At 72.8% G+C, this 113375-nt stretch carries 101 protein-coding genes, 2 tRNA genes and 1 pseudogene (2 of these 104 running past the window's edge); 38 read left to right on the top strand and 66 right to left on the bottom strand.

Features of this window, described 5'->3' with window-relative positions; genetic code table 11:
- The 5 genes from LUZ64_RS12745 to LUZ64_RS12725 form a co-directional block, all read left to right on the top strand.
- On the top strand, window positions 1-283 hold the 3' end of the coding sequence (locus LUZ64_RS12745; RefSeq protein ID WP_095579576.1) for an ABC transporter ATP-binding protein. Its footprint begins 716 nt before the window's first position; only the last 283 of its 999 coding nucleotides appear in the window; its start codon lies off the left edge, out of view; it ends in the stop codon at window positions 281-283.
- Complete coding sequence (locus tag LUZ64_RS12740; protein ID WP_095579575.1) at window positions 283-1053, top strand: ABC transporter permease; 771 nt, start codon at window positions 283-285, stop codon at window positions 1051-1053. The genes LUZ64_RS12745 and LUZ64_RS12740 overlap by 1 nt, the downstream gene beginning before the upstream one ends.
- 53 nt (window positions 1054-1106) lie before the next feature.
- On the top strand, window positions 1107-2600 hold the full coding sequence (locus LUZ64_RS12735; RefSeq protein WP_232389876.1) for a sensor histidine kinase: 1494 nt from the start codon (window positions 1107-1109) through the stop codon (window positions 2598-2600).
- Window positions 2597-3256, top strand: coding sequence for a response regulator transcription factor (locus LUZ64_RS12730; protein ID WP_095579996.1), 660 nt, complete (start codon window positions 2597-2599; stop codon window positions 3254-3256). The genes LUZ64_RS12735 and LUZ64_RS12730 overlap by 4 nt, the downstream gene beginning before the upstream one ends.
- Before the next feature lie 33 nt (window positions 3257-3289).
- Window positions 3290-3362, top strand: a tRNA-Gly gene (locus LUZ64_RS12725).
- Window positions 3363-3482: 120 nt separating this feature from the next.
- On the opposite strand, the gene LUZ64_RS12720 is transcribed toward LUZ64_RS12725, so the two are convergent.
- The gene (locus tag LUZ64_RS12720; RefSeq protein ID WP_232389877.1) at window positions 3483-4862 is read right to left on the bottom strand and encodes a sensor histidine kinase; all 1380 of its coding nucleotides are present in this window, start codon (window positions 4860-4862) and stop codon (window positions 3483-3485) included.
- Window positions 4859-5560, bottom strand: coding sequence for a response regulator transcription factor (locus LUZ64_RS12715; RefSeq protein ID WP_095579994.1), 702 nt, complete (start codon window positions 5558-5560; stop codon window positions 4859-4861). The genes LUZ64_RS12720 and LUZ64_RS12715 overlap by 4 nt, the downstream gene beginning before the upstream one ends.
- 139 nt (window positions 5561-5699) lie before the next feature.
- Between LUZ64_RS12715 and LUZ64_RS12710 the strand changes: the two genes are divergently transcribed.
- Both LUZ64_RS12710 and LUZ64_RS12705 read left to right on the top strand, forming a co-directional pair.
- A complete protein-coding gene (locus tag LUZ64_RS12710) occupies window positions 5700-6911 on the top strand; it encodes a UDP-N-acetylglucosamine--N-acetylmuramyl-(pentapeptide) pyrophosphoryl-undecaprenol N-acetylglucosamine transferase (RefSeq protein ID WP_095579992.1) in 1212 nt (403 codons plus the stop codon).
- Window positions 6912-7036: 125 nt separating this feature from the next.
- The gene (locus LUZ64_RS12705; protein ID WP_095579990.1) at window positions 7037-8071 is read left to right on the top strand and encodes an SDR family NAD(P)-dependent oxidoreductase; all 1035 of its coding nucleotides are present in this window, start codon (window positions 7037-7039) and stop codon (window positions 8069-8071) included.
- Window positions 8072-8117: 46 nt separating this feature from the next.
- Here LUZ64_RS12705 and LUZ64_RS12700 read toward each other — a convergent pair whose 3' ends face one another.
- From LUZ64_RS12700 to purD, 4 genes are all read right to left on the bottom strand, one after another.
- Window positions 8118-9017 (bottom strand): phosphoribosylaminoimidazolesuccinocarboxamide synthase, encoded by a 900-nt coding sequence (locus LUZ64_RS12700; protein WP_095579988.1) that lies wholly within the window; start codon window positions 9015-9017, stop codon window positions 8118-8120.
- A gap of 91 nt (window positions 9018-9108) precedes the next feature.
- On the bottom strand, window positions 9109-10599 hold the full coding sequence (locus tag LUZ64_RS12695; RefSeq protein WP_095579986.1) for a N,N-dimethylformamidase beta subunit family domain-containing protein: 1491 nt from the start codon (window positions 10597-10599) through the stop codon (window positions 9109-9111).
- Window positions 10600-10830: 231 nt separating this feature from the next.
- Entirely contained in the window at window positions 10831-12531 is a 1701-nt protein-coding gene (locus tag LUZ64_RS12690) for a hypothetical protein (RefSeq protein ID WP_372471960.1), read from the bottom strand.
- A gap of 448 nt (window positions 12532-12979) precedes the next feature.
- The gene (purD, locus tag LUZ64_RS12685; RefSeq protein WP_095580002.1) at window positions 12980-14239 is read right to left on the bottom strand and encodes a phosphoribosylamine--glycine ligase; all 1260 of its coding nucleotides are present in this window, start codon (window positions 14237-14239) and stop codon (window positions 12980-12982) included.
- A gap of 222 nt (window positions 14240-14461) precedes the next feature.
- On the opposite strand from purD, the gene LUZ64_RS12680 reads away from it, so the two are divergent.
- The gene (locus LUZ64_RS12680; RefSeq protein WP_211304964.1) at window positions 14462-15193 is read left to right on the top strand and encodes an SLATT domain-containing protein; all 732 of its coding nucleotides are present in this window, start codon (window positions 14462-14464) and stop codon (window positions 15191-15193) included.
- A gap of 55 nt (window positions 15194-15248) precedes the next feature.
- Here the strand turns inward: LUZ64_RS12680 and LUZ64_RS12675 are convergent, their stop codons facing one another.
- From LUZ64_RS12675 to LUZ64_RS12660, 4 genes are all read right to left on the bottom strand, one after another.
- Entirely contained in the window at window positions 15249-15899 is a 651-nt protein-coding gene (locus tag LUZ64_RS12675; RefSeq protein WP_095579982.1) for a putative DNA-mimic protein, read from the bottom strand.
- Between the two features lie 81 nt (window positions 15900-15980).
- On the bottom strand, window positions 15981-18491 hold the full coding sequence (locus tag LUZ64_RS12670; RefSeq protein WP_372471956.1) for a dolichyl-phosphate beta-glucosyltransferase: 2511 nt from the start codon (window positions 18489-18491) through the stop codon (window positions 15981-15983).
- A gap of 96 nt (window positions 18492-18587) precedes the next feature.
- Window positions 18588-19292: a GntR family transcriptional regulator gene (locus tag LUZ64_RS12665; RefSeq protein ID WP_095579980.1), complete on the bottom strand. Its 705-nt coding sequence runs from the start codon at window positions 19290-19292 to the stop codon at window positions 18588-18590.
- Window positions 19293-19417: 125 nt separating this feature from the next.
- Window positions 19418-20773 (bottom strand): aspartate aminotransferase family protein, encoded by a 1356-nt coding sequence (locus LUZ64_RS12660; protein ID WP_095579978.1) that lies wholly within the window; start codon window positions 20771-20773, stop codon window positions 19418-19420.
- Between the two features lie 425 nt (window positions 20774-21198).
- Here LUZ64_RS12660 and LUZ64_RS12655 point away from each other — a divergent pair, with 425 nt between their 5' ends.
- Together LUZ64_RS12655 and LUZ64_RS12650 are read left to right on the top strand one after the other, a co-directional pair.
- Window positions 21199-21402, top strand: coding sequence for a cold-shock protein (locus LUZ64_RS12655; RefSeq protein ID WP_095579976.1), 204 nt, complete (start codon window positions 21199-21201; stop codon window positions 21400-21402).
- A gap of 129 nt (window positions 21403-21531) precedes the next feature.
- Complete coding sequence (locus tag LUZ64_RS12650) at window positions 21532-23343, top strand: serine/threonine-protein kinase (RefSeq protein ID WP_232389878.1); 1812 nt, start codon at window positions 21532-21534, stop codon at window positions 23341-23343.
- A 108-nt stretch (window positions 23344-23451) separates the two neighbouring features.
- On the opposite strand, the gene LUZ64_RS12645 is transcribed toward LUZ64_RS12650, so the two are convergent.
- Window positions 23452-24738, bottom strand: a complete 1287-nt coding sequence (locus LUZ64_RS12645) for an adenylosuccinate synthase (protein ID WP_087927399.1) — start codon at window positions 24736-24738, stop codon at window positions 23452-23454.
- A gap of 265 nt (window positions 24739-25003) precedes the next feature.
- Here LUZ64_RS12645 and LUZ64_RS12640 point away from each other — a divergent pair, with 265 nt between their 5' ends.
- Complete coding sequence (locus LUZ64_RS12640) at window positions 25004-26083, top strand: hypothetical protein (protein ID WP_232389879.1); 1080 nt, start codon at window positions 25004-25006, stop codon at window positions 26081-26083.
- 225 nt (window positions 26084-26308) lie between these two features.
- On the opposite strand, the gene LUZ64_RS12635 is transcribed toward LUZ64_RS12640, so the two are convergent.
- From LUZ64_RS12635 to LUZ64_RS12575, 13 genes are all read right to left on the bottom strand, one after another.
- Window positions 26309-26968: a response regulator gene (locus tag LUZ64_RS12635; protein ID WP_087927397.1), complete on the bottom strand. Its 660-nt coding sequence runs from the start codon at window positions 26966-26968 to the stop codon at window positions 26309-26311.
- Window positions 26965-28254, bottom strand: a complete 1290-nt coding sequence (locus LUZ64_RS12630; RefSeq protein WP_095578603.1) for a sensor histidine kinase — start codon at window positions 28252-28254, stop codon at window positions 26965-26967. Before LUZ64_RS12630 ends, LUZ64_RS12635 begins: the two co-directional genes overlap by 4 nt.
- A gap of 361 nt (window positions 28255-28615) precedes the next feature.
- Window positions 28616-29380, bottom strand: coding sequence for an alpha/beta hydrolase (locus LUZ64_RS12625; RefSeq protein ID WP_232389880.1), 765 nt, complete (start codon window positions 29378-29380; stop codon window positions 28616-28618).
- Window positions 29377-30582, bottom strand: a complete 1206-nt coding sequence (gene kynU / locus LUZ64_RS12620) for a kynureninase (RefSeq protein WP_095582416.1) — start codon at window positions 30580-30582, stop codon at window positions 29377-29379. Before kynU ends, LUZ64_RS12625 begins: the two co-directional genes overlap by 4 nt.
- Window positions 30575-31414: a tryptophan 2,3-dioxygenase gene (locus LUZ64_RS12615; RefSeq protein ID WP_095582415.1), complete on the bottom strand. Its 840-nt coding sequence runs from the start codon at window positions 31412-31414 to the stop codon at window positions 30575-30577. Before LUZ64_RS12615 ends, kynU begins: the two co-directional genes overlap by 8 nt.
- 160 nt (window positions 31415-31574) lie before the next feature.
- Window positions 31575-31988, bottom strand: coding sequence for a DUF3151 domain-containing protein (locus tag LUZ64_RS12610; protein WP_095582414.1), 414 nt, complete (start codon window positions 31986-31988; stop codon window positions 31575-31577).
- Between the two features lie 223 nt (window positions 31989-32211).
- Entirely contained in the window at window positions 32212-33777 is a 1566-nt protein-coding gene (locus tag LUZ64_RS12605; RefSeq protein ID WP_372471957.1) for an MFS transporter, read from the bottom strand.
- 251 nt (window positions 33778-34028) lie between these two features.
- Window positions 34029-35051 (bottom strand): class II fructose-bisphosphate aldolase, encoded by a 1023-nt coding sequence (gene fbaA, locus LUZ64_RS12600; RefSeq protein WP_095584918.1) that lies wholly within the window; start codon window positions 35049-35051, stop codon window positions 34029-34031.
- Between the two features lie 201 nt (window positions 35052-35252).
- Entirely contained in the window at window positions 35253-35798 is a 546-nt protein-coding gene (gene pyrE, locus LUZ64_RS12595) for an orotate phosphoribosyltransferase (RefSeq protein ID WP_199843904.1), read from the bottom strand.
- A gap of 4 nt (window positions 35799-35802) precedes the next feature.
- Window positions 35803-36615, bottom strand: a complete 813-nt coding sequence (locus LUZ64_RS12590; RefSeq protein ID WP_095584917.1) for an aldose epimerase family protein — start codon at window positions 36613-36615, stop codon at window positions 35803-35805.
- 52 nt (window positions 36616-36667) lie between these two features.
- The gene (locus tag LUZ64_RS12585; RefSeq protein ID WP_095584916.1) at window positions 36668-37489 is read right to left on the bottom strand and encodes an SRPBCC domain-containing protein; all 822 of its coding nucleotides are present in this window, start codon (window positions 37487-37489) and stop codon (window positions 36668-36670) included.
- A 276-nt stretch (window positions 37490-37765) separates the two neighbouring features.
- Window positions 37766-38416, bottom strand: coding sequence for an NAD(P)-dependent oxidoreductase (locus LUZ64_RS12580; RefSeq protein ID WP_095584915.1), 651 nt, complete (start codon window positions 38414-38416; stop codon window positions 37766-37768).
- Between the two features lie 64 nt (window positions 38417-38480).
- Window positions 38481-39104 (bottom strand): DsbA family protein, encoded by a 624-nt coding sequence (locus LUZ64_RS12575; protein WP_095584914.1) that lies wholly within the window; start codon window positions 39102-39104, stop codon window positions 38481-38483.
- 169 nt (window positions 39105-39273) lie between these two features.
- Between LUZ64_RS12575 and LUZ64_RS12570 the strand changes: the two genes are divergently transcribed.
- Window positions 39274-40230, top strand: coding sequence for a helix-turn-helix domain-containing protein (locus LUZ64_RS12570; protein ID WP_095584913.1), 957 nt, complete (start codon window positions 39274-39276; stop codon window positions 40228-40230).
- A gap of 88 nt (window positions 40231-40318) precedes the next feature.
- Here LUZ64_RS12570 and LUZ64_RS12565 read toward each other — a convergent pair whose 3' ends face one another.
- The 3 genes from LUZ64_RS12565 to LUZ64_RS12555 all read right to left on the bottom strand — a co-directional run bounded on the left by LUZ64_RS12565 (window position 40319) and on the right by LUZ64_RS12555 (window position 44040).
- Window positions 40319-41911, bottom strand: a complete 1593-nt coding sequence (locus LUZ64_RS12565; protein WP_095584912.1) for a polyamine aminopropyltransferase — start codon at window positions 41909-41911, stop codon at window positions 40319-40321.
- A gap of 105 nt (window positions 41912-42016) precedes the next feature.
- Window positions 42017-42535 (bottom strand): DUF2617 family protein, encoded by a 519-nt coding sequence (locus tag LUZ64_RS12560; protein ID WP_087927386.1) that lies wholly within the window; start codon window positions 42533-42535, stop codon window positions 42017-42019.
- Window positions 42536-42873: 338 nt separating this feature from the next.
- Window positions 42874-44040, bottom strand: coding sequence for an aminotransferase class I/II-fold pyridoxal phosphate-dependent enzyme (locus LUZ64_RS12555; RefSeq protein ID WP_095584911.1), 1167 nt, complete (start codon window positions 44038-44040; stop codon window positions 42874-42876).
- Between the two features lie 461 nt (window positions 44041-44501).
- On the opposite strand from LUZ64_RS12555, the gene LUZ64_RS12550 reads away from it, so the two are divergent.
- The gene (locus tag LUZ64_RS12550) at window positions 44502-45713 is read left to right on the top strand and encodes a putative hexosyltransferase (protein WP_211304973.1); all 1212 of its coding nucleotides are present in this window, start codon (window positions 44502-44504) and stop codon (window positions 45711-45713) included.
- A 93-nt stretch (window positions 45714-45806) separates the two neighbouring features.
- Here LUZ64_RS12550 and LUZ64_RS12545 read toward each other — a convergent pair whose 3' ends face one another.
- On the bottom strand, window positions 45807-46343 hold the full coding sequence (locus LUZ64_RS12545; RefSeq protein WP_095580487.1) for a type III secretion system chaperone family protein: 537 nt from the start codon (window positions 46341-46343) through the stop codon (window positions 45807-45809).
- Between the two features lie 186 nt (window positions 46344-46529).
- Window positions 46530-49175, bottom strand: coding sequence for an ATP-dependent chaperone ClpB (clpB, locus tag LUZ64_RS12540; RefSeq protein ID WP_095580491.1), 2646 nt, complete (start codon window positions 49173-49175; stop codon window positions 46530-46532).
- A 285-nt stretch (window positions 49176-49460) separates the two neighbouring features.
- On the opposite strand from clpB, the gene LUZ64_RS12535 reads away from it, so the two are divergent.
- From LUZ64_RS12535 to LUZ64_RS12520, 4 genes are all read left to right on the top strand, one after another.
- Window positions 49461-49868, top strand: a complete 408-nt coding sequence (locus tag LUZ64_RS12535) for a pyridoxamine 5'-phosphate oxidase family protein (RefSeq protein ID WP_095580485.1) — start codon at window positions 49461-49463, stop codon at window positions 49866-49868.
- Window positions 49865-50413: a hypothetical protein gene (locus LUZ64_RS12530; RefSeq protein ID WP_232389881.1), complete on the top strand. Its 549-nt coding sequence runs from the start codon at window positions 49865-49867 to the stop codon at window positions 50411-50413. The genes LUZ64_RS12535 and LUZ64_RS12530 overlap by 4 nt, the downstream gene beginning before the upstream one ends.
- Window positions 50414-50511: 98 nt before the next feature.
- Complete coding sequence (locus LUZ64_RS12525) at window positions 50512-50883, top strand: hypothetical protein (protein ID WP_095580483.1); 372 nt, start codon at window positions 50512-50514, stop codon at window positions 50881-50883.
- 110 nt (window positions 50884-50993) lie between these two features.
- On the top strand, window positions 50994-51491 hold the full coding sequence (locus tag LUZ64_RS12520; RefSeq protein ID WP_095580481.1) for a peptidylprolyl isomerase: 498 nt from the start codon (window positions 50994-50996) through the stop codon (window positions 51489-51491).
- A 397-nt stretch (window positions 51492-51888) separates the two neighbouring features.
- On the opposite strand, the gene LUZ64_RS12515 is transcribed toward LUZ64_RS12520, so the two are convergent.
- Window positions 51889-52809, bottom strand: coding sequence for a helix-turn-helix domain-containing protein (locus LUZ64_RS12515; protein ID WP_232389882.1), 921 nt, complete (start codon window positions 52807-52809; stop codon window positions 51889-51891).
- 99 nt (window positions 52810-52908) lie between these two features.
- Between LUZ64_RS12515 and LUZ64_RS12510 the strand changes: the two genes are divergently transcribed.
- Window positions 52909-54423 carry an alpha/beta hydrolase gene (locus tag LUZ64_RS12510; RefSeq protein WP_095578725.1) on the top strand — a complete coding sequence of 505 codons (1515 nt, stop codon included), beginning with the start codon at window positions 52909-52911 and terminating at the stop codon, window positions 54421-54423.
- 76 nt (window positions 54424-54499) lie between these two features.
- Here the strand turns inward: LUZ64_RS12510 and LUZ64_RS12505 are convergent, their stop codons facing one another.
- Complete coding sequence (locus LUZ64_RS12505; protein ID WP_143593007.1) at window positions 54500-54907, bottom strand: hypothetical protein; 408 nt, start codon at window positions 54905-54907, stop codon at window positions 54500-54502.
- Window positions 54908-55305: 398 nt separating this feature from the next.
- Between LUZ64_RS12505 and LUZ64_RS12500 the strand changes: the two genes are divergently transcribed.
- Window positions 55306-55815, top strand: a complete 510-nt coding sequence (locus LUZ64_RS12500) for an EF-hand domain-containing protein (protein WP_095578724.1) — start codon at window positions 55306-55308, stop codon at window positions 55813-55815.
- A gap of 266 nt (window positions 55816-56081) precedes the next feature.
- Here the strand turns inward: LUZ64_RS12500 and LUZ64_RS36880 are convergent, their stop codons facing one another.
- Together LUZ64_RS36880 and LUZ64_RS12490 are read right to left on the bottom strand one after the other, a co-directional pair.
- Entirely contained in the window at window positions 56082-56276 is a 195-nt protein-coding gene (locus tag LUZ64_RS36880; protein ID WP_095584367.1) for a DUF397 domain-containing protein, read from the bottom strand.
- A gap of 12 nt (window positions 56277-56288) precedes the next feature.
- A complete protein-coding gene (locus LUZ64_RS12490) occupies window positions 56289-57107 on the bottom strand; it encodes a helix-turn-helix domain-containing protein (RefSeq protein WP_308251412.1) in 819 nt (272 codons plus the stop codon).
- A 262-nt stretch (window positions 57108-57369) separates the two neighbouring features.
- Here LUZ64_RS12490 and LUZ64_RS12485 point away from each other — a divergent pair, with 262 nt between their 5' ends.
- Window positions 57370-57837, top strand: coding sequence for an ATP-binding protein (locus tag LUZ64_RS12485; RefSeq protein ID WP_232389884.1), 468 nt, complete (start codon window positions 57370-57372; stop codon window positions 57835-57837).
- 16 nt (window positions 57838-57853) lie between these two features.
- Here LUZ64_RS12485 and LUZ64_RS12480 read toward each other — a convergent pair whose 3' ends face one another.
- The 6 genes from LUZ64_RS12480 to dnaK form a co-directional block, all read right to left on the bottom strand.
- On the bottom strand, window positions 57854-58555 hold the full coding sequence (locus tag LUZ64_RS12480; RefSeq protein ID WP_095584369.1) for an RloB family protein: 702 nt from the start codon (window positions 58553-58555) through the stop codon (window positions 57854-57856).
- A complete protein-coding gene (locus tag LUZ64_RS12475) occupies window positions 58533-59933 on the bottom strand; it encodes an AAA family ATPase (protein WP_232389885.1) in 1401 nt (466 codons plus the stop codon). Before LUZ64_RS12475 ends, LUZ64_RS12480 begins: the two co-directional genes overlap by 23 nt.
- Before the next feature lie 168 nt (window positions 59934-60101).
- Window positions 60102-60566: a heat shock protein transcriptional repressor HspR gene (locus LUZ64_RS12470; protein WP_095584370.1), complete on the bottom strand. Its 465-nt coding sequence runs from the start codon at window positions 60564-60566 to the stop codon at window positions 60102-60104.
- Between the two features lies 1 nt (window position 60567).
- The gene (dnaJ, locus tag LUZ64_RS12465; protein ID WP_095584371.1) at window positions 60568-61743 is read right to left on the bottom strand and encodes a molecular chaperone DnaJ; all 1176 of its coding nucleotides are present in this window, start codon (window positions 61741-61743) and stop codon (window positions 60568-60570) included.
- A 42-nt stretch (window positions 61744-61785) separates the two neighbouring features.
- Entirely contained in the window at window positions 61786-62430 is a 645-nt protein-coding gene (gene grpE, locus LUZ64_RS12460) for a nucleotide exchange factor GrpE (RefSeq protein WP_095584372.1), read from the bottom strand.
- A complete protein-coding gene (gene dnaK, locus LUZ64_RS12455; protein ID WP_095584373.1) occupies window positions 62427-64289 on the bottom strand; it encodes a molecular chaperone DnaK in 1863 nt (620 codons plus the stop codon). The genes grpE and dnaK overlap by 4 nt, the downstream gene beginning before the upstream one ends.
- 370 nt (window positions 64290-64659) lie before the next feature.
- Here dnaK and LUZ64_RS12450 point away from each other — a divergent pair, with 370 nt between their 5' ends.
- The 5 genes from LUZ64_RS12450 (at window position 64660) to LUZ64_RS12435 (ending at window position 69779) form a co-directional block, all read left to right on the top strand.
- Complete coding sequence (locus LUZ64_RS12450; RefSeq protein ID WP_095584374.1) at window positions 64660-66936, top strand: (Fe-S)-binding protein; 2277 nt, start codon at window positions 64660-64662, stop codon at window positions 66934-66936.
- Between the two features lie 121 nt (window positions 66937-67057).
- Window positions 67058-67624 carry a Uma2 family endonuclease gene (locus LUZ64_RS12445; RefSeq protein ID WP_095584375.1) on the top strand — a complete coding sequence of 189 codons (567 nt, stop codon included), beginning with the start codon at window positions 67058-67060 and terminating at the stop codon, window positions 67622-67624.
- A gap of 70 nt (window positions 67625-67694) precedes the next feature.
- Entirely contained in the window at window positions 67695-67826 is a 132-nt protein-coding gene (locus LUZ64_RS37130; RefSeq protein WP_267897222.1) for a hypothetical protein, read from the top strand.
- A 132-nt stretch (window positions 67827-67958) separates the two neighbouring features.
- Window positions 67959-68465: a MarR family winged helix-turn-helix transcriptional regulator gene (locus LUZ64_RS12440; protein ID WP_095584379.1), complete on the top strand. Its 507-nt coding sequence runs from the start codon at window positions 67959-67961 to the stop codon at window positions 68463-68465.
- Window positions 68466-68750: 285 nt separating this feature from the next.
- Complete coding sequence (locus LUZ64_RS12435; protein ID WP_248288337.1) at window positions 68751-69779, top strand: Yip1 family protein; 1029 nt, start codon at window positions 68751-68753, stop codon at window positions 69777-69779.
- 85 nt (window positions 69780-69864) lie between these two features.
- On the opposite strand, the gene LUZ64_RS12430 is transcribed toward LUZ64_RS12435, so the two are convergent.
- A complete protein-coding gene (locus tag LUZ64_RS12430; protein ID WP_087927366.1) occupies window positions 69865-70362 on the bottom strand; it encodes a phosphoribosyltransferase in 498 nt (165 codons plus the stop codon).
- Window positions 70363-70391: 29 nt separating this feature from the next.
- A complete protein-coding gene (gene dcd / locus LUZ64_RS12425; RefSeq protein WP_030366976.1) occupies window positions 70392-70967 on the bottom strand; it encodes a dCTP deaminase in 576 nt (191 codons plus the stop codon).
- Between the two features lie 572 nt (window positions 70968-71539).
- Between dcd and LUZ64_RS12420 the strand changes: the two genes are divergently transcribed.
- Window positions 71540-71613: transfer RNA gene (locus LUZ64_RS12420), tRNA-Gly, on the top strand.
- A gap of 57 nt (window positions 71614-71670) precedes the next feature.
- Here the strand turns inward: LUZ64_RS12420 and LUZ64_RS12415 are convergent.
- Complete coding sequence (locus tag LUZ64_RS12415; protein ID WP_095580495.1) at window positions 71671-72444, bottom strand: DUF4232 domain-containing protein; 774 nt, start codon at window positions 72442-72444, stop codon at window positions 71671-71673.
- Window positions 72445-72662: 218 nt separating this feature from the next.
- Between LUZ64_RS12415 and LUZ64_RS12410 the strand changes: the two genes are divergently transcribed.
- The 4 genes from LUZ64_RS12410 (at window position 72663) to LUZ64_RS12395 (ending at window position 76705) form a co-directional block, all read left to right on the top strand.
- Complete coding sequence (locus LUZ64_RS12410; RefSeq protein WP_232389886.1) at window positions 72663-74252, top strand: transcriptional regulator; 1590 nt, start codon at window positions 72663-72665, stop codon at window positions 74250-74252.
- A 185-nt stretch (window positions 74253-74437) separates the two neighbouring features.
- On the top strand, window positions 74438-74965 hold the full coding sequence (locus tag LUZ64_RS12405; protein WP_170116706.1) for a DUF4232 domain-containing protein: 528 nt from the start codon (window positions 74438-74440) through the stop codon (window positions 74963-74965).
- Between the two features lie 159 nt (window positions 74966-75124).
- A complete protein-coding gene (locus LUZ64_RS12400; RefSeq protein WP_095580499.1) occupies window positions 75125-75373 on the top strand; it encodes an SCO4226 family nickel-binding protein in 249 nt (82 codons plus the stop codon).
- A 108-nt stretch (window positions 75374-75481) separates the two neighbouring features.
- Window positions 75482-76705, top strand: a complete 1224-nt coding sequence (locus tag LUZ64_RS12395) for a hypothetical protein (protein ID WP_143593070.1) — start codon at window positions 75482-75484, stop codon at window positions 76703-76705.
- An 80-nt stretch (window positions 76706-76785) separates the two neighbouring features.
- On the opposite strand, the gene LUZ64_RS12390 is transcribed toward LUZ64_RS12395, so the two are convergent.
- From LUZ64_RS12390 to LUZ64_RS12315, 16 genes and pseudogenes are all read right to left on the bottom strand, one after another.
- Window positions 76786-77652, bottom strand: coding sequence for an SAM-dependent methyltransferase (locus tag LUZ64_RS12390; protein WP_095580503.1), 867 nt, complete (start codon window positions 77650-77652; stop codon window positions 76786-76788).
- A 127-nt stretch (window positions 77653-77779) separates the two neighbouring features.
- Complete coding sequence (locus tag LUZ64_RS12385; protein WP_095580505.1) at window positions 77780-79609, bottom strand: immunity 49 family protein; 1830 nt, start codon at window positions 79607-79609, stop codon at window positions 77780-77782.
- A gap of 163 nt (window positions 79610-79772) precedes the next feature.
- Window positions 79773-80489 (bottom strand): annotated as a pseudogene (locus LUZ64_RS12380) (hypothetical protein); the annotation flags it as partial.
- A gap of 8 nt (window positions 80490-80497) precedes the next feature.
- The gene (locus LUZ64_RS12375; RefSeq protein WP_232389887.1) at window positions 80498-81478 is read right to left on the bottom strand and encodes a hypothetical protein; all 981 of its coding nucleotides are present in this window, start codon (window positions 81476-81478) and stop codon (window positions 80498-80500) included.
- Window positions 81479-81576: 98 nt separating this feature from the next.
- Entirely contained in the window at window positions 81577-82809 is a 1233-nt protein-coding gene (locus LUZ64_RS12370) for a C40 family peptidase (RefSeq protein WP_232389888.1), read from the bottom strand.
- A gap of 4 nt (window positions 82810-82813) precedes the next feature.
- Window positions 82814-83611 carry a hypothetical protein gene (locus LUZ64_RS12365; RefSeq protein ID WP_095582511.1) on the bottom strand — a complete coding sequence of 266 codons (798 nt, stop codon included), beginning with the start codon at window positions 83609-83611 and terminating at the stop codon, window positions 82814-82816.
- On the bottom strand, window positions 83608-85689 hold the full coding sequence (locus tag LUZ64_RS12360; RefSeq protein ID WP_095582512.1) for a hypothetical protein: 2082 nt from the start codon (window positions 85687-85689) through the stop codon (window positions 83608-83610). Before LUZ64_RS12360 ends, LUZ64_RS12365 begins: the two co-directional genes overlap by 4 nt.
- The gene (locus tag LUZ64_RS12355) at window positions 85686-88235 is read right to left on the bottom strand and encodes an ATP-binding protein (protein WP_095582513.1); all 2550 of its coding nucleotides are present in this window, start codon (window positions 88233-88235) and stop codon (window positions 85686-85688) included. Before LUZ64_RS12355 ends, LUZ64_RS12360 begins: the two co-directional genes overlap by 4 nt.
- Window positions 88232-88828: a hypothetical protein gene (locus LUZ64_RS12350; RefSeq protein ID WP_095582514.1), complete on the bottom strand. Its 597-nt coding sequence runs from the start codon at window positions 88826-88828 to the stop codon at window positions 88232-88234. Before LUZ64_RS12350 ends, LUZ64_RS12355 begins: the two co-directional genes overlap by 4 nt.
- Entirely contained in the window at window positions 88825-89058 is a 234-nt protein-coding gene (locus LUZ64_RS12345) for a hypothetical protein (protein ID WP_087927350.1), read from the bottom strand. Before LUZ64_RS12345 ends, LUZ64_RS12350 begins: the two co-directional genes overlap by 4 nt.
- An 80-nt stretch (window positions 89059-89138) precedes the next feature.
- A complete protein-coding gene (locus tag LUZ64_RS12340; protein ID WP_232389889.1) occupies window positions 89139-90413 on the bottom strand; it encodes a conjugal transfer protein in 1275 nt (424 codons plus the stop codon).
- A 162-nt stretch (window positions 90414-90575) separates the two neighbouring features.
- On the bottom strand, window positions 90576-91595 hold the full coding sequence (locus LUZ64_RS12335; RefSeq protein WP_095585206.1) for a hypothetical protein: 1020 nt from the start codon (window positions 91593-91595) through the stop codon (window positions 90576-90578).
- The gene (locus LUZ64_RS12330) at window positions 91592-92083 is read right to left on the bottom strand and encodes a hypothetical protein (RefSeq protein WP_095585207.1); all 492 of its coding nucleotides are present in this window, start codon (window positions 92081-92083) and stop codon (window positions 91592-91594) included. The genes LUZ64_RS12335 and LUZ64_RS12330 overlap by 4 nt, the downstream gene beginning before the upstream one ends.
- Entirely contained in the window at window positions 92083-92754 is a 672-nt protein-coding gene (locus LUZ64_RS12325) for a hypothetical protein (RefSeq protein WP_095585208.1), read from the bottom strand. Before LUZ64_RS12325 ends, LUZ64_RS12330 begins: the two co-directional genes overlap by 1 nt.
- Window positions 92751-94016 (bottom strand): hypothetical protein, encoded by a 1266-nt coding sequence (locus LUZ64_RS12320; RefSeq protein WP_143593474.1) that lies wholly within the window; start codon window positions 94014-94016, stop codon window positions 92751-92753. Before LUZ64_RS12320 ends, LUZ64_RS12325 begins: the two co-directional genes overlap by 4 nt.
- Entirely contained in the window at window positions 94013-95842 is a 1830-nt protein-coding gene (locus tag LUZ64_RS12315; protein WP_143593475.1) for a type IV secretory system conjugative DNA transfer family protein, read from the bottom strand. The genes LUZ64_RS12320 and LUZ64_RS12315 overlap by 4 nt, the downstream gene beginning before the upstream one ends.
- 171 nt (window positions 95843-96013) lie before the next feature.
- On the opposite strand from LUZ64_RS12315, the gene LUZ64_RS12310 reads away from it, so the two are divergent.
- Window positions 96014-97030 carry a helix-turn-helix domain-containing protein gene (locus LUZ64_RS12310; protein WP_143593476.1) on the top strand — a complete coding sequence of 339 codons (1017 nt, stop codon included), beginning with the start codon at window positions 96014-96016 and terminating at the stop codon, window positions 97028-97030.
- 194 nt (window positions 97031-97224) lie between these two features.
- Here LUZ64_RS12310 and LUZ64_RS12305 read toward each other — a convergent pair whose 3' ends face one another.
- Window positions 97225-98319 carry an ABC transporter permease gene (locus tag LUZ64_RS12305; protein ID WP_232389890.1) on the bottom strand — a complete coding sequence of 365 codons (1095 nt, stop codon included), beginning with the start codon at window positions 98317-98319 and terminating at the stop codon, window positions 97225-97227.
- A 360-nt stretch (window positions 98320-98679) separates the two neighbouring features.
- Between LUZ64_RS12305 and LUZ64_RS12300 the strand changes: the two genes are divergently transcribed.
- Complete coding sequence (locus LUZ64_RS12300) at window positions 98680-99453, top strand: 2,3-dihydro-2,3-dihydroxybenzoate dehydrogenase (protein ID WP_095579068.1); 774 nt, start codon at window positions 98680-98682, stop codon at window positions 99451-99453.
- A 269-nt stretch (window positions 99454-99722) separates the two neighbouring features.
- Here LUZ64_RS12300 and LUZ64_RS12295 read toward each other — a convergent pair whose 3' ends face one another.
- From LUZ64_RS12295 to LUZ64_RS12280, 4 genes are all read right to left on the bottom strand, one after another.
- On the bottom strand, window positions 99723-100484 hold the full coding sequence (locus LUZ64_RS12295) for an SDR family NAD(P)-dependent oxidoreductase (RefSeq protein ID WP_095578604.1): 762 nt from the start codon (window positions 100482-100484) through the stop codon (window positions 99723-99725).
- A gap of 105 nt (window positions 100485-100589) precedes the next feature.
- Window positions 100590-102167, bottom strand: a complete 1578-nt coding sequence (locus LUZ64_RS12290) for an MFS transporter (RefSeq protein WP_095578605.1) — start codon at window positions 102165-102167, stop codon at window positions 100590-100592.
- Between the two features lie 122 nt (window positions 102168-102289).
- Window positions 102290-103957: an FAD-binding oxidoreductase gene (locus LUZ64_RS12285; RefSeq protein WP_095578606.1), complete on the bottom strand. Its 1668-nt coding sequence runs from the start codon at window positions 103955-103957 to the stop codon at window positions 102290-102292.
- A gap of 20 nt (window positions 103958-103977) precedes the next feature.
- Window positions 103978-104460 (bottom strand): SRPBCC family protein, encoded by a 483-nt coding sequence (locus tag LUZ64_RS12280; RefSeq protein WP_170116634.1) that lies wholly within the window; start codon window positions 104458-104460, stop codon window positions 103978-103980.
- A gap of 268 nt (window positions 104461-104728) precedes the next feature.
- Here LUZ64_RS12280 and LUZ64_RS12275 point away from each other — a divergent pair, with 268 nt between their 5' ends.
- The gene (locus LUZ64_RS12275) at window positions 104729-105421 is read left to right on the top strand and encodes an SDR family NAD(P)-dependent oxidoreductase (protein WP_095578608.1); all 693 of its coding nucleotides are present in this window, start codon (window positions 104729-104731) and stop codon (window positions 105419-105421) included.
- A 133-nt stretch (window positions 105422-105554) separates the two neighbouring features.
- On the top strand, window positions 105555-106733 hold the full coding sequence (locus tag LUZ64_RS12270) for a 3-hydroxybenzoate 6-monooxygenase (RefSeq protein WP_095583388.1): 1179 nt from the start codon (window positions 105555-105557) through the stop codon (window positions 106731-106733).
- Between the two features lie 76 nt (window positions 106734-106809).
- Here LUZ64_RS12270 and LUZ64_RS12265 read toward each other — a convergent pair whose 3' ends face one another.
- The gene (locus LUZ64_RS12265) at window positions 106810-107316 is read right to left on the bottom strand and encodes a rodlin (protein ID WP_308251413.1); all 507 of its coding nucleotides are present in this window, start codon (window positions 107314-107316) and stop codon (window positions 106810-106812) included.
- A gap of 208 nt (window positions 107317-107524) precedes the next feature.
- Window positions 107525-108055, bottom strand: coding sequence for a rodlin (locus LUZ64_RS12260; RefSeq protein ID WP_308251414.1), 531 nt, complete (start codon window positions 108053-108055; stop codon window positions 107525-107527).
- Window positions 108056-108541: 486 nt separating this feature from the next.
- On the opposite strand from LUZ64_RS12260, the gene LUZ64_RS12255 reads away from it, so the two are divergent.
- Window positions 108542-109156: a TetR/AcrR family transcriptional regulator gene (locus LUZ64_RS12255; protein WP_095583389.1), complete on the top strand. Its 615-nt coding sequence runs from the start codon at window positions 108542-108544 to the stop codon at window positions 109154-109156.
- A gap of 155 nt (window positions 109157-109311) precedes the next feature.
- On the opposite strand, the gene LUZ64_RS12250 is transcribed toward LUZ64_RS12255, so the two are convergent.
- Window positions 109312-110490, bottom strand: a complete 1179-nt coding sequence (locus LUZ64_RS12250; RefSeq protein WP_095583390.1) for an alpha/beta hydrolase — start codon at window positions 110488-110490, stop codon at window positions 109312-109314.
- Between the two features lie 267 nt (window positions 110491-110757).
- Here LUZ64_RS12250 and LUZ64_RS12245 point away from each other — a divergent pair, with 267 nt between their 5' ends.
- The 3 genes from LUZ64_RS12245 to LUZ64_RS12235 form a co-directional block, all read left to right on the top strand.
- Window positions 110758-111312 carry a GNAT family N-acetyltransferase gene (locus LUZ64_RS12245; protein ID WP_095583391.1) on the top strand — a complete coding sequence of 185 codons (555 nt, stop codon included), beginning with the start codon at window positions 110758-110760 and terminating at the stop codon, window positions 111310-111312.
- A gap of 271 nt (window positions 111313-111583) precedes the next feature.
- A complete protein-coding gene (locus LUZ64_RS12240) occupies window positions 111584-112987 on the top strand; it encodes a carotenoid oxygenase family protein (protein ID WP_095583392.1) in 1404 nt (467 codons plus the stop codon).
- Window positions 112988-113188: 201 nt separating this feature from the next.
- Window positions 113189-113375, top strand: the start of a protein-coding gene (locus LUZ64_RS12235; RefSeq protein WP_232389891.1) for a vWA domain-containing protein. Its footprint extends 1178 nt past the window's final position; only the first 187 of its 1365 coding nucleotides appear in the window; its start codon is at window positions 113189-113191; its stop codon lies off the right edge, out of view.

Raw genomic sequence — 113375 nt, 5'->3', positions numbered from 1 at the left:
CGGCTGGTTCGTGGGAGATCTGCCGCCACTGGCCGAGCTGGGGGTGGAGGGCCATGAGGAGTCCGACGGGCGGATAGAGCTCCGGACGCGCACGCTCCAGCGGACCCTCACCGGGCTGCTGATCTGGGCGCGGGAGAAGGACATAGAGCTGGAGGGGCTGGACGCCCGGACCGCCTCGCTGGAGGAGGCGTTCCTGGCCATAGCCGGCGGGGGCGAGCCGGGCGCGGAGACCGGCTCCGGTGTGAGCGTGGGCGCCGGTGCGGGCGCGAGGAGGGGGAAGTGATGGCGATATCCACGGCGGCGCCGCGGATGCTGGCGCTCGGCCGGGCGGAGCTGATCCTGCTCGGGCGGAACAAGATGGCGCTGTATGTGGCACTGCTGCTGCCGGTGCTCATGGTGTGGACGATGCGCACCACGATCGGTGACATGGACCTCGGCGATACCGGGATGTCACTCAACGAGACGTCGCTGACCGGCGCCTTCGGGTTCATCCTGCTCTTCGTCATCTATCAGAACCTGGTCAGCGCCTATGTGGCCCGCCGCGAGGAGCTGGTCCTCAAGCGGCTCCGCACGGGCGAGGCGGGCGACGCCGAGATATTGGGCGGCACGGCGCTTCCGGCCGTGGCGGTCGCGGTGGCCCAGATGGTGGTGCTGGTGGTGGCGGGGGTCTTCTGGATGGATCTGCGGGCCCCTGCCCGCCCCGATCTGATGCTGATCGGGATGGTGCTGGGAGTGGTGCTGTCCATCGCGCTGGCCGCGCTGACCACGACCTGGGCGAAGACGGTGGAGAGCGCCCAGCTGGTGACCACTCCCCTGCTGCTGATCTCGCTGGTGGGCTCGGGGCTGCTCATCCCCCTGGAGGCCATGCCGGACGTCATGGCCGATGCCTGCGAGCTGCTGCCGCTCTCCCCGGTGATCGAGCTGGTGCGCGGCGGCTGGCTGGGCGGACTGAGCGCCTACGAGACCGTGGGGCACCTGGTCACCGCGCTGGCCTGGACGTATCTGGCCGTGTTTGCTGTACGTCGGTGGTTCCGGTGGGAGCCGCGGCGGTAGGGCGATGAGCCTGGGGGACGAGGGATGACGTGGTGACGGGGGGAGCGCGGCCCATGGCGATATGGACGCGGGCGAGGGACTGGCGCGGGCGGAGCAGGGTCGCCAAGGTCGACAGCTATACGCGGTGGACGCTGTATCTGCTGCCTGTTCTGCTCCCCGCGCTCGCCCTGAGCCCCATGCTGGTCCACGGCACCGACCGGCCGTGGTTGCTGGCGCTGGGCGGCCTCTGCACCCTCCAGGGGCTCCTGGGCATCCTGGTCTTCCGGCGCGCCCTCGACCGCTATCTGTGGGACAAACCGGCCCCGTGGTGGGGGGTGGCCGGGCAAGGGGTGCTGTTCGTCGCGGGGCTCGTCTGCATGGTGGTCTCGTTCCAGGTGGAGGGTCAGCGGGGCGCCTCGACCGTCGGGGTCTTCCTGATGAACAGCGCCCTGACGACCTTCGGTCCGCTCACCCTGATGGTCCGGCTCCGCCGGTACGTCCTGGGGTGCGTCGTCGTCGCGCTGGCCCTGGGGCTCCTGGTCCTGCTGCCCGGTGGGGACTGGTCGGCCGCGGGCGTCCTGACCGCGGGGGTGCTCTTCATCTCCTTGTGGTGCGCGTCCACCGGGCGGGCCTCGGGCTGGATGCTGCGGGTGATGTGGGAGCTGGAGACGGCGCGGGACGCCAAGGCGCGGCTCGCGGTGGCGGAGGAGCGGCTGCGGTTCGGGCGGGATCTGCACGACGTCCTGGGGCGCAACCTCGCGGTGATCGCGCTCAAGAGCGAGCTGGCGGTGCAGCTGGGGCGGCGGGGGGCGCCCCAGGCCCTGGAGCTGATGGCCGAGGTCCAGGGCATCGCCCGGGACTCGCAGCGTGAGGTCCGTGAGGTGGTGCGCGGCTACCGCGAGGCGGATCTGCCGACGGAGCTGGTGGGTGCGCGGGGGGTGCTCTCCGCCGCGGGGATCGAGTGCCGGATCGACGACACGGCGGGCGGGCAGCTGCCGGCGCCGGTGCAGTCGGCGCTGGCCTGGGTGGTCCGTGAGGCCACGACCAATGTGCTGCGGCACACGGACGCCGGGCGGTGCGCGGTGCGGCTGCGGATCGTGGAGGGGGTGGCGGTGCTCGTCATGGAGAACGACGGGGCGCCGGAGGCGGGGGCCTCGACGGAGGCGGAGGCGGGGGCCTCGACGAGTGCGGGGGTCTCGTCGAGTGCGGCGGCCGGGGGCGGTTCGGGGCTGAGGGGCTTGGGGGAGCGGCTGGCGGTCCTGGGCGGCACGGTGACGGCGGAGCGGCGGCCGCCGGCGGTGTTCCGCCTCACGGCGAAGGTGCCGTTGGCGAAGGTGGGCCTGCCGAAGGGGCCGGCGGCGGACGCGTCGGCGACGGACGCGGGGCCGGGAACGGCTGCCGACCCGGCGGGCGGAGACGCCGGTCCGCCGAGGGCCGGCGGCGGGGAACCGGCCGTCGGACGGGGGGCGTCGGAGAGGAGAGGCCGCGGAGAGCCCGTGGCCGTGGGGGCGGCCCGGGGGGCGGGCGGTCCGGGCGAGGCGGCCGGGGAAGGCGGAGGGGCGGCATGACGGAGGACCGGTACGAGGGGGCACCGGCACCCGGTCGGTCCGCTCCCCCGCCCGTGCGGGTCATGCTCGCGGATGACGAGCACCTGATCCGGGGAGCGCTGGCCGCGCTACTGGGACTGGAGGACGATCTTCAGGTGGTCGCGGAGGCCGCGTCGGGGCCGGAGGCGGTGGCGATGGCGCGGACGTTCCGGCCGGATGTCGCGGTGCTCGATCTCCAGATGCCGGGGGCCGACGGTGTGATGGTGGCCACAACCCTGCGGGCGGAGCTGCCCGGCTGCCGGACCATGATCGTGACTGGTCACGGGCGTCCGGGGCATCTGAAGCGGGCCCTGGAGGCGGGGGTGCGGGGGTTCGTGCCGAAGACGGTCTCGGCGCAGCGGCTGGCCGAGATCATCCGCTCGGTGCACGGGGGAAGCCGCTATGTGGACCCGGAGTTGGCGGCCGACGCGATAAGCGCCGGGGACTCCCCGCTGACGGCGCGGGAGGCGGAGCTGCTGGAGCTGGCCGAGGACGGAGCGCCCGTGGCGGAGATCGCGGACCGCGCCTCGCTGACGCCGGGGACGGTCCGGAATTACCTCTCGGCGGCGGTGGCGAAGCTGGGAGCGGAGAACCGTCATGCGGCGGCGCGCATCGCACGCGCTCAGGGTTGGCTATAGTGGTTCCCGCACCGCACGAGAGCGCGGTGCGATGCGGACGTAGCTCAGTTGGTAGAGCACCACCTTGCCAAGGTGGATGTCGCGAGTTCGAGTCTCGTCGTCCGCTCAGAGAACGAAGGCCCCGATCATCATGATCGGGGCCTTCGGCGTTTCCGGGGTTCTCGTTTGCGGGGTTCGCGCTTCCGGGGTCCGCGTTCCCGCCTTCGGCGATCCCTGGCGGGCCGCACTACTCCGGGGGGAAGCGGAGGCGGAAGCGCGCGCCGCCGCCCGCGGCTTGTTCGGCGGTCAGCTCGGCGCCGTGGGCGCGGGCGATCTGGCGGCCCATGGCGAGGCCGAGGCCGGAGCCGGGCAGGGCGCGGGCCTGGCGGGAGCGGTAGAAGCGGTCGAAGACGTAGGGCAGGTCCTCGGTGGAGATCCCGGGGCCGTGGTCGCGGACGGTGAGGTCGAGCCCGTCGGCGGTGCGGTCCAGGCGGACCTCGACCATGGCGCCGGGCGGGCTGAACTTGGCGGCGTTGTCGAGCAGGTTGGACAGCAGCCGGGCGAGCCGGGCGGGCACACCGGAGACGGTGGCCTCGGTGAGCTCGGCGACGAAGGGGGTGTTCGGCCAGTGGCCGCGGGCCTCGCCGACGCAGCGCTCGGCGAGCAGGTCGAGCCGGACCCGTTCGACGAGCTGCTGCGGCTCCTCGTCCCGGGCGAGCTCGATGAGGTCGTTGACCAGCCCCGTCACCTCGCGGAGCTGCCGGCCGAGGGCCCCGGAGGCCCGCTCGCGCTGGGCGGGGGTGAGCCGTTCGGCGCGGGCCAGGAGTTCGGCGTTGGTACGCAGCGCGGTGAGCGGGGTGCGCAGTTCGTGGGAGGCGTCGGCGACCAGGCGGCGCTGGGCGGCGACGGCTTCCTCCAGCTCGCCGAGCATGGTGTTGAAGCTGGTGGCGAGGCTGGTGATCTCGTCCTGGCGGCGCGCCTCGTAAGGGGGCAGCTCGATGCGGTGGGCCGGATCGCGGGTGGCGGCGATGCGCTCGGCCGTCGCGGTGAGCCGGGTGACGGGCCGCAGGGAGGTGCGGGAGGCGAAGTAGCCGAGCCCCGCCGCGAGGAGCACCCCGCCGCCGCCGACGGCGCCGAGCAGCAGGCCGGCCTGGCGCACGCCCTTGTCGACGGTGTCGGAGCGGACCGCGACCTGGAGGGCACGGCCGTCCTTGACCGGGGTGGTGAACATCCGCATGGCGCGGCCGTCCAGGGTGATGTCGCTGTAGTACTCGCCGAGGGTGCCGGCGGCGACGCGGCGGGTGGCGCCGGTCACGGGCAGCACCAGGCCGGCCGGGTGCGCGGTCGGGTCGGCCCGCACGACCTGGGCGCAGGCGGGCGCGGCGAGCCAGGCGCACTCCCCGTACAGCGTCCCGGTCGTGGGGCTCTCCCGGCTCTGCTGGGCGGCGATCAGGCTGGCCTGCTGCTTGAGCTGGAGGTCGAGCTGGCGGACCAGTTCGTAGCGGATGACGACGTACGCCGCCGCGAGGACGCCCAGGGCGACGACGGCGACGGCGGCGGAGGTGACGAGCGCCAGCCGGGCCCGCAGCGGTCTGCGGCCCAGGAGGCGGCTGCGCAGGGCCCTCACTGCTCGGCCAGCCGGTAGCCGACGCCGTGCACGGTGTGGACGAGCCGGGGCGCGCCGCCCGCCTCCAGTTTGCGGCGGAGGTAACCGATGTAGACGGCGAGGGAGTTGGAGTCCGTGCCGAAGTCGGTGCCCCAGACCCGCTCCTGGATCACCTCGCGCGGCAGCACCTGCCCCGGGTGCCGCATCAGCACGTCGAGCAGGGCGAACTCGGTGCGGGTGAGCTCGATGGGGAGGCCGCGGCGCACCCCGGTGCGGGTGGCCGGGTCGACGGTGAGGTCGGCGAAGACCAGCGTCTCGCTCTCCTCGGCCGGTTCGGCGGGGGCCGCGCGGCGCAGCAGGGCCCGGAGCCGGGCGAAGAGCTCGTCCAGGGCGAAGGGTTTGACGAGGTAGTCGTCGGCGCCCGCGTCCAGGCCCGCGACGCGATCGGAGACGGCGTCGCGGGCGGTCAGTACGAGCACGGGCGTACGGTCGCCGAGGCCGCGCAGCCGCCGGCAGACGGCGAGGCCGTCGAGCACGGGCATGGCGAGGTCGAGGACGATCGCGGCGGGCGGCTCGGCGGCGACGGCGGACAGCGCCTCCAGGCCGTCGGCGGCGGAGCGCACCACGTACCCCTCGACGCAGAGGCCGTCGACGACGGCGGCCCGCACCTCGGGGTCGTCGTCGACGACGAGGACGGTCGGCGGCTCGGCAGCGGGCATGCGGGGAGGGCCTCTCGCGCGGGTGCGGGCGCCCGCGTCCGGGGGCGGGCGGACGCGGTGGGGAACCGTCCGGTTCCCCCGCCCACCTTGGCAGAACGTGTCTTAGAAGGCTCTTAGACCGCCTCGCCACGCTGCGGCCATGGCTACAGCACACGACACCCTTTCGGTGGTCGTCGGAGCGGGCGGTACCGGCGGTCACATCTATCCCGGGCTCGCGGTCGCCGACGCGGTCCGCCGGGCCGTGCCGGACGCGGTCATCAGCTTCATCGGGACGGAACGCGGGCTGGAGACCCGGCTGATCCCCGCGGCCGGCTACCGGCTGCACACGGTCGACATGATCCCCTTCGATCCGTCGCTCGGCTCGCGCCGCTTCCTGCTCCCCGCCGATCTGCTGCGTTCGGGGATGCAGGCGCGCCGGGTGATCGAGGAGCAGCGGGCGCAGGTCGTGGTCGGCATGGGCGGCTATCCCAGCGCGCCCGCGGTCCTCGGTGCCCGGCTGGCCGGGCGGCCCGCGCTCGTCCACGAGTCCAACGCGGTGCCCGGCCGGGCGAACCGGTTCGCCACCACCCTGACCCCGCATGTGGCGCTCGCCTTCGACCGCAGCCGTGAGCACCTGTCGGCGCGGGCCGGGGCCCGCGCCGAGACGGTGGGGATGCCGCTGGTGGGCGCGGTGGCCGGGCTGGACCGGGCGGCGCGGACCGCGCTGCGGGCCTCGGCCCGGCAGTCCCTCGGGGTGCCCGTGGACGCGCGGCTGGTGCTGTTCAACGGCGGCAGCCTGGGCGCGGCGCGGCTCACCGAGGCGGCGGTGGAGCTGGCCCGGCGGTGGCGCGGCGCCCCCGGCACGCACCTGCTGATCAAGACCGGCCCGGCGGCGCTGGCGGCGGTACGGGCCCGGCTGGCGGCGGACGGCTGCGACGGGGTCGCCACGGCGGTCGGCTACCTCGACCGGATGGACCTCGCCTACGCGGCCGCCGACGTGGTGGTGTGCCGGGCGGGTTCGGCGACGGTGGCCGAGCTGGCGACCGTCGGCGTACCGGCGGTGCTGGTGCCCTATCCGCACGCCCCGCACGACCACCAGACCCACAACGCGCGGGTCCTCTCGGACGCCGGTGCGGGGCTGCTGCTCCCCGACGGCGAGGCCACCGGCGACCGGCTGGCCGGGCTGATCGAGCCGCTCCTGACGGACCCGGCGCGGCTGGCCGCGATGGGGGCGGCGGCGGATCCCGGTACGCACGCGGCCGCCGCGGACCTGATGGCGGCGTGGGTGCTGCGGCTGGCCGGGTGGCCGGGGGGCGGCGCCGCGCCGGTCCACGGGCCGCGGCCCGGCGGGCGGCTGCCCGACGCCGCCTGACGCTCCGGTCCTCACCCGGTCCCTGTGAGCCCCTCCCCCGGACCGTCCGGACCGCCGGGCGTCCGGCACGTACGACTTCTCATCGCCACGGCGGGACCCGCTTCCCGCCTTCGAAAGGATCCCGCATGAGCACGCTCACCACCCCTTCCCCGGCCCCGTCCCCGGCCCCGCAGAGCTGGGCCGGGCGCACCGTCCTGGTCACCGGCGCCGAAGGGTTCATCGGGTCGACCCTCGTCGACCTGCTCGTCCGGCGCGGTGCCCGGGTGCGGGTGCTCGTCCACTACAAGCCCTACGCCGAGCGCGGCCACCTCGCCCGCTACCTCGGGCCGGACTCCCCCGTGGAGACGCTCGCCGGTGACGTCCGGGACGCGGGGCGGGTGATGGACGCCGTCGCCGGCTGCGACACCGTCTTCCACCTCGCCGCGCTGATCGGCATCCCGTACAGCTACGCCTCGCCCGAGGCGTATGTGCAGACCAATGTCGCCGGTACGGAGCATGTCGCGGCGGCCTGCCGTCGTTATGGCGTGCGACGGATGGTGCACACCTCGACCAGTGAGGTGTACGGGACGGCGCGGACCGTGCCGATCCGGGAGGACCACCCGCTCCAGCCGCAGTCGCCCTACTCCGCCTCGAAGATCGGCGCGGACATGCTGGCGCTGTCCTACGCGCACTCCTTCGAGCTGCCCGTCACGGTCGTGCGGCCCTTCAACACCTATGGTCCGCGCCAGTCCGCGCGGGCCGTGATCCCCACGATCCTCGCCCAGCTGCACTCGGGGGCGTCCGAGATCAAGCTCGGCTCGACGACGCCGACCCGCGACTTCACGTATGTGACGGACACGGCCGAGGGGTTCCTCGCGCTCGCGGACTGCGACCGCGCGGTCGGCCACGCGGTGAACCTCGGCACGGGCCGGGAGATCTCCGTCGGGGACCTCGCCGAGTCGCTGATCCGGGCGTCGGGGCGGGACGCGAGGGTCGTCGTGGACCCGTCGCGGCTGCGGCCCTCGGGGAGCGAGGTGGAGCGGCTGCTGTCGGACAACTCCCGGGCGCGGGAGTGGGCAGGCTGGAAGCCGGTCGTGGACCTGGAGGAGGGGCTGGCGCGGACGTCGGAGTGGGTCCGGGACAACCTGGGGCTGTTCGCGCCCGACCGCTACGTGGTGTGACGGACGGGCCCGGACGGGGAGCGCCCGTCCGGCCCGCCCTCGCGGCCTACTGCCAGCTCATGCCCGTCAGGCGCTCGTACGCCTCCACGTACTTCGAGCGCGTCCGGTCCACCACGTCGCCCGGGAGCTCCGGCGGGGGCAGCTCGCCCTTGCGGTCCCAGCCCGAGGCCGGGGAGGTGAGCCAGTCGCGGACGAACTGCTTGTCGAAGGAGGGCTGTGCGCGCCCCGGCTGCCAGCTGTCGGCCGGCCAGAAGCGGGAGGAGTCCGGCGTCAGCACCTCGTCGGCCAGGACCAGCTCCCCGTCCGCGAAGCCGAACTCGAACTTCGTGTCGGCGAGGATGATGCCCCGGTCGCGGGCGATGTCCCGGGCCCGGCCGTAGACGGCGAGGGTGGCCTGGCGGAGCTGGGCGGCCGTCTCGGCGCCCACCTGCCGGGCCACCTCCTCGTAGGAGACGTTCTCGTCGTGCTCGCCGACCTCGGCCTTGGCGGCCGGGGTGAAGATCGGGGAGGGCAGCTCGGAGCCGTCGGTCAGGCCCTCGGGGAGGGCGAGGCCGCAGACGGTGCGGGTCTGCTCGTACTCCGCGAGGCCCGAGCCCGTGAGATAGCCGCGGGCCACGCACTCGACCGGGACCATGTCCAGGGAGCGGCAGATCAGCGTGCGGCCTTCCCAGTCGGCGGGGGCGCCGGGCGGCAGCTCGGTGGAGAGCACGTGGTTCGGGGCCAGGTCGGTGAGGCGCTCGAACCACCACAGCGAGAGCTGGGTGAGGACCCGGCCCTTGTCGGGGATCTCGGTGGGCAGCACCCAGTCGTAGGCCGAGACGCGGTCGGAGGCGACCATCACCAGCCGGCCCGCCCCGTCGCGGTAGAGGTCGCGGACCTTGCCCGTGTGCAGGTGCTCAAGGCCGGGCACCTCGACCGGTTCGGGCTTCTCTACGAATCCGGACACGCGTCCTCCTGGTGGTTTGTCCAAGCACCACGATTCTGCCGTACGTCCGTGAACGCGGCGGACGAGGGTCGGCGGCGCCCGTGGGACGGGGTCAGCAGCGCTTGCAGATGCGGTCCAGGAGATTGGCCGTGGCCCGCTGGATCCGGGCGTCCGCGTGGCCGGGCCGGTCCAGGGCGGGTGACCAGGCGAAGGTGCCCGAGGCGAAGACGAGGGCGCCGCTGGGCGCGCGGTAGAGCGAGGTCTCCTGGTGGCGTCTGACGCCGTCGCCGTCCTCGTACGGGGAGTGGGCCAGCAGGATGCGGCGGGTGTGCTCGGGCAGGGCCGTCCGGGGGTAGTAGCGGTCGGCCTCGCCCGCGACCAGGCCGGGCAGCTCGTCGCCCTCGGCGGCGCCGGTGGCGTCCCAGAGCCAGTGCCCGGCATTGCGGACGATCATGGGGGCGGGCTCGGGCACCCGGCCCTCGTACTGGATGCCGAGCAGTTGCTGCTCGGCCGGTGTGGTGTCGCGCCACAGCGCGGAGCGGCCGGGGCCGCGATGTTTTCGGCAGGTCAGCAGGTGGTCCGGGCCGGCCGGCGAAGGCGACAGGTCGACCTGCCAGTACATGGTGTTCGCGGACAGGAAGACCAGCGAGGTGCCGGAGTCCCGGGCCAGCTCGGCGGAGCGGCGCATGGCCGGCGACCAGTACTCGTCGTGGCCGGGGAAGACCAGGCCGCGGTAGCGCGAGGGGTCGACGCGGCCGGCGTGCAGGTCGCGGGTGTCGGCGTACGCGAGGTCGTAGCCGTACCGCTCGGCCCAGCGGATGAAGTCGTAGGCGTGCCCGACGTGCAGGGGCAGGCCGGCGCCCGCGAAGGGGCGGTCGAAGGAGACCGTGGTGGCCGCGTCCTCCTCGCCCAGCAGCCGGCCGTCCTCGTCCCAGGCGTGGTAGAGGCTCGCGCCCGTGCGGCCGTCTTCGGGGTAGAGGTTGTACGCCTGCCAGGTGATGTCGGGCAGGACGAGCAGCAGATCGGCCGGATGGGTGTCGCGGACCAGGAAGGGGATGTGGCTGCGGTAGCCGTCGGCGGTGGTCAGGACGGCCACGTAGGCGCCCAGACTCCAGTAGCTGGGGATCTGGAGGCGCCAGGAGAGCCACCAGTGGTGGCAGGAGACCGTGCGGTCGACGGTGAGCGGGGGCGGCTGGACGATGCCGGACAGCCGCGGGCTGGTGGTGATCTTCGCGGCGCCGTCGCCCGCGTAGTGCCCGATGCGGTAGACGTCCACGCCGAACTGCTGCGGCGGGTCGACCGTGATCCGGAAGTCCATGGCCTCGCCGGGGGCGACGGCGCTGTCGGACGCGAAGCCCTTGATCTGCCGGTGGACGTCGTCGGCGGTACGGGGGCGGCGGCCGCGCGGGGCCGGGACGCGGGCCCCGGCGTGCTCGGGGAGCCGCTCCGGGGCGGGGTCCACGTACCAGGGGATGATCTGGCCCGTGCCGTCGAAGTAGCTCTCGGTACCGCGCAGCCAGGGCAGGGGGCCCTGGCCGAAGGGGTCCGAGACGGCGTGCGCGAGCGCCCCCGACTCCCAGCGGCGGATCTGGTCCATCCCCATTGCGCTCCCTCCCCTACGCCCCCCGACGCGTACTCGTCTCCGTGGATGTGCGTCCTGACGCCCGGGCCGGTGCTCGTCGTCCCCGGCGTCGCCGCCGGTCCGGGTGGTGCCTCGGTGCTCGTACTCGCTCGGTCCTGGCTCGGTCCTGGCTCGGTGGCGGGTCGGTCCCCCGCTCGGTGGCGGCTCGGCGCGGGAACGGCGCGGGCCCGGTGGGCCGCCGCCGAACCGGCCTCACACCAGACGGACCGGCTTCTCGGGGCGGACCCCGATCTCGCCGAGCCAGGCGCGCAGCGGCTCGCCGTCGCCGTCCTCGATCAGGCTGAGGACCGTACGGGCCAGATCGGCGCGGCGGGCGCCGCCGACCAGCAGCGCGGGGCCGTCGAGCCAGTCCAGGCCGGGCGCGGCGCCGGCGGTGTCGACGGCGGCGCAGCACACCATGGCCGTCACATGGTCGGTGAGCAGCTCCCTGCCGCTGCGCGGGGGTTGCAGCGGGAACAGCGGTGCGAGCCCGTCGACCCAGGCGTCACCGGCGGCGCCGAACGCGCTCCGGTCCGCCGCGGGCCGTGTCCGGGCGGCCTCCCGGGCCACCTCCGCGGTGAGCCGGGCCTCCAGCTCCTCCGCCACCCCGGGGGCCGCGGGCCCGGTGAGGCGCTCCAGGACGCGGGCCACGGTGGGGGCCGCGCCCGGGGCGGCGCCCAGGGCCGGGGGCAGGGCCGCCACGGGCGCGCCGCCCGCCGCTCCCCCGGTCAGGCCCGGGGGGACGCCGCCGTCCGGGACGCTCTCGGGGACGGCTTCCGCGAGGGCGGGGGCGAGGGGCGCCGGGATGTCGTCCAGGACGCGGTGCAAGCGGGCCGCCTCCAGCCGCCATTTACGGTCGACGACCTCCTCGGGGTACTGGCTCCAGGCGACCGGGGACCAGCCGGGCCCCGGCTCGGCCGGGCCGCCGTGGAACAGCCTGGCGGCCAGCAGGGAGGCCGCCTCGTCGATCGCGCCGGGCTCCTCCAGCAGATCGCAGGCGGGCCGCTCGCCCAGCCGGGAGGTGAAGCCCTCGGCGAGGCGGTCGCGCCGGGACAGCTCGGTGAGCGCCGAGACGACGCCGGCGTCCAGGCGGGAGGGCCAGCGGCCCATCCGCCAGGCGGGCAGCGCGACGCGGTTCAGCAGGCGGTCCCAGCCGGCGTAGGCGAGACCGACCTGCTCCTGGGCGACGATCCGCAGGCCGTAGTCGACGCCCTGGGCGCGCTCGGAGGCGGCCGCGGCCACCCCGCGCTCCATCCGGGCGGCGTGGTCACGGCAGGAGTGCAGCAGCAGCCGGGCGACGCCCCCGACGAACGCGAGGGCCGGGCGCCCCGCGGCGACGGCCACGGCGGCGTCCAGGCCCCGGACGAAGCGGCGGGCCGCCGCTATGTCGGGGTTGGCGGAGGGGCCCGTGCCCGCCACGACGGGCGCCAGCAGCGCCCGGAGCTCGGCGACCCGCATCCACCACAGGAACGGGGAGCCGATCACCAGCACCGGGGCGGCGCCGCTGCGGCGCCTCGGCCGGGACAGCCCGGCCCGCGGCCGGCGCGGCGGGCCGTGCGCCGGATGCGTACGGTCCTCCAGCCAGCTGTCGCAGTCGGGCGTGAGGGCCATGGCGGAAGGCGCGGGGACGCCCAGCCGCTCGGCCAGCTCACGGACGAGGCGGTAGAGGTCGGGGGCCGTCTCCTCGGGGATCGGGACCGTGGGGCTCTGCGCGGGCCGGGCCCGGACGACCACGGCGGTGACCGCGGCGGCCAGCGCCAGGGCCAGCAGGGCGGCGCCGGTGACGGCCCAGCGGGCCGTGCTCCAGCCGCCGCCGTCCGGGATGCGCCCCATGGAGACGCCGGCCAGCAGCACGACGGCGACGGCCGCCGGCAGCAGAGCGACGGCCAGCGCGGCGCTGCGGATGCGCAGCACCGCGAGGGCTTGGGCACGCGCGACCAGCACGCCTGTCTCCGGACCTGCCACGGGACCGATCACCCCCTTGCCAGTTGGTGCTCCGCCGAGGAGTGCGACAGCGGGAGCAACGCCCGCTGCGTTGCCCTTCCCCCACTGTGGCACCGGCCTCTGACATCGCAATGCCGGTGGGCCAGTTGCCGGACGCGCGGCACCTGGCTTGCGCCGCACCCTAGTTGGGGGTGGGGCGCGCGTCAGCCAGTTGGGCAACCGGTCACCCGATGGAATGGCTTTGGGTAAAGCCGCCCGGAAACCGCCGGCCGGACTGCTCCACCAGTCAGCCGGCTGGCAAGTGGGCCTCCCCGGGACCGTTCCCAGCCGCGCCCTTCCACACACCTCAGCGATTCCGACAACCGGCCCGTACCGAGGCGGTACGGGCCGGTTGTGTGCGGCTGAAGGTGTGCCGAGGTCAGGGGCGCGCGGCGGAGGCCGCGGCCCGCTCGGCGATGTCGGTGCGGTGGTGGGAACCGTCCAGCCGGACGAGGGCGACGCCCTCGTAGGCGCGCTCGCGGGCCGTGGCGAGGTCGGGGCCCGTGGCCGTGACGGACAGCACCCGGCCGCCGGCGCTGACGACCCGGCCCTCGGCGTCGTGGGCGGTCCCGGCGTGCAGGACATAGGCATCGTCCAGGGCGTCCACCGCCGGCAGGCCCTCGATCACATCGCCGGTACGCGGGGTACCGGGGTAGTTGTGCGAGGCGACCACGACGGTGACGGCGGCGCCGTCGCTCCAGCGCAGCGGCGGGAACGTGGCGAGGGTGCCGGTCCCGGCGGCGTGCAGCAGCCCGGCCAGCGGGGTCTTCAGGCGGGCGAGCACGACCTGCGTCTCGGGGTCGCCGAAGCGCGCGTTGAACTCGATCACCCGGACGCCGCGCGAGGTGATCGCGAGCCCCGCGTAGAGCAGGCCGGAGAAGGGCGTGCCCCGGCGGCGCAGCTCGTCGACGGTGGGCTGGAGGACGCTCTGGAGGACCTCCTCGACCAGCTTGGGGTCGGCCCACGGGAGCGGGGAGTACGCGCCCATGCCGCCGGTGTTCGGGCCCTCGTCGCCGTCGAGGGCGCGCTTGAAGTCCTGGGCGGGCTGGAGCGGGACGACCGTCTCACCGTCGGTGACCGCGAAGAGGGAGACCTCGGGACCGTCGAGGAACTCCTCGATGACCACCCGGCCGCAGGCGAGCGCGTGCTCGCGGGCGGCGGCGACGTCGCCGGTCACGACGACGCCCTTGCCGGCGGCCAGCCCGTCGTCCTTCACGACGTAAGGAGCGCCGAAGGCGTCGAGCGCGGCGTCGATCTCCTCCGGGGTGGTGCACACGTAGGCGCGGGCGGTGGGGACGTTCGCGGCGGCCATGACGTCCTTGGCGAACGCCTTGGAGCCTTCCAGCCGCGCCGCTTCGGCCGAGGGCCCGAAGACGGGGATGCCGCGCTCGCGGACGGCGTCGGCGACGCCCGCGACGAGCGGGGCCTCCGGGCCGACGACGACGAGCTCCGCGCCCAGCGCTTCGGCGAGGGCCACGACGGCCGCACCGTCGAGGGCGTCCACCGGATGCACCTCGGCGACCTCCGCGATCCCCGCGTTTCCGGGGGCGCAGTGCAGCGCGGTGACGTCGGGATCGAGGGACAGTGAGCGGCACAGGGCGTGTTCGCGGGCGCCGCCGCCGATGACGAGGACCTTCACACCGGTCACCCTATTGCCTCGTCGACTGATCGATTCCCGGGGCCGGTCACTCTCCGTCCTCGCCGTCACCCACGTGCCCCACTCTTTCGGGTGAGTGCCGGGCGGCCCTATACCGGATTCCTCAGCGCTTACGGGCGGAAAACCATGGATCTTGTCCCCAAGACCGACCGTTCGGCGGTAGGAAGGTGGCTCGCGATCCGCAGCGGCAGAGGGAGTGCACGGGTGAGCCAGCCGGAGATGCAGCCCGAAGGGCTCCCCCGCGAGCAGAGTGGGAGGCACCGTGGCGACCTGCGCGGCCGGACCTTCCCGCTCGGCGACTGGGGGGAACCCGCGGAGCGTCTCGATGAGCTGTACCGATGGGTGGAGAACGGCGCGCTGTATTTGGTCGACTGGTATCTCGCGGACCGCGCCTGGAAACGCCGCTGGGCGCGCGCGCTGCGCATCGGCGCCGCGCTCTGCGCCGTGGCGGGTGCCGCGCTGCCGCTGTTGCAGCTGACGGGCATCGTCCGCACCGGTTCGGCGTGGGGGTTCCTGGTGCTGCTCGGGGCGGTGGCGTGCGTCGCGTGCGACCGCTTCTTCGGGCTGACGTCGGGATGGATGCGGGCCGTGGCCACGGCCCAGGCCGTGCAGCGGCGGCTGGAGGCGCTCCAGTTCGACTGGGCGTCGGAGTGTGTGCGCGAGGTGCTGGGCCCGACCGAGGGCACGGCGAGCGAGGCCGCGGAGCGGTGCCTGAGCGTGCTGCGGCGCTTCTCCGAGGACGTCTCGGAGCTCGTCCGGGCGGAGACGGCGGACTGGATGATCGAGTTCCGGGCGGGGCCGACCCCGCTGGTCACCCAGTCGCTGGTGTCGTGGGGGCCGCGCGGCGAGGGCGGCGGCCCGCTGCCGCGCTTCCCGCTGCCCCCGGGGACCCGGCCCAACATGCCCCGGCAGCGTCCCCCGGAGCCGCCCCGCTGAATCCCGGCGGGGCGGCCCGCGGCCGTTCACCGGCCGGGGCGGGGCCGCTCTCCGGTCAGCTGAAGACGATCATCGACCCCTGGCCGAGGCTGCGCGTCGCGGCGGCGTGCAGTCCCAGCCATACGTGCCGCTCCCGCGCGAACGGGCTGTCGTCGTACGGGCCGGGCACCGCGGGCTCCTCCAGGCCCGTGGGACGGTCCGGCGCGGTCGGCGGGGCGGGCGGGTTGCCGGGGTCGATGCCGAGGACCGGTGCCACCTGGTGAAGTTCGCGCAGCAGCCCCTGACTGGACCCCAGGGGCCCGCCGCCCTCCAGCAGTTCCTCGCTCGACAGCGGGTGCGCGAAGTCCACCGGTACGTACGCGCCCGCGTGGTCGTAGTGCCAGACCAGGTGCGACTGCTGGGCCGTGGTCTCGAACATCTCCAGCAACTGCTCGTAGTCCCCGCCGAGTTCGTCGACGGGTGTGACCGCGAGACCGCACAGGTTCAGCAGGTGGGCGCGGCGCAGGAAGTGCAGGGCGTCGTAGTCGAAGCCCGCGACCGGGGCCACGTCCCCGGAGAGCCCCGGCATGTAGCCGAAGACGGGGACGGGGGGCAGCCCGGCCTCGCCGAGCGCCTTGTCGTACGAGGCGATCTCTTCGGCGAAGGGGTTGTCCGGGCTGTGGCACAGCACATCGACGAGGGGCACCAGCCAGAGGTCACACGCCACGTGAACTCACTCTCGGTCGCGTTGAGTGCGATGGTCGGGCCAGAGTAGTGCTGTCGGCCCTGTTGTCATACCGGGCGGGCGTCAGCCACCCGCCACGTCCCAGACCCACAGCCCGCCGAGGCGTCGCGGCTCCCGTCCGGTGAGCCGGGTGACGGTCTCCCGCAGCTGCGCGGCGTGCTGCCGGGGGTCGAGGACGAGGCTGTCGGCGCGCCAGTACCGGAGGTCCGTGCGGAACTCGCGGCGCTGCTGGGGTCCGATGTCCGGGATCCTGCCGGTGTCGTGGACTCCTTGGAGGAGGTCGGAGGTGGGGCGCGGCACGGCTCCGTAGACGCCGATGCGGTCCGGTCCCCAGGGGCCGTTGAAATAGCCGCCGGGGAAGGCGAAGCCGAGGCCGGCCCGGACCTGCCAGTGGAGGGCGGCGGTGTCGGAGGGGCTGGGCAGGGGGACGGGCACCAGGGTGCGGCCGGGGCGCACGTGGTCGCGCCAGGTGCCGTCCGCGACGAAGTCGGGCACCGGCTCCCGCTCGACCGTCCGGTACGGCGTGGGGAGGACGGGCAGGAGCGCGACGGCGAGGGCCGCCCAGCCCAGCAGGCGGTGCGAGCGCTCGCGCTCGCTGCGCAGTCTGCGCGCGGCGAGCCGGTCGCAGGCGAGGGCGAGGAGGATGCCGATGGGCGCCACGCAGATCATGGCGGCGCGCGATTCGATGACGGACTCGAAGACCGGCAGCTCGGCGACGAGCCGCCAGGGGCCGGGCAGCGTCCGGTCCGTGCCGGGCAGCGGGATGTTCTGCCCGAGCGAGAGGAGGGCCGCGGCGGCCGCGGTGAAGGCGAGGGCGCGGACCCTCGGTTCGGCGCGCAGGCGGACGGCGATCGCGACCGTAAGGACGACGAGGGGCCACCCGAAGAAGGCGTTCTCCTCGGTCCGGTTGAGGGAGAGGGAGGCGGCGACGTCCGGGTCGCCCGCCAGTGACCGGGTGGCGAATTCCAGGAGGGCCATCGGGTGGTTGCCGACCTGCCCGTGCAGGACGCTGCCGTAGCTCTGCGGGCCGAGGAACTGCCAGGCGAGCGGGACGGCCGCCAGGGGCACGGCGACGAGCGCGGCGACGCCCAGGCCGCGCAGCAGCCGGGGGGCGACGGCCCGCGCCAGATCGGGGTCGGCGACGGCGTGGGCGAGGGCGTAGAGGGCGAGGCCGGTGACGGCCAGCAGCAGCGCCTCCTCGCCGAGGAAGATCTGGTAGGTCAGGAAGAGGCCGAGGAGCACCCCGTCGCGCCGGGTGCGGCGGCCCTCGCACAGCCGCAGCAGCCGGTCGACGATCACCGGGATCATGAAGAGCACGGCGAAGTTGGGGTGGGCGTTGCCGTGCGAGATCATCGGCGGCGCGAAGGCGCAGAATCCGCCGCCGAGCGCGGCGGCCCACCGGGAGCGTACGAAGCGCTTGGCGAGCAGCCAGTACCAGGCGCAGGCGGTCGCCGCCAGACCGCCGGTGAGCACCAGCGCCCAGGTGACGTGGGCGCCGAGGGCCAGGGTGACGGGCGCGAGCGGGACGGACAGCCCGAGCATTGAGGTGTTCGCCATGAGGTTCACACCGTCCGGGGCGTTCTGGAGCCCGGTGAAGAGCGGGTTGCGCAGGTGGGCGACGTTGTCCGCGGCGACCGCGAAGAACCACTCCCACTGGGTCTGGTCGGAGCCGGAGTCGGCGAGGTAGCGGCCGCCGGGCGAGGCCCACAGGCCGGCGTAGAGCACGGCGGCGACGAGCAGGAAGAGCGCGGGTATCGCGAGCCGGACGGGGGCCACGGAGCCCCAGCGGATGCGGGCGAGGTCGGCGAGGGCGCCGAGGTAGGCGCGCGGGCGGACCTTGGAGCCGGGCTGGTGGGCCCAGCGGACGGGCACCTCGGCGATCTTCCAGCCCTCCTGGTGGAAGAAGCGCAGGATCTCGGCGTCGAAGCTCCAGCCGTCCAGCCGGGAGCGCGCGAAGGCGGTACGGACCTTGTCGCCGTCGAAGAGCTTGAAGCCGCACTGGGTGTCCCGTATGCCGGGCACCGCGGCGGCGCGTATCAGCCGGGCGCCCAGCTTGCCCATGAGCTCGCGCAGGGCGTGCTGGCGGACGGCGATGCGGGAGCCGGGCAGGGCGCGGGAGCCGACGGCCGCGGCGGCGCCCTCGTCGAGCCTGCGGCCGAGGAGGTCCAGCTCCTCGACGGGGGTGGCCAGGTCGGCGTCGGTGACCAGGACGCGGGCACCGCGCGAGGCGAGCACCCCGGTGCGCACGGCGTGGCCCTTGCCCCGGTTGGCGGGGGTGCGCAGCAGCCGGACGCGCGGATCGGCCTCGGCGGCCGCCTCGGCGATGTCGGCGGTGGCGTCCGTGGAGCCGTCGTCGACGACGATCAGCTCCCAGGTGGCGGGGGCGCCCGTGGGGGCCCTCAGGGTGGCGAGGTACGAGCGGACGGCGGCCAGCGTCGGGGCGAGCCGGTCCTCCTCGTCATAGGCCGGGATGACGACCGTCAGATCGATCCGCGTCAGATCGTCCGCCGCCGGATCGCCTGATTCCGGCGGACGGGCGGACGGGAGCGAGGATTGGCTGGAAGGTGACGTCACAAGCTGTGGACGCTCTCAATCAAACTACTGGTTGCGTGCCGGCGTCGCTTTCCCGGAATTATTCACACGAACCGATGAACATATGAAGCTTCGACCCTATTCGGTCACGCTCGCGATCAATGCCAGAGAATGTTCGTTGTATGCAGCAATGATCCGTTCGGCGGCGAACGCGTCACGCGCCGCCACCGCCTCGACCAGCTCGCCGTGGCCGTGCCACAGCCGCCCGCGCAGCGTCGGCAGCCGGCGCAGCAGCGGCACCGTGAAGATCCAGCTCTGCACCCGGACCCGATCCAGGAAATCCGATATGTACGGATTTCCGACCAGGCCCGCCAGTTCGCGCCAGAAGCGCAGGTCGTAGCCGATCAGGATGTCCAGGTCCCCCGCCACCGCGGCCCGCGCAGCCTCCTCGGCCCGCCGCCGCACGGACGCCAGGGCGGCGGGCGGCACGGCGTTCAGGGTGTGCTCGGCGAGGGGCGCGCCCGCCGCGCCCTTGAAGCTGCGGGGCAGCCGGAAGATGCCCTCGACGATCAGGGCGCGGGCCTCGACCATGTCGCGGAAGTCGGCGTAGGAGAACGCGCGCACGCGGTAGCTCTTGTGCAGCTCCACGTCGAGCAGCCCCTGGGAGCAGAGGTCGAGCAGCGCCTCGCGCACGGGCGTCGCGGAGACGCCGTACTGCTCGGCGATCTCCTTGACCGTGAACTGGCGCCCCGCGGGGAGCCGTCCGGCGATCACCTCGTCCCGCAGGGCGTCGGCGATCTGCGAACGCAGCGTCGTCCGTCTGACCGCCTCGCTGCCGGGCATCGTGTCCGTCTCCCCTTCCGTGACCGGGCGCCCGCATGCGAACGGCCCTCGCAACAAGATAGGCGAGGGCCGTCGCGGAGCGTACGGGCGTGCGCGCGGGAAGGACGTACGGTACCCCGAGCGCGTCAGACGGTGTGCGCGTCGGCCGCCGTGAGCGCCTCGTCCAGCAGGGCCAGGCCCTGCCGCGCCTCGTCCTCGGAAACGGTGCAGGGCGGCACGACATGCGTCCGGTTCATATTGACGAAAGGCCACAGACCGGACTTCTTGCAGGCTGCCGTGAAGGCGGCCATCGGGGCGTTGGCCTCGCCCGAAGCGTTGTACGGGACCAGCGGCTCCCGGGTGGCGCGGTCCCTGACCAGCTCCACCGCCCAGAAGACGCCGAGGCCGCGCACCTCGCCGACGCTCGGGTGGCGCTCGGCGAGCTCGCGCAGCCCGGGGCCGAGGACGTCCTCGCCGATCCGCGCGGCGTTCTCCACGATGCCCTCCTCGGCCATCGCCTCGATCGTCGCCACGGCGGAGGCACAGGCGAGCGGATGCCCGGAGTAGGTGAGGCCGCCGGGGTACGGCCGCTCGTCGAAGGTGGCGGCGATCTCCGCGGAGATCGCGACGCCGCCGAGCGGCACATAGCCGGAGTTGACGCCCTTGGCGAAGGTCAGCAGGTCGGGGGTGACGTCCCAGTGGTCGGCCGCGAACCAGCGGCCCGTACGCCCGAAACCGGCCATGACCTCGTCCAGGACGAAGACGATGCCGTGACGGTCGCAGATCTCCCGGACACCGGCCAGGTAGCCGGCCGGCGGCACCATGATCCCGGCGGTGCCGGGGACGGTCTCCAGGATGATCGCGGCCACGGTCCCCGGCCCCTCGAAGGCGAGGGTGTCCTCGAGGTGGCGCAGGGCGCGCGCGCACTCCTGCTCCTCGGTCTCCGCGTGGAAGGGCGAGCGGTAGAGGAACGGCCCCCAGAAGTGCACGACGCCCGCCGAGGCGGTGTCGGAGGGCCAACGGCGCGGATCACCGGTGAGGTTGATCGCCGCGGCCGTAGCCCCGTGGTACGAGCGGTAGGTGCTGAGCACCTTGGGACGGCCGGTGTGCAGCCGCGCCATGCGCACGGCGTTCTCGACCGCCTCGGCGCCGCCGTTGGTGAAGAAGATCTTGTCGAGGTCGCCCGGCGTGCGCCCGGCGATCAGCCGCGCCGCCTCCGCGCGCACGTCGACCGCGAACCCCGGCGCGATCGTGCACAGCTTCGCCGCCTGCTCCCGCACCGCGGCGACCACTTTGGGGTGCTGGTGGCCGATGTTCGTGTTGACGAGCTGGGAGGAGAAATCGAGGTAGCGATTGCCGTCGTAGTCCCAGAAGTACGAGCCCTCGGCCCCGGCGACGGCCAGCGGGTCGATGAGGCCCTGCGCGGACCAGGAGTGGAAGACGTGCGCCCGGTCGGCGGCCTTGACGGCGGCCTTGGTGCGGGGGTCTGGCTGCGTGTTCAACGGCGTGACCTCGGATCGCGTGGCGGGAGGAAGCGCGGACACGGCCAGCGTAGGGAGCGCCTCCGGACGCCGGAACAGGCACTGTGTCTGGCGCTCGCCCCGCCCGCGGACACAGTGCCGGGCGGGCGGGGGCAACGGGCCGCGCCGGGAGGCGGATCGGCCCGGGGCCGGGCCCCGGAAGGGCCGGCGGAGGGCCGGCGGACGGACCACGGTACGGGGCGGCGAACGGACCGCCGTACGGGGCGGCGCGCCCGCGAATTTCCCGGCCGTGAAATCCACCGATGACACAGGCCGCGTGCTACGGTCATTTTCGCGTTGCAGTTCTGAACCTATTTCATCTCGGCGCCCTGACGGTCTGTGACCTCGGGCGCCGTTGCATTATTCCGCGCCGTGCGGATTGTGCACAGCTCTCATAGGAGATCGTCTTGGCTACCGGCACCGTGAAGTGGTTCAACTCCGAAAAGGGATTCGGATTCATCGAGCAGGACGGTGGCGGCGCCGACGTCTTCGCCCACTACTCGAACATCGCGACGCAGGGCTTCCGTGAGCTCTCGGAGGGCCAGAAGGTCTCCTTCGACGTGACCCAGGGCCAGAAGGGCCCCCAGGCGGAGAACATCGTTCCCGCCTGACCCTTCCCCGAGGGTTCAACAGCGAGCCGGGGCCCCGTACTTTCAAGGTGCGGGGCTCCGGCCGTTTGCCGCCCCGCTATTCTCCGGGCGGAGAACACCACGGGGGACACGGGGGAGGAGACGGGCGGCATGGAAAATCTCGAGGGCCTAAGGTCCGACGATCCGCGCGTACTGGGCGCGTACCGGCTGCTGGGCCGGCTCGGCGCGGGCGGCATGGGCCGGGTCTACCTGGCGCGCTCGGACCGGGGCCGCACGGTGGCGGTCAAGCTGGTCCACCAGGAGCTGGCCGGCCAGGAGGAGTTCCGGCGGCGCTTCCGGGCGGAGGTGCGCGCGGCCCGGCAGGTGGGCGGCGAGTGGACCGCCCCGGTGCTCGACGCGGACACCGAAGCCGACATCCCCTGGGTCGCCACCGGCTACATCGCGGGCCCCGCCCTGCGGCAGGTCGTGGACCAGGACTTCGGGCCGCTGCCCGAGCGGTCCGTGCGCATCCTCGCCGCGGGCCTCGCGCGCGCCCTCCAGGCCATCCACGCCGCGGGCGTCGTACACCGCGACCTCAAGCCGTCCAACGTCCTGATCACCCTGGACGGCCCCCGCGTCATCGACTTCGGCATCGCCCGCGCCCTGGAGACCGTCACCGACGGCGGCCTCACCCGCACCGGCGCGGCCGTCGGCTCGCCCGGCTTCATGTCGCCCGAGCAGGTGCGCGGCGCCCGGGTGACCCCGGCGAGCGACGTCTTCTGCCTCGGCTCGGTGCTGGCGTACGCGGCCACCGGCCGGATGCCCTTCGGCACGGCCGACAGCGGCGTCCACGCGCTGATGTACCGCATCGCGGAGGAGGAGCCCGACCTCACCGGGGTCCCCGCCCCGCTGCTGCCCCTGATCGAGGCGTGCCTGGCCAAGGACCCCGAGGAGCGCCCGGCCCCGGCGGAGATCCTGGAGCGCGCGGACGACGCGGCCGGCGAGGGTGCGCCGGCGGACGCGCGGTCCGCCGAGCCCTGGCTGCCCGGCGGCCTGGTGGCGCGGCTCGGCCGGCGGGCCGTGCAGCTGCTGGACGTCGAGGAGCCCGCCCGCCACCCCGGCCCGCTGCCGCCCGAGCACGCGCCGACCGCGATAGCCGGCGCGGCGCCCACGGCACCGCCCGTGGCGCCGCCGGCCCCCGAGCCGCTGCCGGAGCCGACGCTCATCGGCCGCCAGGACCCGCCCACCGTCACCGCGGGCCGCCCCGTCGGCCCCCAGCCGGTGCCGCAGCCCGCGCCGCCGCCCTACGGCTACCCGCAGGCGGGCCCGTACGGCAACAGCCCCTACGGCACCGGCACCCACGTCGGCCCGTACGTCCCCGCGCCCCGCGGCCGCTCCCAGGGGCCGGTCGTGCTGGCCGCCGTGGTGGCCGGCGGGCTGATCGCGGGCGGCGCGACCGTCTTCCTCCTCAAGCAGGACGCCGACAAGAAGGACGAGGCGCGCGACAGCAGCGCCTCGCCGTCCGCCTCCGCCCCGCGGAACCCGGCCGGACCGGACCCGGCCGCACCGCGCTCCGCCACGCCCTCGGCCGGTACGGCCGCTCCGAGCACCCCGGCCGCCGGGCCCGTGCCGCAGGCGTTCCTCGGGACCTGGCAGTCGGACTTCCGCAACGAGTCCGGGGCCCACACGCGCAGCGTCACCCTCCGGCAGGGGCCGCTCGGCAGCACGGTCGCCGACATCAGCGGCAGCGGCACCGACAAGGACGGCGTCGCCTACCGCTGCGCCTGGACGGCCGACCTCGCCGGCGGCGGCGAGGGCGGCGCGCCGCTGCACCTCGGCCCGTCCCGGGTCACCCTCGCCCAGCCGGCCACGGACTGCTCGCCGGGCCCGCGCAGCGAGCTGACCCTGCTGTCGGACGGCGGGATGAGCCGCGAACTGGTCGGCAAGGGCGAGGCCCCGCTCACGTACCGGAAGGTCGGCTGAGCCTTACGGGAACGCACGACGCCCCGGTGGCGGGAGCCACCGGGGCGTGTCGGGTGCGCGGCGCCCCGGGAGGGGCGGCGGAACCTGGGTACTGCGGTCCTACGGGTCCTACGAGAGGAAGGAGTTGATCTCGATCGTCTCGGTACGGCCCGGGCCGACGCCGATCGCGGAGATCGGCGCGCCGGACATCTCCTCCAGCGCCTTCACGTACGCCTGCGCGTTCTTCGGCAGGTCGGCGAAGGTCTTGGCCTTGGTGATGTCCTCGGACCAGCCCGGCAGCATCTCGTAGATCGGCTTCGCGTGGTGGAAGTCGCTCTGGCTGTAGGGCAGCTCCTCGACGCGCTTGCCGTCGATCTCGTAGGCGACGCAGACCGGGATCTGCTCCCAACCGGTGAGCACGTCGAGCTTGGTGAGGAAGAAGTCCGTCAGGCCGTTGACGCGGGTCGCGTAGCGGGCGATGACGGCGTCGAACCAGCCGCAGCGGCGGTCACGGCCGGTGGTCACACCGCGCTCGCCACCGATGGTCCGCAGCGCCTCGCCGTCCTTGTCGAACAGCTCGGTCGGGAACGGGCCGGCGCCGACGCGGGTCGTGTACGCCTTGAGGATGCCGATGACACGGTTGATCTTCGTCGGGCCGACGCCGGCACCCGTGCAGGCGCCGCCCGCGGTCGGGTTGGACGAGGTGACGAAGGGGTACGTGCCGTGGTCGACGTCGAGCAGCGTGCCCTGGCCGCCCTCGAAGAGGACGACCTTGCCCTCGTCGATGGCGTTGTTGAGGATCAGCGTCGTGTCGGCCACGTACGGCTTGATCTGCTCCGCGTAGGTGAGCAGCTCCTCGACGATCTTGCCGGACTCGATGGCGCGGCGGTTGTAGAGCTTCGCCAGGATCTGGTTCTTGAAGTCGAGAGCGGCCTCGACCTTCTGCTCCAGGATCGACTCGTCGTAGAGGTCCTGGACGCGGATGCCCACGCGGTTGATCTTGTCGGCGTAGGTCGGGCCGATGCCGCGGCCGGTGGTGCCGATCTTCCGCTTGCCGAGGAAGCGTTCCGTCACCTTGTCGACCGTCGTGTGGTACGGCGTGATCAGGTGCGCGTTACCGCTGAGCAGCAGCTTGGACGTGTCGACGCCGCGCTCGTTGAGTCCGCTCAGCTCGGAGAGCAGGACCGCCGGGTCGACGACGACTCCGTTACCGATCACCGGGGTGCACCCCGGCGAGAGGATTCCGGAAGGGAGGAGATGCAGCGCGTATTTCTGGTCGCCGACGACCACCGTGTGGCCGGCGTTGTTGCCACCTTGGTAGCGCACCACATAGTCCACGGATCCACCGAGGAGGTCGGTGGCCTTTCCCTTGCCCTCGTCACCCCACTGAGCACCGAGCAGCACAAGTGCGGGCACAGGCGTACACCCCTTCCGGGCGGGGCATGTCCAACGTGCGTGGTGGTGTCACCTCGCGTGCTCACGGCGTACACCACCGCTAGAGCCGTCGAACCCGTGCCCCGGATAGACGAAGCCCCTGGCGCAACAGCGACAGGGGCTCTTGCACCGAGAGATTACCGAATATTTCGCTCGGGGGACGAACAGAAAGACCCGGGGCCCCTCGGCGAGGCCGGGGAGCCCGGGGCCGTCCCCCGGGAAAAACAGCACCTGAGGAAGGACCGAGGTGTCGGCTCCAGACTCCACCGAGCAGGCTCTGCTCGTGGTCATCGACCCGGTCGCCCGACGCGTGGACGGGGAGTCCGTGCGGATCGCGAAGGACGTCCTCTGCGGCGGCGCGGTGGCGAAGATATGCCTACCGGAAGGCCCCGAGGACGTCGAGCGCGCCCTGGCCCGGCGCGGCCGGCGGCGCCCCGTGGTCATCGGCGACGACCGGGCCCTGCTGCACGCCGTGAGGGTGCTGCACCGCCGCCGTGAGCTGCCGGAGGTGCCGGTGTCGCTGGTGCCCATCGGCGCCCTCCCGGCCGTCTCGCTGGCCCGCACGCTCGGGGTGCCCCTGGGGTCGGTCGCGGCGGCGCGGGCCGTCCTGGACGGCACGGAGCGCCGTCTGGACGCCTTGGTGGACGACGGCGACGGCGTGGTGCTGGGCGGCCTGTGGATCCCGGGCGCGGGCGGCCTGGACCGGGCGGTGCCGCCCTTCGAGACGAACGAGGCGATTAGGCCGAACGGGTCGGGCGGGCCGGACGGGGCGGTGTCCGGCCTCGGGGCCGGGGTGCCGTCGCCGACCCGGGCCGGCGACGGCGGGGCCGAGGGCGACGCCGGGGGCGGGGGCGGCGGCCTCGCCGGGCTCGGGGCCGGCACGGCCGCGGAGGTGACCGCGGAGGCACCCGCCGGGATGACCTCCGAGGTGGCCGCCGAGGTGACGGGAGTCACAGACCCGGACCGGCCGTGGTGGTCACCCGCCGCCCGTACGGCCCGCTCGGCGCTGACCCTGCTCACCGGCCCGGCCGCCCGCCACCAAGCGCTGCCGTCGTGCACCCGCCTGCGGGTGGAGGCCGACGGCGTACTGCTCGCGGACCTGGACCGGCCGGTCGCGCGGGTCGCGGTCTCCACCGTGGACGGCTTCGCGGAGGTCGTGATCCACACGCATGCGGGGGAACGCCCGCTGCGGACGCGGGCGCGCCGCGTCACGGTGTCGGGGCCGGGCTTCCGCTACCGGGCGGACAACGTGGCGGCGGGGCCGTTCCGCGCGCGGACGTGGACGGTGGTGGAGGGGGCTTGGCGGTTGGTGCTGCCGCGGGTTTGAGCGGGTGGGGGTACGGCGGGGTGGTGCGGGCGCGGTCGGCGGCCCGGCGCGTGGGTGCGGTGCCGCTGCGCGGGGCCGTTCCCCACCCCGCCCCTTCCCTCCGCATCCGATGTGCGGCTCCGCCGCGTGGCGGGGCTCCGCCCCGGACCCCTTCCGCGCTGACGCGCGGTGTCCTCAAACGCCGGACGGGCTGAGAACGCAACCCGCCCGGCGGAGCCCTGAGGCTCAGCCGCCCGGCGTGATCAGGCCCGCCTCGTACGCGAAGACCGCCGCCTGCGTGCGGTCCCGCAGGCCCAGCTTCACCAGGATCCTGCTGACGTGCGTCTTGACCGTGGACTCCGCCACCACCAGGTGCGTCGCGATCTCGGAGTTGGAGCGGCCCTGGGCGACGAGGACCAGGACCTCCGTCTCGCGCTCCGTAAGGTCGCCGATCCGCTCCTGCGTGGGCGGCTTGGGGGCGCCGAGCCGGGAGAACTCCAGGATCAGCCGCTTGGTGACCGTGGGGGCGAGCAGCGCCTCGCCGGAGGCCACGACGCGCACGCCGTCGGCGAGCTGCTGGGCCGAGGCGTCCTTGAGCAGGAAGCCGCTGGCACCGGCGCGCAGGGCTTGGTAGACGTACTCGTCCAGGTCGAAGGTGGTCAGGACGAGGACCTTCGCCTCGGCGTCGGCGGCGACGATCTCGCGGGTCGCTTCCAGGCCGTTCAGGACCGGCATCCGGATGTCCATGAGGACGACGTCGGGCCGCAGCGCCGCCACCTGCTCGACGGCCTGCCGGCCGTCCACGGCCTCGCCGACGACCTCGATGTCCGGCATGGCGTTGAGCAGGACGGAGAAGCCCTCGCGGACCATCATCTGGTCGTCCACGATCAGCACACGGATGGTCACGCGGCGGCCGCCTCGTCCGCCGGGACCGGGATGAAGGCCGTGACCTCGTACCCGCCCTCCGCCGTGGGCTCGGCGGTCATCTCGCCGCCGAGCATGGTGACGCGCTCGCGCATGCCGAGCACGCCGTGCCCGGCCCCGGGCGAGGGCTTGGCCAGGCGGTTGGCCGGGCCGTTGACGATCCGCAGGCCGAGGCCGCCGAGCACGTAGCCGAGCTCGACGCGGGCCTCGGCGCCGGGGGCGTGCCGCAGCACGTTGCTGAGCGCCTCCTGGACGATGCGGTAGGCCGACAGCTCCACGCCCTGCGGCAGCGGCCTGACGGCGCCCGTGGTGACGTGCTCGACGGACAGCCCGGCGGAGCGGACGTTGTCGAGCAGCGTGTCCAGGGCGGCGAGGGTGGGCTGCGGCGCCTCGGGGTCGGCGAAGGCGTCGGGGTTCTCCGACCGTACGACGCCGAGCACCCGGCGCAGCTCGGTCAGGGCGGCGACGGCGTTCTCGCGGATGGTCTGGAACGCGGCGGCGAGCTCCGGCGGGGTGTCCTGCACCCGGTAGGGCGCGGCCTCCGCCTGGATGGCGACGACGGACATGTGGTGCGCGACCACGTCGTGCAGCTCGCGGGCGATGGTGGTGCGCTCCTCCAGCACGGTCCGGCGGGAGCGCTCGACCTCGGTGACGGCGACCTGGGCGACGACCTGCTGCTTGCTCTCGCGCAGCCCGCGCACGGCGAGGACGACGAAGAGGACCATCGCGTAGACCATCAGCATCTCGAAGAGGTCGCCGACGAAATAGTTGCCGCCGTAAGGGCTGAGGCCGCGCATGAAGAACGCCAGGAAGAGGCCCATGGCACCGGTCAGGGCCAGCATCTCGGCCGCCACGCGCGGGCGGGTCCGCAGCGCCACGACCAGCAGCACGAAGAGGTGCGAGAAGAACCCGGGCGGCGACCACAGCCCCATGTCGGAACCGGAGAGGACGACGCTCGTGAACGCGACGCTCCCGACCGACAGCCACCACGCGCCCACCGGCCGGAACAGCGTCGTGACCATCGGCACCCCGACGAACAGCGAGGCGACGATCCCGAACAGCCCGCCCCCGCGCTCCACGGTCGCGAGCATGACCATGCCGGTGAACCCGATCAGGACGGCGTGCGGGAACCACCGCCCGTAGTGCCGGGCACGGCCCGGCAGCCCGCGGACCAGCTTGTGGCCGGCGGGCAGGGGCGGCAGCGGCCGGAAGGCGAACGCGTCGTGGAAGAGGTCCTCGCGGATGCCGCGGAGGGCGGTCTTCGCCATGCGCAGTTCGGTGCGGGGGCCGTTGTCGTAGGTCTGGGTCACGTCATCAAAGGTAGGCAACGGGGGGAGGGTGCGGCGTCCTCAATGGTGGGGATCTGTCGGGGTCCGTCTCAAGTACTACGGCCGGGGGTAGGGGGCGGCTGGGGTGGGGGGCTTTCTCCCCTACCCGCCCCTTCCCGAATGTCCTCAAGCGCCGGACGGGCTGAAAACAGCCCGTCCGGCGCTTGAGGACCGGAGCCCGGGGCAGAGCCCCTCACGCGGCGGAGCCGCACATCGGATGCGGCGGGAAGGGGCGGGGTGGGGAAAGGGCCCGCCGCGGGCGCACCCCGCGCCCACCCGCCCGCACCCGCCCACGAACCCGTCACAACCCCAGCACCCCCACAAGCTCCCCGCACGCCCCCACCCCCGGCGTCACCGCCGCGAAGTGCCCCACCCCCCGCAAGGCCCGCAGCACCACCCCACCCCCACAAGCCCGCATCGCGGACACGTACGCCCCGGACACCGACAGCGGTACGTCCGGGTCCGCCGTGCCGTGCAGGACCGTGACCGGCATGCGGGGCGGGGACAGGCGTGAGGGGTCGGCCTCCGGGTGTTCGCCGGGGCCCAGGAAGGCCGTGACGGCGCCGCCGCCCAGGCCCAGGGCGCGGGCCCGGCCCAGGTCCGCGACGGGTGCCACGGCCACGACCTCGGTCACCGAGCCGGGGGCGGCGCTCGCCGCCCACAGCGCGAGGTGGCCGCCCGCGGAGTGGCCCACCAGGACGTGCCGGGCCGGGGCACCGGGCAGCGCGGTCACCCGCGCCACGTCCTCGAAGGTGGCCGGCAGCCCGCCGCCCCCGCCCACCCGGCGGTACTCCGCCAGCGCGACCTCGACGCCCGGCCCCGCCAGCGCCGCCGCCAGCGGCGCGAGGTGGCGGCGGTCGTACGCCTCCCGCCAGAAGCCGCCGTGCAGGAGCGTCACCCGGACCCCGGCGGGCCCGGACGCACCGGGCGGCCGGTAGAGGTCGACGACCTGGCTCGGGTGCTCCCCGTAGGCGACCGTGCCGGACGGCGCCTCGTACGGCAGGGCCATCAGCGCCCGTTCCTCGGCCTCCGCCCCGGACCCGGCCCCGGACCCGGGAACCGTCATCCCGCCAGCACCTCCCCCAGCACCCGCGCCGCCCTCCGCGTCTCGGCGAAGCCCGTGTAGAGCGGGGCGAAGCCGAAGCGCAGGACGTCCGGGCGGCGGAAGTCGCCGACGACGCCGCGCCGGATCAGCTCCTCCATGACGCCTGCCGCGCCGGAGGCGCACCGCAGGGACACCTGGCTGCCCCGCTCGGCGTGCGCGGCCGGGGTGACGCTCTCGACGCGGCCCCCGGGCACGTACGCCTCCACGCAGCGCAGGAAGAAGTCCGTAAGGGCGAGACTCTTCGTTCTCACGTCCGTAAGGGCGACGCCTTCCCAGACGTCGAGCGCGGCGTCCAGGGCGAGCAGGGAGAGGATCTCCGGTGTGCCGACCCGTCCCCTGGCCGCGCCGTCGGCGGGCGCGTAGGCGAAGTCCATCGCGAAGGGGTCGGCGTGGGAGTTCCAGCCCGGGAGCGGGGAGTCGAAGCGGGGCTGGAGCTCGTCGCGCACATAGAGGTAGGCGGGGGCTCCGGGCCCGCCGTTGAGGTACTTGTACGTGCAGCCGACCGCGAGATCCACGCCGTGCGCGTCGAGCCCGACGGGCAGGGCGCCCGCGCTGTGGCACAGGTCCCACACCACCAGCGCCCCGGCCGCGTGCACGGCCGCCGTCGTCCCGGCCAGGTCGTGGAGGCGGCCGGAGCGGTAGTCGACGTGGTTGACGAGCGCGACGGCGGTGCGCGGCCCGGCTTCCGCGGGAACGTCCCGGGCGTCGACCGCCCTGATCCGGCAGCCCGTCATCCGGGCGGCGGAGGCGGCGATGTAGCCGTCGGTGGGGAACGTCGCCGCGTCGACCAGCACCTCGTCGCGGCCCGGGCCCGCCAGCCGGACGGCGGCGACGACCGCCTTGAAGACGTTGACGCTCGTGGAGTCGCCGACGACGATCCGGCCGGGCGCGGCCCCGACGAGCCGGCCGACGCGGTCGCCGACCCGCTCGGGCGCCTCCCACCACCCGGATTCGGTCCAGGAGCGGATGCGCAGCCGGCCCCACTCCTCGCCGACGACCTCGGCGAGCCGCCCGGCGACGTTGCGGGGCAGCGCCCCCAGGGAGTTCCCGTCGAGGTAGACGGTGCCGTCGTCGAGGGCGAACTCCTTCCGCACGGCGCCCAGCACGTCGCCGTCGTCGAGCGCCGCGGCCTCGACGGCGAGTCCGTCCGGCCCGTCAGACACGGCTGCGCGCCGTCCACAGCTCGGGGAAGACGTGTTTGGCGGCGCGTTTCTCCAGCCAGGCGACGCCCGCCGAGCCGCCGGTGCCCACCTTGGCGCCCATCGCCCGGCGGGTGGCGACGAGGTGGTCGTTGCGCCACCGCCAGACCAGCTCGGCGACCTCGGTCAGGGCCTCGCCCAGCCGGCACGCCTCGGCGTTCTGGTCGCCCGCGTAGACGCGCTGCCAGACCTCCTCGACGGCGGGGTCCGGGGCGTAGGCCTGGGACACGTCGCGGTCGAGGACGGCCCGGGGTATCGCGTGGCCGCGGCGGGCGAGGTGGCGCAGCACCTCGTCGTAGAGGCCCGGTTCGCGCAGCGCCTCCGCCAGCTCCGCGTGGACGGCGGGCGCGCCGCGGTAGGGGACGAGCATCGCCGGGGACTTCTCGCCGAGCAGGAACTCCAGGCGGCGGTAGGTCGCCGACTGGAAGCCGGACGCCTCGCCGAGCGCGGAGCGGAAGGCGTTGAACTGGGTGGGCGTCAGATGGGCGAGCGGCTTCCAGGACGCGTTGAGCGATTCCAGCTCGTACGTGGAGCGTCTGAGCGCGGCCATCGCGGTCGCGAGGTCGTCCTCGCGCAGGGCACGGGCCGCGGTCCGCCACTCGTGCACGAGGAGGGTGAACCAGAGCTCCATCACCTGGGTGGTGACGAGGAAGGACATCTCGCCGGGGTCGTCGGAGAGCGGTTCCTGGAGGTCGCCGAGGACGGATGCCCGCACATAGTCCTCGTAGGGCGTGCTGCCGGTGAAGTGGACGTTCGGCGCGGTGTCCTGAACGGTGGAACGTGGTTCGGAAGTCATCGTGTCTCCCCTGCCGTCGCTCCCGGGATCGCCGGGTCACTGCGGGGATCATCGGTGCCGGACACCGTCGGCTGCAAGGCCCGTGAAGGGCCTTCGGCGGGCCCCGGGCGGCCGGGACCGGCCGCCGCCACGGCGGGTGGGCCGTGACGGCGCCCGTGGCTCAGCCCAGGGTGTTGGCGGCCGTCGGGGAGCTCTCCCGCAGGAAGGTCGAGCAGCGCTCGTACTCCTCCTGCTCGCCGATCGACTGCGCGGCGCGGGCCAGGGCGTGCAGGGCACGCAGGAAGCCGCGGTTCGGCTCGTGCTCGAAGGGCACCGGGCCGTGGCCCTTCCAGCCGCTGCGGCGCAGGGCGTCGAGGCCGCGGTGGTAGCCCGTGCGGGCGTACGCATAGGACTCGACGACCCGGCCGCCGTCGAACGCCTCGTCGGCGAGCTGCGCCCACGCGAGGGAGGACGCGGGGTACTTCGCGGCGACCTCGGCGGGAGCGGCGCCGGAGGCGAGCAGCTCGCGGGGCTCCGGGTCGTCGGGGAGGTGGGTCGGGGGCGGTCCCCCGAGCAGGTTCTCGTGAATGGACATGCGGTCCAGTCTGCCGCAGTGTCCGCTACGGGCCGTAGGGTGCGGCGGGGTTGCCGCCGCGCGGGGCCTTACCCCGCCCCGCCCCTTCCCGCTGTATCCGATGTGCGGCTCCGCCCCCGACCCCGGTTCTCGATCGCCGGACGGGCTGAAAATCAGCCCGTCCGGCGATTGAGGACATTCGGGAAGGGGCGGGTAGGGGAAAAGGCCCCGCGCAGCGCCACCGCTACCCGTCCCCCGGATCCAGCGGCGGCGACGACACCCCGCAGTGGTACTCGCACTCCGCCCGGCACGCCCCCGCCCCCCGCTCAGGCCCCCGCACCGTCGCCCACGCCAGCACCGCCCCCACCACCAGCGCCCCCGCGCACATCAGCATCGCCCGGTCGAAGGTCCTGGAGAACGCCGCCGGGTCCCGGTAGACGTCCGGGCCCATGCCCGCCAGCAGCGGCAGCGCGGCGACCGCGATCAGGCCGGCCGCGCGGGCCGCCGCGTTGTTGATGCCGCTGGCCAGGCCCGCCCGGGAGACGTCCACGGAGGCCAGCACCGTGGCGGTGAGCGGCGCGACCAGCACCACCATGCCCATGCCCAGCACGATCAGCGCGGGCAGTACGTCCCGCCAGTACACCGCCCCGGCCCCGACCCGGGTCATCAGCAGCAGCCCGGCCGCGCACAGCAGCGGTCCGACGGTCAGCGGGAGCCGCGCCCCGATGCGCTGGGCGATCTTCCCGGAGCGGGCCGAGAGCAGCAGCATCAGCACGGTCGTCGGCAGCAGGGCCGTGCCCGCCGCGAGGGCCGACCAGCCCACGACGACCTGGAGCTGGAGCACCGCGAGGAAGAAGAAGCCGCTGAAGGCGGCGTAGACGAAGACCGTGACGACGTTGATGGCCGTGAACTGCCGGACGGCGAAGATCTCCGGCGGCAGCATCGGGTCCGCCCGCCGCCGCTCCACGGCGACGAAGGCGGCGCCCAGCAGCACACCGGCGACCGCCGGGACGATCACCCAGGGCGAGGCGCCCTTGTCGGGCGCGGCGATCAGCGCGTACGTCACGGCGCCGAGCGCCAGCGCGCCCAGGGCCGCGCCGAGCACGTCGAACCGGCCGCGCGCCGCCGGGTCGCGGGTCTCCGGCACGTACCGGAGCGCGACCACCACGCACACGGCGGCCAGCGGCAGGTTGATCAGGAACACCCAGCGCCAGCCCGGCCCGTCCACCAGCCAGCCGCCCACGAACGGGCCGACGGCCGACGCCACGCCGCCCAGCCCCGACCAGGCGCCGACGGCGCCCGCCCGGTCGTCGGGGTGGAAGACCGCCTGGATCAGCGCGAGCGAACCGGGGGTGAGCAGGGCGCCTCCGACGCCCTGGAGGGCCCGCGCCGCGATCAGCACCCCGGCGTCCGGCGCCACCCCGCACAGCAGTGAGGCCAGCGCGAACCACACCACGCCGATGACGAAGATCCGCCGCCGCCCGTACCGGTCGCCCAGGGAGCCGCCCAGCAGGATCAGGCCGGCGAGGGTGAGCATGTAGGCGTTGACGGTCCACTGGAGGGCGGCCAGGTTCGCGTCGAGGTCCCGGCCGATGTGCGGCAGGGCCACGTTGACGACGGTGCTGTCCAGCATCGCCATGCCCGAGCCGAGCACGGCCGTCAGCAGGACCCAGCGCCCCGCGGCGGTGCCCAGCCGCACCGCGGGCGCGCCGTCGTCCGCGGCGGGTCCGCCCGGCGCCGTGCCGGGCGGCAGCCCCGGCGGTGGGGCCGGCTCGCGGCCGCGGCCGGGGTCCGGTGCGGAGTCGCTCATGCGGCGATCATCCCCCGCGAGGGCGGACCGGGCCAGGCGAGGCGGCCCCACCGCGCGGGAGCCCGGCCACGCGACCGGCCGTACGCGGATCCCGGTCGAGCGGCCGTCCTCACGAAGGGCCCGGCCACGCGAAAGCCCCGGCCTCACGAAAGCCCCGGCCACGCGAAAGGGCCCGGCCGCCGCTCGTCGGTACGAGCGGGGGCCGGGCCCTTCCCGGTCCTCGTGGGGCTGCCCGGCAGCCCCGGGGAGGACTACTTCAGCTTGGTGCCCGTGGAGCGCAGGTCGGCGCAGGCCTTGGTGACGCGCGCGGCCATGCTGCCCTCGGCCAGCTTGCCCCAGGTGCGCGGGTCGTAGGTCTTCTTGTCGCCGACCTCGCCGTCGACCTTCAGGACGCCGTCGTAGTTCTTGAACATGTGGGCCGCGACCGGACGCGTGAAGGCGTACTGGGTGTCGGTGTCGAGGTTCATCTTCACGACGCCGTTCTCCAGCGCGGTGCGGATCTCCTCCTCCGTGGAGCCCGAGCCGCCGTGGAAGACGAAGTCGAACGGGTCGGCCTTGCCGTGCTTGGCGGCGATGCCGTCCTGGAGGTCACGGAGCAGCTCGGGGCGGAGCACGACGTTGCCCGGCTTGTAGACGCCGTGGACGTTGCCGAAGGAGGCGGCCAGCAGGTAGCGGCCCTTCTCGCCCAGGCCCAGGGCCTCGGCGGTGCGCTCCACGTCGGCGACGGTGGTGTAGAGGTCGTCGTTGATCTCGTGGGTGACGCCGTCCTCCTCGCCACCGGTCGGGGTGATCTCGACCTCAAGGATGATCTTCGCCTTCACGGCCTCGGCGAGGAGCTCCTTCGCGATGGCGAGGTTCTCGTCGAGCTTCTCGGCGGAGCCGTCCCACATGTGGGACTGGAAGAGCGGGTTCTGACCGGCGGCGACGCGCTCCTGCGAGATGGCCAGCAGCGGACGGACGTAGCCGTCGAGCTTGTCCTTCGGGCAGTGGTCGGTGTGCAGCGCGATGTTCACCGGGTACTTCTTGGCGACGACGTGCGCGAACTCGGCCAGCGCGACGGCGCCGGAGACCATGTCCTTGCTGTACTGGCCACCGAGGAACTCCGCGCCACCGGTGGAGATCTGGATGATGCCGTCGCTCTCCGCCTCGGCGAAGCCGCGCAGCGCGGCGTGCAGAGTCTGCGTCGAGGTCACATTGATGGCCGGGTAGGCGAACTTGCCTGCCTTCGCCCGGTCGAGCATCTCGTTGTAGACCTCGGGGGTTGCGATGGGCATCTGTCCGCTCCTTGTGATGTGCGGGTGTGGGCGAGGGGGCCCTGACCTAGGGGGCGACGTTCATCGTCGCCCCCATCTTCCCAGACTCCCCGAATTGCTCCACATGGTGCTCACGCCGAATGCGCGGAGGGCGTGTGGTTTCACGTGAAACCACACGCCCTCCGGCCGCGCTTTTCTTGATCCAAAAACCGAATCCGCAGGTCAGCCCAGGTCGAGGTCGCCCAGGGAATAACCCGTCACATAACGCAGACCGGCCTCTTCGATAGCGGAGGCGGCACCGCGGTCGACGATCGTCGCCACGGCCACGACCTCGGCGCCCGCCTCACGGGCCGCCTCGACGGCCGTCAGCGGGGAGCCACCGGTGGTCGAGGTGTCCTCGACCACGAGGACGCGGCGGCCCTTGATGTCCGGGCCCTCGATACGGCGCTGCATGCCGTGCGTCTTCTGCGCCTTGCGCACGACGAAGGCGTCCAGCTTGCGGCCGCGCGCGGCGGCGGCGTGCAGCATCGACGTGGCGACCGGGTCGGCGCCCAGGGTGAGGCCGCCGACGGCGTCGTACTCCAGGTCGGCCGTGGCGTCCAGCATCACCTGGCCGACCAGCGGCGCCGCCTCGGCGTCCAGGGTGATCCGGCGGAGGTCGATGTAGTAGTCGGCCTCCTTGCCGGAGGAGAGGGTCACCTTGCCGTGGACCACGGCCTTGTCCTTGATCTGCTGCAGCAGGGCGTCACGCGCATCGCTCATGGGCATGAGCTTAGGCCAGGCTCCGCCAGGTCCACGTCGTGGAGATCTCCAGCGGATCGATGGGCGTGACCAGGCGCGGCAGGGTGTTGAGCCCGTTCGGCGGACCGGACTGCGGCTCGACGCAGACGGCCTCGGCCTGCTCGTCGTAGATCACCACCCACTCGCTGCGGCTGGTGACCTTCAGCTCCAGGGCGCCCGGCCAGGTGAGCGTGACGTCCACACCGTCGGGCATCCCGAAGCAGTCGTCCCAAGGGCCGGGGCGGGGGGCGACGCGGCGGCCCGTCGGCAGGTGGTCGTCGCCGCGCTCCTCCTGCCACCCGGCCTCGAAGCCGAGCTCGACGTCCTTGCCGGTGCCGAGGTTGCGCAGGAACCAGGGGTGCCAGCCGGCCTGGGCCGGGAAGGAGTCGCCGTAGGTCTCGACGCCCATGGTGAGCGTGAGCGAATCCGCCGTCAGCTCGGCCAGCTGGGTGACGCGGCCGGGGTACGGCCAGGGGGCGGCCAGGTCGTAGAAGAACGCCGCCGAGGAGTCCGCCACCCGGGCGGTGTGCCAGGCGGTGTCCCGGCCGGTGCCGTGGATGGCGTGCGGGCCGGAGTTGACGGGCATCTGGTGACGCTCGCCGCCGTTCCGGAACTGCCCCAGCTCGATCCGCCCGCACCAGGGGACCATGGGGAAGGCACCGTATTTGGCACCCTGCCGGAGGAGCTCCGTGCCGTCGATCCGGAGACTCGTGATCCGGCAGCCGTTGCGCGGATCGAGCGTCAGCTCGGCACCGCCGGCGGTCAGATGCACGGTGCTGTCGTCTGTGCGTACGTCGTTGGTCACGGGTCCGACATTACGGGCTGAGGCGGGCCGAAGCGGTCCGGACCCCGAACCGCTAGCGACGGCGTCGCAGCACCCGGCCCACCACCACCGCGGAGGCCAGGGCCACCGCCGCCGCGGGCGCCGCCCAGCGCAGCGCCGCCGCGGTGGCGGACGCCGCCTCGGGGGCCGGCACCGGGGCGTAACGGCCCCTCGGCGGGGCGTGGTCGACCTCCTCGGCGCTACGGCCGATCATCGTGCGGCGGGCGTGGGCGGCCTCCGCCGCGGGCGCCTCGTCGTCGTCCTCGTCGTCCTCGTCGTCCTCGTCATCGGCGCCGTCGTCATCGCTCTCGGCGTCCTCGTCGAGGGCGTCTTCGGCCGGGTCGAGCGACGGCGGCGGGACCTCCGTGTCGAAGACGCTGCCGCCTTCCAGGCGCGGACCGTCGCCCGCCTCCTCCTCGGCGTCCTCGCGCAGCTCCTCCGCCAGCGCGGCGGCGAAGCGGTCCAGCAGCCGGCGGGCCGTGGCCTCCGTCGTCTTCTCGTCGAACTCCGCGAGCCGGCCGCCGCTGCCGACCGTGGCCACGCAGACCAGCCGCGTCCCGCCCTCGACCGGCTCCAGCAGCCCGCGCAGCGTGAGCGTCACCGTGCCGGAACCGCGCACCTCACCGCCCTCACCGGACAGGTCGTACCCGCCGTCGCGCTCCGTCAGGTGCAGCGAGCCGCGGTAGGTGATGGTCGAGCCGCCTATGCGCAGCCGGAGCCGCCCGGCCACGAGCGCGCCGGAGGCGTCCGCGACGTCCTGCTGGAGGCCGGGGACGCAGCGCACGACGCGCGCGGGGTCGGCGAGGACCCGCCGGACGGATTCGACGGGAAACGGAACGAACACCTCATGCTCCATGACAAGCGAGCCTACCCATCAGGCCCCGAACCCTTGCCTCTCCGGTCGAACTTTCCGTCGGACTTCGGCAGGTGGGGGTACGGGGCCCGGGCGGGTCGGTACCGCGACGGGCCGCACCGGCAGGGGTGCGGCCCGGGCGCGCTACCGGGCGCGTACGGCGATCGGTACGCGCGAGCGGTACGCGGAACCGGTCCCGGGGGCAGCCCCGGAACCGGCCGCGGGGGGGGGCGGTCCCGGAACCGGCCGCGGGGGGCGGTCCCGGAACCGGCCGCGGGATCAGTACGCCACGGTGAAGCGCTCACCGATGTGCTGCGGCTTCTCGACCTCGTCGATCAGGGCCACGGCGTAGTCCTCGGTGGAGACGCGGCTCTTGCCGTTCTCGTCGGTCACGAGGTCCTCCAGGCCGACGCGGTACGCGCCCGTGCGCTCGCCCGGCTCGATCAGCCCGGCGGGGCTGACGTTGGTCCAGCGGACGTCGGTGACGGTGCGGTAGAAGTCCAGCGCGTCGCCGTGCGCGTGCATGATCTGGAGGAGGAACTCGGGGAGGCCCTCGGCGTCCCAGACCTGCTTGCCGTCGGGGGTGCGGAGCGAGCCCGCGCCACCGACCGCGATCAGCCGGGGGGCGTCGGCGCCGACCGCGCGCACACCGGCGACCAGGGACTTCGCGGCCGGCTCGATGGTCGCGACATGGCCGGGGCCGTCACCGCCGCCGACGGCGCTGATGACGACGTCCTGGCCCTGGGCCGCCGCGGTCACCGACGCCGGGTCGAGGACGTCGCCCTTGGTGACGGTCAGGTTGGCGTGGGTCTCGGTGACCTTGGCGGGGTCGCGGACGACGGCCGTGACCTGGTGGCCGCGGTCCAGCGCCTCGCGCAGCACGCGGCCGCCGATCGTGCCGTTGGCACCGAAGAGAGCGATCTTCGCCATGGGGAGCTCCTTAGGGAGAGAGAGGGGTGTGGAGGGAGGGAAGGTCAGGAAGGTCAGTGCCGGTTCAGTGCCGGTCGAGGGCACGGGTCAGCGTCCGCGCGTCGGACATCGGGCCGCCGAGCCGCCGGACCCCGCCGGGCGTGTGCAGCAGCAAGGTGGGGAAGCTGTCGACGCCGAGCCGCCGGACCTCGCGGAAGTCCGCCTCCGCCGTGCGGCGGGTGGCGGGGTCGGCATGGGCGGCGACCACCGCGTCGGCGTCCACACCGCCCGCCGCCTCGGCGACCGCGCGCACCGTGGCCGGGTCGGAGAGCGGGCGCCCGTCGACGTACCAGGCACGCTGCAGCGCGCCCGCGAACTCCAGTGTCCTCTCGGGGGCCTGCTGCCGCAGGGCGACGAGGGCCGCCGCGGCGTCGGCCGAGTCGAGGACGGCCGTGCCGTCGGCGAAGGCCCTCGCGTAGCCCTCGCCGAAGACCGCGCCGGTCAGCTCGCCGATCCGGGCGTCCGCCTGCGGGATGTAGGGGTACGCGCTGACGGGCTGGGCCCGGGGGCCGGTGAAGAGCCCGCCGTTGAGGACGGTCAGTTCGATGCGGTCGGCGTTCGCGGCGGCGAACTCCCGGATCGTGGGTCCGAAGCCGTAACACCAGCCGCAGTAGGCGTCGAATGCGTAGGTGAGCCGGTGCTGTGCCATGTCTTTCCCTGGATTCCGTCCGTGGTCGCTTCCGCGTGCCGTCTGTGGGGGGTGTGGGCCGTTCGCGGAGGCTGTGGGCCGGCTGCGGGGCCCCGCACACTCTTTGTTGTGCGTTACGACCAAGCTAAGCACGATTTCAGGGCGCAACCAGGTACGCTCAGGTCTTCTCATGGTGAAAAAGCGACACGAGCGACATGAAGAGATCGTCGAGCTCGCCTACAAGGCACCGCCCGGCACCCCCGCGGGCGTCGAGGTGATGACCCTCGCCGAGCTGCGCCGCCGCGCCCCCGAGGGGCTGCTGGTCAAACCGCAGCGGCTGGACTTCCACCAGATCATCGCCGTCCGGTCGGGCGCCGCGGAGCACACCGTGGACTTCACCGGCCACTGGCTGGAGGCGGGCTCGGTGCTGTGGGTGCGCCCCGGACAGGTGCAGCAGTTCGGCGAGGGGCGGCCGGGGTCGGAGCCGGAGGGCGTCGTCGTCCTCGTACAGCCCGGCTTCCTGCCGTCCGGCACGGCCGTGGCGGCCGTCGCGGACGACCCCTTCCGGCCGGTGCTGTGGCAGCCGGTCGGCCCCGACCGCGAGGCCGTCTTCTGCGCGGTGGGCCATCTGGAGTCCGACTTCCGCACCGGCGGCGGGCTGCCCGCCGATGTGCACACCGACGTCCTGCGGCATCTGCTGTCCGCGCTGGTCCTGCGGCTGGCCCACCTCTCGGCCCACGCCGGCAGCAGCGTCCCCGCGCCCGGCGACACCTTCGTGCGCTTCCGGGCGGCCGTCGAGCGCGACTTCGCCACGCACCACCGGGTCGCGGACTACGCCCGTGCCCTCGGCTACTCCACCCGCACCCTCGCGCGCGCCTCGCTGTGCGCGGCCGGGGTCGGCGCCAAGGAGTTCATCGACCGGCGGGTGATGCTGGAGGCCAAGCGGCTGCTCGCGCACAGCGATCTGCCGGCGGCCCGGATCGCCGGCCGGGTGGGCTTCGACGACCCGGCGAACTTCTCCAAGTTCTTCCACCACCGCGAGGGCTGCTCACCGGGCGCCTTCCGCACTGCCCTGCGCCGCGGCGGCGGGCCCGGTGAAGAGCGGCCGGGTGAAGGACGGCCGGGTGACGCGCCCCGGTCCAAGTAACGGGCACGCACCCCGGTCCGCGTAACGGGGCCGCGCCTCAGAAACGCACCCCGGTCCGCGTAACGTGGCCGCGCCTCAGGGACGCGCCTCAGTCCGCGTAACGCGGGTGCATCAGCGTCGACGGCGGCATGCCCGGCGCCCGGCCGCGCTCGGCGGCCCGCCACGCCTCGGTCAGCCCCTTCGGCGACAGCGACTGGAGGTACGGCCGCACCGGCGGCAGCCGCAGCCACAGGGACTCGCGGGAGACCAGCAGGAAGCTCCAGCCCGTGCCCCCGCCGTGCGACCCGGACCGCCGGGAGGTGCGGTCGGGGCCGGTGGTGAAGCCGCTGCCGCTCACCCGGTACGGCCGGCTGGTGAGCCCCAGGGAGCGGACCGTGGCGTCGACCGTCCAGAAGACCTGCGGGCGGACGTCGACCGTGCCGGCGTGGATCGCGAGCCGGCCGCCGGGGGCCAGCCGGCGCTCCACCAGGCCGTAGAACTCCTGGGAGTACAGCTTGGTGCTGGACGTGATGCCGGGGTCGGGGAGATCGGAGACCACCACGTCATAGGGGGGCGCGGCGGCGGGCAGGGCGCGCAGCCACTCGAACGCGTCGGCGCCGACGACGCGCACGCGGGGGTCGCGGTAGGCGGCGCGGTTGAGGGCGACGAGGTCGGGGTCGGTGCGCGCCAACCGCAGGACGGCGGGGTCGACTTCGACGACCGTGACCTGCTCGACGTCGCCGTAGCGCAGGAGTTCGCGGACGGCGAGGCCGTCGCCGCCGCCGAGGACCAGCACCCGGCGGTGCGGGCCGGTCATCGCGGGGTGCACCAGGGCCTCGTGGTACCGGAATTCGTCCTCGCCGCAGACCTTCAGCCTGCCGTCCAGGAAGAGGGAGAGGGGGCGGCCGCTCCGGCCGCCGCCCGTGAGCACGACCTCCTGCACGCCCGACTGCACGGCCACCCGCACGTCCCCGCCGTAGACGGCGTGGCGCGCGGCCCGTTCGAAGGGGACGGTGAGGGCCGAGCCCACGGCCAGGACGGCCAGCACCAGGCCGTTGGCGGCGAGGAGCGCCCAGCGGGCCCGGGCGCTGAGGTCGCCGCGGAAGAGCCAGAGCACCAGGGCACCGCCCGCGACGGCGTTGACCCCGCCGGTCAGCAGCGCGCCCGTCAACTGCCCCAGCACGGGCAGCAGGAGGAACGGGAAGGCGAGCCCGCCGACGAGCGCGCCCACGTAGTCGGCGGCGAAGAGGTCGGCGACGGCGCCGCCCGCGTCCTGCCGCCGGATGCGCTGGATGAGCGTCATCAGCAGGGGCACCTCGGCGCCGATCAGCACCCCGATGGCCAGCGAGAAGCCCACCAGGGCCAGGCGCGCCTGGCCGAACCAGGCGAAGCAGGCGTAGAGCGCCATCGCCGAGAGGCCGCCGACCAGCGCGAGGGCGGCCTCGACGGCGGCGAATCCCAGGGCGGCGCGGCTCCGTAAGCGCTTGGCGAGCAGCGAGCCGATGCCCATCGCGAAGACCATCACCGAGAGGACGACGGACGCCTGGGTGACGGAGTCGCCGATGAGGTACGAGGCCAGGGCGACCAGCTCCAGCTCGTACACCAACCCGCAGGCGGCGCAGACGAAGACGGTGGTCAGGACCACGAGGCGGCCGAGCCCGGCCGGTACGGGCAGCCGCGCCGGTACCGGGCGGTAGATCATGCCGGGAACGCTACGTCACGATCCGGCAACCTTTTGTCACCCACAAGGGTTTATTACAGGTGTTCCATGACCGTTCGGGAGCGCGGAGCGAGCCCTGGAGCGGGCCTAGAGGGGAGCGGCCGCGCGTGCGCCCACCCGCGTACGGGTGGCGACCAGGCGCCCCTCCTGCGGATAGGCGTGCCAGGTGCGCCAGCTGACCTGTCCCTCGCAGCGCTGGGCGAGCAGCGCGGTGAAGGCGTGCGGGCTGCCCGGAAAGGTTCCTGCCAGGCCGTACGGGTGTTCGGCGACGAGGGCGAGCAACTCCTGTGCCCGGCCCGCGAAGGAGCCGCGCGAGAGCGTTTCTATCCGCGCGGCGAACTCGTACTCCCAGGCCCCGACGCGTTTGGCCACGCCGAGCGGCAGCGGGGTGGCGCTGCCCGGCAGGCAGGCCACGGTCTCCGAGCAGACGCCGTCGCCCTCCTCCAGGAGGACCTGGTGGGAGGCGCCGAGCAGGCGCAGCTGGACCTGGGAGTCGGCGAGCCGCAGATCGAGGACGGCCAGCGCGGGGAGGGGGTCCTTCCCCAGACACCAGGCGAGATCGGCGGCGCGGGTATCGGTGTAGGTGGTCTTGAGGGTGGTGAGCATGGGTCGGCTCCGCAAGCACGCAGGGGAGGGTGGGCCGGCCCGCCGAGGAGGACCAGAGTCTTCGAGTGCGCCGGCTCATGCCCACAGAGGGGGGTTCCGTGGGATCCGAGGACAGTGATTCCGAGGATTCCGAGAGGAGTCGTCTCGGAAACGTGTCTCTGAATGAGAGGGAATCATGAATTGAGCGGCGCCCACAGCGTTTTTACCCATCTCATCGTGCTTTCCATCCACGCGAGGGCCGAACAGTTCAACTGTTCAGAATCAATGTGACCGGCGGGCGGCCCACAACCCGCCGGGCGCATATGCGATCAAGCATGGGCCAGCTGCAAATCTCCTGATCAAATAGCCTGAATCAGCTTCTCCACGGCCGTGCGCACGGATTCTTCACGCTTGCAGAACGAGAAACGCACGAGAGAGGAGGGCGCGTCGGGGCGCAGATAGAAGGCGGACGTGGGAATGGCCACCACCCCGGCGCGCAGCGGGAGTTCACGGCAGAATCGCACGCCGTCCGGGTAACCCCACGCGCGGACGTCGGCCTGGACGAAATATCCCGCCTCCGCGCGATAGGGGCGCAACCCCGCCCGCGTGAGCCCCTCGCTCAGAAGGTCGCGGTTGCGCCGCAGCGTGCGCCTGAGCTCCTCCGCCCACGCCTCCACGCCCCCCAGCGTCCGCGCGAGCGCCTCCTGGTACGGCGTGCCCGAGGCGTAGGTCAGGAACTGCTTCGCCGCGCCGACCGCCGCGACCAGCGGCGCCGGGCCGCACACCCAGCCGACCTTCCAGCCCGTGACGTTGAACGTCTTGCCCGCCGAGGAGATGGTCAGCGTCCGTTCCCGCATCCCCGGCAGCGCGGCCATCGAGCGGTGCGCCCCGTCGTAGACGAGGTGTTCGTACACCTCGTCCGTCACCACCGTCAGCCCGTACTCCTCGCACACCCCCGCGACGGCCGCCAGTTCCCCGGCCGTGAAGACCTTCCCCGTCGGGTTGTGCGGGGTGTTGAGGATCAGCACGCGTGTGCGCGGGGTGACGGCCGCCCGCAGCGCGTCCAGGTCGAGGGCGAACGTGTCGTCCTCCAGCGCCAGCGGTACGGGCACCAGGGTGGCGCCGGCGAACCGGGCGACCGCCGGATAGGCGTCGTAGCAGGGGTCGAAGGCGAGCACCTCGTCACCGGGGTCGCACAGCGCCAGCAGCGTCGCCGCGATCGCCTCCGTGGCGCCCGTGGTCACCAGCACCTCGTCCCGCGGGTCGTACTCCAGTCCGTACCGCCGGCTCTGGTGCGCGGCGACCGCCTCGCGCAGCGCCGGGAAGCCCACGGCGGGTGGGTACTGGTTGCTGCCCGCGAGGACCGCCGCCGCGACGTCCTTCAGGAGGCCCTCGGGGGCGGCCAGTTCCGGCACGCCCTGGCCGAGGTTGACGGCGCCGGTCTCCCGGGCGAGCTCCGTCATCTCCGTGAAGACCGACGCGCCCATGCCCCGCACCCGTGCCGCCGGGCTCCATTCCGAATTCATGCGATCCCGCTTTCCACGTCCGTGAATCAAGTCGGTAAGTCGATGTCCGTCTGGCAGATGTCCGTCTGGCAGATGTTCGTTCGGCAGATGTCCGTTTGGTAGGTGGGGCCGGCGGATGTCCGTCCGACCGGCCCATGAGTCGGCCTCACGATAGGCGGGCCCCGGGGCGCGGACCAGAACACCCCGGCGCGCAGCACACACCGGGCGCCGGGTGGCGCCGACACTCCGCGATGCCCGCCGAGCGGGTGGAAAGCGCACCGCCCACGGGCGTTCCGGGTCGCGCGCGCGCGAAGCGCGCCGCATGGTCGGTATGCCGAGATCGGCGCCGTCGTCCGCGCGCGGTGCGCACGGGACCGGCGCCCGGCCCGTACCCGCCCCGACCCCCCGCCCGTCCCCGGGCCACGACCCGCCCGCCGCCCCGCGGCGCGGCGCCGGGCCGTGTCCGCACCGGAGGTGCCCCCGTGTCAGCCGACACCGCCGTGCCCGTCCGCGAGGCACCGGAACCGCGTCCCGCGGCGGGCGGCGCCCGCGAGCGCCGCCTCGACCGGGTGCGCGACGCGCTGCGCCGGGCCGCGCCGGCGCTCGCGCTCTACGCGGGCGCCCGGCTGACCGGCATGGCGATCATGGCCGGCTGGGCCTGGTGGATCGGCCGCCACCCGCGCACGCTGCTCGGCCACTCCTGGGACGGCATCTGGTACGCGGGCATCGCCCGGCACGGCTACGGGCTGGTCCTGCCGTCGCTCACCACCCGCGGCGTGGTCTTCAACGACCTGGCGTTCTTCCCGCTCTTCCCCGGCCTGGTCCACGCCGTCACGGTCGTCCTGCCGCTGACCGTCGTCTCCGCGGGCCTGCTCGTCGCCTGGGTCTCGGCCGGAGCGGCGGCCTGGGGCATCTACGCGGTCGGCGAGCTGCTGCACTGCCGCAGGGTGGGCACGCTGCTCGTGGTGCTCTGGGGGCTGCTGCCGCACGCGATCGTGCAGTCGATGGCGTACACCGAGCCGCTGATGACGGCGCTCGCCGTCTGGGCCCTCTACGCGGCGGTCACCGGCCGCCTGATGTGGGCCGGGGTGCTCGCGCTGCTCGCCGGCCTCTCCCGCCCCAACGCCGTCGCGGTGGCCGCCGCCGTGATGTGCGCGGCCGCCCTCACCCTGTGCCAGGACCGCCGCTCGCGCGCCGACTGGCGGGTGTGGACGGGCGCGGCGCTCGCCCCGCTGGGCTGGGCCGGATACATCGTCTGGGCCGGGTACCGCTCCGGCGGCGGGCTCTTCGGCTACTTCGAGGTGCAGCGGCTGTGGGGCTCGCGCTTCGACTTCGGCGTGAACGCGCTGGGCTTCATCCGGCACCTGATCACCGGCCGGGACTCCATGGCGTACTACATGACCATGGCGGTCATCGGGGTCGCGCTGGTCTGCCTGGTCCTGCTGCTGCTCGACCGGCCGCCCGCGGCCCTCTTCGTCTACGCGCTGGTGCTCGCCGTGATCGCGGTCGGCGGCTCCAGCTACTTCGCGTCCAAGCCGCGCTTCCTGCTGCCGGCCTTCCCGCTGCTGCTCCCGGCCGCCGTGGCCATGGCCAGAGCCCGGCCGCGCACCGTCGTCGTGACGGTCGGCGCGCTGGCCGGGCTCTCGTTCTTCTACGGGACGTACCTGCTGACGGTCGCCCGCATGCCCATGTGAGACCGGTCCCGTGTGTGAGACCGGCCCCGTCCGTGAGACCGGCCCCGGCGGGGGACCGGCCGGGCAAGGGCCCGGAGGTCCCGGGGACGCGGCTCAGGCCTGGTCGTCGCCCGGCTTCTCGTCGTCACCGGACTCGGCGTCGGCCTCCAGGCCGAGCTGCTCGATCAGCCACTTGTCGAACTCGATCGAGGCGCGGACCCAGCTGACCGTGCTGGAGACGAAGTGCTCCAGGGACACGCCGACGCCGATCAGCATCTGCGCCTCGCCGATCAGGCGGACGGTGCCGTCGTCGTTGGTGTGGGTGTAGACCTTCGGCCACAGGGTGCGGCGGTTCCAGTCGTCGATGACCTCGAGGAGGCGGAGCTTCTCCTCGATGCCGTGCGGACGGTCGTAGAACGTGCGCACGGAGAAGACCTGCTGCTCCTCCTCACCGCGGAACATGAAGTACGTACGGAACTGCTCCCACGGTGCGGCGAGGTCTCCCTCGTCGTCCACGACGTACTTCAGCTCCATCTGCTCAAGGAGCTGCTTGACCAGGTCCTGGTCGGGGATGACGGGGCCGGCCGGGCCCGTCTCCTGCGGTTCGGGCTGGCCCCCGAAGTTCGGAATCGAGGACGGGTCGATGCTCACCGTGAATTTCCCTTCGTACGGTTGCCGCCATCCTCCCCCACACCAGCCCCTGCCCCGCAACCCCTGGCGTAACCAGATCAACTTCCGGAAAAGGGATCACGCGGACATCAGGCGTGGGGCGGCCCGGCGGCCGGGCCCGTGGGCGGGCCCGCCACCGGCCCGCCCACGGGCCTCCCGTAGATCTCCTTACGAGGCCGCCGAGGCCACCGACGTCACCGTCAGCCCCTCGCCCCGCTCCGGCGCCCGGTCCACCCGGACGGTGTCGCCGTCGCGGACGTCGCCCGCCAGGATCGCCCGCGCCAGCTGGTCGCCGATCGCGGTCTGGACGAGCCGGCGCAGCGGTCGGGCGCCGTAGGTGAGGTCGGGTGCCTGGCCGTCGGTGTGGGGGTCGTGGCCGAGGGTGGCGAGCCAGTCGAGTGCGGTGTCGGTGACGTCGAGGGTGAGGCGGCGGTCGGCGAGGCGGCGCTGGAGGTGGTCGAGCTGGATGCGGGCGATGCGCTGGAGCTGGCCGGTGCCGAGGGGGTGGAAGACGACGACGTCGTCGAGGCGGTTGAGGAATTCGGGCCGGAAGGAGGCGCGGACCGTCTCCAGGACCTTGGTCTTCTTCTCGTCCTCCTTGAGGAGGGGGTCGACGAGGTAGGCGGAGCCGAGGTTGGAGGTGAGGATGAGGATGGTGTTGCGGAAGTCGACGGTGCGGCCCTGGCCGTCGGTGAGGCGGCCGTCGTCGAGGACCTGGAGGAGGATGTCGAAGACCTCGTGGTGGGCCTTCTCCACCTCGTCCAGCAGCACGACCGTGTAGGGGCGGCGGCGGACGGCCTCGGTGAGCTGGCCGCCCTCTTCGTAGCCGACGTAGCCGGGGGGCGCGCCGACGAGGCGGGCGACGGAGTGCTTCTCGCTGTATTCCGACATGTCGATGCGGACCATGGCGCGCTCGTCGTCGAAGAGGAAGTCGGCGAGGGCCTTGGCCAGCTCGGTCTTGCCGACGCCGGTGGGGCCGAGGAAGAGGAAGGAGCCTGTGGGCCGGTCGGGGTCGGCGATACCGGCGCGGGAGCGGCGGACGGCGTCGGAGACGGCGCGGACGGCTTCTTCCTGGCCGATCAGGCGCTTGCCGAGCTCGTCCTCCATGCGCAGGAGCTTCTGGGTCTCGCCTTCCAGGAGGCGGCCGGCGGGGATGCCGGTCCAGGCGGCGACGACGTCGGCGATGTCGTCGGGGCCGACCTCTTCCTTGACCATGAGGTCCTTGGCGGCGACGGCTTCCTGGGCGGCCTCGGCCTTGGCGGCTTCCTCCAGCTCGCGTTCCAGGCCGGGGATCTCGCCGTAGAGGAGCTTGGAGGCGGTGTCGAAGTCGCCGTCGCGCTGGGCGCGCTCGGCCTGGCCGCGCAGCTCGTCCAGGCGTTCCTTGAGCTCGCCGACGCGGTTGAGGGACTGCTTCTCCTTCTCCCAGCGGGCGGTCAGGCCGCGCAGTTCCTCCTCCTTGTCGGCGAGGTCGCGGCGCAGCTTCTCCAGGCGCTGCTTGCTGGCCTCGTCCACTTCCTTGGAGAGGGCGAGCTCCTCCATCTTCAGGCGGTCGACGGCGCGCTGGAGCTCGTCGATCTCCACGGGGCTGGAGTCGATCTCCATGCGGAGGCGGGAGGCGGCCTCGTCCACGAGGTCGATGGCCTTGTCGGGCAGGAAGCGGGAGGTGATGTAGCGGTCGGAGAGGGTGGCGGCGGCGACCAGGGCGGAGTCGGCGATCTGGACCTTGTGGTGGGCCTCGTAGCGGCCCTTGAGCCCGCGCAGGATCGCGATGGAGTCCTCGACGGAGGGCTCGGCGACCAGGACCTGCTGGAAGCGGCGCTCCAGGGCGGGGTCCTTCTCGATGCGCTCGCGGTACTCGTCCAGCGTGGTGGCGCCGACCATCCGCAGCTCGCCGCGGGCCAGCATGGGCTTGAGCATGTTGCCCGCGTCCATCGCGGAGTCACCGCCCGCCCCGGCGCCGACGACGGTGTGGAGCTCGTCGATGAAGGTGATGATCTGGCCCTCGCTGGCCTTGATCTCCGCCAGGACGGTCTTGAGCCGCTCCTCGAACTCGCCGCGGTACTTCGCGCCCGCGACCATCGCGCCGAGGTCCAGCGAGACCAGCCGCTTGTTGCGCAGCGACTCCGGGACGTCGCCCTTCACTATCCGCTGCGCGAGCCCCTCCACGACGGCCGTCTTGCCGACGCCCGGCTCACCGATCAGCACCGGATTGTTCTTCGTACGGCGCGAGAGGACCTGCACCACACGCCGGATCTCCGCGTCCCGCCCGATCACCGGATCGAGCTTGCCCTCACGGGCCGCCGCCGTGAAGTCCGTACCGAACTTCTCCAGGGCCTTGTACGTACCCTCCGGATCCGGAGTCGTCACTCGCTGTCCGCCCCTCGCGGTCTCGAAAGCGTCGAGCAGCCTCTTGGCGGACGCGCCCTGCTGATCCAGCAGCTCACCGGTCCGGCCGCCCTTGGCGGCGAGCCCGACGAGCAGGTGCTCGGTGGAAATGTAGGTGTCGCCCAGCTCCCGGGCGCGCTGCGAGGCGTCGGCGATGACGGCCAGCAGCTCACGGCTGGGCTGCGGCGGCGCGACAGTGGAGCCCTGCACGCTGGGCAGCCCCGCGAGCAGCCGCTCGGCCCCCGACCGCAGCACGGCGGCGTCGGCCTCCACGGCGGCCAGCAGATCCATGATGTTCTCGTTGTCCTGGCCGCCGAGGAGGGCGAGCAGCAGGTGCGCGGGCGTCATGTCGGCGTGCCCCGCCGACACGGCCCGCTCACTGGCGCCGCTCAGCGCCTCCCGGCTCTTGTTCGTCAGCTCGGCATCCACCACGGTGCGCTCCTCCTCTGTGTCGGCGTCCTGGCCGTCCTGCCATGTCTCCCAGGCCCCTGCTGTGAGCAACATGCGATAAGTTGAGCCTATTCCACTCAACCTCGCCTCCGCCACCATGCCCCTTCGGCGCCTACAAGATCATCCACGGGGTGTACGGGTGGGAAGCGGGCTCGGGTTCCATGTTCCGGCGCGAGGGCCCGGGGCGCGCCCCGACGGAGGGCCGGGCGACCGGACTCCGGAACTACCGACTTCGGGCGAGGGCGCGCGGCTACGCTTCCCCACATGGCCCACGACCTGCGCGACCTCTCCCCCGCCTACGTCGACTTCTGGCGCGAGCGGCACATCTGCACGCTCACCACCACCCGCCCCGACGGCAGCCCGCACCTGGTGCCCGTCGGCGTGACCTTCGACCCCCAGGCCGGGATCGCCCGCGTCATCACCAACAAGACCAGCCGCAAGGTCGCCAACATCCTGGCCGCGGGCCCGGACGGCGCGCGGGTCGCGGTCTGCCAGATCGGCGAGCGGAAGTGGGCCACGCTGGAGGGCGTCGCCGTCGTGCGCACCGAGGCCGAGGCCGTCGCGGACGCCGTGAACCGCTACGCCGAGCGGTACGGCCGGATGCCCTCGCCCAACCCCGACCGCGTCCTGGTCGAGATCGCCGTGACGAAGGCGCTGGGCCTGGTTCCATGACCCTCGGATGGGGCAGTGACCTCCCCGTGGACCCCGTCACCTCCTTCGCCCACGATCCCCTCTTCGGCCGCGTCGACGTCACCCTCGACTCCGGCGCCGGGCTCCTCGACGTCTCGGGCCCCGCGATCCCCCACGTCCTCCTCCGCCGCGCCCCCGGCGGGCACCCCGGCGAGCACGTCCCCATCGGCAGCCGCGACGCCACCGCCCTCACTCTGACCGTCGACGGCGCCGAGGCCCCCCTCACGCTCGGCCGGGGCCGGATCACCCGCCGCTCGTACGCGGTCACGGCGAAGGTGGGGACCGACGGCAGGTACCGCCTCGTCCCGTCGTCCGACGCGTCCAGCCGGCTGTCCCGGAACGGCACCCGCCTCGGCAGGCTCACCGCGCAGCGCAGCGGGATCGTCGAGCCGGCCGACTGGCGGCGGCGCGCGAAGATCATGCCGGTGGACGCCGCCCTCGGCTACGCCCTCGCCGCCGCGTTCGGCACCGGCGCGCGCGCCGCCCCCGGCATGCTCCTGGAGGCCGGGCTGGATCTGTTCCCCTGAGGAGCCCGGTTGGCCCCCGTACTGGTGCCGGGGCGGCCCACGGCTCGTACCGTCGGGGATGACAGACGGTCCCGGACGGCAGAGGGAGCATCCACGTCATGAGCGGCGCCGAGAGTGCGGACCACGTCAGCATCCATGTGACCGACTGCGGCCACCAGGACGCGGGCGCGGTCTTCCGCGCCCTGGAGTCGGCCTTCCCCGAGGTCGAGGAACCCACCCGCAGCGAGGTCCAGGCCGCGACCGGCGCGGAGCACCCCATGGTCTGGTGCATGGTCGTCGACACCCGCACCGGCCACGCCCCCTCGACCGCGACGCCCGTCCCGCTGTCCGGCGGCGTCTCCGTCGACCTCTTCGGCGCGGCGGACCCCGTGCGCAAGGTGCGGCAGGAGCTCGCGGCGGCGTTCTCGGTCGAGGACCGGGGGACGGTGCCGGGCGAGCACGAGCTGGAGGTCCGGCTGCGGCTGACGTAGCGGCCGCGGGCCCGCCGGTCACGGGAAGGGTGCGCCCGGGGAAGATCACACCCGACACCCCACCCCCACCCCGCGCGCACCACGCCCTCCCTAATGTCAGGATGGGCCCCATGAGTAACAACGTGTTCTTCGACATCACCATCGACGGCGACGCCGCCGGCCGCATCGTCTTCAAGCTGTACGACGACGTCGTCCCCAAGACCGCCCAGAACTTCCGCGAGCTCGCCACCGGCCAGCACGGCTTCGGCTACGAGGGCTCCGGCTTCCACCGCGTCATCCCCCAGTTCATGCTCCAGGGTGGTGACTTCACCCGCGGTGACGGCACCGGCGGCAAGAGCATCTACGGCGAGAAGTTCGCGGACGAGAACTTCAAGCTCAAGCACGACCGTCCGTTCCTGCTCTCGATGGCGAACGCCGGCAAGAACACCAACGGCTCGCAGTTCTTCATCACCACCGTCGTCACCAGCTGGCTGGACGGCAAGCACGTCGTCTTCGGCGAGGTCGTCGAGGGCCAGGACCTGGTCACGAAGATCGAGGGCCTCGGCACCCAGTCCGGCGCCACCCGCGGCAAGATCGTCATCGCCAAGTCCGGCGTCGTCGAGCAGTAAGAACCCCTGGCAGGGCCTCGCCTCACCGTAAGGCGCGCGCCTTCGCCGGCACCGGCCGGTCCGTCCCACCCGGGACGGACCGGCCGCCCTTTTTCCGGGACGGGCCGCCCGGGCCCGCGCCGCCCCGCCCTCGCCGCCCGGGCCTCGCCGCCCTGGCCCGCGTCGCACCAGCCCGCGTCGCACCAGCCCGCGCCGCACCAGCCCGCGCCGCCCCGGATCCTGCGCGCCGGATACCAGGCCGCGGATCCCTAGGCCCCGAACCCCGGGTCCCACGCCCCGAATCCCTGGGCCCCGATCCCACGCCCGAATCCCACGCCCGGACCCCATGGCCCCGACCCCATGGCCCCGAATCCCGGGCCCCGCGCCCCGGATTCCACGCCCCGGATTCCACGCCCGCTCAGGCCGCCGCCGCCCGCCCCGTCAGCTGCCCGTCCAGCGCCTCCCGCAGCCAGTCGTGAGCCGCCCCCGGCGTCGGCGCCGACGGCCCGTTCAGCTCCGCGACCAGCTGCCAGTACCGGTCCAGCCGGGGGTCCGACGCCAGCTCCCGGCTCAGCGCCCTCCGGAAGCCGGTCGTGTCACGCACCCCGCGCGCCCCCGCGTACGCCGCGACGAAGCAATCCAGCGCCTCCCCCTCGCGCGGCCCCCGCCCCGCCCTCAGCTCCGGCACCGCCAGCGCGAACGCCTCGCCCAGCCCGTCGTACAGCACCGCCGGCCGGTAACCCGTCCCCGACCGGTGCACGACGGGCTGGCAGTTCTCCCCCGCGCACACGGCCGTGACCATCGCGTGCAGCCGGGCGAACGCCAGCACCTGTTCCGGCGTCGGCGCCTCCGGCAGCTCCGGGACCGCCTGGTCCAGGAACCGCGCCAGCACCTCCGCCGGCAGCCTCGGCGGCAGCCACAGCCGCCAGAACCGCACCAGCGACGCCGTGCTCGGCGGCGTCGCCACCGCCCCCACCAGCCTCAGCCGCTCCGCCCGTTCCTCCGGCGCGCAGTCCCTGACCAGTTGGAGCGCCGCCTCCCGCCACCGCAGCTCCGCCAGCCGCGAGCCGACCTCCAGCAGTTGCCCCTCGATGGCCGCCTCCAGCGCGTCCTCCCGGTCCAGCACCCGCCCCACCTCCGGAACGGGCAGGTCCAGCGACCGCAGCGACCGGATCAGCCGCAGCCGCTCCAGCGCCTCCGGCCCGTACCGCCGGTGACCGCCCGCGCTCCGGGCGCCCTCCGGCAGCAGACCGCTGTCCGAGTAGAAGCGGACGGTCTTTACGGTCACCCCCGCGTGCTCCGCCAGTTCCCCGATGCTCCACACACACTCTGACGACATGGCTTGAACCTCCCCCAGCAGGAGTTCTTACCGTAACGACGAGCGCGGGCGGCCCCCATGGCCGGCCGCCCGGCGACCGCAGCGTACGAGGAGGCATTCATGACGGCGTTCATCCTGGTGTCCGGGCTCCACACCGGCGGCTGGATCTGGCGGGCAGTCGCCGACCGGCTGACCGGATCCGGCGCCGACGCCCACCCCGTCACGCTCACGGGCATGGGCGACGGCCCGGCCGCGGTGGCGACCGCGACGGCTCCCGGCGCGGGCCCGGACACCGGTCTCGACACCCACGTGCAGGACGTCGTCCGGGTCATCGACGGCCTGGACGACCCCGAGATCGTCCTCGTCGGCCACTGCTACGGCGTCCACCCCGCCCTCGGCGCGGCGGCCCTGCGCCCCGACCGCGTCGCCCGCGTCGTCTGCCTCGACACCGCCATGCCCCAGGACGGCGACCCCGCCCTGAAGCTCGTACCCGCCCCGGCGGTCCACGCGCACCTCGCCGAGGCGCCCGACCGGCCGGTCCCCGCGCCGGCCGCCGGTGGCTGGGACGTCCTCGGCAGCACGGCCGGCGTCCCGGCGGACGCCCTCGCCGAGCTCGCGCGCCGCGCCGTCCCGCAGCCCCCGCGCACCCTCACCCGGCCGCTCCGGCTCGGCGAGGCACTGACCGCCGTCCCCACCACCGGCATCCTTTGCACGGGCAACGGCTCCAGCATCGCCATGGTCGAGGGCCTCCTCGGCCTCGGCGACCCCCGTCTCCTGGCCCTCACCGCCCCCGGCGTCACCTTCTTCGACCTCGACACGGGCCACTGGCCGATGCTCTCCACGCCGGACGCCCTCGCCGACGTCCTCCTGAGCGCCGCCGCCGGGGAGGGCCACCGGCTGAAGGCCCCCGAACTGCCCGGTCACCTCCGCCCGTTCCTCCTGGACGTCCCCGAGCGCGCCCGCGAGCGCGTCGGCGACGTCGACCTGTACCTCCCCGACGCCGACGGGCCCCGCCCGGCCGTCGTGTTCGTCCACGGCGGGCCGGTCCCCCGCGGCGTCGAGCCCACCCCTCGCGACTGGCCCGCCTACGTGGGTTACGCCCGTCATGTCGCCGAACTCGGCGCGGTCGGCGTCATGGTCGACCACGGCCTCCACGACCTCGCCGACTACCCGGTCGCCGCGTCCGACATCGCCGCCGCGGTGGAACTCGTCCGGGCCGACCCGCGTGTCGACGCGTCGCGCGTCGCCCTCTGGTTCTTCTCGGCCGGCGGGCTGCTGTCCGCGAACTGGCTGGCCGCACCGCCGTCCTGGCTGCGGTGCGTCGGTGCGACATACCCGATCCTGGCGCCCCTGCCGAACTGGGGGTTCCCGGCGGACTCGCCGTTCCGGCCGGTGGATGCCGTACGTTCCGCGGGCGCCCTGCCGGTCGTGCTGACCCGGGTCGGGCAGGAGCACAAGGAGATCGCGGTCACGGTGGAGGAGTTCTTGGCCTCGGCGACGGCTTCCGGCGCGCGTGTCGAGGTCGTCGACATCCCCTCCGCCCACCACGGGTTCGAGACGATCGATGTCAACGACGAGACGCGGGAGGGGGTGCGGGAGGCGGCTCGGGCCGTCCTCGGTCACCTCGGCGTCTGAGGCCCGAGGGGGGAGCGGGGGTGCGCCGTACGGATAGTGCGGCGCGCGCCCGTACGAACCGCTGTCGCGGGCCGGGTCAGGGATGGATCTCCAGCTGGGTGTGCCCGCTGCTGCCCCGCAGGCCGGGAGTGAGGCAGTCCGTAGACGGCTGGCCGGACAGCGCGGGCGTGGTCCGCGTCGCCGTCCGCCCCTTGCCGCGCCCCTCCACGACCCGGCCTGTCAGCCTGTTGTAGAGAGCTCCGCCGGCGCGGACGGTCGTCATGTCGGGATAGACGATCACCGATCGCTCACCGTCGGCGTACCGCACGATCTCCGTGCGGGCGGGGCCGGTATGACCGAGACACGACCCCTGCGGGGCCTGCCCGTCCAGGACGCCGACGGCCTCTACGGTCCGGCCGGGCGCGACACCGCACGTGTACGAGGCGTCGACGTGGATGTGCGTGCTGCGGGGGACGAGCGTCAGCGGCGGGTCGAACGTGCTCACACTCGTGCCCGTGCAGAGGACGGCACCGTCGCCCGCGCCTCTCTCACCGGCCTGGCCGGCCGGGGCCCACGCCACCGACGCCCCCCACCAGGGCCAGAGAACTCAACGCCACCGCGACCGCGCGCCCACCGAACATACGTCCTCCACCCGCTCCGAATCCGTCACCGGTCCCGTCCCTACCCCCGGGCCCCTTCCGCCAGCCCGGCGTCCGGACGTACGGGGGCGCGCACGGCCCACTCCCCGCGCGGGTACGGAACGCCGGGCATCAGGCGATGGTGGTGTCACCCGTCCCCCGTGCCTTGGTCCGGTGGCCCGCCGGGTAGGGACACGCGGCACGGGCGCGGAAGCGCCGTGATCCGTCACCGGGCGGAACACGATCTCACCCAAGGGGCCTTTCAGTGAGCGGAATCGTCGCCAAGCAACTCGTCTTCGCCGTCCTCGACACGGACGGGGACGGGGTTATCTCCCGGGACGACTACTTCACCCGTATCGACCGGCTGACCGCTGCGACGAAGCGCACCGAGGACGATCCCATGGTCGTCCTCGCCCGCGCCGCCGGTGAACGCGCCTGGGCGGAGATGGACGCGGACGGCGACGGGCGGATGACCCGTGACCAGTACTTGGCGTGGGTCGGCGTCGACGCCTTCGACAACATCTGCTCCCCCGCCCTCGGCGCGCTCTTCGACCTGGCCGACTCGGACGGGGACGGGGCCGTGGACCGCGAAGAGTTCATCCTGCTGCGCACGGCGCTGGGCAACCCCTCCTCGAACGCGGTCGCGGCGTTCGCCGCGCTTGATGTCGACGGGGACGGGCTCGTCGGGCGCGGCGAGTATCTGACGTCGATCCGTACGCACATCTCGGGTGAGCATTCGCCCATGGGGGCGGTGCTGTACGCGGCGCGGGTGTAGGGGGCCGGGGGTGGGGGTTGGGGGTTGGCGCCTGCGGCGGGCCTTTCCCCACCCCGCCCCTTCCCGTAACCGGGGCTCCGCCCCGGGCCCCGGTCCTCAGGCGCCGGACGGGCTGAGTCGTTGCCCGGAACCGGGCGGGAAAGCCGACGTCGAACAGGGCAAATCCAGCCCGGCCGGCGTTTGAGGCCACGGCGCGGTAGCGCGGAACGGGGGCCTGGGGGCGAAGCCCCCAGTTCCGGGAAGGGGCGGGTAGGGGAAAACCCCGCTCACCCGACCCCAGCGCCACGCACCTTGAGCAACCGTATGAGGGTGCGGAGCGAGCCCGGCGTGGTGGTGATGACCACGCCGGGCTCGTCGCTTTCTCGAAGCGCGAGCGTGCCATGGGCAAAGCCGACCTCGACACACTCGTTACCTGCGGTGTCAGCCGAATATGTGCTCTTCTGCCAAGCGACGTGCGACACGATTCCTACCCTTTACAACTGCTGTGCGATGCGGTGAATGAGGTCCCGGGACCGGGACCCAGACAGGGCCATACCTGACGCTGCGTCGAGGACCCGTCGGTGGTAGTCGAGTTGGCCTTCTTCGTCCACGAAGGCGCTGCCGTTCACCTTGTCGATCTGAACGGTGTCGAGCCGTCGCAAGGCCGCTTCCATGTAAAGCATCGAGAACGAAGCACCCATGAACCAGTCCTGCTCAAAGGGGACCACGCGTACCGTAAGCCTTGGTCGATCCATCATCTCCAGGATGAATCGCAGCTGGTCAAGCGCGACTTTCCTGTCACCCACCTTAATGCGAAGCGCGGCTTCATGGATGACAACATCCAGCCTCTGCGGAGCCTCCCGGTCGAGGATCTTCCGTCGCTTCACTCGGAAGTCGACCGTGGCCTCAATCGCTTCAGGCGCCATGTCGGTCATGTTGTTGCTGTAAAGCGCACGTGCGTGCTCAGCGGTCTGCAAAAGCCCCGGGATATGGACCACTTGGAACGCGCGCAGCCGCTCCGCATGCTGCTCCAACTCAGCCAAGTCCAGCAGAGCTGGTGGGAGCACTCCCTTGTATTCGTCCCACCACCCGCGCACCTTCTCCGTCGCCATCACCGCCAGAGCGTCCACGAAAGCGGCATCGGACTCGCCGTAGTGATCAGCCAGCTTGCGCAGACGGTCCTCACTCACGGCCGCCCGGCCCGACTCGAAGTTGGACATCTTGCTTTGAGTCACGCCGATCAGCCGAGCAGCCTCATTAGCGGTGATGTCCGCCCGCTCGCGCAGCCTCTTCAGCTCGGTACCCAACCGCACTTGTCTAGCTGTGGGCTTGAGTCTTGGCGGCATGGGCCCTCTCCCTCGCGCATGTCCAACTGCCGCGCAACTCTGCCACGCCCCACCCTGTCGGGCGAACCTCCCCCAAGAGGTTGCAGGGGAGTATTTATACCCCCTACGTTGTGTGGCGCAGCGCACAACGCGCAGCGAGAACCGGTCACCGGAAGCGCACCGCCATGCCCAATCACGCATGCGCGGCATGACACCGGGACCGTCACACCAAAACCCCGCAGGAGGCGTCGTGCTGCCCCTACCCGCGATCGATACCGTCCCCCCGGCCACCACCAACGCCATCGAACCGTTCGAATACATCCTGCACGTCCCGCACGACCCCAGAGCCGTCCGAGTCGCCCGTACGACCCTCAGGGCCGCCCTCACGGCGCACGGGCTGGACGAACTGACCGGCAGGGCCGAACTCCTGGCCGGTGAGATGCTCACCAACGCCATCGTCCACACCACCGGCGACGCCGAACTCCGGGTGCGCTGGTCGGAATGGGAGGTGCTGCGGATGACCGTGTGGGATTCCTGCCCGCAGCCGCCCGGGGTGCGGAACACCCACCCGTACAGCGACAGCGGGCGCGGGCTCGCGTTGCTGCAACTGCTCGCGGACCGGTGGAACTACTTCTCGCTGCCCAGGGGGCTGACCACGACGGAGTCCAAGGCGGTGTGGTGCGAGATCACCAGGAAGGCGCCGCCCGCCTGGGGGTGAGGCCGGAGGAGACCGCTCAGCGGCCGGCGATGCGGTCCACGAGGGCCCATACCCCCGTCGACGGGTTCGTCGCGTGTTCGTGCCCGGCCTCCGCGAGGCGGACCGCGCGGCTGCCCGCCGAGGGCCACCCGTGTTCGTAGTCGCGGAAGTCCAGGCGGGCCTTGTCGTAGGCGGGGACGTACCGCTTCAAGTAAGGCAACAGCTCGCGGTACGTGCCGACATGGGCCTTGTGGTCGCAGAAGTGGAGCACGAGCCAGAGCTCGAAGCAGGGGTTGGAGACGGCGACCTCGATGCCCTCCCGGCGGGCGCGGGTGACGGCGCAGCCGACCTCGTACTCGTCGACGTCGAAGACGCACCAGACCTGGTCGAAGTCGTCGCCCGCGCGGTCGCGTTCCCCGGCCGCGTAGGCGATGAGCTGGGCCGGGGAGCAGGGCTTGGTCCTGATGCGGACGGTGACGGCCGGATTGGCGAGGTGTTCGACGAGACCCTGGAGGTAGTGCTTCTCGGTGACCTTGGCGCCGCAGACGACCAGCAGGCGGTCACGGCCCGGCCGGGTGGCGGGCGCGCGCAGGACGCCGGACTCGAAGGCGGGGCCGGGGCCGCGAAGGGGGCCGTGCCCGGCACCGCGGTCGGCGGCCCGCCCGGCCTCGCGGCCGGTGCCACGACCCGCGTCACGAACCGCACCGCGACGGCCGCTAAGTTTCGGCGTCCTCGCCATCCACCGTTCTCCCCCTGGCGGCCAGCGCCGCCTCGAACCGCTCGTCACTGAGGACCGGGACCGCACCATAGCTCCCGCCGAGGTACCGCCGCTCGCGGTTCTCCGCTTGGCGTGGGGTGAAGTCGGAGAGGGGGAAGAGCGTGGTCTCGCCCTGGCGGTCCTTCTCGGCGAACCAGATCTGGTCCCGCCGGAGGATCTCCTCGCCGGCGCTGCGGCCGAGGAGGCTCACGTCGTGGGTCGTCAGCAGGAGCTGGGCTCCGTGGGGGTTGCCTGCGGGGCTCTGGAAGAGGCGGATGACCTGGGCCGTCAGCCGGGGGTGCAGGCTGGCGTCGACCTCGTCGACGATGAGCATGCTGCCCCGTTCCAGGGCGTCGAGGACGGGGCCCGCGTAGTCGAAGAGCATGCGGGTGCCCTGTGACTGATCCTCCAGACCCAGGCGTGCGCTGCTGCCGTCGCGCGCCCTCTGCTGCACCCACACGCGGGCGGTCGTGGTGGTGAAGAGGAGCGTGGAGAGCTCGGTGCGCCTGAGCTCGCGCATCAGGCGGTCGCGGAAGGTGTGGGCCGAGACCCGGTCGGCGCCGTCCGCGTCGAAGTCCTCGACGCCCATGTCCTCGATGCCCAGGTCGGCGGCGCGCAGCAGGGCGACGACGGAGGCCGCGCGGGACGGGTCCTGCAACCGCCGCAGGCTGCCGGGGTCGGGGGAGCCGTGCGCGCCGCCCGTCCGGAAGCGGACCGCGCGGAACCACGCGTAGACCGGCTGGATGAGCGGCTGCCGGGACCGGGCGGCGACCGACAGGAACAGGACGTTGGGCTCGGTGATGCTGCGGACGAGCTCCAGCTCGGCCTTCGGCGCGCCCTCTCCGAAGTCGACGGCGTCACCGGAGCGCTGGAAGACGGTGCGCCTGGTGCCGTCGGGGTAGCTGTACAGCCATTCGTCGAGGACGCGCTCGTCGTCGACGCCGAAGCCGTAGGTGTGGCGCACGCCGTCGAGGACGAGGTCGACCACGTACCAGGACGGGGCGGCGGCGCTGCGCGGGTCCAGGAGGAAGGGGGTGCGGACGAGGCCGCCGCCCGGCTCGGCGTCCCGGTGGGAGCCGCGGACCAGGCTCGCCATGAAGTGCAGGGCGTCCACGACGTTCGACTTCCCGGCCGCGTTCGCGCCGAAGAGCGCCGCGACGGGCACGGCGGAGAGGGCCGCGGAGGCGGCGTCGGCGGGATCCGTGGACGCGCCGGCGGCGGGCGCCGCCGCCCGCACGGGCGAGAGGAGCAGCTGCTGTTCCTCTCTGATGGACCGGTGGTTCGACACTCGGAAGCTCAGGAGCACCCGCGTCACCTTCCCCACGGCGATCAGGACCACTTCCGTGCAAGTGAACCGCACGATCATGACCCTGGTACCCACGGTACGGCCTGCCCGAGGTCAGCGCCGGGCACGCCACCCACTCGGGTGACAGCCCGTCAACTTCCCTCGGCCGTAGGAGGGAAACGCGAAGGGGCCGGGTGAGCGGAAAGCTCACCCGGCCCCTGTCGAACCGTGTCGGCGAAGGACCTAGCGGTCCTGGTCGCGCCGGGGCCGCCAGACCACCAGCGCGCTCGTCTGCTGGACGTCCTGGTACGGGACCAGGTCGCGGCGGTACGAGGCGTGGACGGCGGCCTCCGCCTGCTGCATGGCGGTGGCCGCGCCCTCGACGACGCCCTGGAGCTCGGCGATCCGCGCCTTCAGCGCGGACACCTGGTTCTCCAGCTCGATGATGCGCTTGATGCCGGCGAGGTTGATGCCCTCGTCCTGGCTGAGCTGCTGGACCTGGCGCAGGAGCTCGATGTCCCGCGCCGAGTAGCGGCGGCCGCGCCCGGCCGTACGGTCCGGGGAGACCAGACCGAGACGGTCGTACTGCCGGAGGGTCTGCGGGTGCAGGCCCGACAGCTGGGCGGCGACCGAGATGACGTAGACCGGCGACTCGTCGGTCAGCTGGTAAGGCTGGGCGGGTTCGAAACGCCGTCGTCGGCCGTCCATCTCATGCTCCCTTCGCGGCCTGGAACAGTTCGGCCCTCGGGTCGGCGCTCGCCGTCGCCTCGCGGTAGGCCTCCAGGGCCTCCCGCGCCTTGTCGTCGAGCTCCGTGGGAACGGCCACCTCCACCGTCACCAGCAGATCGCCGCGGGTGCCGTCCTTGCGGACCGCGCCCTTGCCACGGGCGCGCATCGTGCGGCCGTTGGGCGTGCCGGCGGGCAGTTTGAGGGTGACCGGCGGGCCGCCGAGGGTCGGGACCCGCACCTCGCCGCCGAGCGCCGCCTCCACGAAGGAGACCGGCACGGTGATGGTGAGGTTGTCGTCCTTGCGGCCGAAGACCGGGTGGCTGCCGACGTGCACCACGACGTAGAGATCGCCGCTGGGGCCGCCGCGCTCGCCCGGGGCGCCCTTGCCGCGCAGCCGGATCCGCTGGCCGTCGGAGACGCCCGGCGGGATGCGGACCTGCATGGTGCGGGAGGACGTGGCCCGGCCGCTGCCCTTGCAGGTGTCGCAGGGGTTCTCGGGGATGAGCCCGCGGCCCTTGCAGTCGGGGCAGGGGTCCGTCAGCGAGAAGCCGCCGCCGGAGCCGTGCGAGACCTGTCCGGTGCCGACGCAGGTCGGGCAGACCCGCGGCGTACCGTTTTTGTCGCCGGTGCCGGAGCACGCCTTGCACGCCGCCGAGGAGGACATCCGGAGCGGGACCGTGGCCCCCTCCACCGCCTCGGAGAAATTCAGCGAGACCTCGGACTCGATGTCCTGGCCGCGCCGCGGCTGGGTGCGGGCACCCGCGCCGCGGTTGAAGAGGCCGCCGAAGACGTCGCCCAGGCCGCCGCCGAAGCCGCCGGCTCCGCCGCCCCCGCCCTGGGCGCCTCCGAAGAGGTCGCCCAGGTCGAAGTTGAAGGAACCGCCGGCGCCGCCGCCCGGCCCGGGACGGAATCCGCCGTTCCCGAACAGGGCGCGGGCCTCGTCGTACTCCTTGCGCCGCTTGGGGTCGGCGAGGACGTCGTTCGCCTCGGAGATCTCCTTGAAGCGCTCCTCGGCCGAGGCGTCGCCCTTGTTGGCGTCCGGGTGGTACTCGCGGGCGAGCTTCCGGTACGCCTTCTTGATCTCCGCCTCGGTGGCGTCCTTGGGCACACCGAGGACCTTGTAGTAGTCCTTCTCGACGAAGTCCTTGGTACTCATCCCCGGTGTCCCTCCTTCCGGTCCCTGCGGTCGTTCATCGCGTCAGCCCTTGTCCGGGCCACCGCTCTCCTCGTCCGGCTCGTCGCCCTCGCCCTCGCCCTTCTGGGCGCCCGGCTGGGGCTCGGCCACGGCGACCCGCGCGGGGCGGATCGTCCGCTCGCCGATCCGATACCCCGGCTGCAGAATCTGCACGCACGTGGTCTCGGTGACGTCCGGCGCGTAGGAGTGCATCAGCGCCTCGTGGACCAGCGGGTCGAAGGGCTCGCCCTCCTTGCCGAACTGCTGGAGGCCCATCTTGGCCACGACCGTCTCCAGCGACTCGGCGACGGACTTGAAGCCGCCGACGAGCTCACCGTGGTCGCGGGCGCGGCCGACGTCGTCGAGGGTGGGAAGGAGCTCGGACAGGAGGTTCGCGATCGCGATCTCCTTGACCGTGGCCCGGTCCCGCTCCACCCGGCGGCGGTAGTTCTGGTACTCGGCCTGGAGCCGCTGGAGGTCCCCCGTGCGCTCGGTGAGCGCCGACTGGGCCTGGTCCAGCTGTGCCTTCAGCCCTACCTCGACCAGCTCTTCCCCGGCCGGGGCCGGACCCGCCTGGTCGGCGGACCCGGCGCCCTGCGCCGCGTCATCGGGCGTGGCGTCGGAGGGGACGTCAGGCTTCTCGTCGAAACCCGGGGTCTCCTCCGTCACGCCGACGCACCGCCCTTCGGCTTCTCGTCGTCCACGATCTCGGCGTCGACGACGTCGTCCTCGGCCTTGGGCTGGCCGGCACCGGCGCCCGCGGCACCCTCGGCGCCCGGGGCACCCTGGGCGGCCTGCGCGTCGGCGTACATCGCCTGGCCGAGCTTCTGGCTGACCGCGGCGACCTTCTCGGTCGCGGTGCGGATCTCGGCGGTGTCCTCGCCCTTGAGCTTCTCCTTCAGCTCGGCGACGGCGGTCTCGACCTCGGTCTTCACCTCGGCCGGGACCTTCTCCTCGTTGTCCTTGAGGAACTTCTCCGTCTGGTAGACGAGCTGCTCGCCCTGGTTGCGGGTCTCGGCGGCCTCGCGGCGGCGGTGGTCCTCCTCCGCGTACTGCTCGGCCTCCTGGCGCATGCGGTCGACCTCGTCCTTGGCGAGCGAGGAGCCGCCGGTGACGGTCATCTTCTGCTCCTTGCCCGTGCCCAGGTCCTTCGCGGTCACGTGCATGATGCCGTTGGCGTCGATGTCGAAGGAGACCTCGATCTGCGGGACGCCACGCGGGGCCGGCGGCAGGCCGGTCAGCTCGAACATGCCGAGCTTCTTGTTGTACGCCGCGATCTCGCGCTCGCCCTGGTAGACCTGGATCTGGACGGACGGCTGGTTGTCCTCGGCCGTCGTGAAGATCTCGGAGCGCTTGGTCGGGATCGTGGTGTTGCGCTCGATCAGCTTGGTCATGATGCCGCCCTTGGTCTCGATACCGAGGGACAGCGGGGTGACGTCGAGCAGCAGGACGTCCTTGACCTCACCCTTGAGGACACCGGCCTGGAGCGAGGCGCCGATGGCGACGACCTCGTCCGGGTTCACACCCTTGTTGGCCTCCTTGCCGCCGGTCAGCTCCTTGACGAGCTCGGCGACGGCGGGCATACGGGTGGAGCCACCGACCAGGACCACGTGGTCGATCTCGGACAGCGCGATGCCGGCGTCCTTGATGACGTTGTGGAAGGGGGTCTTGCAGCGCTGGAGGAGGTCCTCCGTCAGCTGCTGGAACTGAGCGCGGGTGAGCTTCTCGTCCAGGTGCAGCGGGCCCTCGGCGGACGCCGTGATGTAGGGCAGGTTGATCGAGGTCTCGGTGGACGAGGACAGCTCGATCTTCGCCTTCTCAGCGGCCTCGCGGAGGCGCTGGAGGGCCATCTTGTCCTTGGACAGGTCGACGCCGTGGCCGTTCTGGAACTGCTTGACCAGGTAGTCGACGACGCGCTGGTCCCAGTCGTCACCACCGAGGTGGTTGTCGCCGTTGGTCGCCTTGACCTCGACGACGCCGTCGCCGATCTCCAGCAGCGAGACGTCGAAGGTGCCGCCACCGAGGTCGAAGACCAGGATGGTCTGGTCGTCCTTGTCCAGGCCGTAGGCCAGGGCGGCCGCCGTCGGCTCGTTGACGATGCGCAGGACGTTCAGACCCGCGATCTCACCGGCCTCCTTGGTGGCCTGGCGCTCCGAGTCGTTGAAGTACGCCGGGACGGTGATGACCGCGTCGACGACCTTCTCACCCAGGTAAGCCTCGGCGTCACGCTTCAGCTTCTGCAGGATGAAGGCGCTCATCTGCTGCGGGTTGAAGTCCTTGCCATCGATGTTGATCTTCCAGTCAGTGCCCATGTGGCGCTTGACGGAACGGATCGTCCGATCGACGTTGGTGACTGCCTGGCGCTTGGCGACCTCGCCGACCAGCACCTCGCCGTTCTTCGCGAAGGCGACGACGGACGGCGTGGTCCTGGCGCCCTCGGCGTTGGTGATGACGGTGGGCTCACCGCCCTCGAGAACACTGACGACGGAGTTCGTCGTACCCAGGTCGATGCCGACCGCACGTGCCATGTCGATTCCTCCAGCTGACTTGAGTGGAACAGGCTCAAGGGTGCAACACGGATCCCGGCCTGTCAACGGACCTGAGTCGGGCGCACTCAACTCTTATGCGGGCCTTATGCGCAGGTCAGCAGGTCAGAGGGGATGTGGAGGGGATGCGGGAAGCATCCCGGGACAGGCGGGAACCTCGCGGGAGACCGGTGGGAGACCAGCACGGGAGCCTGGATTCCTGACGCGCGCCTGACGATCCCCTGAGGCTTACCTGAGCGACACAGATCACCGGCGATGCGGCTATATCGGGGGCGCGCGAGTGAGTAGTCTCGTACGGACTGGATAAGTTACCCGTTAGTAGTAGTTCACTCCCGGAGGCCGAGGAGCCACCATGCAACTCGCCGCGATCATCGTGTCGCTGGTACTCATCGCGGTCGGATTCGCGCTGTTCGGCCGTGCCATCCTGAATCTCTACCGCCTCATGCGGATCGGGCAGCCCGTACCGGCGGGCACCCGTACCGACGAGCCGGTGCAGCGCACGATCACGGTCGTCAAGGAATTCCTCGGCCACACCCGCATGAACAAGTGGGGCGTCGTCGGTGTCGCCCACTGGTTCGTCGCGGTGGGCTTCTTCTCGCTGCTGCTGACGATCGTCAACGCCATCGGCCAGCTCTTCCAGTCCGACTGGCTGATCCCGGTCATCGGCGACTGGCTGCCGTACGAGATCTTCGTCGAGTTCCTCGGCCTGATGACGACGGTCGGCATCGTGACGCTGATCGTCATCCGCCAGCTGAGCAAGCCCGGCAAGGCGGGCCGGAAGTCCCGCTTCACGGGCTCGAACGTCGGCCAGGCGTACTTCGTCGAGACCGTCATCCTCATCGTCGGTCTCTGCATCATGACGCTGCACGCCCTGGAGGGCACCCAGCACGGCGTCGACCACTACGAGATCGGCTACTTCGCCTCGTACCCGATGGTCGCGGCCTTCAACAGCCTGAGCCTCGACACCGTCCAGACCATCACCTACCTCGTCGCGGGCATCAAGATCGCGACGTCGTTCATCTGGATGATCACGGTCTCGCTGAAGACCGACATGGGTGTGGCCTGGCACCGCTTCCTGGGCTTCCCCAACATCTGGTTCAAGCGCGAGGCCAGCGGTGACGTCGCTCTGGGCGCGCTCCAGCCGATGACGAGCCGCGGCAAGCCGATCGACTTCGAGGACCCGGGCGAGGACGACGTCTTCGGCGTCTCGAAGATCGAGGAGTTCTCCTGGAAGGGCATCCTCGACTTCTCCACCTGCACCGAGTGCGGCCGCTGCCAGTCGCAGTGCCCCGCCTGGAACACCGGCAAGCCGCTGTCGCCGAAGCTGCTGATCATGGCGCTCCGCGACCACGCGCACGCCAAGGCGCCGTACCTGCTCGCGGGCGGCGGCAAGGACGCCGAGGGCGAGGAGAAGGGCACCGCCGAGCAGCTGAAGGACGTCCCGGCGGCGGCCCTGGCCGAGGCCGAGCGCCCGCTGATCGGGACGCTGGAGGAGAACGGCGTCATCGACCCGGACGTGCTGTGGTCCTGCACCACCTGCGGCGCGTGCGTCGAGCAGTGCCCGGTCGACATCGAGCACGTCGACCACATCGTCGACATGCGCCGCTACCAGGTGATGATCGAGAGCTCCTTCCCGTCCGAGGCGGGCACGATGCTCAAGAACCTGGAGAAGAAGGGCAACCCCTGGGGCCTGGCGAAGAAGCAGCGCCTCCAGTGGACCAAGGAGGTCGACTTCGAGGTCCCGGTCGTCGGCAAGGACATCGAGGACCTCACCGAGGTCGACTACCTCTACTGGGTCGGCTGCGCCGGCGCCCTGGAGGACCGCGCCAAGAAGACCACGAAGGCCTTCGCGGAGCTGCTGCACATCGCGGGCGTGAAGTTCGCGATCATGGGCGGCGAGGAGAACTGCACGGGTGACTCCGCGCGCCGCCTGGGCAACGAGTTCCTCTTCCAGCAGCTCGGCCAGCAGAACGTCGAGATGCTGAACATGGCGTTCGGGGAGAGCGACGGCGAGGACGGCGAGGAAGCCGTCAAGGTCGAGAAGTCGAAGAAGAAGATCGTCGCGACCTGCCCGCACTGCTTCAACACCATCGCGAACGAGTACCCGCAGCTCGGCGGCGAGTACGAGGTCATCCACCACACGCAGCTGCTCCAGCACCTCATCGACGAGGGCAGGCTGATCCCCGTCACGCCGGTCGAGGGTCTGATCACGTACCACGACCCCTGCTACCTGGGCCGCCACAACAAGGTCTACACGCCGCCGCGCGAGATCATCGCGAAGGTGCCGGGCCTGCGGAACGAGGAGATGCACCGCCACAAGGAGCGCGGCTTCTGCTGCGGCGCGGGCGGCGCGCGCATGTGGATGGAGGAGCGCATCGGCAAGCGCATCAACAACGAGCGCGTGGACGAGGCGCTGTCCCTCAACCCGGACATCGTCTCCACCGCCTGCCCCTTCTGCCTCGTCATGCTGACCGACTCGGTCAACGGCAAGAAGAACGACGGCAAGGCCAAGGAGTCCATCCAGGTCGTCGACGTCTCCCAGCTGCTGCTGGAGTCGGTGAAGACCCCGGTGGAACCGGAGGGCGACGGCGAGAAGGCGGACGCGCCGGAGCCGGAGCCGGTGAAGTAGCCCCCGCGCACGCGCACACGGCCGGGCCCCGCGAGGAATCGCGGGGCCCGGCCGTTGTCATGGGGGCGTGGGACGATGACGTCGTACGCGCTCACAGCCCGCACTGAGCAGGAGCCAGGTCATGGATTACGCCCGTATGCGCGCCCTCGCGGAAGAGCTGATGGAGCACGCTCCTGACCCGATCCTTGGCGTCGAGATCACAGGCAGCGGTCTCTACATGATGATGACGCCCTCCAGGCGCCACGACTACATCGCCCATCGCCTGAGCCGGCAGTTGAACAGCCAGCTCACCGACGGGCTGGTGGCCTACCCGGGCGGCGAGGTGGAAGACGCCTCCCTCGGCAGGCTGCGTCGCCCTGATCTCATCGTTGTGCCGGACGAGGTCTTCGCCGAAGCCATGGACCCGTTCCACCCACGCGATCTGTCCCTGGTAGCTGAGGTCGTCTCACCCTCCAATCACGCGAACGACTACGTGGAGAAGATGCACGAATACCCCGCGATGGGCATCCCGTTGTATCTGCTGGTCGACCCGCGTAAGGGGACCCTGGCCGTCCTGTCCGACCCGCAGGGAGTCGACAGCGAAGGGCGGCCCTCCTACCGGACGCGTACGGACTACATCTTCGGCGACAAGGTCTCCGTAGGCCCCTGGACCGTCGACAGCTCCGAGTTCCCCCTCTACAAGGCCTGAACCACAGGGTCCGACCCAGCGCCTCCACCGCCGCGTCCACGAAGAGCTCCGGGTTCTCGAACGGCAGCCCGTGGCCGTGCGACGCGGCGGCGAAGGAGGCGGAGGCCCGGCGCTCTCGGGGGCCTTCTCCGAGGGCGAGGTGCGGCTGCTCCGTGAGTTCCCGGGGCGCGCGGCGGAGGCGCTGCGGGCGCCCCGGGTGTAGCCCCGCGCGGAAGCCTCCGAAGCGCCCGGGAGCCCTCCGCCGGAGACCCGGGCCCACCCCCGGAAGTTCTTCGTCCGAATATCCCCGCGAACCCTTGACCTCAACAATGCTTGAGGTCATAGCGTCGTGCACATGACGACGACACACCGCGAGCTCACCGACACCGCCGCCCTCGCCTCCCAGCCGGTCGGCTACTGGACCTGGGTCGCCAACAAGGCGGTCATCCGGCACATCCAGAGCGCCATGGCCCGTACGGACGTCACCCAGCCCCAGTGGTGGACCCTCAACCACGTCGCGGGCGCCGAGGACGGCCTCACCCGCGAGGAGGTCGGCGACCGGCTGCGGCCGTTCATCGAGCTGGGGCGCGAGCTGATCGACAACGCCGTCGACCACCTGCTCGCGCGCGGCTGGCTCACCGAGGGCGCCGACGGCCGCCTGCGGCTCACGGAGACCGGCCGGGAGGCCAAGAGCCGGACGAAGGACCTCGTCACCCGGCTGCGCTCGGAGATCCACGAGGGCATCACGGACGAGGAGTACGCCGCCACGCTCACCGTCCTCCAGCGGATGATCGCCAACGTCGGCGGCATCGACGGGAAGGACCCGCGCGGAGGCGCGGCGGTGAAGACGACGCTGCGGTGAAGACGACAGCGCGGCCGGCGCGGCGCCACGGTGAGCGCGGCGCCGCGAGCGCGCCCCGGCGGCGCCCCGGGAACCCCTCCGCGCCACCGTTCGTCCCCCCTGCGACGTACGCCCACAGAGGGGACGCGCGATGCCGCTGATGCCCAGTGTGGAGCGAGAGTTGCCCAACCCCTGGTCTTTCCCTTAGGGGATGTCACAGCTCGGCCGCAAAGGCGGGCCCGTTCCCGGACCCCAAGCGCCGCGACCTCGTGGAACGGGTACGTTCGACGTGTGGCTGGATTCAGGATGGGACGCGGACGGGACTCTCACGACCCCGCGCGGCAAGGACAGCGCCCGGGGCAGTACCAGGCTCCGTACGGCGGCCAAGGCGGCCAGGGCAACCCCGGCGGGCACGGCGGCGGACACGCCGGTGGGCACGGCGGCGGTCAGCAGTGGCAGCAGCCCTCGGCGTACGACGAGCCCGAGTACTTCGGCGGAGGTGCGCCGCAGGGGCACGGCCAGGGTCAGCACGGCCAGGGTCAGCACGGCCAGGGCCGGCAGGGCTACGGCCACCAGGATTACGGACAGCAGGGCTACGGGCAGCAGCCGTACGGCGGACAGCCGCAGCCCGGACCCGGCCCCGCCCCGCAGGACCCGTACTACGCCCCCGGGCCCGGCGACGACCCCGGCCACACCCGGCAGTTCAGCATCGGCGACGGCCCCGGCGCCTACGGCGGCCAGGACCCGTACGGCGGTCAGGACCCCTACCCCGCCGCGCCCGCGCCGCCGCCCGGCCCGCGCCTGCCGTGGAAGGAGCTGCTGACCGGCATCGTGCTGCGCCCGTCCGCCACCTTCTGGCAGATGCGCGACCACGCGGTCTGGATCCCGGCCCTCGTCGTCACCTTCGTCTACGGCCTGCTCGCCGTCTTCGGCTTCGACAAGGCCCGCGAGGACGTGCTGAACGCCTCGCTCTCCAACAGCCTGCCGTCGGTGCTGATCACCGGCGTCGTCGTGGTCGTCTCCGGGCTGATCCTGGGCGCCGTCACCCACACCCTGGCCCGGCAGCTCGGCGGCGACGGCCTGTGGCAGCCGACGGTCGGCCTGTCCATGCTGATCATGTCGATCACGGACGCGCCGCGCCTGCTGTTCGCCATGTTCATGGGCGGCGACAGCCCCTTCGTCCAGGTGCTGGGCTGGGCGACCTGGCTGGTGGCGGGCGTGCTGTTCACCTCGATGGTGAGCAAGTCGCACGACCTGCCGTGGCCGCGCGCGCTGGCCGCCTCGTCCATCCAGCTGATCGCGCTGCTGTCGATCATCAAGCTCGGCACGCTGTAGGCACCGGAACACAAGAGGACGAAAGAGAGGGCCCCGGCCGCGCGAGAACGCGGCCGGGGCCCTCCCTCATGTCGTCAGCGGACGCTCACGCGTCGAGGACCTGGCCCTCGCGGCGCACGACCGGCGGCTCGACCGACCACGGGAAGTTGATCCACTCGTCGGTCTTCTTCCACACGTACTCGCACTTCACGAGCGAGTGGCTCTTCTCGTAGATCACGGCGCTGCGGACCTCGGCGACGTGCTCCAGGCAGAAGTCGTGCACGAGCTTGAGCGTCTTGCCGGTGTCGGCGACGTCGTCGGCGATCAGGACCTTCTTGTTGGAGAAGTCGATCGCGTTCGGGACGGGGGAGAGCATGACCGGCATCTCCAGCGTGGTGCCGACGCCGGTGTAGAACTCCACGTTCACGAGGTGGATGTTCTTACAGTCCAGCGCGTACGCCAGGCCGCCCGCGACGAAGACGCCGCCGCGCGCGATGGAGAGGATGATGTCCGGCTCGTAGCCGTCGTCCGCGATGGTCTGTGCCAGCTCACGGATGGCCTGCCCGAAGATCGGGTAGGTCAGGTTCTCGCGGATCTCACTCACTGTTGCTCTTCGCCTTGTTCCCTGGTCGCTCAGACCTGCGTGCGGTGGAAATTCTGGAAGGACCGCGAGGGCGTCGGCCCACGCTGACCCTGGTAGCGGGAGCCGTGCTTCGCGGACCCGTAAGGATGCTCGACGGGTGAGGTCAGCCGGAACATGCACAGCTGCCCGATCTTCATCCCCGGCCACAGCTTGATCGGCAGCGTGGCCATGTTCGACAGCTCCAGCGTCACGTGCCCGGAGAAGCCCGGGTCGATGAAGCCGGCCGTGGAGTGCGTCAGCAGGCCGAGCCGGCCGAGGCTGGACTTGCCCTCCAGACGGGAGGCCACGTCGTCGGGGAGCGTGATGACCTCGTACGTCGAGGCGAGCACGAACTCACCCGGGTGCAGGATGAACGCCTCGTCGCCCTCCGGCACCACCTCACGCGTGAGGTCCGCCTGCTCGACCGCGGGGTCGATGTGCGGGTACCGGTGGTTCTCGAACACCCGGAAGTAGCGGTCGAGGCGTACATCGATGCTCGACGGCTGCACCATGGATTCGTCGAACGGGTCGATACGCACCCGGCCGGCGTCGATCTCGGTCCGGATGTCCTTGTCTGAGAGAAGCACGGGTCGAGGATACGCGGAGAAGCCGGACAACGCGGGCCCGGTCCGATCGGACCGGGCCCGCGCCGTTCATCACTCCTTGATCGTCACCCCTGGACCACCGCTCGGGCCCCGTCCGGGCGACCCGCGCCGGCGCTCCGTCCGCGCTATCGCTTCTGACCGGCGGCCGGCACCGGAACGGAATGCCGCAGCCGGGCGCAGCGCGGGCAGCGGAGGAGCCGCCCGGGGCCGAGCCGGCCGGGGCCGAGATGCTGCATCGGGAACGAAGCGGTGCTGAACACGTGCCCTTCGGCACAACGAACGACGGTGCGCTCCATCGAGTCCCTTTCCCCATGTACGTGAAAGACAAAAGCCACATTAGGGGATGTAAGGGACGGGCTCGAAGGCGGCACTCCCGGAAGCCCCCCGCAGGCTTGCCCCGCCCCACGGTACGCCCCAACTCCCCTCGCCCACGGCCGCATCCCCACCCGCCCCACGGATCCCAGCCACGCCAAGAAGACCCCCGCGACCAGTGCGCCGGGGGCCTTCGATGGGGTACAGTGTGCGACGATGCGATGCCCGGAACGGGCGTCCTCGCGGGTGTAGTTTAATGGTAGAACATGAGCTTCCCAAGCTCAGAGCGCGAGTTCGATTCTCGTCACCCGCTCCACGCACTTCCTCGAAGCCCCAGGCCACCGGCCCGGGGCTTTTTTTGTCGGCCGGACCTTCAGTTGAGCGCGTCCGTGGACGAGCTCACCCAGTACGTGACCCGCAGCGAGTCGTCGATGTGCACCCCCTTGGCCTGGAGGGCGGCCTCCGCCATCCCGCCGCCGCCCTCGAAGCCGATCCGCAGGCTCTGGGCGGTGCGGCCCTCGCCCCCGCTGCCGTCACCCGCGGACAGGATCACGCCGGCGTAGCCCTTGCCGCCCGGGGCGAGCGAGGTGACCGCCTGCGGCTTGGTCCCCTCCATGACCGGCGGTACGGACTGGGCGTCGTCGAACTTGACGATCGGGTAGCCCTTCAGGTCGCACATCTTCGATCCCGTGTTGGTGATCGTGAGCAGCATGTGGTTGAGGGGGCGGGAGACCGGCGTGGCGATGATCTCGGTGTTGTCGGCGGTGCAGGGCACGCGGTTCGCGGGGGCGTACGGGTCGCTGTCGGCGGAGGACGAGCCGTGGCCCGCGCCGCCCTGGCCACCGGTGCCACCGGTGCCGCCCTTCCCGGCCTGGCCGGCGCTCGTACCGCCCGTCCCCTTCTCGGCGGAGGCGGCGGACCCGGCCGGGCGGTCGGGCTTCCCGGCCTGCCCGCCCTGGCCGCCCTGGCCGCCCTGACCCGTCGACGGCGAAGGCCGGGCCGCCGCCTCGGCGGGCCGGGAGGCGGCTCCCTGGGAGGCGGCACCTTCCTCGCGGGTTCCCTCTCCGCTCTCGCAGGCCGTCAGGGCGAGTGCGGAGAGCGCGAAGGAGGCGGCGGCGAGCAGGGGCCGGCGGACGGAGGCGCGCATGGCGGATCTCTCTCTTCATGGGGAGGGCGGCGGAGCGCCGCTCGACCGGATCCGGGAGCGGCGTGCTTGGATGACGAAAGCTTGTGCGACGCCTCGTCCCTGGCGCCAGCACAACCGGCCGGTTAGGGACGCCGGAACGCTCGCACTGGCCCTGACCTGGGGGAATGGATGTTCCCTGGAACAGGGGCATGGGACGGGAGATGGGACGGAGGGGCGAAGTGGGGGCAAGCGATCTCGCGGATCTGCTGCGGGCGCTGAAGGACCGGTCAGGCCTGAGTTACGGGGTGCTGGCCAAGAGACTGCACGTCAGTACGTCGACCTTGCACCGCTACTGCAACGGGTCCACCGTGCCGGCGGAGTTCGCGCCGCTGGAGCGGCTGGCCCGCCTGTGCAAGGCCACGCCGGAAGAGATGATGCGGCTCCACCGGACGTGGATCGTCGCGGACGCGACGCGCGGCCGTAAGGCGGAGGCCGACGGGGCGTCAGACGGTGGAACGCCGGACCGCGGCGCCCGGGCGGGAGCCGCGGCGGCGGGGACGACGAATCCGGAACCCGCGGCTTCGGCGGCGGGGACGACGGGCGGCGCGCAGCCGAGCCCCGTGACTCCGGCGGCGGGGACGACGGCCGCCCCGCAGCCGAGCCCCGTGACTCCGCCGGAGGAGGCGACGTCTTCCCTCCGAGCGGGAGCCGCGACACCACCGGAGGCGACTACGGCCTCCCCCACGCCGGGCACGACGCCCCCTCCCGAGGACGTGACGACCCCGCCACCGGCGACCGCGGCCCCGCCGGTCGACCGCCCGCAGCGGGCGAGGCGGCGGCCCCGTAAGGCCGTCCTGGCCGCCCTGGCCGTCGCCTGCGTCATGGCCGTGACCGGCTCCGCCGCGCTCGCCGTCGGCCTCGTCGGCCACGACGGTGACGACGGGAAGCGGGCGTCCGCCGGAGCCTCGTCCACCGGGAAGGGCGGGACGGCCGCGCCCGGGCGCCCCGGACGGCCCGGCGAGGGCCCGGCCGGCACACCGTCCGCCTCCCCGGAGGAGGGGAAGGAGCGGGAGGGCGGCGAGTCGGCCGCGTCCACGGGACCGGGTGACGCCGCGTCACCCGGGGCACCGGGCGCGCCCGGAGAGCGGGAGAACGGCGACGGCAAGGACAAGGACAAGGACAAGGGTGACGACAAGGGAGGCGACAAGGCCGGCGGCGACGGAGGCGACCCTCCCCTGACCGCCCACACCCGCCCGTACGCCTACGAGAGCCCCTGCTCCCAGCGCTTCCTGGTCAACAGGGCCCCCGGCGAGATGCCGAAGCCACCCTTCGAGCAGGACGCGCCCGCCTGGGTGTCCGAGCTCGGCGCCGTCACCGCCGATCAGCAGTTCATCAAGATCACCTTGCAGGGCGCCGGCAAGGACACGGTCGTACTGGAGCAGCTGCACGTCCGGGTGGACGGCACGAACGCGCCGCTCGCCTGGAACGCGTACGCCACGGGCGTCGGGTGCGGCGGCGACGTGGCGACGCGTGCCTTCGGCGTCGACCTCGACGCCGGTTCGCCCGCCCTCCGCCCGGTGGCCGGTCAGCGCGACTTCCCGTACAAGGTGAGCCGCGACGACCCCGAGGTCTTCTACGTCAAGGCCGACGCCAAGCGGAGCGACGTGCGGTGGCACCTGGAGCTCCAGTGGTCCAGCGGCGGCCGGCGCGGGATCCTCCGGATCGACGACCAGGGGAGGCCCTTCCGTACCAGCGGCTCGGCGGGCAGGCCCTCGTTCCAGCAGCCGCCGGGGGATACGAAGTGGGGGCCGGAACCACCCCAGGAGTGAGCTCCCACGTTCCACCGAAGCGTTCCACGGTCTGGCGTTTCCGCAGGTCAGACCCTGTGGGACCGTTCCGGCGTCCCGGAAGGCCGGACGGCCCTTGAAGCCGGGACGTGCGGCGCCGCAGTCTGATGGGGCCCCGGGGAACACCGGGGCGGTCACCACTCACTGACGTCTCATCAGGAGAACCCATGCGCTTCGCACGTCTGGTCACCACCGCAGTCCTCTCCGGCGCCGCGGTTCTGGCGACGGCGGCCGTCCCCGCCCAGGCCGCCCCGCGGGCGGACCGGGGCCCGGTGCGGGCGCTCTGCTCCACCTCGTCCGCCGACTTCACCGTGCGGAACGTGAGCCGCCCGATCAACCACCAGCTGCTCACCGTCACCAACACCGGCTCCGAGCCCTGCGACCTCCTCAAGGCCCCGCTCCTGGGCTTCGACGACGACACGTACGTCGGCGCCCGGGCGATCGAGGAGTCCGCGCCCCAGGCGGTCGTGACGCTCCAGCCCGGCGAGTCCGGCTACGCGGGCATCCTGCTGTCGGCCGGCGACGGCTCCGGGGAGAACGGGCGCACCGTCCGTACCGTGCACGTCTTCCTCGACAGCGGCGACGGATCCGAGGGCGGGCCCGACACGGTCAAGCTCCCGAAGGGCACCTGGATCGACGACAGCGCGGCCGTGACCTACTGGCAGACGAACCCGGCCGACGCCCTGGTGTGGTGACGGCGGGGTCCGGCGGGGCCTCCGGGGCCCGTTCCCACGCCGGCGCCGTGAGGCCCGGGCCCTGGGCCTCACGGGGTCGCGCGGCGGCGGGCGCGGGCCGAGTATGGGGGTAGGGCCCTTTCACGGGGTTCCGTGGCGATCCACCGGAGGTGTCGGGCGATGGCCAAGTTCATGGACGTCCATCACGGGATGAAGGGGATCACCGCCGAGCAGTTGTCCGCGGCGCACCGGGCCGACCTGGCCGTCGAGGCCAAGGAGAAGGTCCACTTCGAGCGGGCGTGGGCGGATCCGCAGTCCGGGACCGTCTACTGCCTGTCCGAGGCGCCCTCGGCGGAGGCGGTCAAGAAGGTGCACGCGATGGCGGGGCACCCTGTCGAGGAGGTTCACCCGGTACCGCTGACGATCTAGCGACGGGCGGTGCCGCGCGGTCGTAGCCCGGGCCGGTCGTAGCCCGGGCCGGTCCCGGCACAGGAAACCCGTGTCCCCGGGCCGGGGTCCAGGTCTACGCTCTCGATCATGAAAAGTACCTGTCCTGGTGAGGCGGTGTACCCGGAGCTCAAGGGTCGGACGGCCTGGCACGCCGGTGGCGGGCTTCAGCGTGCTCTCTCCGTGTTCCTGCTGATCACCGGGTGCGTGCTGCTGGGCATCGGCGCGTGGTTCCTCGCACGGGTGCCCGCGGCCGTCGATCGGACGGAAGGGTTCCGGGACGCCCGCGCGTGCGCCGCGGACACGGCGCCCCGGCCCGGCGAGGACTGTGTGCGGGGCTTCCCCGCCACCGTCGCCGAGGTGCACACCAGCAAGAGGAAGAACGACACGAGCTGGATCCGGTTCTCCGACTACGCCCTCCCCAGCGGCAAAGTCACCTTCCGCGGCGAGGACGACGCCACTGCCGAGCAGTGGCGGCCCGGCGACCGTGCCACCGTCTCCGTCTGGCACGGCGACGTCGTCACCCTGACCGTCGGCGACGAACGCCTGAGGGTCGGCACCGTGCGGATCGACGGTCTCGCCTACGGCACCGCCGCCATGTGCGGGCTGGCCGGCGGCGTCATCTGTCTGCTCTACGGCGGCTTCGGACTCGCTATGGGACGGCGCGACGGCTGCACGCCCGGCAACAAGAACGACGTACTGCGACCGGTCGCCGTCACCGCCGGCTGCTGGGTCGTCCTGCCCTGGCCCGTGGTCGAACTGCTCGGCCTGCCGATCTGCATGACCGCCGCGCTCTGGCTCGCCGGCGCCGCCTTCACCCTGCGGGCCGCCGGCAACGCCGTGTACCGCTACCGGTTGGACGCCCGCCCCGGCGAGGACCCCGCGGCCCATTCGCCCCGGCTCGACCGCCTCTTCGGGGAGCGCGGTGGCCTGCTCCCCTGGAAGCGTCATGACACTTCCGCGGAGGAGGCCGGGATCGCCGAGGGGCGCCGGGTCGAGTTTCCCGGCTCGCTCCCCGGTGACACCCGCTTCTCCGCCCGGCACTCCCCGGTGACGATCCTCGGTCTGGAGGGCGGCTCCCTCTACGCCGCCCCCGCCGGGCACATGGGGAAGCTGGCCAAGCGCGTTCCGCTGGAGGAATACCGGCTGGCCGGAGTACGGCGGCTGCATCCTTCCGTCGGCAGCGACGGCAAGCGGACGGATCAGCGGCGGTGGCACGTGGCCGAGTTCGAGCCGGCGGACGGCGACTCCGAGCGGCTGTACGTCGCCACCGAGCCGTACCGACTACGGCGGATCCTCAGGCTGATGGCGTGAGACGGGGTGGCGGGCAGGGCACTTCTCCCCTGCCCGCCGCTTCGTCCCTTCCCCTCCCGCCGTGCCGGCGGGCCCCCGCCTCAGACCAGCGGCTTCCGCAGCATCGCGAGGAAGAAGCGCGTCTTGCGCGCCACCACCTCGCGCGCCCTCGGCAGCCTCCGGATGAACCCCTCCGTGAATTCCGCGCCGAACCGCTCCGTGAATTCCTCTTGGAGGTCGTAGCAGACCAGGGCCATCACGTTCATGGTCATCGCGAGGTTGGCCGACAGGTCCTTCGTCTCCAGCGTCTCGAAGCCGGCGTCGCCGACCAGACCGAAGAACTCCGGCAGGGTCGGAGGGAGGTTGGCCGCCAGCATGACCTGGAAGACGGCCACGTCCTCCTCGGTCAGCTCGCCGGTGACGACCGACTCCAGGACCAGGAGGTCCCCGCCCGGGCGCAGCACGCGCCACGCCTCCTGGAGGGCCTTGGCACGGTCCATGTGACAGAGGCTCTCCACCGCCCAGGCGCGGTCGAACGTCCCGTCCTCGTACGGCAGCGCCATGGCGTCCGCGTGCTCGAAGGTGAGGCGGTCGGTCAGACCGTGTTCGGTCGCGAGGCGGTTGGCCCGGGCTATCTGCTCCTTGCTGATGGCGACGCCGGTGACCCTGACGTCACGCTGCCGGACCAGCTTGAGGGCCGAACGGCCCGTGCCGCAGCCGATGTCGAGGACGTGGTCGCCCGGCCGGGGGTCCAGCTTCCCGATGAGGTAGTCGGTGTAGCGGTCCTGGGCCTGTGACGACAGGTCGACCAGGTCCATGCTCGACGGATGGGGCGCGTCCGGCGGGAACCACAGCCCGCAGTGCACGCTCTCGCCCAGGGTCCGGTGGTAGATGTCGCCGAACCGGTCGTACCAGTCCCCGACTTCCTCGGCGGTGACCTTGAGCTCCTGGGCGGGTTCCTGCGGCATGTGCGCTCCCATCCGGACGGATCTTCGCGGTCCGCACAGCGTGCAAGGACACCGACGCGCGCCACAAGGACGCCCCGCCCGCCGGGCGGCCCTTTCCGGCCACCGCGGCGACAGTCACCGGTGAAGCTCAGTGAAGGGCGAGGAGAGCCTCCGGGAGGTACTCCGAGGCGACCGGGACGGGCATGCCCAGCGCGCGGGCCCGGCAGGCCAGCGCGAGGACGTCCAGGCCGGCCGCCGCGTCCACGCCCTCGCTCCGGTCACCGACGCTGTAGTGGTCGCGGTGCTCCTCCAGCGCGTCGACGAGGGCGAGCGCGAAGCCCTCGGCGTCCCCGGCGACGAGCTGCGAGAGCAGCACGGCGGGCGGGCAGGGCTCGTCGGAGTCCCGGCCGAGCGCCCGCTCGCGGGCCGCGAGGGCGCGGTCCACGGCCGGGCGGGCGTCGGCGCCGCGCAGGTGGTCGTGGAGGGCGGCCCGGTAGGTCGCCGTGACGGAAGCCGTGTGGACGGTCCCGAAGACGGCGGGGTCCACGGCGAGCAGCCGGTCCAGCTGTTCGCGGGCCCCCACGACGAGCGCGGCGCCCACCGCGGACGTCCAGCCCGTGACCATCCGGTCCGGCTGGGGCCCGACCCGGGGCAGCGTCAGGGCGCGGCCTCCGATCGTCACCTCGACGCCGGCCCCGCCTTCCCCGCCTTCCCCTCCGCCTCCGCCGCTCTCCCCGTCCCCGGGCGCGCTCGTCGCGCAGGCCGCCACGGCCAGTTCGGCGGCCAGGGTGAGGGCCTCCAGCTGGCGGGGGTCGGTGCCCTCCGGGTCGTGGGCCGCCCGGCTCTGGAAGCGCAGGACCTGCTGCCGGATCCCGCTCGGCAGCATCCGGGCGATCAGCCGGAGGTCGGCGTCCGGGTCCCCGAACTCCGCGAGCTTCCGCTCCGTGAGCCGGTCGTAGACGCCGTCGTCCCGCGTGTCCGTCCACGCGAAGGCCGGGCGGGTGACGGTGAAGACCCCGGCGGCCGCCAGCTCCGCCACCGCGGCCTCACGCTTGTCCCGCCCGTACGGGCCGACCCGCGGGCCCTCCGTGCGGACGCCCGTGACGAGCGCCGCCGGCAGATAGCCGGACTCGACGGCCGGCGGCCACCCCTCGCGCCGGAACGCCAGCGCGGCCAGGGCGATCGCGTCCAGGGGCAGCAGGTTGCGCGGCGCCGCGCCGGCGCCCACCACGGCGCGGTGCGCGGTGAGCAGCCGGGCCAGGGCGTCCCCGAAGGCGTTCTCGTCGCCCGTAAGGAGAGCGTGTACGGCCGTGAGCCCGGCCACGCGCCCGAGATTGCGGTTCCCGTCGGCCACGAGTTCGGACAACAGGACGTCGATCCTCCCGGCCGCCTCGGCGCGGGTCCTCGGCTCGGCGCCGTACCGGTCCTCCAGGTCGTACCCGCGGAGGTACGTGAGCAGCCCGTACGCCTGGCCCACGGCCGCGCGCACCCACAGCGGCTCCCCGGCGCCGGAGGGCAGGGACCGCGCGGTCTCGCCGAAGGTCACGGCCTCGGTGGCGTAGCTGTCGCAGATCACCGCGAGGTGCAGGGCGCGCAGCCAGTCGGTCTCGTCCAGGGAGACCTCCGGGTCGTCGGCGGACCCGTACGTCAGGCCGAAGTTGACGTAGTCGATGAAGACGCTGACCGACTCCCACCGGTAGACGCCGACGGTGACGACGCCCAGGGCGGCCGCGGCCGCCGACCGCAGGGCGGCCTCGGCGTCCTTGCCGCGCAGTCCGGGGTCGGTCAGGGAGAGCGCGCCGACGTAGTCGAGGAACTCGTCGGCGATCATCTCCCAGCCGAAGGTGTCCCGGCCGGGGCTGTGCTGCATCAGGCCGACCTGACGGCCGATCCGCGAGGCGAAGTCCGTGACGGCCTCGGTGACGCCGGACTCCCCGACGGAGTGCCGGGCTATGTGCGCGGGCGACTTGGGGTTCACTTGGTGCTCACTCGTCCTTGGCAGGTGCTTCGTCGGGCGCTTCGCGGGGTGTCTCACGGGGTGCTTCGGCCGCTTCGGCGGACGTCCCGTCGGCCACTTCGCCGGATGCCCCGTCGGCCACTTCGGCGGACGTCCCGTCGGCGGTCTCCGCCGCCGTCTCCGGGTCCTCGAAAGGGGCTTCCTCGATGAGCCGTTCGGCGATGTCGTCGACCCATTCCTGCGCCCAGCGCCGGAGTTCCAGGATCTCGGCCTCGTCCAGCCCGTACGCGGCGAACTCCCCGTCGTCCAGCCACTCCGACCTCGCGAGCCGGGCCTGGAGGTCGGTGAGGTCGAAGGGCGCCCCGCCGGTGTGGCGGCGGCCCAGCTCCTCCAGCTCGACGTGCGACCAGCGCGCCGACGCGGCCCGTACGTCGACGAGGCTGCCCGCGAGCCCCAGGTCCGCGAGGGCGCGCACCTCAAGTCCGACGACGTCCTCCTCGGCCGGTACGGGCCCGTACGCGCTCTCCACGGCCGGACGCCACAGCGTTTCCTTACGGACGTCGACGGCGCGGTCCCGGCCGCTCTCCGGGTCCGTCACGACGAGCCGCGCGGCGAGCGGGCCGGTCTCCACCGCGGCGACCCGCAGACCGCGCCCGGCCAGCCCGGCGCCGAGGGCGTCCGCGACCTCCGCCATGGGCGCGTCCGTGCCGGTGACGAACTCCAGGGCGCGGACCGGGACGCGGGCCGGGCCGTCGGCCGGCAGCAGTCCGTGGGCGCGTGCCGCGTAACCGCCGGAGAGGAGCAGGGAGTACGGCGCGCCGGCGGCGAGGATCTCCAGGGCGACGGCGGGCGGCCGTGCGGTCGGCCCCTCCGGGACGGGCGGGGGCGGGTCGGGCAGCATGATCGCGATTATTGCGGACGCCCGCCCTCGATCAGCTCGGATACGCGCAGCAACTCGGGGCGGATGTCCTCCGCCTCCAGCTTGTCGACGGCCGCGAGCCGCTGCCAGGCCGCGCGGGCGTTGCGCAGCGTCCGGAGGGTCTCGGCCAGCGGGGCGCGGGCGGTGTCGCGGCGCTCGGCCGTGCGCAGGTGGAGGCGGGTGGCCGCGGCCCAGTCCTCCTGGAGGAGTAGCGCGAGCCACGCGCGGGTGGCGAGCGCGCCGATGGTGTGCGGGTGCAGCGGCCCGTACTCGCGGTCGGCGGCCGCCTCCAGCTCCTTCGCCGCGACGGCCGCGGCGGCCAGGTCACCGCGCAGCTCGGCCGCGACGATGCGCGCGAAGGCGGGGGCGTGGCGGGCGGGGAGGGGCTCCCGCCAGTCGACGGGCGGCTTGGGCGAGGTGACGGGCGGGGCGGGAGGTACGTAAGCGTCGAAAGAGACGGGAGGGGCGGGGGCGGGCTCCGCCAGGGGTATGGACGCGGGGGCGGGCTCCGCCACGGGCGCGGGTACGGCGACGGGCGCGGGCGCGAAGGCCGCCACCGGTGCCGGACCCGGCGGCGGTACGGGCGCCTCCGCGTACCCGGGCGCCTCGGCACGTACGGGCTCCACCGGCCGCACAGCCTCCACCGGCCGTTCGGGCTCCACCACACGCCGCACCGGCTCGGCCGGTGGCGGCACCGGCACCGGGTGCGGCGCCCCCAGCGGTGTCACCGCCCCGTCGTGGTCCACTATCAGCGGCCACACCGAGCCGTCCGGCTCCTTGGCGTTGATGCGTATCGGGTGACCGCGCCGCGCCGCCCGCACCCGGATGTCCGCCAGCGCCGACGTCCGGGCGTCCTGACCGGGCAGCGGGTCGACCGGCTCCCCTTCGATGGTCGCCTCACCCGCCGCGCTGATCACGATGGTGTACACGGGCGTCAGGGGCACCGAGTCGGGGTCCGTCACCACAGGCATGGTCAATCCTTCACTTACCGCCACTTACCGCTGTTTCCCGCCGGCCGGCCGGGGCCCGCGGCGGCGCGGGCCGCGGTCCCCGGCAATGATGACCCGGATCAGCCCCCCTTGGGGTAGTAGGGGGGTGACCAGCCCAGGTACTTCGCTCGCCATTTGGTCTCGATGTCGGTGGCCGGGACGACCGAGATCTCGCCCGGCGTCACGATGTCGTTGGACGCGATCTTGCCGTCGCCGAGGTAGATCGCGACGTGCCCGGCCCGGTGTCCGGTGTCCCAGAACATCAGGGCGCCGGGGGGCGGGTTACGGTCGCCGTCGTGCCGCATGTCCTTCGGCATCTCCACCTGGTAGTGGTCGATGGCGTAGTTCGTGCCGGAGAAGCTCCAGCCGTACATGATCGAGGTGAAGGCCAGGCACTTCTGGTACCACTGCGACCGGTGGCTGTCGGCCTCCGCGCGCGCCTTACGGATCGCGTCGGCGGTCGAGAGCGGGTTCTTGACCCCGTTCGGCCAGCCCGCGTTGCCGTCGTGGAAGGGCTCCCCCGGCTTGCCCGGCTCCCCTGAGCCCCGCTGCTCGCAGTCCTGCGGCTCGTCGGGGTCCTTGTCCCCCTTGCCGTCGTCCTTACGGTCGCCGCCACCGCCGTTGGAGCCGTTCCTGCCCGGCTGCGCGGGGTGGTTCTCGCCGGCCCGTTCCAGGTCGATGCCGGCTTCCCGGGCGATGCTGCGGGCCTGGGTCTCCTTCGGTCCGTAGGCGTTGGGGAAGCCGGACCGCTGCACCTTCTGGGCGGCGTCGTTCAGCGACAGGTTCTCCCAGGCGATGTCGGTCAGGCCGGGAGGGTCGCCGCTGTCGCCGCCGAACAGGAACATACGGGTCGAGTACTTGATGTCGTTGATCTGCGCCGGGGTGCCCCAGCCCGTCGAGGGGCGCTGCTGGAAGATGCCGACCGAGTCCCGGTCGCCGCCCTTGAGGTTCTCCAGCTGCGACTCCGCGAGACCGGTCATCAGCGCGATCAGCGTCGCCCGCCCCGGCAGCTTCCCCTCCTTGGCCACCTCGTCGATGATCTTGGCATGGGCGACCTGCCTCGCCCGGAGTTCCTTGCCCGCACCGCCCGTCTCGTCCCCGCCGGACCGCCCGTCGCCGTACTCCCCGTCGTCCGCGGGCAGGCCGGGCTGCTCGCAGCCGGCCGCGGAGGCGCTCCCGCCGCCGAAGCCGGCCATCATGCCCACCAGGATGAGGAAGGCCATGAGCGCCGCCACCAGCGGCAGGCCGACCTTGAGGGCCAGGCCCCGGCGCGCGGCACCCGCCGCCAGGGCCATGACCTGACGTGAATCCACCGGTTCAGACCCCCAGGACCTTGCTCACGCGCCAGGAGCCGCCGCTGCGCACGATCTCGGCCTGGAGGACCGTGTTCTCGCTGTACTTCGTGTAACCGGCGACGTCGACCTCCACGGTGACCTTGCGCCACACCCGCGCCGGGGTGTCGGCCTGGAGCCGCGTCCGCTCGTCGTCGGAGGCGGCGACGGAGACCCGCTTCACCGTGGAGACGCCGCCGTTGGAGACCAGCCGCCCCCACGCCTGGTCCTCGAACCGCGTCAGGTTCTCGGTCAGTGACTCCGTCATCCAGGGGGCGGCGCGCCCGACCGAGGCCGAGTGCTTCTTGTCGACGGGCGGGTTGCGCGTGAGGTACGCGCGGGCCCACCCCTCGGCCGTCCGCTCGGGCGTGCTGAGGTCGGCCACCGGCGCCGGCGAGGCCGGTGCCGAGGGCGTGGGGGGCGCGGACGGGGTGCCCGCGGCGCCGGGCTCCTCCGTGCGGTCGCCGGAGCCCGCGCGGACCACGGTCGCCGGGGCGCCGCCCCGGTCCGGCCACCAGTGGGAGACCGCCGCGCCGAGCGCCAGGATGCCGACGATCACCACGATCGCGCCGCCGGGCGTCACCGGCTCGCGGCGGCGCTCCTCCGCCAGGTGACGCCGGGCCTCCTCGCGCTGCTCCTGCCGGTACGCCTTGCGGACGCGACGGCGCACCCGGCGCTTGCCGAGCGCCTCGATCTCCTCCGGGTACTCGTAGCCGTTCTTGAGGAGCTCCCGCCATTCGGCCGGGGTGCCCGGCCGCTGCCCCTGGTTCGCCTTCTTCGTCACCGCTCCTCCTCGCGCCGGCGCCCGGTCACGGGCGAGCCGCGTTCAGCGGAACGTTTCTTCTGAGCGGGCCGCGGTTCCGTACTGCTCCTGACGACCTCGCCCCGGATGACGCGCGGTGCGGAGCCCGGCCGCGGGCCCTGGCGGAACGCGTAGCTCGCGCCGGAGCCCTTCTCGGGCCGCAGGGCGGCCGAGGGACGGCCCGCGGGCTGCTTGGCGGCCTGCTTCGCCGCGTCCTTGGCCGCCTTGTCAGACGCCTTGTCGGCCGCCTTACCGGCTGCCTTCGCCTTGACGGCCGCCTTGGCCTTGACCGCCGCCGCCTTGGGCCCGGCGGCCGTCCCGGCGGTCCCGGCGGTCCCGCCGCCGCTCCCGGCGGACAGCGCCGGGCGTGGCCGCAGACTGCCCAGCTCGGCCGTCCGGCGGGCGGGCAGGGCACCGGGCACGCCCTCCGGACGCACCCGGCTGAGGGTGGCCGTCGGCGGCACGTCGGGCCGCTTGCCGCCCGCCCCGAGCTCGGCCTTGGCGGCCGCCGCGACGACCTCGCCCACCGGTCCCGCGCCGCCCTGCCGGGTGGGCAGGGGCAGCGGGCGCTTCGGCAGCCGCGACAGCGTGACACCGGAACCGCCGTCCTTGCCCGCGTTGCCGAGGGTGCCGTTCGGCTCCCAGTGACGGGGCTTCGGCTGACGCTCCTTGGTGAGGGAGCCCGCGCCCTTGCCCAGGGCCCGTGCGACCCGGCCCGCACCGCGCGCGGCGAACAGCCCGGCCGCGCCGGCCCCGCCGCCCACGGCGCCGGTCACGCCGACGATGCTTTCCATGATGGTGCGGAACTTGAAGGCCACCAGGGCGCTGGTGATGCTCAGGCCGGCGGCCGCGAACCACCCGAAGTCGTCGAGCAGCCGGACGCTCACCGTGTTCATGATCAGCACACAGCCCAGCACCATCGTGCTGACCAGCGACTGGAGGGTGAATCCCAGGAGGGTGTCGAACCAGCGCACGCCCCACTGCCGGGGCCTGCCGGGGATCACCCACAGACAGGCGAAGACGACTCCGGCGATCAGCAGCATGAACGCGCCGATCAGCGAGGCCAGGGAGGCGAAGGCCAGGGCGACGGCCAGGGCGGCGAAGAGGGCCACGCAGATGAACGCGGGGATCGCGACCATGATGCGGCCCTCGGGCGTGTGCCCCTGGCGCCAGCGCAGCGTGGCCTCGCCGCCGTTCTCGGGCTTGCCGTCGACGTTCTTGCTCAGCCAGTCCTTGCGCGCCTTGGAGTCGGTGCCCTGCTTCAGCAGGTCCGTGCCGAACTCCTTGCAGGCGTCCAGGCTGCCGAACTCGGCGATGCACCAGGGGGTGGCGACGTACGAGCGCCAGATCGCGTCGGAGGACTTGCGCAGCACCGAGTCCTGGGTGCTGTTGCCCTTGTAGTTCGCCTGCCCGACGTCGATCGGCTCCTTGCCGCCCTCGCCCAGCGCCGCGCTCGTCGCCTCCATGGCCACCGTGCTGCCGATGGTGCGGGCCGACTCGATGCCGTCGACCCATGCCTTGGGTGTGGTCAGCAACGACGCCGCCAGGACCCCTGAGGCGAGGACCCAGCCGAGTTGGTTCAAGGCCGATCCGTTGGCCTTGCGGTGATTGATCCAGGCCACCAGGACGCCCACGGCCAGCGCCGTGGGCAGCAGGGTCGCCACCACCGCCTCCGAGGCACCGGAGACGGCGTTCGCTATGGACTCGCCCAGCTTGTCGATCTTGGTGAACTTGAAGGACCACTGGATGACGACGATCGCGGCCAGACCGAGCACCACGGTCAGGCCCATGAAGATGACAGCGATGCCGTTGAGCATGCTGTCGGCGATGTCCTTCCAGCCCAGCTCGCTGTCCAGCCGCCAGAGGTTCGGATCGCCGTACTGCTCGTACAGCGTCCCCGTCCCGGAGTAGGTGGACTCGGGGACCGGCAGCATGTTGCCGATGCCCGCCGGACTGAACGCGTCCTTGTCGTCGGCGGCGGCGGCGGACGCCGTCACCATCACGGTGGTGAGCGCGCCGACGACCGGGATCGCCAGGTTCCGGAACCGGGGAAGCCTCATGCCGGGACCTCGGCCCCGGCCGCCGCGGCCGGGGGCCCCGCGGCGGGTTCCCCGGTCTTCGGCGTTGTGCTCAGCAGGTGCAGCAGCTCCACCGAGGGCACGTCGAACTGCACGGTCGCGCTGCTGAACCGGCGGTCGCGCATGATGCAGTGACCGTGCCGGATCTCCTGCGTCACATCGACGCCGATCGCCTGGATCAGCTGCCTGGTGTGCGGGCCCCGGGGCAGGTCCAGCAGGGCCGCCATCGCGTCCTGCTGCTCGGCCGTCGTCAGCTGGAAGCCGAAGACGGTCGTCATCTGCTCCACCAGACCCGTCAGGCTCGCGAGCGACTCCGGGTCCTGGGTGTCGACGACCAGGGCGGTGTGCAGCGCGCGGCCGACGCGCGCGATGTACTGGAGGAACGAGCTGCCCTCGCGGGTCGCCGTGAGGACGTGCACCTCGGGCACCGCGACGACCTTCCGCAGGCCCCGCAGGTCCTTCCGGCCCGCCATGCTGATGCCGTACGCGAGCAGCGAGTGGACGAGCGCGACCGACAGCCGCTGGTGCACCGACCAGTCGTCGCGGTCGTCGTCCGGCGACGGCAGGGTGATGCCCGGGACCTGGACGACCCATATGCCCGGGGACGGCGTGAGCAGCGAACCGCCCCGCGGCCGGCCCATGAAGGGCGCGCCGAGACCCGTCAGCGACAGCTCGTACAGCGCGTCGCCCGCCTCACGGGTGAGCTCGTCCTCCGACCGCCGGAGGTGCTCGATGACCTTCCAGGTGGCCGGGTCGCCCTCGGCGATGACCTCGTTGACCGCGCTCTGGATCGGCGTCTCCGCGCCGCGCATCCGCAGGTGCTGCGGCAGGGCGATGCCCAGCTGGGCCGGCACCTCCGTCTGCGCGCGCTCCGCGCTCTCGCCGCTGAGCAGGGCGAAGAGGTCGGCGACGCCCGCGAACTGGGCGCCCGTCTCGATCAGATGGGCGTTGAGCCCGTACCGCCGGCCCGCCGACACCAGGCCGCCCATATCGCCCTTGAAGTCCAGGGCGAGCACGAAGGAGCCGCGGAAGGCGGAGTCCAGGAGCGACAGCATCATCGCCGTCGTCTTGCCGCGGCCGCTGCGCCCGATGAAGGCGGTCGTCGTCGCGTCGCCGCGCTCCGAGCCGCCGGTCAGGTCGTTGCGCACGACGCCGGGCGTGGAGCCGGTGAGGTAGCCGATGACCGGGCCCGTGTCGTCGCCGACGGCCGCGCCGCCCCAGAACCAGGAGCCGGCGAACGCGCCGACCGTGCGGGTGTGCACCAGGTCGGGCACGCGCAGCATGTCACCGGGCTGGGACTCCAGCCACAGCTCGCGCTGCTCCTCGGCGGCCACGCTGACCTCGATGCCGAGGCCGCCGTAGTAGCCGATGACGGCGTCGCAGCGGCTGCGCAGGTCGTCCAGCGAGACATCGCTGCTGACCACCAGGCGCGGGTGGTCCTCCATGAGCGTGACGTCCTCGCGCTTCATGTCGCGCGAGAGGGACGTCATCGTCTCCTCGGTCTCCTCGATCTCCTGCGCGGTCTCCCCGGCGGAGTGCTTGGCGGCGCTCTGCCGCTGCTCCTTCGCCAGCCGGCGGACCTCGTCGATCTGCTTGAGCGCGTCACGCTTGTGGAGGACCTTGAAGCGGACGGACGGCTCGGGATTGACCGGCTTGATCTGGATGTCCGCGTCGTTCTCGTCGTCCACGTAGTCGGGTACGTACGTGATCTCGGCGACCGCGCGCAGCCATTCGCCGGCGCCGGGCGACTCCATCTCCTCGGGGAAGCCGTCCATGGTGAGGACGGCGGTCCAGCCGGTGGTCTCACCGCGCTGGTCGACGAGGCGGAGGTGGTCGGGGTAGGGCAGCACCCGGCCCCGGGTGAGGTGGGCCAGCCGGGCGCCGGTGATCATGCCCTCGGCGTTCGGGGAGGGCAGCGCCGCGCCGCGCCGCTGCTCGCGGGCGATCATCCAGGCCAGCATCTCCACGGCGGCCGGCTGGGCCTTCCAGGGGGTGGTCTCCAGCTGCCGGCCGAGCCTGCGGGTCAGGGCGTCGAGGCGGGCGAGCTCCTTCTGGGAGACCGAGGTCGAACCGATGCCGAGGGCTTCCTGCACACCGCGGCGGCCACGGGCCTGTGCCTGGTTGGAGCGCTCCGAGATCCGCACGCCGAGCAGCAGCAGCCGGCTGGGCAGCTCCAGCTCGTCGAGCCGGTCCACGCGCAGGGCCGCCCAGGACGCGTAGTCGCCCGCCGAGAAGAGGGTCTCCGCCTCGGTGCGGTACTCCTCCGCGTTCAGCGGCGACCACAGCACCTTGAGGTGGCAGTCGTAGCCGGCCAGGGTACGGGCCAGGGCGCTGCTCGCCTGGTCGTGCTCGGAGTCCCGGGCGCTCTCCGACATCAGGTCGGTGTTGGAGCCGGCCAGCACGAACCACGCCTCGGCGTGGGTCTCCGTGATGATCAGGCCGTCGGCGAGGGCGACGTAGCGCGGCGGCGGCGCGGAGCGGTCCCCGCTGACACCGAGGAATTTGGCGATGCCCTTGGCGATCTTCATCGGGTGCCTTTCTTGGCGTCGGCGCCGGCCGGGGGTGCCTCGGCCCGGCGGCCGGACCGGGTGCGCATCCGGGCGCGGTAGACGTAATCGGGCCCGTAGAGCCGGGGGCGGGAGTCCAGCTTCGCCGGGCGGCCGGCGGTGGGCTTCGGCTCCTCGCCGCCGAGGGCGCCCTCGAAGACGCCCATGCCGGGCAGGTCCAGGAAGGTCTCCGACCGCTCGCCCAGTCGGGCCCGCAGGGGCAGCCACTCGCTGCGGTCGGCGGCCCGCCGCCCGCCGTTGACGATCGGGCGGTGGCCGACCGTCAGATAGCGGATCACCAGGGCCCAGCGGGTGAGGTTCCAGCGCCGTTCGTTACGCCGCGAGCGCTGGGCGCCGTAGTAGGTGATCAGCGCGGGCGGCGCGAAGTAGAAGGTGAAGAGCAGCTGGGTCGGCACGCCGAGGATCAGCAGCAGCCCGCCCACCCACACCGTGTAGAGCGCCGCGCCGGTCACCAGGACCCGCCGGGAAGGGCCTTCGCCCAGGTCCATGCCGAACAGCTCGTGCTGCCGGGTCTCCAGGTCGAAGTGGCGGGTGAAGGTGTGGCCGACCCTCATTCCCCCGCCACTTTTTTCCACACGGCTATGAGCATGTCCTTGGACTCGTCCGGCGCGAAGACGAAGCCCGCGACGACGACGCCCGCGAGGAAGTGACCGAGCAGCTCGCCCCATTCACGCTTCGCGTAGTGCCCGATGGCCCTGACCGCCAGGATGATGAGAAAGATGTTCCCGGCGATCAGGAACACCCATGACTTGAGTTCGGCGCCGCTGCTCAGGGCGATTTCCATCAGTTTCCCCTAGTTGTGAAATACATGCGGGCGGGCCCGCGGACTCCGGACGGTGGGTTCGGGCGGGACCGCCCGACGCCTCAGGGCGCCAGTCCCCCGTGGACCTCCGCGACCTGCCAGCGCTCGGCCTTGGCCGAGGAAACCCGGGTCAGCTTGACCCGGTAGGTCTGCTCCAGTTCGGCGCCGCCGACCTGCCAGGTGACCACGGCCGTGCCGGTGCGGTCCGTGCCGGAGCCGTCCTCGACCGTCCAGGTGCGCAGCGCCCCCAGCGTCATGCCGTGCGGCAGCGCCGGGATGGAGACGCCCGGCGCGGCGACCGAGCCGGGCTCGCCGGCGGCGTACTTGGTGAAGAACTCCTCGGCCGTGGCCCGCGTCTTGTCGGCGAACTCCAGGTCGGTGCTCTTGGCGGAAGGCTGCGGCGCGGCCGGGCCCTCGGTGGGCACGCCGACGATGCCGGGCTGGCCGGTGACGACGACGTGGCCGGCGGTCTGGACGACGGGGACCTCCAGGCCCATCCACACGGGGACCGTCCTGGTCTCCTTCTTGTCCTTGTCGTCCTTCTTCGCCTTGTCGTCCTTGGCCTTGTCGTCCTTCTTGGCGTCGTCCTTCTTCTGGTCGTCCTTCTTGGCGTCGTCCGGCCGGTCCCCGGTGAGGGTGTCGGACTTCACCAGGACGTCGACCCGGACGCGGGCGCGCTTGTCCGCGAGCAGGGACACGGTGCCGGGCTGGGCCGCGAGGACCTCCTGGCGGCCCTTGGAGTTCCAGCCCCGCGTCGTGTCGGCGCCCTTCGGCAGGTCCCGGGCCAGGGCCAGGGAGCGTGCCTGCGGGTCGGCCTCGTCCCAGGCGAGGTAGGAGCGGGCGAAGCGGGCCGCCACGGCCTGGGCCTCCTGGACCGGGTAGTCGGGTGCGCTGTCGACGGTGACGGGCGTCGTCTTCGCCGGCTCGGGCGTCCAGATCCAGGACCGGACGCCGGTGATGGCGGCGAGCGCCACGACGCCCCAGAGCACGCCGCGGCCCACCTTGACCGCGAACTTGGCGCCGCTCTTCTCGTCCTCGATCTGCCACGGGGGCGTCCCCTCGCCCGTGGCCCGGCCTGACGGGGCGCCCGGGGCGGCGCCGGCCGCCGGGGCCGGCTCCGCCGTGGGACGGGCCGGTTCCGGGGTGTGCGCCTGGAGCCGCGCGGCCGCGTCCGTCCACTGCTGGAGGGCGGCGGGGGCCGGGGGCGCGGCGGGGGCCGGGGCGGGGACGGGCTGCGGCGGTGGCGCGTCGTCGGGGAGCGGCGTCGTCGTGCCCTTGTCGCTCCGCGGCTCCGGCAGATTGAGAATCCGCCGCATGACCGTCTTGAACGTGCTCAACCCTGGTGACCCTTCCCCCGTACAAGGCCGAATGGCCGTGACAGTACTTCGATCAATACTGATCGTCAAACGCCTTGATTTGTAGCCGAACTGTTCCGGTGCGATCGAGAAGCGGCAACCAAGATCACCTATGAATTCACGACAATGCGGGCGGTTCGGGGCCTACTTCAGCGAGGGACCTCGGCCACGGGATTGGGCCGGCAGCGGATCCGGCGCGGGCGTCGCGGGAGATTTCCGCTGGTACGCCGGAGCCTCCGCGGCCTTCGCCGCCAATCGCTCCCGCAGCCCCGGCCCTTCGCTCCGGAGGGATTCCCCCAGATCGCCGCCGAGACCGTTCGCGCGCGCCCGCTCCTGATTTCGGTCCGGCGCCGGGGCGGGGGCCGGAACCGGGGCCGGACCGGCCGCCGCCGCCGCGTGCCGTTCCCGGAGATCCGACTCCATTTGCCGGACCTCCCGCACGATTTCGGGGTCGACCGCCGGATTCAGCGTGGCACGGACCTTGCGTTCGCGCAGTTCCGTCACGCGCGGCGGGATACGGACATCCGCGTACCGCTCGTTCTGGAGCAGATCCGAGGCTTCCTGATATGCCTCGCTCTGCGTCGGCTTCCGCGCCGTATTGAATTTCTCGAAGGTCCCGGAACGGGCGAGTTCGTACAGCTCGTGATTGTCGGACTTCGCCTTGAAGCTCTCCGGCGTGTGGAACTGGAGCTCGAACTTCTCCCGGGTCTCCGGATGCCGCCAGGACGTGTTGACGCCCTTGTAGACCGGGTCCTCCCAGGTGTTGGTCTCGGACGTGGGCTCGTAACCGCGCTCGCGGAGCTGGGCGTACGTCCGCTGGACGCCCTCGGTGTAGCCCTCGGCCTCGAAGGTCAGGGTGTAGCGGTTGAGATCGTCGACCTTGTCGCAGACCTTCTCGGCGTCCTTGCCTCGGCCGACGGCGACCGCGACCTTACGGCGGAAGGAGTCGAGCCCCTTGAGGGAGTGTTCGAGCCCTTCCAGCTTGCCGCCGTGCGAGACCGCCGAGCGCTCCTGGACGCCGGCCATGATGCCGTCGAGCCGGCCGCGCGCCTCCCGCGCGGCCTCCCAGCGCTGCGTGACCAGGCGGTTCTCGTCCGCCGTCAGCCGGAGATGGTCCTCCGACTTGGCCGCGTCGCCCTGCCAGCCCCCCGTCGCCCCGCTCACAGCTCGGTCGCCCCCGTCACACCGCGGATCTCCTGGAGCAGCCGCTCGGCCTCGTCCACGCCGATCTCGACCAGGTGCGGCGGGTTCGAGCCGCGCGGGTGGAAGAACTCGTAGACGGCGCTGTCCGGCTGCCACTCATTGGTACGCATGAACGTTTCGTCGTAGATGCGCTCGGGGCTGCGGCGGCGGCGGACCACGGTCGTCGGCTCCTCGCCGTCCCGCCACTCGGCCTCGTCGAAGTAGAACGCCCAGTAGCGCGTCCAGATCTGCCGGTCGGCCTCCAGGGCCGCCGCGCGCTCGGCCGGCACCGGGAACAGGACCTCGGCGGCGGGCGGGGCCGTGACACCGTCCGCGGAGAGGGCGTGCCATTCCCAGTCGAGCAGCGAAAGGTACTCCCACCGCCCGGCGAGACGCCGCCAAAGGCTGGAGGGGCGCTCTTCGGTATAGGGCGGGGCGGCCTTCACGAAGTACTCGTACGGGTCACTCATCAGTAACTCTCCTTTGCCGGAGTACGGCCGTGCCGGCCGCTCTGCACCGCCTGGGCCGCCAGCTCGTGCGCCTTCGTCGCATTGCGTTCCCCGGCGAGCGAGGGCCGGGTGTGCCGCGAGCGGTACAGATCGTAAAGCAGGTGATTCTCCGACTTGGCCCGGAAACTCTCCGGCGTATGGAACTGGATCTCGAACTTCACCTGGCCGTCGGGCTGTTGCCAGGAGGCGTGGAAGGCCTTGTACACCGGGTCCTCCCAGCTGTTGCGCTCGGAACCGACGACGATGACCTGCCCCCGGGCGTGCAGCAGCGCGTACGTCTGCCGCACGCCCTCCGTGTAGTGCGCCGGGTCGAAGGTCAGGGTGTACCGGTTGAGGTCGTTGACCTTCGCCACGACCTTTTCCAGTGGAACGCCCTCAAGGAGTTCCGCGGCGGCCTCGCGGCGGAATGCCCGCAGCCCCTTCAGCCGGTACTGCTTTCCCTCCCAGACGGCGCCGTGCGAACCGGCGAGCGCGTCCAGAAGGGACCGCACCAGGGCGTCCAGCTGTTCCCGCGCCGCGCGGGCCGCCTCCCAGCGGGCGGTGACGACGCCGTTCTCCTCGGCGGTCAGCGCGAAGCGCGGCTCGGTGTCGTCCCGCCACGCGACGGGACCCGTGTTCTCTCCGGCACTCACAGCTCGGTGGCTCCCGTCACTCCGCGCAGGCTCCGCAGCAGCCGCTCGGCCTCCTGGACATCGATCTCGACGAGGTGCGGCGGGTTCGACGGCCGCGCGTCGAGGAACGCGTAGACGGACGCGGTCGGCGCCCAGCCGTCGCGCACGCCGTACGCCTCGTCGTACAGCCGCTCCGGGCTGCGGCGGCGCCGGACGACGGTGGTCGGGCCCTCGCCCGCCCGCCAGTCGTTCTCGTCCGCGTGGCGCGCCCAGTACGTCACCCAGCCCTGCCGGTCCGCGGCCAGCGCGTCGGCGCGCTCGGCGGGGATCTCCCGCAGGGTCTCCTCCGGCGGCGGGGGCAGTTCCGCGTCCGCGGGGTGCCACGCCCAGTCCAGCAGGGAGAGGTACTCCCAGTCGTCGCCGGCCCGGCGCCACAGCCCGTCGGGGCGCTCGGCCGTGAAGCCCTCCGGCACCTCGGCGAAGAACGCGTAGCGCTCGTTCTCCTGCCGGCGCCGCTCGGCCGCGGCCTCGGCGACGCGCGCCTCCAGGGCGGCCGGGTCCGTGGGGCGGCCCGGGCGGTCCGCCGCGTGCTCGGTCTCGCACTCGCTGAACATGTAGTGCTGACGGATCCGCTCGACCGTCGGCCACAGCCACATCTGGTGCCAGTAGGCGAGCTCGCTGCCCGCCCGCGCCGGATCGGCGTCCGCCTCCTGGGCGGCCCGCCAGGCGGCGTGCAGCGCGGCCAGTTCCTCGACGACACCGCCGTGCGCCGGCCAGCAGGGCCAGATGCGCAGGTGCAGCTGGGGCGCGTAGTGCCGGCCCAGCCAGTCCAGCCAGTCGGCCAGCTCCCGCCACTCGGCCTCGGAGGCGCGCAGGGACCAGGGCAGGTGGGCGGGGCCGCCGGGCCCGGCGGCGCTTCCCGCCGGGACGACCGGGGCGGCCCGGCCCGCCGGGCCCGCCTCCACGGCGTCCAGCCGGCCCAGGATCTCGGAGAGGATCTCCTCGACCTCGCCTTGGTCGCGCTTGACGCCCTGGGCGAAGCGCTTGACGAGGTCCTCCAGTTCGGCCCGCCAGGAGCGCAGGCCCTCGATCTCCGCGCGCATCCGCGCGAGCTCGCCGTCCGGTGTGTGCCCGCTCTGCGCGTGAGCGTCCTGCGCGTGCCCGTCCGGTACGTGCCCGCCCGGTACGTGCCCGTTCTGCGCGTAGCCGTCCGGTGCGTAGCCGCCCGCCGTCATTCCCGTAGGCCCTTCGTCGTCCCTGCTCACACCGTTCGTACCGTTCACACCGTCTCCAGCGGCGGGGGCCCGATGCGCGCGGCCCGTGTCGCGTGCTCGCCCGCCCGTAGCGCCTGCCCGTCCCGCCGCCGGTCCCAGGGCAGCAGCTCGGCGATGACGCCGGGCGCCCCGCGGAAGAGCAGCAGGGCCTGGCCGTGCGGCAGCTGGCGGATCTCCTCCGGGCGCAGGATCCGGCGCTCGCGCTCGACCTCGGAGGTGCCGTGCCCGAAGAGCCGGCCGGTGTCCCGGGAGGTGGAGAGCTCGGTGAGCTCGGCCTCGCCGACCAGCTCCGAGAAGCGGCGCAGCGCCTCGACGTCCTTGAGGCCGCCCATCACCAGGGTGGCCGCCGCGTTGTCGAGGAGCGTGTCGGCCTCGTGCTGCCCCCACCGCAGGACGGCCTGGGCCAGGGACTGGAGCGCGTAGACGATGTGGATGCCGTAGCCGCGGGCGTCGGAGGCCAGCGAGGGCAGCTTGGGCAGCGGCGCGACGTTCGCGACCTCGTCGAGGACGAGCCGGAGGAAGGGGTCCAGCCGGCCCGAGGGCAGCCTCGGCGCCCGCCGCTTCGCGGCGTCCACCACCTCGCCCAGGAGCATCGTCGTCAGCGGCGACACATTGGTCGAGGCGTTGGAGTCGCTGATGAGGACGAGCGTGTCGCGGGAGGCGACGAAGCGGTCGGGCTCGAAGGTGGGCACACCCTCCTGCGGGGTGACGCAGCGCAGCACCTTGCGCAGGGCGAGCGGTTCGATCTGCGCGGCGAGGGTCTGCCGGGTGGAGGCCACGGTCTCGTCGGCGCCGGTGGACACCGAGCGCAGCAGGACGTCCCAGCCGGGCTCGGCGTTGGGGTGGTCGGTGAGGATGGCCCGCGGCTCGCTGGCCTTCTCCAGGTTGGTGGCCCAGCGCATCACGTGCTCGATGGTCTTGCCTTCGAGGGCTGCCGCGTGCAGCAGCCGGGTGAGCGCGGACGACGCGGTCTGCTGGAAGAAGCTGCCGTTACTGGACGAGCTGTCGTCCGCGCCCATGCCGACGGAGAAGGACAGCGCCCGGGACGTCGCCGTCTCGCCCTCCTGGCAGCCGGCGACCGGGTCCCAGACCATCCGCTCGGGCCAGCCGACGGTGTCCAGCGGATCGAAGACCCACACCCGGCCCATCCGTGAGCGGGGCCCGGCGATGACGTCGAGGACGTCGGCCCGGGTGGAGGTGACGACGAGCGGGCCGGGCGCGTCCAGGCAGGCGGGGATGACGACGTTGCGGGACTTGCCGCCGCCGGACGGGGCGATGACCGCCACCGAGTCCTCCGGGGTGGCGACCAGCGGCTGCCCGCTGCCGAGCTGCCGGCCCAGCAGCCAGCCGACCTCGCTCAGTTCGGCGCGGGCGGCGGCCTTGGGGTCGTAGCGGCCGTCGGCGCCCTGGAAGGTCGTGGCGCGCGTCTGGGCGGCGGCGCGGCGGGCGCGGTCCTCGCCGAGGGCCGCGCGGGCCTCGACGGCGGAGGCCAGGCCCTCGCCGCCGGCGCCCTCGGCCCGCTTCCTGCGCGCGCGCACGCCGAGGACGGCGGCCAGCAGCGGCGCGAGGAAGATCGTGAGCCAGGCCGCGACGGTGACGCCCGTGGAGGCCGCCTCGACGTCGTCGCCGAGGCGGTCGAGGGGGTGGTGCAGGGCGACGGCGGTGACGGTCGCGCGGACGTCGGAGAACGCGAGTCCGTCCGCGGTCGCCCAGACGGCCAGATGCCAGCTGACGCAGAGCCCTATGAGGACGGCGGCCGATTTGACGAGGAATATCTCGCCTTGCGGCCCACCACCCCGCTCCTTCTTGCGCCCCAGTTCGCGTGCGCGTGCCACGCGGACCCCCGTCCTTGCTGCTCGCTCGTGGCGATCGTGTCGAATCGCGACGGTGACCGTAACACCGAAGGCGGACAGCCTTGCGGTTCCAAGGCGCAATACGGTCTACGCCTGGCAAGCAGCCCTATCCACCCACTTGGGGGCTTTCATTCAAAGACACATAATGGCCTCATGCACGATCACGTGGGGCATGAGGGTCACGGTGCGGACGGGGTGCACGGGGTGCACGGGCACGGGGTGCACGGAGCGGAAGGAGCCCTCTGTGCCGAGGGCCTGACGCGCTATCGGCAGGCCGTGGTCAAGGGCTGTACGTCCAAGGAGGACGTACCCGAGTGCCTGCTGCGTCTGGGGTTGCTGGTGACACCGCCGGACGATTCCGGCGTCCTGGTCCCCGTCGCGCCCGACGTCGCGCTGGCCGGCCTCGTCCGGCCCATCGAGGAGCGGCTGGAGCGGCAGCGCGGGGACGTACGGGCGCTCACGGACAGCTTCTCGCCCGTCCACGCGATCTACACGGTCGCGAAGCGCGAACACCAGGGCTGGGCCACCGAGATCCACGGGGAGCGGGTCATCGGCTCGACCCTCGCGCACGCCGTCCGCTCCTGCCGGACCGAGCTGATGACCGTACAGCCGGGCGGCCGGCGCCTGGCGTACGACCTCGACGGCCTCGACCACCTCCGGGGAGGCGTCCGCCACCGGGCGCTGTTCCAACACGCGGCGCGCTCGCACTCGGCGACGCTGCGGCACATCGGGGAACTGGCCGGGGCGGGCGCCGAGGTCCGCACACTGGGCCATGTCATCGACCGCCTCGTGGTCGTCGACCGGACGGTGGCGTACGTCCCCGGGGCCGCGGGCGACGACGGGCGGACCTCCGCCCTGGAGATCCGCCAGCCCGATCTGGTCGCCTTCCTCGCCCAGGTCTTCGACGACGCGTGGGAACGGGCGACCCCGGTGGCCCCGGACACCTCCCGGGCCCCGGAACCGGCCGTGGCCGACGACCTCCGGCGCGCGACGGCCCGCCTGCTGGTGGCCGGGCACACGGACGAGGCGATCGCGCGGCGGCTGGGGATCAGCCGGCGGACGGTGGCGGGGAGGGTGGCGCGTCTTTCCGCGGAGTTGGGGAGCGGGAGCCGGGCGCAGCTGGGGTATTTGATCGCGGTGAGCGGGATGTTGGGGGACGGGGTGAGGTGAGGTGCGGGGTGGGGTGAGGTGCGGGGTGGGGTGAGGTGCGGGTGCGTTGCGGGCGGGTTGCCGCTGCGCGGGGCTTTGTCCCCTACCCGCCCCTTCCCGTAACCGGGGGCAAGCCCCCGGCCCCCTGTTCCGCGCTACCGCGCGGTGGCCTCAAGCGCCGGCCGGGCTGGATTTCGCCCGGTTCCGGCAACCACTCAGCCCGTCCGGCGCTTGAGGACCGGGGTCCGGGGCGGAGCCCCGGTTCGGGAAGGGGCGGGGTGGGGAACAAGGCCCCGCGCAGCGGCACCCGCACCCGCACCCCCACCGGCGCCCGCACCCGCACCCCGCCCGGCACCCCGCCGTGCCGCCAGCGCCAACGCCCCCAGCCCCACAACCACCCACCCCACCAGCACCAGCACCGGCCCCGAAGCGCCCGCCCCACCGAACGCCCCCACCGACCGCAGCAGCGAAGCCCCCGCCCCCGGCGGCAAGTACTGGCCCACCGACCCCAGCACCCCCGGCAGCATCTCCGGCGCCGACCCCATCCCCGACAGCGGATTCCCCACCACGAACATCAGCACCGCGCCCACGGCCACCCCGGGCGGCCCCACCAGCGAACCGAGTCCCGTGATGACGGCCACCATCGCCAGCTCCAGCAGCGCCACGACCCCGGCCGTGACCGCCCAGCCGCCCGGCAGCACACCGCTCAGCCGAGTGAGCATCAAGGAACTCAGCAGGCCCGAGAGCACCGCGAATCCCACGACGCCGAGCAGCCGCGCGCCCATGTCGCGCACCTTGAGTACCAGCAGCAGTCCCGCGATCACCGCGGTGATCAGCAGCGGCAGGAAGCCCATCGCCGCACCGGCGCCGTGCGGGTCGTCCGCGTCCGCGGGGACGACGTCCACGACGCCCGACAGCCGCACGCCGGGCAGTTCGCGGGCCTGCCGGGCCAGCGCGTCGGCCGCGGCGGGCGAGGCGGCGGACGCGAGGCGCAGCTCCGGCGCGCCCTCCCGGGTGCCGGGCACGAAGGCGCCGTACGCCTTACGGTGCCGCAGCGCCGCGTCGGCCGCCGCCGCGTCGGGCACCTCCTCGACGCGGTACGCGCCGGGGGCCGCGGCCCGCAGCGCACCGGCGACGTCGCGGACGTCCGCCGCGACGACCACCGGCAGCTCGCGCGGCGCGGCCCGGGAGGCCGTCCACGAGAACCAGCCGCCGATCACGAACTGCACGATCGCGACGATGACGAGAATCTTCCGCGCCGCGCCGCGCGACGACGCGGAAGAGGAACGGCCTGGGGAGCGGTCGGACATGGTCCGGCCTCCTGACAAGGGTCGGGACAATTGAATTGCGCGGCGCCCCCACATCGTGTCCGGTCGTGGCCCGGAATTTCAGCCGGAGATGGCTCTTTTCCGCTGCACGATAGGGCGTTTCATCTATGCGCAGGGGTCCTGAACAGGGTCAGAACGGGGTGAAACGGCTGGCTGCGGCAGTCATGCGCCCGCTGCCGCCTGCCGTCGGCGCCTGCCTCCCCGCGTCCGAGGCACACACCACCTGACGGAGTGAGAATTCCTCGCTTCACACGCCATCCGGTTTTCCCGAGACTGATTTGTGGACGTGTATGAAGTCCCGTCGCTATTCGGCCGTGCACGCCGGGTATGGAGGTTTGTGAGATGGAAGGAAAAGTCGCTCTCGTCACCGGGGCGGCGGGTGGAATAGGAGAAGCGGTCGTCCGGACCCTGGGCGAGCGGGGCGTCACCGTCGCGGCGGTCGACAAGGACGAGACCCGGCTGCGGGCCACGGTCGCCAAGCTCACGGCGGACGGCTTCCAGGTGGAGGCGTTCCCCGGGGACGTCACGTCCAGCCCCGACGTGGAGGCGTTCGTCGACGCGGTCGAACGGCGGCTCGGGCCGGTGGACTACCTGGTCAACGCGGCCGGTGTGCTCCGGCTCTCGGAGGCCCGGCGGCTGACGGACGCCGACTGGTCGTTCACCTTCGCGGTGAACACCAGCGGCGTCTTCTTCGTCTCGCGCGCCGTCGTCAACCGCATGGTCCCGCGCGGCCGGGGCGCGGTCGTCACCGTCGCCTCGAACGCGGCCGGCACCGCCCGCGTGGAGATGGCGGCGTACGCGGCCTCGAAGGCGGCGGCGACGATGTTCACCAAGTGCATGGGCCTGGAGGTCGCCAAGCACGGGATCCGCTGCAACCTGGTGGCGCCCGGCTCCACGGAGACGCCGATGCTCAGCAACATGTGGCAGGACGGGGAGAGCGCCCGGAAGGCGTCGATCGAGGGCGTCGCGAGCTCGTACCGCGTGGGGATACCCCTGCGGAAGCTGGCCCGTCCGGAGAACGTCGCGCAGGCCGTGGTGTTCCTGCTGTCGGACCACGCGTCGCACATCACGATGCACGATCTGACGGTGGACGGGGGTGCGGCTCTGGGGGTCTGAGGGGAGTGGCGAGTGCCCCGGTCGCCGGGTGGGCGCGTCCCACCCGGCGACCGGGGCGTCCGTCGTACGGCGGGGGCGGGGTGCGCCTGCGGCGGGCTTGTTCCCCAGCCCCGCCCCTTCCCGAAGCATCCGATGTGCGGCTCCGCCGCGTGGCGGGGCTCCGCCCCGGACCCCGGTCCTCAAGCGCCGGACGGGCTGATTTTCAGCCCGTCCGGCGCTTGAGGACATTCGGGAAGGGGCGGGGTGGGGACAAGGCCCCACCCGCCGCCTCAGGCGGTCGCACCCCCGTCCACCACCAGGTCGTGCCCCACCACGAAGCTCGCCTCGTCCGAAGCCAGCCAGCACACCGCGTCCGCGATCTCCCGCGTCTCCCCGACCCGCCCGATCGGCACGGCCGCCCGCACCCGCGCGTCACGGTCCTCGACCGTCTCGCCCGGCCGGAAAGACATGGGGGTGTTGGTGCCGCCGGGGCTCACGGCGTTGATGCGGACGCCCTCGGCGATGTACTCGCGGGCGGCCGTGCGCGTGAGGATGGACACCGCGCCCTTGGAGGCCGCGTAGGCGCCCATGCCCGGCTTGCGGCCGTGGAAGCCGATGTTGGACGCGGAGTTCACGATGACGCCGCCGCCGTGCGCCCGCATGTACTCGACCTCGTGCTTCATCGACAGCCACACACCGGTGGTGTTGACCGCGAAGACCGCGGCCCAGACGTCGTCGTCCAGCTCCGAACTGGGCCCGGGGCGGCCGACGATGCCGGCGTTGTTGAAGGCGATGTGCAGGCCGCCGTGGCGCTCCACGGTCGTCTCCACCATCCGCGCCACGTCGGCGGAGCGGGTGACGTCGGTGACGACGGCGGAGGCGGTGCCGCCCTCCTCCTCGATGAGCTTGACGGTCCCGTTCAGGTCCTCCAGGACGGGGCCGGCGACGACGACCGTGGCCCCGCCACGGGCGAAGGTCAGCGCGGTCTGCCGGCCGATGTTGGATCCGCCGCCCGTGACCAGGGCGACCTTCCCGGTGAAGCGAGCAGTCATGTCGGGTTTCTCCTTAGTACGAGTGAGCGTGTGCGTGAAGGAAGGAAGGAGCAGGAAGGGACAGAGGTGAGCCGTGCGTGCGCCTGTGGGTGAACGGGCCGTCGGCTACGTGCCCGCCGAGGTGAGCGGGGCCGACGCCGGATCCGGCCGGCCCGGCTGATCCGAACGGTCCGGCTGATCCGAACGGTCCGGCTGATCCGAACGGCCCGTACCGGTCGTACGGCCGTCAGCTCCCGTACGGCCGTCAGCGTCCGCACCGACCGCCCCCTCCGGCGGCCGCCGCCGCAGCACCACCGCCGCCACCACCGCGCTCACCGCGAACGCCGCCGCCGCGACCGTCAGCGCGAACCCGTAGCCCCCGCTCGTCGCCTCCGCCAGGCCCGTACCGCCGTCCCGCAGGGCCGTCGTGCGGTTGGTGGCCAGGGAGACGAGGACGGCCAGGCCGACCGTCGGGCCGATCTCCATGGCGGTGTTGACGACGCCGCCGGCCAGGCCGGCCCGCTCGTCCTCGACGCCGTCCAGGGCGACGACGGTCGAGCCGGAGAAGACACAGGCGATTCCGACGGGGAAGAGGATCAGACCGATCAGCAGCGTGCCCAGGTAGGCGCTGCCGGCGTCGAGCCTGCCGATGAGCAGCAGCCCGGCCGCGGCGAGCAGCAGCCCGCCCGAGGTGACGGCCCGGCCGCCGAAGCGGGCGATGAGCCGTCCCGCGAACAGACCCGTGGCCAGCTGCGCGGCGCTGAAGGGCAGGAACGCCGCCGAGGTCAGCAGGGGCGAGACGTCCCGCACCTCCTGGAAGTAGAGCGACAGCAGGAAGAAGATCGTGGACATGCCCGCCGCGCCGATGAACGTCGCCCACAGGGCCGTGCCCCGGCGCCGCCGCAGCAGGAACCCCATCGGCACCAGCGGGTCGGACACCCGCAGCTCGACGGCGACGAACGCCGCGAGCAGCACCAGCCCGGCGAGCACCGGCAGCCACACCACCGTGGCGCCCCAGGGCCGCTCGCCCGCCTCGACCAGCCCGTAGCTCATGACGGTCAGGCCCGCGGTCACCAGGACGGCGCCGGGGACGTCGAGCCGCACTCGCGCCGGGGCGGGCCCGGTGGGCAGCAGCCGGCGGGCGGCGAGCACGGCGACGAGCGAGACGCCGACCGGCACCACGAAGGACCAGCGCCACGACACCCACGTCGAGACCGTCCCGGACAGCAGCATGCCCGAGGTGGCGCCGAAGCCGGCCAGCCCGCCCCACACGGCGAGCGCCCGCGCGTGCCGGCCCTCCTCCGGGTAGAGCGAGCGGACCAGGGACATCGCCGCCGGGGCGGCGAGCGCCGCGCCGACGCCCTGGAGGAAGCGGCCGCCGAGCAGCGCGGCGAAGCCGGGCGCGAGCCCCGCGGCGGCCGAGGCGAGCCCGAAGACGGCCGCGCCGGCGACCAGCGACCGGCGGCGGCCCAGCAGGTCCGCGAGCCGGCCGCCGAGCATCAGCAGACCGCTGAAGGACAGCCCGTACGCGGCGCTGACGAGCGTCAGCTGGGCGCCGGACAGGCCGAGGTCGCGCTGGATGGCCGGCAGCGCCGGGGACAGCATCGTGATGGCCAGGATCAGCACGACCTGCACGGCGCCCAGCAGGGCGAAGCCGCGTCCGGCGCGTGCGGCGCCCGGAGCCGGTGCGGTACCGGAGGACATGGGGGCCTCTCTTTTCCGGTTTCGGGTGGTGGTGCTCGGGTGGTGGTGCGGGAGAGCGACGCGGGAAGACGCGGGTGGTACGTGCGCGCGGCCCCCGCGGCGGCCGTGCGCACGCCCCCGCCTCAGCCGGGAAGCCGTATGGCCTGCGCGTGCCGGAAGACGTTCTTCGGGTCCCACTGCGCCTTGACCGTCTGGAGCTTGCGGTAGTTGCCCTTGAAGTACAGCTCGTGCCAGGGCACCCCGGAGCCGTTCCACTGGGGCGAATTCAGGTCGACGTCCGCGTAGTTGACGAAGCAGCCGTCGGTGACGTCGCCCGGCGCGGGCACGCCGCCGGTCGCGGCGTAGACGTCCTGGTAGAACTCCCGGATCCAGGAGAGGTGCCGGGCGTCGTCGGCCGCGTTCTGCCAGAAGGTGATGTAGTGCAGCTTCAGGACGGAGTCGCGCTGCGGCACGACGGTGGCGGCGGGCGCCACGGTGTTGATCCTCCCCCCGTAGGTGCTGATCATCACGACGGACATGGGGCCCTGGAAGTCGGTGCGGGACAGGTGCTTGTAGAAGGCCTTGAGCTGCGCCTCGGGGAAGCCCTTGCGCATATAGGCCGACTTGGCCTTGAAGCGGGTGGTCGGGTCGGGTGCCGTGAAGCCCGGCCAGTACGTGGTCGCGTGCAGCCAGGCGATCGTGCGCCGGTCGTCGACGCGGTAGTCCACGCCGGAGTCCTTGTTGACGGCCGCGAGGAAGTCGTCGAGGAGCTTGGCGGAGTTCGGCGCCCCGGCGTCGATCTGGGTGGTCATGGAGAACGAGCCGGCCGACCGGTGGGCGGGCTTCAGCTGGCTGAAGAGGCTCGCGTAGGGCGAGCCGGGGGCGCTGTTCCGCTCGCACCACTGGCCGAAGTTGCGCAGGATCGTGGTGAAGGCCGCCTCGGTCATCCGGTCCCACGACCAGGTGACGGTGGAGACGTGCAGCTCGGAGGGCGGCTGGGGAAGCAGTTTCGCGGGGTCCGCGCCGGAGGCGCCCGGCGAGCGCATCAAGTACTTGGTGACGACCGCGAGGGTGCCCCCGCCCGCCCCGGTGTGCGCCCACAGCAGGTCGCGGTTGGGGTCGGTCTCCTCGCGGGTGGCGACGACCTTACGTGCCTTGCCGTCGCGGTCGACGACCACGGCCTCCACGCCGTACAGGTGGTCGACCACCAGTCCGTGCAGACGGGCCAGCGCGCCGTAGCCGCCGCCCACGATGTGGCCGCCCGCCCCCACGGTGGGGCAGGTGCCGCCGGGTATGGTCACGCCCCAGCCCTTGTAGAGCACCCGGTAGGCGTCGCCGAGCCGGGCGCCGGGCTCGATGAAGAATGCCCGCCGGCCCGGGTCGTAACCCACCTCGTCCATGGCGGACATGTCGATGACGAGCCGTACGCCGTCACCGGTCACGAAGTCCTCGTAGCAGTGGCCGCCACTGCGCACGGCGAGTTGCCTGCCGCTGTCGACGGCCTCCTGGACGGCGGCGACCACGTGATCGGCGGTGCCGACGAGCCGCACGCTGTCGGGGGTGCCCACCCAGCGCCGGTTGGTGCCCCAGACCAGGTCCGGGTAGCGCCGGTCCGAGGGCTTGACGGTGACGGGGCCGAACGCCGGGACCACTGCCTCGCCGGCGCCCTCCGCCGCGCCGGTGGCCGTGGCCGGCGGGGCCCCCGGAAGGGTGCCCACCGTGCCGATTACCGCCGCCGTCGCTCCGGCGGCGGCGGTACCGGCGAGAAAGCGACGCCGGGGGTACCCGGCGTCACGGGAGTTGTCGCGCATTCCGTTCTCACCTCAGGGCTTCAGTGCCGCAGCGCGTCGGACGCGCTGACCGCGTTGCGCCGCAGCACGGCGGTCATCGCGTCGAGCGTCGCGGCGAAGTCGGTGTCGAGTTCCCGCAGATAGGAGTTCTGGCCGAGCACGGCCTCCGACGGCGCGTCGGTGAGGGTGATGCTGAGCGTCAGGGTGAGGTTTCCGTGGGCGTCCTCACCGATCTGGTTGGTGATGGTGTGCAGGTCGGACGCGTCCGTGTGCCGGAAGGTGATCCGCCCCGACGTCTCGTCCGGGGTGACGCGCTGGACGAGCGTCCGGTCACCGCGCGTGGCCTCGCGCAGGAACCCGTCGCCGTAGCGCTCCAGGATCCGGCACGAGGTGATGGCCGGGACGTAGCCGACCGGGTGCTCCGCCTTGTGGAGCAGCACCCGCCAGAGCTGGCCCCGGGTGGTGGCCGGCTTGCCGGTCTCTCCTGCGGTGTTGACCTGACGGGTCCACGAAAGCGTAATCATTCGTTCTCCTGATCGGGTGCCGGTCGAACTCCTCATCGATGCTGGCGCGAGAATTCTTCGATTTCGCGGACGTCAACTTCAAGGCGTCCCGGGCGAGTTCGTCAGGTGACCCCGGGCGTGTCAGGTCGGCGCGGGCACCTGACGTAGTGCGCGGCGGGACCGGCGCGGGCGGTGCGCCCGCGGATCAGGATGGATCGCGTGACAACGCCTCGGCGGACCGCGAAACGCCTTCCCCGGGAATGGTGAGAGCAGAAACAGGAGAGACACGATGTCCAAACGATTCGATGGCAAGGTCGTCCTGGTCACGGGGGGCGGAGAAGGCATCGGCCGCGCCGCCGCCTTCGCTTTCGCACGCGAGGGGGCCGAGGTCGTGGTCGCCGGACGGCACCCCGAGATGCTGCACGAGACGGTCGAGGAGATCAAGGCACTGGGCGGAAAGGCCAGTTGCGGCATAGCCGATGTCTCGGACACCGAGAAGGACGACGCGAAAGCCGTCGTCGCGGCCGTGGTGGCCCGGCACGGCCGGCTCGACGTCGCCTTCAACAATGTCACCGAACTCGGCCCGGAGCAGCCGGTGGCGGAGATCGGCGAAAACGTCTGGGGAGAGACCCTGGCGGCCAATCTGACCGGTGTCTGGCTGTCGATGAAGCACGAGATCGCGCACATGGAGAAGAACGGCGGCGGGGTGATCGTGAATACCGCCAGCAATATCGGCTCCCAGGGCATGCTCCCGGGCCTGGGCGCGTACGCCGCCTCCAAGGCGGCGGTGAGCACGCTCACGCAGACGGCGGCCCGCGAGTACATCGACAAGGGCGTCCGCATCAATGCGATCAGCCCCTGCCCGCTGGGGCGCGGGGCGAAGGTCGAGGAGATCGCGGAGACGGTGCTGTGGCTGGCGTCGGACGAGGCGTCCTACGTGGTCGGCCACGATCTCGTACTGGACCGCAAGACCGCCGTCTGAATTCCGCCGCGCGCCTTTCCCCCTTCCCCCTACTTCCCCTTCCCCCCCTCTTCCCCTCTTCCCCCTTTTTCCCTTTCCCCGGCCCCGGCCCGGAAGCGGCGGGCAGCCCGAAGTCGAGAGGACAGCGAGAGACGTGGCCAACATCCTCATCGCCGGAGGCGGCATCGGCGGCCTCGCCGCGGCGATCTCCCTCGCCCGGCAGGCCCATAGGGTGACCGTCCTGGAGCGCGGCGAGACCTTCGGGGAGGTCGGGGCCGGCATCCAGCTGGGCCCCAACGCCTTCCTCGCCCTCGACCGGCTGGGCGTCGGCACCGCCGTCCGCGAACGGGCGGTGCTCATCGACGAGTTGCGGTTCATGGACGGCGTCACCGGCGAACGGGTCGCCTCCATGCCCCTGACCGGCGCCTACCGCGAACGCTTCGGGAACCCGTACGCGGTCGTCCACCGCGGCGACCTCTACCAGGCGCTGCTCGACGCCTGCCGCGCCCACCCGGGCGTGCTCCTGCTCGGCGGCAACTACGTGGTGCGGTACGCGCAGGACGCCACCGGTGTGACGGCCGTGACCTGCACCGGGCGGGAATTCCACGGCGACGCCCTGATCGGCGCCGACGGCATCCGCTCGGCCGTGCGCCGGCAGCTCGTCGGCGACGGCGCCCCCCGCGTGTCGGGCCACACCATCTACCGCTCGGTGATCCCCATGGAGCGGGTGCCGGAGGAGCTGCGCTGGAACAGCGTCACCCTCTGGGCCGGCCCCAAGTGGCACTTCGTGCACTACCCCATCGCGAGCGGCAAGTCCCTGAACCTGGCCGCCACCAGGGACGACGCGGCCACGGAGGCGATGACCGGCGTCCTGGTCGACGCGGGGCGGGTGGCCGCCGAGTTCCCCGACCTCGGCGACGCGGCCCGGCGGCTGCTGGCGCTCGGCGAGGACTGGCGGGCATGGGTGCTGTGCGACCGCGACCCGATCGCCGGCTGGACGGACGGCAGGGTGGCGCTGCTCGGCGACGCCGCGCACCCGATGCTCCAGTACGCGGCGCAGGGCGCGTGCATGGCCCTGGAGGACGCGGTGCTGCTCGGCGAGTCCCTCGCGGGCGCCGAGGGGGACGAGCCCGCGTTCGGGCGGCGGCTGGAGAAGTACAACGCCGGCCGCCGGGAACGCGCCTGCCGCACCCAGCTGGTGGCCCGGGAGATGGGCAGGCAGCTCTACCACCCGACGGGCGAGGCGGCCCGCGCCCGCAACGAGATGCTGTCCTCGCTCACCACCGAGGACCTCTACGACAAGGTCGACTGGCTGCACGCCGGCGTGCGCTGACCCGCCGCGCGCGGGAAACGCCGAGGAGCCGCCCCCGGGCGTACCGGGAGCGGCTCCGGGCGCTTACGGCCGTGCGTCAGTGGCCGTCGTGGTGCCCACCGTGGTGGCCGTCGTGGTGGCCTCCGTAGTGACCGTCGTGGCCGTCACCGCGGTAGCCGTCGTGGCCGTGGTGGCCACGCCCGTGACCCTCCTCGCGGTTGAACGAACCGTTGCCCGAGATGATCGGCAGCTCGTCCAGGATGTGCGACAGCGGGTCGTCGCCGTCGTGGATCGTGGAGTTCTCGGTGCAGGTCTGCTGCTGCTGCGAGCTCAGGATCGGGATGTCCTGGAGGCCGATGTTGAGCAGCGCCAGGAGCGACTGGGCGCCGAGCTTGCCGATGCCGATGCACGGCTTGTTGAGGGAGCCGTTGACCAGGCCCATCTGGGGGCTCATATAGCCACCCGTGTAGGTGTTGCCGTACTCCTGGTGCGCGCCGTTCGCGTTGGCGACGTCGTCACTGTTGCCCACCGCCATCGCCGGGGCGGTCGAGACGCCGGCCGCGGAAGCCACGAGCGCCGTTGTGGCCAGTACTTTCTTGATCACGCTATTCCTTCGCTCTGGTCGATATACGGGAGCGTTCTGGCTAACTCGGGAAAACCGCGAAGGTTATCGCCATTCACCCCGTCGGCCCACCGGTGCGACCCGATCAGAATAAGTACGGCCACCTGGGCACGGCCACACCCTCGGACACGGAAAGCCCCCCGGCCGCGGGGCCCGCACACCCGCGGCCGAGGGAATTCCGGAACAGCGGCTACTTGCCGTGGCCGCCGAATCCGCCGTGCCCGTGGTCCCCGAAGCCGCCGTGGCCGTGACCACCGAAGCCGCCGTGTCCGCCGAAGCCGTTGTGGTCGTGACCGCCGAAGCCGCCGTGACCGCCGTGCCCACCGTTCGAGTGGTTCCCGGAACCGTTCCCGGAAATGATCGGGATCTCGTCGAGGAGGTGCGACAGCTGGTCGTCCCCGTCCTTGATCGTGGAGTTGTCGGTGCACTGCTGCTGCTGCTGCGACGTGGCGATCGGGATGTCCTGGAGGCCGATGTTGAGCAGCGCCAGGACGGACTGGAGACCGAGCTTGCCGATACCCAGGCACGGCTTGTTCAGCGTGCCCTGGATAAGGCTCATCTGCGGGCTTTCCTTGCCACCGGTCTTGGTGTTGCCGTAACCGGTCTTGGCGGCGTTGCCGTTGGCGACGTCATCGTCGTTGCCGATCGCCAGGGCGGGACCGGCGAGGGTGCCGACCGCGGATGCCGTCAGGGCGGCCGTGGCGATTACCTTCTTGAGCACGTCTATGCCTTTCGATCGTGTAGCGCCCCCACTGGGAAAGCGTTCTGAATAACTCCGGCGTTATGCAGAGGTTCCGGGCTTTCACTCATTCGAGCCATCGGTTCCACCGCCCGAAGAAATTGATATGAAGGGATCTCTTATTATCGGCGCTATTCACCGGGTAACCGCCGGACCGGGCCGTGCGGGCAGGCCGCCGGGGCAGCCCCGGGCCATGGCCCGGGGCTGCCGGGCAGGTCACGGGCGGTGTCCCGGTCCGTGTTCGAACCAGCGACCGTCGCGATCACGAAAATGTACGTATTACGTGCCGGTGGTGTCGCGGTCGCCCGTGCGCCCTCCGCCGCGCCCGCTTCCTGCGGCATGATCTCCACTCCCCACACCACGCGCGGTGGCGGTTCGAGGGAGGCCGTCCGGGATCGGGCCGACCGTGTGCCGGAAGCCAAGTACCGGCTGGGGACGGAAGGTTCACAACGACATCGGGAGAGACCCATGGGCAGCAGCACCCCCCAGGCGCGCAGGAGCGACACCCGTGAGCGCATCCAGAAAACGGCCCTGGACCTCTTCGTCTCGCGTGGTTACGAGAAAACGTCGCTACGGGAGATCGCCGAGGAGCTCGGCGTCACCAAGGCGGCGCTGTACTACCACTTCAAGACGAAGGAGGACATCCTCAGCGCGATCTCCGAGGAGCTGGGCCGTCCGGTCGACGAACTCATCGCCTGGGCCAAGGAGCAGCCACCGGGTCTGGAGACGCGGCGCGAGCTGCTGATCCGCTACAGCGCGGCCCTGAAGTCGGCCATCCCGATCTACCACATCCTCCAGGAGAACCAGGCGACGCTGCGGGACCTCGCCGTCGGCCAGACGCTGCGCGAGCGGGTGGAGTCCATCGCCCGCCTGATGCACGCCGGCGGGATCCCCTTCGACACCCATGTCCGGGTCGCCAGCGCCCTGCTGACCGTCCACTTCGGGGCGTTCACGCTGGACGAGGTGGGCGGCACGGACGAGCAGAAGCGGCAGGCGCTCCTCGCCGTGGCCCTGGAGACCCTGGACTCGGCCGGCGCCCGCGCGGCCGAGGAGGCCACCGCCAAGGCGGTCGGCAAGGGCTGACCGGCCCGGACGGCCGGACGACACCGGGCCGGAGCGGCACCCCGCCGCTCCGGCCCGGTCATGTCCGCCTGCCTGTCCGCCCGGGGTACGCCGGCCCGGACGGTCAATCGAGGCCGGTTGTGGAAGGCCGGTTGTGGACGGTCAGTTGTGGACGGTCAGTTATTGACGTCCTGCGGGAAGACCAGCTGCTTGCCCATCCACTCCATGGCCGGGGAGATCTCCCGCCGCCAGGTGGTGAAGTTGTGGCTGCCCTCGGGGAGGATCATCTTGTCCGCCTTCATCGGGGGCTTCACCGCGTCCAGGAAGCGCTTCGTCTCCTTCAGGTTCTTCTCGCCGTGCAGGCTGCTGGTGACCAGCACCGTGGCGGGGGGCGCGGGCAGGTTCCTCAGCCGCCAGATCAGGTCGTGCTCGTGGCGCCGCTTCTTCTCGTCCGGCCCCTTGCCGAAGAGGTCGCCGGTGGTGAGGTCGGTACCGACCTTGTAGTCACCGGAGAGGGCGGCGGCGACCGGGTAGACGTCCGGTTGGCGCATGGCGAGCAGCAGCGAGCAGGTGCCGCCCGAGGAGTAGCCGAGGGCGCCCCAGGCGCTCGCCTTGTGGCCGACCCGGTAGCCGCTGCGGAGCGCGTCGGGCAGGTCCTTCGTCAGGAAGGTCTCGGCCTGCGGGCCGCCGGGGACGTCGACGCACTCGGTGTCGCGGGGCATCGCGATGTTCGGCGAGAGCATCACGACGACGGTCGGCTGCATCTTGTTCTCGGAGATCAGCTTGCTCGCGGTCTTCGGCACCTGGAGGTGCTGGGAGAGGCTCTCGGTGCCGCCGGGGTAACCGGTGATCGTCACGATCACCGGGAAGCGCTGGCGCTCGTACTGCTTCTGGAAGTACTGCGGCGGCAGATAGACGAAGGCCGGGGCGGCCGCCTGGGCCCGGCGGCCGATGATCTTCACCGATTCCATCCTGCCGACCTGGTCCGGCGGGCCCTTGGGCAGTCCGGCCTTCTCCAGGCCCTCCGGCGGACCGGGCTGCACCAGCCCGCCCTTGCCGGTGTCGACCCGGGCGCCCGTGCCGGCGAGGTCCGTCACGCCGGTGACCTGGCCCTGCGAGCGGTCGTACTTGCCGATCAGCTGGCCCCAGGTGCCGTAGAAGCTCTGGGCGGAGTTCACCGCGAGCAGCACCGCGGACATGATCGTCAGCTGGGTGGTGAGGATCGCGCCGAGCCGGCCCAGCACCGGCAGCGCGCCGCGCCCGGAGAGCCGGGGCCACAACCAGACGGTGAGCCCCACGCACAGCACGGCGACGAAGACCACTGTGTACAGAAGCGACCTGCTGGTCAGGCCCATGCGCCCCTCAACTCCCTGCCCCCATGGTGGGCACTCATGTTCGGTCCGGCCATGCTCACCGATGAAGAGGCCGTAATGGGTGGACAGGGTTGCTCTGGACCCATTTCTTCCCCTCCTCTTGTCCTGCCCGTGGCCTGGGCGCCCATCCCTGTTAGCGGGCGCGAAACCGGCCCCCCGGAGCGCCGAAAGCGACAACGAACCGCCCTGTGGCCGGTTACCGGCCCCGTCCGGGGGTGGGTACGAGCCGCGCTGGGCAGGAAGGGCTGCATGGGCGAAGTCTTCTTGCGCAGGTTGAGCCGATGGCAGGCCGAGCAGTACCGCGAGCAGCTCGCGGATCTGCACGGAGCGGCGTACGGGAGCCCGCCGGGCGAGGCCCTCCGCGACCGCGCCCCCTTCCTGGAACAGCTCGCCGGGGCCTCCGCGCGGCCCGGCTTCGACCTGGTGCTCGCCGACGGCGGAGGGCCGGTGGGCTGCGCGTACGGATACCCGGCGGCGCGGGACAGCGGCCTGTGGCGCGACTTCGCCGGTCGCGTCCCCGAGGAACTGGAGGAGCTGACGGCCGCGGGCCGCGTCTTCGTGCTCGCCGAGCTGATGGTGCTGCCCCGGCACCGCCGCCAGGGCATCGGCAGGCGGCTGCACGACCGGCTGCTGTCGGGCAGCGGCGCGGCGCTGGCCGCGGTGGTCCTCGCGCCGATGGACGCCCGGAGCCAGGCGGTCCGCGCGGCCCGCCGCTCCTGGGGCTGGGTGGCGGCCGGCACGCTCCGGCCGGCCACGCCGGGCGGCCCGGCGCCGGAGGTGTTCACGCGACCGCTGCGCAGATGACGGCCGGGGCGGGGGCCTGCGGCGAGCGGCGTGACGGCCGGGGCGGCGGCGGGCCGGCGAGCGGCGCGGCGCACCGGCCCCGGGGCCGCCGGAAAGCGGGCGGCGGCCCCTCCCGCTTCCCTACGGCCCCTCGCGGGCGGCCCCTCCCGCTCGCTACGGCCCCTCGCGCCCTCCGGCTCCTTCGCCCTCTGGCCGAACACCCTCTTCCGCTGGATGGTGGGGGGACGGCCCCACGGCCGCGGAGCGGTGGGGCAGCGGGAGGGGATCGCTCATGACCCAGGACGCCGGCACGGCCCGGGCCGCCATCACCAACCGGTACCTCAGCGGTCTCTACGCGCCGGTGCGCGAAGAGATCACCGCGGTCGACCTGCCGGTGACCGGCCGGCTGCCCGAGTCGCTGCGCGGCCGCTACCTCCGCAACGGCCCCAACCCCCTCGGCGACCCGGACCCGGCCACGTACGGCTGGTTCGGTGGCGAGGGCATGGTGCACGGGGTGCGGCTGCGCGACGGCAACGCCGAGTGGTACCGCAACCGCTGGGTCCGCTCCGACGCCGTGGCCGGGCACCTCGGCGAGAAGCTGCTGCACGGACCGCGCCACCTGGACCTGGACTTCGCGCCCAACACCCATGTCCAGCGGTTCGCCGGGCACCTCCTCGCGCTGGTCGAGGGCGGCTCGCTGCCGTACGAGCTGGACGACGAGCTGCACACGATCGGCCCGTTCGACTTCCACGGCACGCTGCCCGGCGGGCTGGCCGCGCACACGGTGATCGACCCGGCGAGCGGTGAGCTGCACACCGTGGCGTACTGCGTGGCCCGGCCGTACGTGCAGTACCTCGTCGCGGGCACGGACGGCCGGGTGCGGCACCGGGTGGACATCCCCGTGGAGGGGCGCCCGCTCATGCACGACTTCTCGCTGACCGAGCGGCACGTCCTGCTGTACGACCTGCCGGTCGTCTACGCCGCCCCGGGGCCGGGCGCCGAGCTCAGCGCGCACTGGGACGACGCGCGCCCCGCGCGCCTGGGCGTGCTCCCGCGCGACGGGGGCGCGAAGGACGTGCGCTGGCTGGAGATCGATCCGTGCTTCGTCTTCCACCCCATGAACGCCCATGAGCGGGACGGTGTGATCACCGTTCATCTCGTCCGCTACGAGCGCCTCTTCGACTCCCGCGCGAAGTCGGCGGCCGCCCCGTCCCGGCTGGAGCGGTGGACGGTCGATCTGGCGGCGGGCTCGGTGCGGCGGCAGCCGGTCGACGACCGCCCCGTGGAGTTCCCGCGCGCGGATCCGCGCCGGCTGACCGGCCGGAACCGCTTCGGCTACGCGATGCTGGAGCCGTCCGGCCTCGTGGACACCTCGGCCCCGTACGCGACGGGCGGCGCCGGCCCGGACCGGCTGGGGGCGGGGCTGGTCAAGTACGACCTGGAGCGCGGCACGAGCGAGTGCTTCCTGGTCCACCCGGCGGGCGACATCGGCGAGGGCGCGTTCGTGCCCGCCGCCCCGGACGCGGCGGAGGACGACGGCTGGGTGCTGGCGTACGCCTACGACCCGGAGCGCGCGGCCTCGGACCTGGTGGTGCTGGCCGCCCAGGACTTCGCCGCGGGGCCGGTCGCGACGGTGCACCTGCCGGTACGGGTGCCGCTGGGCTTCCACGGCAACTGGATCCCTGACGGGGAGTGAGAAATTCTCGCGCGGGGGCACACGGGTGCGAGTGGAGGCGGGGGCTTTCCCCCAACGGTGTTTGCGGGGGAAGGCTTATGAGGGTCCTGAGCACGCTGGGGCGGGTGCGACAGCTAGCCTTACCTAGCCGTCCGGACACGGGACGATTCCCCGCACTACGGACATTTCATAGCTCCCGAGACATGTGAAGGACTTCTCCCCATGGGCATTCGGAGTCTGCTGCGGAACGCGTTCGGCCGGTCCAGGACAGCGACAGCCGAGCGCGACGAACCCGGCCTGCCCCAGCAGAACGCGGGCCCGGGCGGCGCCGACGGCGCGGAACCGGCGGGTGCCGGGGCCGGCGCCGCCCCCGGGAAGGAGGCCGCCACCGACGGCGGCACCCTGGCGG

This window comes from Streptomyces albireticuli, from assembly GCF_021228125.1.
Classification (GTDB): Bacteria; Actinomycetota; Actinomycetes; order Streptomycetales; family Streptomycetaceae; genus Streptomyces; species Streptomyces albireticuli.
The sequence above is the reverse complement of the archived record's forward strand: the minus strand, read 5'-3'. Positions and strand labels throughout refer to the sequence as shown.

Excerpts from the sequence above, each read along its gene's own strand:
- LUZ64_RS12240 (WP_095583392.1), top strand. The coding sequence starts at position 111,584 with ATGACCCAGGACGCCGGCACGGCCCGGGCCGCCATCACCAACCGGTAC.
- LUZ64_RS12650 (WP_232389878.1), top strand. The coding sequence starts at position 21,532 with ATGGAAAATCTCGAGGGCCTAAGGTCCGACGATCCGCGCGTACTGGGC.
- pyrE (WP_199843904.1), bottom strand. The coding sequence starts at position 35,798 with ATGCCCATGAGCGATGCGCGTGACGCCCTGCTGCAGCAGATCAAGGAC.
- LUZ64_RS12585 (WP_095584916.1), bottom strand. The coding sequence starts at position 37,489 with ATGGAGCATGAGGTGTTCGTTCCGTTTCCCGTCGAATCCGTCCGGCGG.
- LUZ64_RS12730 (WP_095579996.1), top strand. The coding sequence starts at position 2,597 with ATGACGGAGGACCGGTACGAGGGGGCACCGGCACCCGGTCGGTCCGCT.
- LUZ64_RS12445 (WP_095584375.1), top strand. The coding sequence starts at position 67,058 with ATGGATTACGCCCGTATGCGCGCCCTCGCGGAAGAGCTGATGGAGCAC.
- LUZ64_RS12570 (WP_095584913.1), top strand. The coding sequence starts at position 39,274 with ATGGTGAAAAAGCGACACGAGCGACATGAAGAGATCGTCGAGCTCGCC.
- fbaA (WP_095584918.1), bottom strand. The coding sequence starts at position 35,051 with ATGCCCATCGCAACCCCCGAGGTCTACAACGAGATGCTCGACCGGGCG.
- LUZ64_RS12535 (WP_095580485.1), top strand. The coding sequence starts at position 49,461 with ATGGCCCACGACCTGCGCGACCTCTCCCCCGCCTACGTCGACTTCTGG.
- LUZ64_RS12520 (WP_095580481.1), top strand. The coding sequence starts at position 50,994 with ATGAGTAACAACGTGTTCTTCGACATCACCATCGACGGCGACGCCGCC.
- LUZ64_RS12525 (WP_095580483.1), top strand. The coding sequence starts at position 50,512 with ATGAGCGGCGCCGAGAGTGCGGACCACGTCAGCATCCATGTGACCGAC.
- LUZ64_RS12395 (WP_143593070.1), top strand. The coding sequence starts at position 75,482 with ATGAAAAGTACCTGTCCTGGTGAGGCGGTGTACCCGGAGCTCAAGGGT.
- LUZ64_RS12275 (WP_095578608.1), top strand. The coding sequence starts at position 104,729 with ATGTCCAAACGATTCGATGGCAAGGTCGTCCTGGTCACGGGGGGCGGA.
- LUZ64_RS12530 (WP_232389881.1), top strand. The coding sequence starts at position 49,865 with ATGACCCTCGGATGGGGCAGTGACCTCCCCGTGGACCCCGTCACCTCC.
- LUZ64_RS12480 (WP_095584369.1), bottom strand. The coding sequence starts at position 58,555 with ATGGCGAGGACGCCGAAACTTAGCGGCCGTCGCGGTGCGGTTCGTGAC.
- LUZ64_RS12565 (WP_095584912.1), bottom strand. The coding sequence starts at position 41,911 with ATGATCTACCGCCCGGTACCGGCGCGGCTGCCCGTACCGGCCGGGCTC.
- LUZ64_RS12610 (WP_095582414.1), bottom strand. The coding sequence starts at position 31,988 with ATGTCCATTCACGAGAACCTGCTCGGGGGACCGCCCCCGACCCACCTC.
- LUZ64_RS12290 (WP_095578605.1), bottom strand. The coding sequence starts at position 102,167 with ATGTCCTCCGGTACCGCACCGGCTCCGGGCGCCGCACGCGCCGGACGC.
- LUZ64_RS12710 (WP_095579992.1), top strand. The coding sequence starts at position 5,700 with ATGGCTACAGCACACGACACCCTTTCGGTGGTCGTCGGAGCGGGCGGT.
- dnaK (WP_095584373.1), bottom strand. The coding sequence starts at position 64,289 with ATGGCACGTGCGGTCGGCATCGACCTGGGTACGACGAACTCCGTCGTC.
- LUZ64_RS12440 (WP_095584379.1), top strand. The coding sequence starts at position 67,959 with ATGACGACGACACACCGCGAGCTCACCGACACCGCCGCCCTCGCCTCC.
- LUZ64_RS12300 (WP_095579068.1), top strand. The coding sequence starts at position 98,680 with ATGGAAGGAAAAGTCGCTCTCGTCACCGGGGCGGCGGGTGGAATAGGA.
- LUZ64_RS12250 (WP_095583390.1), bottom strand. The coding sequence starts at position 110,490 with ATGGGCCTGACCAGCAGGTCGCTTCTGTACACAGTGGTCTTCGTCGCC.
- LUZ64_RS12735 (WP_232389876.1), top strand. The coding sequence starts at position 1,107 with ATGGCGATATGGACGCGGGCGAGGGACTGGCGCGGGCGGAGCAGGGTC.
- LUZ64_RS12560 (WP_087927386.1), bottom strand. The coding sequence starts at position 42,535 with ATGCTCACCACCCTCAAGACCACCTACACCGATACCCGCGCCGCCGAT.
- LUZ64_RS12435 (WP_248288337.1), top strand. The coding sequence starts at position 68,751 with ATGGGACGCGGACGGGACTCTCACGACCCCGCGCGGCAAGGACAGCGC.
- LUZ64_RS12450 (WP_095584374.1), top strand. The coding sequence starts at position 64,660 with ATGCAACTCGCCGCGATCATCGTGTCGCTGGTACTCATCGCGGTCGGA.
- LUZ64_RS12665 (WP_095579980.1), bottom strand. The coding sequence starts at position 19,292 with ATGCCCGGCAGCGAGGCGGTCAGACGGACGACGCTGCGTTCGCAGATC.
- LUZ64_RS12470 (WP_095584370.1), bottom strand. The coding sequence starts at position 60,566 with ATGGACGGCCGACGACGGCGTTTCGAACCCGCCCAGCCTTACCAGCTG.
- LUZ64_RS12615 (WP_095582415.1), bottom strand. The coding sequence starts at position 31,414 with ATGACTTCCGAACCACGTTCCACCGTTCAGGACACCGCGCCGAACGTC.
- LUZ64_RS12515 (WP_232389882.1), bottom strand. The coding sequence starts at position 52,809 with ATGTCGTCAGAGTGTGTGTGGAGCATCGGGGAACTGGCGGAGCACGCG.
- LUZ64_RS12695 (WP_095579986.1), bottom strand. The coding sequence starts at position 10,599 with ATGGGGATGGACCAGATCCGCCGCTGGGAGTCGGGGGCGCTCGCGCAC.
- LUZ64_RS12245 (WP_095583391.1), top strand. The coding sequence starts at position 110,758 with ATGGGCGAAGTCTTCTTGCGCAGGTTGAGCCGATGGCAGGCCGAGCAG.
- LUZ64_RS12580 (WP_095584915.1), bottom strand. The coding sequence starts at position 38,416 with ATGGCGAAGATCGCTCTCTTCGGTGCCAACGGCACGATCGGCGGCCGC.
- LUZ64_RS12350 (WP_095582514.1), bottom strand. The coding sequence starts at position 88,828 with ATGAGGGTCGGCCACACCTTCACCCGCCACTTCGACCTGGAGACCCGG.
- LUZ64_RS12630 (WP_095578603.1), bottom strand. The coding sequence starts at position 28,254 with ATGGCGAAGACCGCCCTCCGCGGCATCCGCGAGGACCTCTTCCACGAC.
- LUZ64_RS12285 (WP_095578606.1), bottom strand. The coding sequence starts at position 103,957 with ATGCGCGACAACTCCCGTGACGCCGGGTACCCCCGGCGTCGCTTTCTC.
- dnaJ (WP_095584371.1), bottom strand. The coding sequence starts at position 61,743 with ATGAGTACCAAGGACTTCGTCGAGAAGGACTACTACAAGGTCCTCGGT.
- LUZ64_RS12715 (WP_095579994.1), bottom strand. The coding sequence starts at position 5,560 with ATGCCCGCTGCCGAGCCGCCGACCGTCCTCGTCGTCGACGACGACCCC.
- LUZ64_RS12625 (WP_232389880.1), bottom strand. The coding sequence starts at position 29,380 with ATGACGGTTCCCGGGTCCGGGGCCGGGTCCGGGGCGGAGGCCGAGGAA.
- LUZ64_RS12345 (WP_087927350.1), bottom strand. The coding sequence starts at position 89,058 with ATGGAAATCGCCCTGAGCAGCGGCGCCGAACTCAAGTCATGGGTGTTC.
- LUZ64_RS12310 (WP_143593476.1), top strand. The coding sequence starts at position 96,014 with ATGCACGATCACGTGGGGCATGAGGGTCACGGTGCGGACGGGGTGCAC.
- LUZ64_RS12575 (WP_095584914.1), bottom strand. The coding sequence starts at position 39,104 with ATGGCACAGCACCGGCTCACCTACGCATTCGACGCCTACTGCGGCTGG.
- LUZ64_RS12295 (WP_095578604.1), bottom strand. The coding sequence starts at position 100,484 with ATGACTGCTCGCTTCACCGGGAAGGTCGCCCTGGTCACGGGCGGCGGA.
- LUZ64_RS12355 (WP_095582513.1), bottom strand. The coding sequence starts at position 88,235 with ATGAAGATCGCCAAGGGCATCGCCAAATTCCTCGGTGTCAGCGGGGAC.
- LUZ64_RS12390 (WP_095580503.1), bottom strand. The coding sequence starts at position 77,652 with ATGCCGCAGGAACCCGCCCAGGAGCTCAAGGTCACCGCCGAGGAAGTC.
- LUZ64_RS12375 (WP_232389887.1), bottom strand. The coding sequence starts at position 81,478 with ATGCCTGTGGTGACGGACCCCGACTCGGTGCCCCTGACGCCCGTGTAC.
- LUZ64_RS12405 (WP_170116706.1), top strand. The coding sequence starts at position 74,438 with ATGCGCTTCGCACGTCTGGTCACCACCGCAGTCCTCTCCGGCGCCGCG.
- LUZ64_RS12510 (WP_095578725.1), top strand. The coding sequence starts at position 52,909 with ATGACGGCGTTCATCCTGGTGTCCGGGCTCCACACCGGCGGCTGGATC.
- LUZ64_RS12255 (WP_095583389.1), top strand. The coding sequence starts at position 108,542 with ATGGGCAGCAGCACCCCCCAGGCGCGCAGGAGCGACACCCGTGAGCGC.
- LUZ64_RS12740 (WP_095579575.1), top strand. The coding sequence starts at position 283 with ATGGCGATATCCACGGCGGCGCCGCGGATGCTGGCGCTCGGCCGGGCG.
- LUZ64_RS12705 (WP_095579990.1), top strand. The coding sequence starts at position 7,037 with ATGAGCACGCTCACCACCCCTTCCCCGGCCCCGTCCCCGGCCCCGCAG.
- LUZ64_RS12360 (WP_095582512.1), bottom strand. The coding sequence starts at position 85,689 with ATGAGGCTTCCCCGGTTCCGGAACCTGGCGATCCCGGTCGTCGGCGCG.
- LUZ64_RS12305 (WP_232389890.1), bottom strand. The coding sequence starts at position 98,319 with ATGTCCGACCGCTCCCCAGGCCGTTCCTCTTCCGCGTCGTCGCGCGGC.
- LUZ64_RS12415 (WP_095580495.1), bottom strand. The coding sequence starts at position 72,444 with ATGCGCGCCTCCGTCCGCCGGCCCCTGCTCGCCGCCGCCTCCTTCGCG.
- LUZ64_RS12555 (WP_095584911.1), bottom strand. The coding sequence starts at position 44,040 with ATGAATTCGGAATGGAGCCCGGCGGCACGGGTGCGGGGCATGGGCGCG.
- LUZ64_RS12330 (WP_095585207.1), bottom strand. The coding sequence starts at position 92,083 with ATGAGTGACCCGTACGAGTACTTCGTGAAGGCCGCCCCGCCCTATACC.
- LUZ64_RS12605 (WP_372471957.1), bottom strand. The coding sequence starts at position 33,777 with ATGAGCGACTCCGCACCGGACCCCGGCCGCGGCCGCGAGCCGGCCCCA.
- LUZ64_RS12400 (WP_095580499.1), top strand. The coding sequence starts at position 75,125 with ATGGCCAAGTTCATGGACGTCCATCACGGGATGAAGGGGATCACCGCC.
- LUZ64_RS12280 (WP_170116634.1), bottom strand. The coding sequence starts at position 104,460 with ATGATTACGCTTTCGTGGACCCGTCAGGTCAACACCGCAGGAGAGACC.